Below are 99,279 nucleotides of genomic sequence, written 5' to 3' on the forward strand. Positions count from 1 at the left end.
GACGCGAAATCGCCCGGAAAAGTTCCCGCCACCGTTCACATTGGTCAGCGGCCGCCGTCGGTCGATAGCATCAGCAGGTGACTTCTCAGGCAACTTCAGCGTCCGGCAACACCTGGCCCCGGTTGATCTCGGCCCTTATCAAGGGCAACGACCTCACTGCCGAGAACACCTCCTGGGCCATGGACACGATCATGTCCGGTGAAGCGACGCCGGCGCAGATTGCCGGGTTCCTGGTGGCCCTCAGCGCCAAAGGCGAGACGGTGGATGAGCTCTCAGGCCTGGTTGACGCAATGCTTGCCCACGCGAACCCTGTGACGATCACCGGCGAAAAGCTGGATATCGTCGGGACCGGTGGTGACCAACTTAACACCATCAATATCTCCACCATGGCCGCTTTGGTGGCTGCCGGGGCCGGCGCGAAGGTGGTTAAGCACGGCAACCGCGCGGCGTCGTCGTCGTCCGGGTCCGCTGACGTGCTCGAGGCGCTCGGTGTCCGCCTTGACCTGCCTATCGATCGAGTAGCGCGGAACGCAGAAGAGGCAGGGATTACGTTCTGCTTTGCGCAAGTGTTCCATCCGTCATTCCGGCACACCGCGGTGCCACGGCGGGAACTGGCGGTGCCGACGGCGTTCAATTTCCTCGGACCGCTTACTAATCCGGCCAACGTGCAGGCGTCGGCTGTGGGTGTAGCGAACGCGCGCATGGCGCCGCTCGTCGCCGGCGTCCTGGCCCGCCGGGGGAGCAGGGGGCTGGTTTTCCGAGGCAATGACGGCCTCGACGAGCTGACCACAACCGGCCCCTCCACCGTCTGGGAAATCCGCAACGGAGCCGTCAACGAACTGCACTTCTCGCCGCAGGACCTTGGCATCAGCCTGGCTACCGTTGAACAGCTTCGCGGCGGTAATGCGGCCGCAAACGCGGGCGTTGTCCGCGACGTCCTCGCCGGCAGCAAAGGTCCGGCGCGGGACGCAGTCCTGGTGAATGCCGCGGCCGGCCTGGTTGCGTTCGACTCTGAAGCAGAGGGCCCGTTCCTCACGCGGATGCAGGAGGCATTTGCGCGGGCGGCGCAATCAATCGACTCCGGTGCTGCGGCCTCCGTCCTGGACCGCTGGGTGTCGCTCTCCCGCGCCTAAGGGCGGGTCGCCGGCTACTGTTCGAAACCCAGCGAGAAGGCGGCGTCCAGGTCGTGCTGCGAGTACGCCCGGAACGCGATGTGGGTAGTGGTGTGGACCACCGCGGGAACTTTTGAAAGCCGGTCCGCGATGACGTCCGCCAGGTCTTCGTGCCGCCGGACCCTGGCTACCGCAATCAGGTCCCATTCGCCGGTGACCGAATATACTTCGCTGATGCCTTCGATGGCCGAAATCTCCTCCGCCGTCTCCGGAATACGGGCGGCGTCTGTCTTGATCAGAACAAATGCGGTAACCACGCTGGAACCCCTTCAATCGGTGCTGCCGCAGTGAGGCAGGGCAGGCTTTCTCTGCAGCCAGCCTATTACACGGGGGCAGTTTCCCCTGTTGCCACCCGGCAACCCAAAACGACGCCCGCTACTTGCCCTGCCTGCGCCGAAGCTGCGCCGCAGCTGCCAGCAATAGGCGGTAGCCCAGCAGGAATACGGCCAGGGCCAGCGTGGCAACGATGATGAAGGGAAGGACCACTGTCTGGCCAGTTAAGGCCCGCAGGAGCATGCCGCCCACCAGGCTGGCCACCCAGACGGGAACTCCTGCCCGGCGGACTGACAAGGGGCTCCGCCACGCGCGGGCAATAATCCAGCCCGCAGCAGCCCCGGCGAGGAATGGCCAGGCAGTCAGCAACACACCGAGGATGGGCTCCTCGCGGTGGTGTGCATCGCGGCCTATCGCGGCGAAAACAAGGATCAGCACCGTATCAACCGCTGCCGCCCCCATTGCTGCTCGTACGGGTGATGTCGGTGCAGGCTTGGTTTCCAAGGAACTCATGGTTTTGAGCTTAGCGCCCGCTCCGTGCTTGAGGAGGCGGCGTGCAGCGCAGCTACCGGGACTCCACGGTGTTGCCGTAGCCGGCATCGCAATTGCCGTCATGGATCACGCCGTGGCCGGAAGCGACGGGGTAGTGGTCCTCAGGGTTGAAAATGGCCGTAGTGACTCCCGTCGCCTTGCGGGCGCACTTCCGCACGAAGGACTGGGACTCGCCTTTGCCGCCAATCCACATGTCGATCCAGAGCGTTGCGTCGCCGTATTTTCCGGCTCCCGTATGGCAAGGGCCTTCCTCCGGGGTTGGCCCGTCCCCGCAGGTGTCTTCCACGATGAAGTAGCGGCGCACGTCCGGGAGGTAGATCCGGGTGCCCGGGGGGATGTCAAGGACGTCCTGGCCGGTTTTGCGTGAATGCCCGACGGCGATGGTCACCGGATCAGCGTAAGTCCCCGTGCCGCCGGCTGCCTTGTGCAGGACAGGATGGCTGATCACCGTGGAGCTAGGGGGCGTGTTGTCGAACCACGTGTAGGCCGTGACGAAGACATCTGTTCTAACGGACTCCCCGCCGCCATGCGTTGGGGAACCGGTGCATGCGTTAACTGCGAGCGCAACGCAGCAGGAAACTGCCGCAGCCAAGGCACGCCTGCCCATCCGCAACCTCCCGCTTCCGCCGAATGTCCCGCTGCGAGGATTAAACGTCTCTTGCGGCACGGTGATCAACTGCTGCCTGTAAAGCCGTTACTGAGCACCCGGGCAAAGTCGCCGGGTTCCTGGTTTGTGCCACTGCAGTAAACGGACGGTCTCTGCTGTTCTTCCTTTCCGGATGCACTGCAAGCCGTGTCCCTGTTAACTGACCAAAGGGACAGGCGGCCCACTTGGTGTTCGTTGGCGAAGCTGTTCAGGCCCGCGGCGTCCTGCAGGGAGAACAAGTTGCCCTCCACATCGTTGTCTCCAATCATGGGAGTGAGTCCAATACTCTTCCACACATTTCCGGCCTCCGCCGGTTTGCCCGCCTCGGAGTACAGCTGCTCCAGCGTCTTGTAGGTGGCTTCTGCTGCATGCCGTGATGCGCTGAGCATGTTCTCGCCGTTCGGGAGGGGGCCGAAGTTCATCGTCATGATGTTGACCCCCGTCAGCTCAACGCCGGCGTCGAGCATCGTCTGCACGCTGGTCTTACCGGCGCTGCTGAGCCCGTCCCTTGCTACGGGGAGCGTTAACCAGACCCGGAGGGGACGTCCGTCCGGCCGCTCTGCCTGGAGCCGGGCGATAGCCCTGGCGCGCACGTCGGCGGCGCCGGGCCCGCTGGCCTGTCCTTCGATGTCCAAATCCACTACGTCCAGTGCGTAGCGGTTGATGACGGCTCGATAGGCGTCCGCAACAGCATCGGCGTCCTGGCAGGCTGCGGCGAGCTCCTGCCCGCGTTGTCCACCGAAGGAAACTGCGATGTCGTTGCCTGCGGCGCGGAACTGGCGGATCTTCGAGTCGAGCTGCAGCTTGCTGTCTGCATCATCAAGGCTCAACGTTCCTCCCCAGGAGGGCGTGCACCGCCGGCCCGGATCTTCAGTAATAAAGGCGAGTACCATCGTGGCGCGTCCGGCAGCCGTATTCTGCAGTTTCGGGCCCGGGGGAAGGGTGACATCAACGTACCCTCCAAACCATCCCGGGGCTGCTTGGCCTGGGGTGGTTCCATTTCCGGGGCCCGTGCCCTCCATCTGCGTGCTGCTGCAGCCGGCCAGGGCAAGGGCCGCCCCGAGCAGGACCGGAATCAACGAAGAGAAGCGCAGCAAGTCCTTCATCCTTGGCAGCTCACGCGGAGGTCCGGGACAGTGCCCGGGCTTCCGTAGCGGAGGATGGCAGCGTAGCGCTGTTGGTCCGCTGCGGTCTATACCATCCCACGGCGGATCCACGCAGTGCCCGGAGTGCTGCACCAAAGACGACGTACGCACGCAGGGGTTCATAGATAAGCCGGTAGATGGGCACGACCAGCAGATGGAGCGGGCTCTCATGCACCATGATCACCGCAACGAGAGAGACCACCATGTGTGTAGTAGTGACAAAGGCAGAGAACAGGGCGATGGCCTGCCATTCACCACGGGCAAGGCTAAGGACTGCCACCGCCACAGCCAACGGCATAAAAATCAGCGGGACCAGGACCGAGACCAGTGCATAGGGCATGGTCAACATGCCCAGCGGGCCGTACTTTGGGTTGAACAGCATCGAGCGGTGCTTGTAGAGAGTCTGGATATTGCCGTAGGTCCACCTCAGCCGCTGCTTGAACAACCCCCTGAGCGTGAGCGGGGCCTCAGTCCATGCCACGGCATTGTTCTCCTGGACGATGCTGTAGCCCAGCCGCTGGAGGGACAGCGTCAAATCGGCATCTTCCGCGAGCGTTGCGTCAGAGTATCCGCCTGCTTTGACCAGCGCCTCCCGGCGCCACCCCGCGCAGGCACCCGGGACAATCGAGATGGCTCCCATCAGGCCCTCGGCCATTCGGGTGACGCAGATGCCGGACAGGTATTCAAGGCTTTGCCAGCCTGCTACGAGATTCCGCCGGTTACCCACCTTCACGTGCCCGGCGACGGCGCCTACTTCCTTCTTCCCCGACGGAGCCACGAAGTGGCGGGCCAGCATCCTGATCGTCTGGGGTTCGAACAATGTGTCACCGTCCAACGTCACGATGACTTCTCCCCGTGACTGGGAGATTCCATAATTGCTGGCCGCAGGCTTGCCCCTGTTGGGCTGGGTGTGGACGCGGAGCTGCGGCCAGCCTTCGGCGTAGCTGTTGAGGACCTCCAGGGTGGCGTCGGTCGACCCGTCGTTGACCGCTACCACTTCAAAGTGCGGATAATCGCTGGCTTTGAGGGCATCGAGTGTCTTAGTGACCACCAGTTCCTCGTTGAAGACCGGTAGGACCACACTGACAAAAGGCCAGTCCTTGATGTCGGTTGGGTCCCATTTCCTTTTTTTCTGCCTGGAATTGTTGATAAGGGCAAGTACAACGAAGAGGAATGTCAGGATGGTCAGTGACCCGACACCGAACCAGAAGAGCCAGTTCATGACCAGGCTGGGCGTCACAAGGTAAGCGGTGAGGGCTCCAAAGGTCAGGTTGTCCTGGAGGCCGGCGCTGATGCTGTGCTGGGGGACGAATCCGGCCGGCAGCATGGGCTCCAATGTGGTGAAGCGGTAGCCCTGTGCCTTCGCTTTGGGGATAAAGTCCTTCAGCATCTCGATGGTCGCCGTCCTGTCACCACCACCGTCGTGCACCAGCATGACGTGTCCGAGCCCATCCAGGTCCGGGGTGGGGACAGCAGTCCCGGGCTTGTACTCCCAGTCCCGGGTGTCGAGGTCCATGTTCACGTGAAGGTATCCCAGCTGCTGTGACTGCAGCAGGGCAAGGGTGTTGTTTTCCGGATTACCCGTGGGGATTCTGAACAGCCTTGAAGCGTAGCCGTCAGCAGCGCGCAGAACCCGGTCTTCGCCAATGATCTCCTGCCGGTTGTACGCATCATCATGGGCCCAAAAGTCGATGTGGCTCATGGTGTGGTTGCCCACCATGTGCCCTTCCCGGACCATCCGGCGAAGGATATCGGGATTCTCGACAACGTTTTCACCCACGACAAAAAACGTTGCGGGGACGCCTTCGCGAGACAGGAGGTCCAGGATTTGCGGGGTGAAGAGGGGATCTGGTCCATCATCGAAGGTCAGCATCAGGGTGTGGTCCGGAGGCAGGCCATAGGCCTCGACCGCGTAGGGTTTGTTTCCTATGGCCTGGGCTTCATCCGCTGTCGCTTCCCGCAAGACTTGGTTGCTGAAGGGATCCTTCAACAAGTCGATGCCGTCCTGTCGGTCCACGAGCACAATGCGGTGGAAGATCTCGTTGCCCTGTTCATACCCGACCCTCGGGATATTCTTCAGGTCCTGTTGTGCAAGCAGTTGGCGGGGATAGTCAGGGGACTGGTTCAAGGGGGCCTGTTGAAGGGGCGCCGTAGCTGCGGGCAGCACCGCACCGATCATCAGGACAATGGTTAGCCCAGCTGCCAAAAGAAGATTTAAAATCCGGTGCCAGCGGGTTCCGCTGGCGTCAAAAAACACCGGTGGCTGGACCGTGGGTAAGTGGGGGGAGAGGTTTGTCATTGGAGTCCCTGCCTGGAAACCTGCAAAGCGTCGAAATCGCCCTCGAAAGGGGCTGGTCGACTGTTCCTCGAGCTGCAGCAAGGATCCGGACGGTCCTGAACGTGCGCAGGACCTAACCCCGTAGTGACCAGCGACGACAGCGTTGTGGGCTTCGTCCTGGCATGAGGATAGGTTTGGGGTTACGGGCCAAACACGCGTAAGGGATACCCGAATGCGCTATTGGGTGTTACGTAGGTGTTACCTACCTAAGGCATTCGCGGAACCGCCCCGTACAGCCCCCGTAACGCCCTCGATCGCCCCGGAGGGGGAACCTAAGAGGCTGTTGTTGTTTCGGGCTCGCACTTGCGGACAAGCCAGCTTGCCTCCCAGCGGAGGTGGTAGCCGGCGCCGCCGTCCCATTCAACGAGGACGTCCGTGACGGTATAGGCCACGGCGTTGGCCTGCAAAGACCGGACTCTGACCGGTGCAGGCCGCAGCAGGACGACGGGCCTCCCGGGCGCCTGCCGGAGGGCTTCCTCGCGCATCTCCGAACGGCAGCCAGGGCAGGTCGCGGGAGCATGTGTGCAGGCTTGGGGGCGAAGGAGTTCGCGCATGGGGCGTCCTAGGGGGTGTCAGGAGAACCGGGCGCAGCCCGCCGTCTGCATGAACCGGGAGGGGGTCAGCAGGCACCGCCTCCAACGCGCCCGCAGCAGACCTGGCCGGCCTGCCGCCATGTCCAAAAGATTAGGACGGCCGACAGCAGGCGCATATGGGTGAGGCTACCCGACTTCCCTTGGCGGCCCCCCGTTTAGGAGTGTGGGGGATAGGGATAGGGATGGAGATGGGGATGCAGTAGGGTCGCAGAAGATTCGCATTCAGTTCGGCCGTACTGGAGGCACAGTGAACAAAGCCTTGTGGATTTGCAGCCTGGTGGGAGCCGCCTTGGGGATCAGCCTGGGCCTGGCGATCTTTCACACGCCATTCTGGGGCTGCCTGCTGGGGCTTGGAGCCGGAGCTGTAGTTGGGGCCTCGCTGCAGCAGCGTCACTGATCAATCCCAGGGCTGTCACCGAGCCACATAACATCCAAAGCCTTTACTTGACATAATGTACATTATCGGCGCAACGGTGAGGGTGCCTGGAAGGGGTAAGACACCAGCGATCCGCGCCCTGCAGCGAGCGCGATTAGACCATCCAAAAATCTGCCCCAGCGCTGCCTCAGCCTGGCGAAAGCCCTGATCAAACCGCCGGACCATTGTCTTTATCCAAGCGCACGTCAAGAATGACTTGATGACGGTCTACGTGCGTTCACTTGAAACTGCAGTTCCGACGACAAAGCTGATCCAGTCCGAAGCCCGTGATGTCTTTGCCGCGCAGCCGGGCCTGTCGCGTCTCGGTTCACGCCTGGTCAACACGTGCTTTGACGGCGCAGCGATCGAGACCAGGTTCACCGCCGTCGACGAACTCACCAACTCATCGCGCTCGGAAGACCCGCAGTTCTATGACCCGGACAGCGGGCTCCTGCTGAACCCCAGCACCAAGGTCCGCAACGATATCTTCGCCCGGGAAGCCACCAAGCTGTTCGTGGAGGCGGCCCGCGCTGCCCTGCGGGCCGCCCCGGAACTGGATTTACTTGACATAACTCATCTCGTGACGGTTTCCTGCACAGGTTTCTTCAATCCCGGTCCGGACTACAAGGTTGTCCGCGAACTCGGCCTCAACCCTTCGGTACAGCGCTACCACCTGGGCTTCATGGGCTGCTACGCGGCGTTTCCCGCACTCCGCGCAGCCAAGCTGTTCTGTGAATCGGACCCGAACGCCGTCGTCCTGGTGGTCTGCGCCGAACTCTGCTCCCTGCACGTGCGCACGTCCAATGATCCGGACACGATCATGGGTTCGGCCCTCTTCGCCGATGGTGCTGCTGCCGCCGTCGTGACGGCCCGCCCTGGGATGGAGGAAACTGCCCTGCTGAAGCTGGACCACTTCGAAACGGTCCTGACCCCGGTCGGTGAGGACTCCATGGCATGGAACATCGGCGACCATGGGTTCGAAATGGTCCTGGGCAACTACGTGCCGCACATCATTGACGACCACATCGTTGGTGCGCTGGAGCCTCTTCTGGCGAAAGACGCTGAAGTGGCGGCACTCCCCTACACCGCAATCCCCCACTGGGCCATCCATCCAGGTGGCCGCAGCATCCTGGACAAGGTCCAGTCCCGGCTTGGCCTCAGCGACGCTCAACTGGTTCCCTCCCGGGAGACGTTGCGGAACTACGGCAACATGAGCAGCGCCACCGTGCTCTTCGTCCTCAAGTACATCCTGGAACAACCGCTGCGGAACGAGGATTCCAACGGCGGCGAGCGCATTTGTTCCATGGCCTTTGGTCCCGGCCTGACCGTGGAGACGGGACTGTTCACCAAGCTCCGGCAGTCTGCAGCCGGAGAACAGGACGCCACCCCGCAGGACATTGCCGCAGAGGATGGGCGGAGGGCGCACCAGGACCGGACGCCCGAAGAAGCGCCGGTGGCCTGAAAGGGATACCAGGGAATGGGGATCCTGCTGCGCACGCGTGCCGCCGGGGTGAGCGAGCAGATGGACCGCGCGGACTGCGACGCGCGGCTCCTGGACAACACCTACCGGCAGTTCTGGGTCATCAACCGCGTCCTGTCCGGCTGGCGGAGGCTGTATGGCCGGGAGCTGCGCACCATCGTCAAGCCGGACCAACGCCCGGTGACGGTGCTGGACATCGGGTCCGGCGGCGGCGACCTCGCCGTGATGCTGGCCCGCTGGGCAAACCGGGACGGCAAGCCAATGCACGTCACCGGCATCGATCCAGACCCCCGCGCTGCCGCCTTCGCCGCCCGGCGGATCCCCACCCAGGGCGTCGAATTCCGCCAGGCGCACAGCGGCGACCTGGTCCGGGAAGGTGCCAGGTTCGACGTCGTCATCTCCAACCACGTCCTGCACCATCTCGAGCCCCGAGAACTCCGGCAACTGCTGGCAGACTCGGAAGTCCTCGCCGCAAAAAAGGCACTGCATAACGACCTCATCCGCAGCCCCGCTGCCTTTGCCCTCTTCGGCGTGGCCGCGCTGCCATTCCCGAAGTCCTACATCCGGGCGGACGGCCTCACCTCCATCCGCCGCAGCTATACGCCCGGGGAGCTGGCCGCCTCCGCTCCCCCGGGCTGGTCCGTGGAGCCCTCGTCGGCCTTCCACCAGGTCCTGGCCTACCGGAAGAACTGACATGGATGCCGATGTCCTGATCGCCGGCGGCGGTCCCGTGGGCCTGTACCTGGCTGCGGCATTGCTGCAGGAAGGCGTATCGGTCAGGGTCTTGGAGCAGCGGCAGTCGCGGAACCGGCATACCCGGGCCATCGGCATCCACCCTCCGGCACTCGCGGCCCTGGCGGGGGTGCAGGTGGCGTCCGGCATGGTGCAGGAGGGCGTACGCATCCGCGCCGGCACGGCCGTCAGCCGCGGGAAAACGGTGGGAACCATGACGTTCGAGGACGTATCCAAGGACTTCCCGTTCGTGCTGGCCCTTCCGCAGTACAGGACGGAGCAGCTCCTGGAAGAGCGCGTCCTCGCCCTTGACGCCGGGGCGATCGTCAGGGGCTCAAGGGTCACCGGAGTTGCGGACGACGGCGGGATGGTCACCGTAGCCGTGGAGGCTTGCGCAGGTGCCGCCCACCCCCGCCGCAGTGCCACCGCGGCGTTGCTGGTCGCAGCCGACGGCGCCCGGTCCCAGCTGCGGGCCTCGCTGGGTGTCCCGGTGATCCGCAAGACCTATCCCGACCACTACCTCATGGGTGATTTCGACGACGGCACGGAGTACGGGGACAAGGCCGTCCTGTTCCTCGAACCGGACGGAATCGTTGAGTCCTTTCCCCTGCCTGGCGGTGTCCGGCGCTGGGTGGTGCGGCTGGGCTCGCCGGCGGCACCGGCAGCAGGGCCCGACCATCTGGCGGAACTGGTGGGCCGGCGAACCGGTGTCCGGCCTGATCCGGCCACGAACTCCATGCTGAGCGCCTTCAGCGTCCGCTCCGGCATTGCGCAAAGGACTGTCGCCGGACGGTCGGTGCTGCTGGGTGATGCGGCGCATGAGATCAGTCCCATTGGTGGGCAGGGCATGAACCTGGGCTGGCTGGGCGCGCAGGAACTGGTGCCGGTGGTCTGCGCGGCGCTGTCCGGGATACCCACCGGCACCCAGTTCAGGAAGTTCGAGCAGAACCGCCGGCGTGCCGCCGTCCTGGCCCGCAGGCAGGCGGAAGTCAACATGATGCTGGGCAGGCCGCTGCCGCCACTGCTGCTGCGGATCCGCGCCGCCGGCATTGCCGCGGCCGCCGCAATTCCGGCGGTGAACCAGTGGGCCGCCCGGCGCTTCACCATGCACTAGCAGCGGGGCCACAGATCCTTTGCCGGGTTAGCGGAAGTAGCAGTCGTAGCTGTCCTGGCTTACGATCACACCGTCGCTGACCTCAAAGACGGACGACGTCCTGGCCCGGATGGTCTCACCGTTGTCCCAATACCGCAGATCCATCAGCACCGTGGCAGACCAATCGGCTTCCACCACCACCCGGCAGCCTTCACACGTGGTCCGCCGGACAATGAACTGCTGGTCCTTCACCACGTCGCGGCTTTGGTCAGCGCCGGCAAGCACTGCCGCCAGCGTCCGCCTGGAGCCTTCCGGGGCCAACAGGTGCGGGGCCTCCGTGAGCACGAACCGTTCCGAGAGGAACGGCCTGATGGCCGCCGCCCCGCCGCCCTGTTCAAGGACCCGGATGAATTCAAGGACGCGTTCCAGTGGCGTCGCTGCCGGGAAGGGATCTTCAGCCATGCAGTAGACCCTAGCCCAACGTCCCTGCACCGCCTCCGCCAGTAGGCTGTTCCCATGACCCAGACTGTTCCCCCGACGACCGCCGGCGCCGGCCAAATCCGTGACATTGTTGAGCAGATCCTGTCCGCAGGCTCGCTCCCGCCCATCGTCCAGGCCGGACACCCGGCGCTGCGCCAGCGTGCCGCGGAGTACGATGGCCAGCTTTCCGACGACCAGCTGGGCCGCCTGATCGGGGTCATGCGGCAGATCATGCACGAGGCGCCGGGCGTGGGCCTGGCCGCGCCGCAGCTGGGCATCCCCCTAAGGCTGGCCGTCCTGGAGGACCAGTACGACATCGACCCCGCTGCCGCTGCCCTGCGGAACCGGAGCCCCCTGGACTTCCTGGCCATCCTCAACCCCCGCTACACGCCGCTTGGGCCCGGACACGCGTCGTTCTACGAAGGCTGCCTGTCCCTCAACGGGTTGCAGGCGGTGGTGGCGCGTCCGGAGGCCGTATTGCTGGAGTATGCAACACCGGACGGCGCGGTGGAGCGGCGGGAGTTTTCCGGGTGGCAGGCGCGCATCGTGCAGCACGAGACGGACCACCTTGACGGCATCCTGTACATGGACCGCGCCCAGCTTCGGTCGTTGAGCAGCAACGCCGAGTACGCAGCGCACTGGGCGGAGGCGGGCATCAACAAGGCACAGGACGGCCTGGGGTTCGACGAAGGGCCCGCCGGCATCTCCCTCGGCTGACGGTTTCCGCTCCCCCTCCACAGGCACAGGGCGGGCAGGGCTGAAAGCCCCGCCCGCCTAAACTGGTTCCCATGCCTTCCGCGCACCTTCCCCTCCTGTGCCCCGTCTGCTCGCATCCGCTGGAGTACCTGGAGGCGAAGGCAACACGCCAACCCCGCCTGGTATGCCCGGATGGGCACAGCTTCGATGCCGCCCGCCAGGGCTACTTCAACCTGCTCGTTGGCAAAGGCACGCCCTTCGAGCCGGACAGTGCCGCGATGGTGGCCGCACGGTTCACCTTCCTGGGGAACGGGCACTACCGGCCGCTGGCGCAGGCCCTGGCGTCCGCCGTCGTACCAAGCCTGCGGGAGGAAGGGGCAGTGGTGCTGGACTCCGGAACAGGGACCGGCCACTACCTGCGGGAGATCCTCGATGCTGCAGCTGCAGCAGGGCGGCAGGCGTCCGCCATTGGCCTGGACATCTCGAAATTCGCCCTTCGGCGGGCAGCCCGCCTCAACCCGGAGGCAGCGAACCTGGTCTGGGACATCTGGCGCCCGCTGCCTGTGGCGGACAACTCGGTGGACGCGGTCACCGTGGTCTTCGCTCCACGAAACCCCCCAGAGTTCGCCCGTGTCCTGCGCCCCTCGGGGATGCTGGCTGTCGTGACACCGCGGCCCGGACATCTGGCGGGCATCGCGGCCATCACCGGGATGCTCGGGATCGAGGAGGGCAAGGATGAGCGGCTGGCTGAGGCGATGGCCAGCCACTTCGAGCCCGAAAAGACCCTTGACGTGGACATACCGCTGGAACTGGGCCGCGGGGCCGCCGTGGACCTGGCCTTCATGGGACCGGCAGGCCACCACCTGGACCGGGACCAGATTGCTGCCCGGCTCGGGAACTCCGTGGAACCGGTGAAAGCCGATGCAAAATTCCGGCTTTCCGTGTTCCGGTCCAGGACCCACGCCGCCCCGTAACGACTTGGCCACTATCCCCTTGCACTCCCTGTGAACGGGCCCACAGGACAGGTCCGCGGACTAGGATGAAAAGACAGTTGCAGGCGGGTCCGCGGATGCGGCTCCCCCGTAACGAAGGGGGAAGCAGGAGTGTTCGAATGGCTTGGGGAAAACTGGTGGGCGCTGTGGCTCACGGCTTTCCTGGCGTTTGCAGTGATCGAGATGATCACCCTTGACCTGTTTTTCATCATGCTTGGCGGTGGATCGCTCGCCGCACTGGTTGCCGATTTCGCCGGCGCGGACCCCTGGCTCCAAGTAGTCATCTTCTGCATCGTGTCCCTGCTCATGGTCGCCTTTGTCAGGCCCGTGGCACTGTCGCACCTGAAGAAGGGACCTTCCGAGCAGCGGACCAACGTGGACCGGCTGATCGGTGAGCCGGCTGTGGTGATGGAAGCCGTGACGTCCGACGGCGGCCTGGTGAAAATCGGCGGCGACATATGGAGTGCGCGCTCCGCCGCGGGAGTGCTTCCCGCAGGCCAGAAGGTGGTCGTAGCGGCCATCGACGGCGCGACAGCAGTGGTTTCGGTACCGCCGGCGGCGGGCACCGGTCCAGATACAGCCTGACAATTGGGGAACAAGGAGTTGTATGGAAAACGCAGGCGGAACCGCACTGGCCATTGTGCTGGTGGTTCTGATCGTCTTTGTCATCATCGTTTTGGTCCGGTCCGTCCGGATCATTCCGCAAGCCCGCGCCGGCGTCGTTGAACGGCTCGGCAAATACCAGCGGACACTGAATCCTGGCCTGACCATCCTGATTCCTTTTGTGGACCGGCTCCTGCCGCTCCTGGATCTGCGCGAGCAGGTGGTGTCCTTTCCGCCGCAGCCCGTTATTACCGAAGACAACCTGGTGGTCTCCATCGATACGGTGGTCTACTTCCAGGTAACGGACCCGCGCGCGGCCACCTACGAGATCGCCAACTACATCCAGGCAGTGGAACAGCTCACCACCACCACCCTGCGCAACGTGGTGGGCGGCCTCAACCTGGAGGAAGCCCTCACGTCCCGTGACCAGATCAACGGACAGCTCCGCGGCGTCCTGGACGAGGCCACCGGCCGCTGGGGCATCAGGGTTTCACGGGTGGAACTGAAGGCCATCGATCCGCCCCACTCCATCCAGGACTCCATGGAGAAGCAGATGCGTGCCGAACGCGACCGCCGTGCCGCCATCCTGACAGCTGAGGGAACCAAACAGTCGGCCATCCTCACCGCGGAGGGCCAACGGCAGGCGTCCATCCTGGCCGCAGAGGGCGAAGCCAAGGCCGCCATCCTTCGTGCGGACGGCGAATCGCAGGCCATCCAGAAGGTCTTCGACGCCATCCACAAGGGAAACCCGGACCAGAAACTGCTGGCCTACCAATACCTTCAGACGCTGCCCAAGCTCGCCGAAGGCTCGGCGAACAAGCTCTGGATCATCCCCAGCGAAGTCGGGGAAGCCCTGAAGGGAATTGGCAACGCACTCGGCGGCACCGGTGCGGAAGGGTCCGCTGCCGGGCCGCTGTTCCAGGACCTGCCCGCTGGTGAGCAGTCCCAGCCGTAAGCATCACGGGAAAACGGGGAGGGTCTGGCGGCGCACGCCCCAAACCCTCCCCGTTTTGTCCTGTAAGGGATAACCGACGTATAATTGGGTATTTGTCCGGCAGGAGAATATCAGCTGGAACAACCAAGCTTCGTAATGCGTTGAATCCTATGATGCAGCACAGTGCACAAAGTAGTCCGGCGGTGCCACGGTGCCACCGGCTAGCGCGGAGATTTCATCCGCGAACCGACCAGAGGGAGAAATCATGAGCGATCGCAGCCTGCGGGGCATGCGCCTTGGTGCGCAGAGCATGGAGACCGAGTCCGGAGTTGAGCCGGCTCCGCGCCAGCGGGTCGAATACCGTTGCGCAGATGGCGAGCAGGTCTTCGTCACGTTCTCCTCCGAGGCGGAAATTCCTCCGGTGTGGGTCTCCAAGACCGGTAAGGAAGCGCTCCTGGTTGACGGTGAAAAGCCGGACACCAGCAATGACAAGGCAGTCCGCACCCACTGGGACATGCTGCTGGAACGCCGCTCCCTGCCTGAACTCGAACAGATCCTCGAGGACCGCCTGACCATCCTGCGCGAACGCCGCGGAGAGCGCCGCTCGGCCTAAGGCCAGCCACGCAAAAGGGGGTGTCCCCGCACCATCGTGCGGGGACACCCCCTTTTTCGTGCCTCCGGGAGGCCGGGATCCGCGGGCTGGGGAAAACCTACGCCTGCTTGTTCTTCAGCTTGCCGGCCAGCGTATTCCAGCGGGCGGCCAATCCCCATTTGGTGACATTGATCATGGCTTCGACCACGATGTTGCCACTCATCTTCGAGGCACCCAGTTCGCGCTCCACAAAGGTGATGGGGCGTTCCTCGATGCGCAAGCCCAGTTTGGCGACCCGCCAGGCCAGGTCCACCTGGAAGCCGTAGCCCACCGAGTCCACCTGGTCCAGGTTGAGTTTCTCCAGGGTGGTCCTGCGGAACGCACGGTAGCCGCCGGTGACGTCCTTGATGGGCAGTGCGAGCATCAGGCGTGCATAGGTGCTGCCCACGCGTGAGATGGCCTGGCGGTACAGCGGCCAGTTAACCACGCTTCCGCCCGGAACCCAGCGCGAGCCCATGGCCAGGTCGGCGCCTTGTTCCACGGCTTCCAGCAGCTGGGGAAGCTGCTCGGGCTGGTGGGAGCCGTCAGCGTCCATTTCCACCAAGACGTCGTAGCCGGCCTCCAGGCCCCACCTGAACCCTGCGATGTAGGCGGCGCCCAGCCCTTCCTTGCCCTTGCGGTGCAGGACATGGACCTGGGAGTCTTCGGCAGCGAAGCCGTCGGCAAGTTGGCCGGTGCCGTCGGGGCTGTTGTCATCGACCACCAGCACGTCCGACGCCGGAACGGCCTTCCGCAGGCGCTGGAGCGTCTTGGGCAGCGATTCCAGTTCGTTGTAGGTGGGAATGATCGTAAGGACGCGCACAGAGGGCCTTTCCGGGTGGAAGTGGTCGGTGCACCGAACGCCGGACGTGCCGGCGGCGGGCGCAACTCCCCATTATAGGGGCGGCAGCTTGCGGGATCAGGAACGCAGGGCCGGGCTGCCAAACAGTTCGGCGCCGTCTTTCACGGTTTGAAGGCAGACCGGCTCCGAGCCTGTGTCCAGGGCCGGCAGCAGCGGTGTCCTGGCCCGGGGGTCCGTGCTCCAGGACTGCACCCGTCCGTCAGCCACCTGGACCATCAGTTCTTCCACTTCCCACACGGCAAAGCTGGCCGGAGCGCCGGGAACGAGTTGCCCGGCCATGGGGTTGGCGTGCCGGGCGGCACGCCAACCGGCCCGGGTGTGGCCAAGGAACGCTGCCCGCGCCGAAATACGCTGGTCCGGGTTGTGGTGTTCCACGCAGGCGCGCACGCTGGACCAGGGACGGAGGGGCGTGACGGGGCTGTCGCTGCCGAAGCAGACAGGAACGCCGGCGGAGTAGAACGCGGCGAACGGATTCATTGACCGGCTTCGGTCGCCCAGCCGCCGCTCATACACGCCTCCGGGGCCGCCCCAGGCCGCGTCGAAGGATGGCTGCGCGCTGACGGTCACGGAGTAATGGGCCAGCTTTGCCACGGCTGCCGCATCAGCCATCTCCACATGTTCGAACCGGTGGCCGGCGGCGCGCACCCGCTGCTCCCCCACTTCCTTGGCCGCCAGGTCCAGCGCTTCCAGCGCAGCGTCGAGTCCGGCGTCACCAATCACGTGGAACCCGCCCTGGATTCCGGCCAGGGAGCAGGCGGCCAGGTGGGCTGCGGCCTCTTCGACGCCCAGGTAGAGGGTGCCGCGCTCCTGGCCGGCATCGCTGTATCCAGTGCGGAGGGCGGCGGTACGGGACCCCAAGGACCCGTCGATGTTCAGGTCGCCTGCAAGGCCGCGGACTCCCGCCCCCAGCTCTGTCACCAGCGCGCGGGCCTGCTCCTCGGACGAGACCAGCCCGCCCCAGTACGGCATTACTTCGGGATAGCGGGGCTGCCCGGCCTCGCCGGCGTTCCATCCTGCAGCGAGCCGCAGGTCATGGGCGCCGCCGATATGGGGCGCACCCATTTCCGCGAGGGCAACGTACCCGTTGGCAGCTGCTTCCGCCAGGGCGCGGGCCTGGAGCCGCTTCAGCGCATCCTGCGGCAGCTGCCGCGTTGCCAGCCGGGCAGCCTCGTGTGCCGCCCGCGTCACCCGGGCGCCGCCGTCGTACCCGGCCTTGCCCTGAAGCTCCGCAGACTGTGCCAGGGACGTGGACACCAGCGCCGAGTGCACGTCCACCCGCGAAAGGTACACGGGCCTGCCCCCGGCCGCCCGGTCAAGTTCTTCCGCGCTGGGCAGGGTGGGGTCCGCCCACATGCTCTCGTCCCACCCATGGCCGAGCACCGGCCCGTCCCCGCCGGCCCCCGCGACTGCATCCAGCACTGCCCGGGCTGAGGTGAGTGCGCCCAGCTGGAGCGACTCCAGGGCGATTCCGGTTTCGGTCAGGTGCATGTGTGAGTCCACGAAGCCCGGTGCAACCAGGGCGCCGCGGAGGTCGATAATGTCCATGGTGCCGTCGGCAATGGACGACGCCGCCTGCTCCGATCCCACCCAGGCAACTGTGTCCCCATCCACCAGCATGGCCGTGGCGAACGGGTCCGCCGCCGTGTACACGGATCCATTGCGGTACAGCACCGGGGCGGGACGGGCTTTGTTGCTGGGGGTTGCATCAGGGCGGGGCATAAAGGCAGGACTCCTGGGAGGTGGGCAGGCCGGTTGCAGCCGGCAAAGGTTGAGGGTTTAGAGGACGGAAGAGTAGGCCACGACGCCGCGGCGGATGAGGTTGATCGCCTCGGCGCAGAGCCGTGCCAGGCGCGGGTCAAGGCCGGGGATCTTTGCGAGCTGGTCCAACAGGTCCACCACCTGCTTGACCCAGCGGACAAAATCGCCGGCGGCAAGGTCGGTGCCGCTCAGGACATCCTGCAGGTGGCGTCCGCGGGCCCACTTGTACAGCGGCCAGACGAGGCCCAGTTCAGGTTCGCCGGTCAGCGGAAGCTTGTTCTCCTCTTCCACGTCTTCGAGGACGGACCATTCCTTGACCACGATGTCCACCGAGGTTTCCAGGGAGACACTGGGCATGCGCGGCCGCAGGCCCCGGTCTTCGCGTTTAGCCTGGTAGACCAGGACGCTGGCCAGGGCAGCAACTTCCGCCGCGTCCAGGTCATTGAACGCGCCCAGCCGCAGGGACTGGGAGATCAGCAGGTCCTTTTCACCGTAGATCCGGCGCAGCCGCTGGCCGTCGGGGCTGATGTTCAGCCGGCCCTCTCCGGCGTCTTCCAGGTAGCCGTAGGCGGACAGGACGTCGCAGACCCGGTCAAAGGTCTTGGCGATGGTGTTGGTGCGGCCCTGGATCTGGCGGACCAGGCCGTCCGTTTCGCGCCGCAGCTTCCACCAGCGCTCCGACCACCGGGCATGGTCTTCGCGTTCGCTGCACCCGTGGCAGGGATGGGCTTTCAGGGCCCGGCGCAGATCGGCGATCCGCCGCTCCTGGTTGGGGAGGGCGGCGCCACGGCCGAAGTCATGGTTGCGGTTCTGGCCGGGAGCAGGCGGACGGTTCTCGCGCAGTGCGTTGCGGACGGAGGATGCCAGGTCCCGGCGGGATTTTGGCACCTTTGCATTGAAGGACTTGGGGATCCGGACCCGTGTAACCGGCGCGATGGGGCCCTCCAGGTCGTCCGTTCCGATCCGGCGCAGCTGGTTGTCCAGTGTGAGCACGGCCGGCCGGGGTTCGCGGCTTCCGTGGTCGGAACTGAGGACGACGGCGGGCCCCGGGGCACGTCCGCCGGGAACGTTGACCACGTCCCCGGGCAGGAGGCGGGCCAGGGAGTCGCCGCTGAGCGATTTCTGGACGCGTGACTTGGTCCGGGAGGTGGCGCTCTCGGCATCGGAGAGTTCCCTGCGCAGCCGGGCATACTCCGTGAAGTCACCCAGGTGGCAGGTCATGGATTTGGCATAACCGGCAAGCGACTCCTCGCGGCTCCGCACCTGCCTGGCCAGTCCCACCACGGAGCGGTCGGCCTGGAACTGGGCAAACGAGGACTCCAGGATTTCGCGCGCCCTGGCACGCCCAAATTGTGCCAGGAGGTTGATGCTCATGTTGTAGGTGGGCCGGAAACTCGAGTTCAGCGGATAGGTTCGCCGGGACGCCAGGCCGGCCACCGCCGTCGGGTCCGTCCCTGGCTGCCACAGCACTACGGCGTGGCCCTCGACGTCGATGCCGCGCCGGCCGGCCCGGCCGGTGAGCTGGGTGTATTCACCGGCGGTGATGTCCACGTGGGCTTCGCCGTTGAACTTGTCCAGCTTTTCCAGTACCACTGAGCGCGCGGGCATGTTGACGCCCAGGGCGAGGGTCTCGGTGGCGAAGACAGCCTTGACCAGGCCGTCGGCGAAGAGTTTTTCAACCACCTCCTTGAAGGTGGGCAGCATGCCGGCATGGTGGGCTGCAAAGCCCCGGAGCAGGCCGTCCCGCCACGTCCAAAAACCCAGCACGTCCAGGTCGTCCGGCGGAATGTCCTGCCCGGCCTCGTCCACCCGCTGGGCGATAATCTGCTGCTCCTTCTCTGTGGTGAGCCACAGGCCCGAACCAACGCACTGCGCTACGGCCGCCTCACAGCCGGCGCGGGAGAAGATGAAGGTGATGGCGGGCAGCAGGTACATCCGGTCCAGGCTGGCGATCACCTGGGGACGGCTGGCGGGGCGGACCCCCGTTGGCTCGCTCCTCGCCGGGCGGTCGTATCCGCCTCGGCCACGCTGGCCGCGGCGGCCGGCGCCGGCGCGGATGCGGAAGCTTTGCTGGCTTTCGCTGCGGGCAACTGTCAGGAGGTCGGGATTGACGTCGAAGCCGCGGCCCTTGGCGGTTTCGGCGGGCTTGGATGCCTGCTGCCCCTCTTCCTCGACGGGCGGAGCGATCTCGTCGAAGGTGGTTTCTCCCGCGAAGAGGTCCATGATCTGCCGGCCCACCATGACGTGCTGCCATAGGGGCACCGGCCGGTGTTCGGAGACGATGATGTCCGTGTCCCCCCGGACGGTATCCAGCCAGGCGCCGAATTCCTCGGCGTTGGAGACGGTTGCACTGAGCGATGCGACCTGGACCTCGCTGGGCAGGTGGATGATGACCTCTTCCCAGACTGCTCCCCGGAACCGGTCGGCAAGGTAGTGGACCTCGTCCATGACCACATATCCGAGATCGTCCAGGGTGGCGGAATCCGCGTACAGCATGTTCCGGAGGACTTCGGTGGTCATGACCACTACCCGCGCTTCACCGTTGATGCTGGTGTCACCGGTGAGGAGGCCCACGTTGTCCGCACCGTATTTGTCGCTGAGCTCAGAGAACTTCTGGTTGCTGAGGGCCTTGATGGGTGTGGTGTAAAAAGCCTTCAGGCCCCGCTGCAGGGCGAGGTAGATGGCGAACTCCCCCACGATGGTCTTACCGGCTCCGGTCGGGGCCGCCACCAGGACTCCCCTGCCTTCCTGGAGCGAAAGGCAGGCCTGCCGTTGAAAGTCGTCAAGCTCGAAGTCCAGGGTCCGGATGAACGACCCAAGGTACGTGGCCGCCTCTGCCCGGCGCTCGGCGCTGGCACGGTATCTCTCGGCTGGCGAAAGTTCATCAGGATCGACGGGGCCGGCGGAGAAGGGTCCGGTGGTGGAGGACATACCCCAAGCCTAGCGGCAGGCTAGAGCTTCTTAAGTTCACTGCTGGGGGTGGCGATGTCAGCAGTGGACTCGGTCTCCTCGACGTGTTTGGCCTCACGGCGTTCGCGGCGCTTGTCGTTCATGATGCAAATGCCGATCGCTGCGAAGAAGAGCGCCAGCAAAGGGCCGGCCAGCATGAACATGGAGATGGCATCCGCACCCGGTGCTGCGATGGCTGCCAGGACGAACACCAGGAACACGGTGATGCGCCAGGCCTTCAGGATGGTGCGGCCGGAAACAATTCCCGCCATGTTCACGCCGACCAGCACCACAGGGACCAGGAAGGCCAGTCCCAGCATCAGTACCATGCGGGTGACGAACTCGATATAGGTCCTGGCGTCAATGACGCTTGAGGAGCCTTCAGGGGTGAACTGGGTCAACGCGTGGACCACCTGCGGGACCACAAGCCAGCCCACCCAGATTCCGGCAAGGAACAGCGGAATGGCAGCCGCCATATAGCCAAGCGTGTAGCGCCGTTCCTTGGACGTCAGCCCCGGGGTGATGAAGGCCCAGAGCTGGTAGATCCAGACAGGACTGGAGATGACCGCCCCGATGAGGAGCGACATCTGCAGCTTGAAGTCAAAAGGTGACGCGATGGTGCCGAAGTTGATGGCCGCAAGGCCCCCGGTCTCATTCGAGATCCGGTTGACCGGTTCGGCCAGGGCCTTCAGCAGCGGATCGTAAAGTATCCAGCCCCCAATACCGCCGATGACGACGCCGATGGCCGACTTGATCAGCCGGTTCTTCAGCTCCTTGAGGTGCTCCCAAAGGGACATCCGTCCCTCGGGATTGGCTTTACGGGCCCGCGACAGTGCCACGGGAGGTCAGGCGCGGGTCGACGGCGGAACGTCAGTGCCGTCTGTCGGCTCACCGGGCTTCGCCTTGGGGTGGTTCACGATGGTGCCTTCCACCGGGCCGGATGCGTCGGCGGTGGAGTCGGCTTTGCCGTCGTTCTTCATTTCCTTGACCTCGGACTTGATGATCCGCATGGACTGTCCAAGACTGCGGGCCATGGCCGGAAGCTTGGGGGCGGCGAAGAGAAGCAAAGCAACGACGATGATGATTACGATCGGCCAGGGGCCATCAAAGAGTCTTCCCACGGGAAATCCTTTCCTCTAAATACATCCTACTTCTATGTGAAGTCGAGATCTCCGAGCGCCTGCGGCTGGCCCCGGTCCTTTTTGCGCTGCACTCGCCGGCGGCGGCGGTCTTCGCGCCGGGCCGATTTGGATGCCTCGTAATCATGTCGCATCGCGGCGGGTGAGGCAAAAACGGCAGAACCCGGCAACGGCTGTCGCGTGCCTGTGGATTCCTGCACGTCGACCGGGTTCAGGTGCCCCAGCTTTTCACCGGCGGCGCTGAGGTCCTTCATAGTCGCCATGAATTGGCGGAAGAGACGGATGCCCAGCAGGACATAGAACAGCAGGGACACGGCGACGAGCGCCACCCATATGAGAATCCAGGACCACCAAGGCATGCTGAGAAGTCTATCCGGCGTACCTGTCCAGCGACGCCGCCAGCCAGTCCCGCGCGGCGTCAGCCAGTGAGGCCGGAGCCAGGATGCGGGCCGAACCGCCGTGCTGGGCCACGAACATGGGAAGCCACGCTGTGTTGCCGAAGCGGATCTCTGCCACCAGCCCGCCGTCGGGCAACTCTGCGGTGCGCTCTGCGTAGTAGTCATCCGCCAGTCCCCTCCCCTGCCGGGTGAGCTGGACGGTGACTGTTGTGTCGTCGTCGTTCGCTGTGAAAAGTTTGGCGGGAACGCCTCCGTCCGGTGGCCCGTGCATGCTGGCGGGACGGCCGCTGGGCCGCACGTCCTGCACGCGGTCCAGCCGGAAGTTCCGCAGCCCGTCCACCAAGTGGCACCAGGCTTCGAAATACCAGATGTTGTCCAGGGAGTAGAGCCGCAGGGGGTCCACATCGCGCTCGGTGACCGCGTCGCGCTGCGGCGAAAGGTAGGTCAGGTGGAGCTGGGAACCGGACTCGATGGCGTGGCGCACCGTGGCATGGGTCGAGGCGTCCGCCGGAGCCACCTGTGGCCCGGCGATGGAGGCGGCGCGGAGTCCTTCCTCCCCGGCCGCGGCCAGCAGCTTCAACGTGACCGTTTCCAGGGCGCCGCCGCCGGGCAGGTCCGGCAGGCCGTTGAGCGTTTCAAGGCCGGTCAGGAGGGCACAAGCCTCCGCCACGGTGAACCGGACCGGCTTCTTCAGGTCGAGGTCCTGGGTGATGAAGACGTGGTCGTCCTCCCACTGGATGTCGAGCAGGTCGTCCGGATACCCCTCGGGCAAGCCGGAGCAGATGAGGATCCGGAGGTCGGCCTCCAGCTCTTCCCGGGTGACGCCGAAGTGATTTGCAACGTCCTGGATGTGCAGGCCCTGGTTGTGGACAAGGAACGGGACCAACTGCAGCATGCGCTTGAGCTGGTCTTCTGAGGTCCCCTTCCGGGCGGTCCGGGCGCGGGCATCCGGGAACGCATAGGCGGGGACGGGCGAAACGCTGAAGTCGGCCGCGGCCTGCAGCCGGCGCCGCACCGCCCCTGCAAGTCCGGCGGGCTCCACTGCCAGGGCATCGGGTCCGTAGGAGGCAAGCTCTTCGGCAAGGATTTCCGGGTCGCGGTACTCCAGGACCATCCGGTCGTAGCCATCCGCAGGCGCGCCGGGAGCCTGGTGGTGCCGGGAGCCGTCAAGGGCCCGTCGGCGCAGCGACAGCAGGCGCTCGTGCCGGACGTCCACGACGGCGGTGCGCAGCGGTAGTTCAGGCAGCCGGGCCAGTTCGTCACGGATGCTGAAGCCGGAGGGCGGAACGTACTGCTCCCTGGTGAGGGTGGTCACCGCGCTGGTGATTCGGGACAGCCGGAAATGCCGGGGCGCGTTCCGGGCCCGGTCGTAGCCCATGAGGTACCACTGGCCGAAGCGGCTGCCGAGGCCCCAGGGCTCGACAAGCCGTTCCTCCTCCTTGCCGGTGCTCCCGGCAAGGTACGTGAAGCTGACGGCATGCCGGGCATGCATGGCGGCAACGATGTCGTCGAAGGCCTGCCCGGCCGGTTTGATCCGTGGCTGGACGCCTGCCGGCAGTTCCACCTCGGCCAGCCTTCCTGATGCCTGGAGTTTACGCAGTGCGCTTTGGGCAGCCGTCCCCAAAGCTGCGCGCTCCCAAAGCTGGGAAGCCAGCAGGAGGACGGTCCATTCCTCCGGTCCCAGCTGGACGTCCGGGAGGCGGCTGGACTCCTTGCCGATCCGGTACCTGGTAGTGGCGGGGTCGTCCTCGCTCCAGCCCAGGTCCGTCAGGGTTTCCACCTCGAACCCCATGGACCTCAGGTCGTTCTTGTCCCGCTCGAACATCCGCCCGAAGGCGACGTCATTGCCGGAGGTGTCGTGGTAGACCTTCTCGCGCAACTCGTTGCGTCGCAACCCGTAACGGGTGTTGAGCAGCGCAATCAGCAGGTTGAGGAGTCGTTCAGTACGGGATACGGACACCTTGGTTACGTTACTAAACTCCTCCGGGGAAAGCAGAAAGCGCGGCAGCACGGGAGGGATATCCTCCGTGCTGCCGCGCTCCCTGGACTTCGTCAGCGGACGGCGACGAGGTCCACGACAAAGATCAGTGCCTCGTTGGGGGCAATGGCACCGCCGGCGCCGCGCGAGCCGTAGGCCAGCTCCGACGGGATCTCCAGGCGGCGGCGGCCGCCGACCTTCATGCCCAGGAGGCCCTGGTCCCAACCCTGGATGACCTGGCCGACGCCGACGCGGAAGTCCAGCGGTGCGCCGCGGCCCCAGGAGGCGTCGAATTCTTCGCCTGTGGACCAGGCAACGCCGACGTAGTGGGTGGAGACGGTGTCCCCTGCCTTGGCTTCCTCGCCGTCACCCTCGATGAGGTCGGTGATGACGAGTTCCGTGGGGACGTCGCCTTCCGGGAAGTCGATCTCGGGCTTCTGGCGGTCGAATTCCCGCTGTCCAAACGACATGCTTGCTCCTATGAGTGAGTGGTGATGGGTGCCGCGAAGGACGCGGCGTCCCTGTAAGTCTTGCTACTTGACCCCGAGGATGTCCACTACGAAGACCAGGTCGCCCTTTGCCTGGCCCTGGCCGGCGTCTCCGTAGGCCAGGTCCTTGGGGATGACCAGCAGGACGCGGGAGCCCACGGTCTTACCCGCGAGGCCCTGGGTCCAGCCCTTGATAACGCCCGAGAGCGGGAAGGTGGCAGGCTGGCCGCGGTCGAAGCTGGAATCGAACTTGGTGCCGTCGGAGAGGTTGACGCCAACGTAGTTCACGGTCAGGGTGTCGGATTCCTTGACGGTGGCGCCGGTGCCCTTGATCAGGTCCTGCGACACGAGTGCCGTGGGGGCGGGCGCACCTGCAACGTTGATTTCCGGTACACCGTCCTTTTCGGTCACCGTCGGCAGGCCGGCCGGCGGCGTCACGGTTTCACCCTGCGGCTTGTCCAGCACGGGGGTGGGGTCCGAAGCCGAAAGTACTTTAATGATCAGCAGCTGGGTGGGTTCAGCTGCAGCGCTGGGGCTGGGGCTGGCGCCGTCTGATGGGCTGGGGCTTGCCGACGGTGCACTCTGCTGGCCGGGCACGGCCAGGGCCAGGCTGGATCCCACTTTGGCACCTATGAAAGCGTTGTAGATGACAGCGCTGCCTGTTTTGAGCTCATCGTTCAGCTCCAGGCTTTCAGGCTCGTTGGGGAACGTATCCTCCAGCTGGGATCCATCCGTGCCATTCAGGGCCAGGATGGAGATCTTGGCTACCTGGTTTGCCTTGACGGTGTCGCCGCTGCCTTCGGAAACCACCTTGATGGTCGGCTGGGTGACGGCCAGGGGCTTGTCGAAGTCCACACCCGGGGCCTTTTTGTCCCCGTTGTCGGTCAGCTTGAGGGAGTCGAGCTTTGCAGTCTCCCCGGCGGACTGGCTGCTGGGCTCGGGCTGGGACGCTGTACCTCCGCAGGCAGTCAGGAGCAACAGGCCGGGAAGGAGGATTGCTAGTAGTCGGCGCACGTAGTAAAACTTTCGTCGGGGCAGGGTGGATACGGCTATTCCGCCTGGCGGCGGACAATGCCGTGGAAGGCCCCCTTAAAAGGGACCTTATCCAGAATAGACCCTGAAACTGGACGTCAGCCCATAGAGTCCAACAGCGCATCCACGCGTTCGTCCACGCTGCGGAAGGGATCCTTGCACAGAATCGTCTGGTGGGCACGGTCGTTGAGTTTCAGGTGCACCCAGTCCACGGTGTAGTCGCGCCCCAGTTCCTGCGCCCGCCGGACAAAGTCGCCGCGCAGCTTGGCGCGGGTGGTCTGTGGCGGCGCGTCCACGGCACCCTTGATGACCGTGTCATCAACAATGCGGCGCACCGCGCCCCGGGACTGCAGGAGATAGAACAGCCCGCGGCTGCGCGAAATATCATGGTAGGTCAGATCGAGCTGGGCGATGCGCGGTGCCTCCAGGCCCAGGCCGTGGCGTTCGCGGTAGTTGTCCATCAGTTTCTTCTTGATGGCCCAGTCGATTTCGGTGTCGATCCCCCTGGAATCGCCGGCCTCGATCGCATGCAGCGTTCGCTCCCACAGGTCCAGGATCACGGGAACGTGCGGGTTGTGGGCGCCATGCTCGTTGACGAAGGCTGTCACCTTGGACAGGTACTCCTGCTGGATTTCAAGGGCGGTGAGCTGCCGTCCGTTGGCCAGGCGGACCAGCGCGCGCCCGCTGAGGTCATGCGAAATTTCGCGGATGCTGCGGATGGGGTTTTCCATCCGCATGTCCCTCATGATCACGCCGGCCTCAATCATCCGGAGGACCAGGTCCACGGTGCCGACCTTCATCAGCGCCGTCGCCTCGGACATGTTCGAGTCCCCCACGATGACGTGCAGCCGCCGGTAGAACTCGGCGTCGGCATGCGGCTCGTCCCGGGTGTTGATGATGGGCCGGGAACGGGTGGTGGCGGAGGAGACGCCTTCCCAGATGTGGTCGGCCCGCTGGGAGAAGGCATAGGTGGCCCCGTGGGGCGTCTTCAGGACCTTCCCTGCGCCGGCGATGAGCTGGCGGGTGACCAGGAACGGAATCAGGATTTCAGCCAGGCGGGAAAATTCCCCCCGGCGTGGAATCAGGTAATTCTCATGGCTGCCGTACGAGTTCCCTGCGGAATCGGTGTTGTTCTTGAACAGGTACACGGTGCCGTTGAAGCCCTCAGCGGCAAGGCGCGCCTGGGCCTCATCCACCAGGTCGTCAAGGATGAGTTCGCCGGCACGGTCGTGGGCGATCAGCTGTGCAAGGTCATCGCACTCGGCCGTCGCGTACTCGGGGTGGGATCCGACGTCGAGGTACAGCCGGGAACCGTTGGTGAGGAACACATTGGAGGAACGCCCCCAGCTGACCACCTTCCGGAACAGGTACCGCGCCACCTCCTCCGGGGCAAGAGGCCTCGAGTCGGGGCTCGAGTAGGAGATCCCAAACTCGGTTTCGATGCCGAAGATTCTCTTGTCCATGTGGTCCTCCTAGGCCAGCAGTGCTGTGATGTCCGCGTCGTTCAGCCTGCGGAAGGCACGCCGGGTGCCGCGGGAGCTTTCGGACAGCCGGTCCAGGACGGCCACTTCCAATGCACTTGGCGGCAACGGCGCCGCGGGCTGCTCACCTTCCTGGACGGGCGTAAGTCCCTTGATGGCCAGCCGGACGGCGTCGGCGAAGCCCAGCGAGGCCTGCCATCCTGCATCGATGGCCGATGACACTTTCTCAGCCTGTCCACCCATGACGACAAAGCTGTGCTCGTCGGCAATCGAGCCGTCGAACGTCAGCCGGTAGAGGTGGTCCTCGGCCTGCGAGGACCCTACTTCGGCAACGGCGAGTTCCACCTCGAAGGGCTTTTGCTCGGCGGTGAAGACAGCGCCCAGGCTTTGGGCGTACACACTGGCCAGGCCGCGGGCGGTGACGTCCTCGCGGTCGTACGAGTATCCGCGGACGTCGGCGTAGCGGACGCCGGCCTGGCGGAGGCTTTCGAATTCGTTGTACTTGCCGACGGCGGCGAACGCGATTTTGTCGTAGATCTCGCCGATCTTGTGCAGGGACGGCGAAGGGTTCTCGGCTACGAGGGCGATCCCGTCGGCGCAGCTGATGACAACCACTGAGCGGCCGCGGGCGATGCCTTTCCGCGCGAAATCCGCGCGGTCCTTCATCAGTTGTTCTGGTGAGACATAGAACTGCTGGGTCATCTCAGGCCTCCCGTCCGGCGATGGTGCGCGCTTCGATCACGCTGCGCGACGCAGCCGCGAGTTCCGGCTCGGGCACCCGCCGGGCACCTGTCCTGTCCACCGTATAGACCACCGGCCACAACTGCCGGACCGTGTCCGGGCCGCCCGTTGCGGAATCGTCGTCGGCAGCGTCATACAGCGATTCGACCGCAACGGAAAGGGCCTGCTCGGCCGTGAGATTGGGCCGCCAAAGCTTCTTCAGCGCACCGCGCGCGAAGACGGAGCCGGAGCCGACGGTGTGGTGTTCGTGTTCCTCGTACCTGCCGCCGGTGACGTCATAGGAAAACAGCCGGCCGACGCCTGCGCTGGTGTCGAAACCGGCGAACAGGGGCACCACTGCAAGGCCCTGCAGGGCCAAGGGAAGGTTGCCCCTGATCATGGCACCCAGCCGGTTTGCCTTGCCTTCAAGGCTGAGCTGGGTTCCTTCTATCTTTTCGTAGTGCTCAAGTTCAACCTGGAAAAGCCGGGTCAGGTCAATTGCTATGCCGGCTGTTCCTGCAATGCCGAGGACGGAGAAGTGGTCAGCCGGGAAGACCTTCTCGATGTGCCTGCTCGCAATGACGTTCCCCATGGTTGCCCGCCGGTCGCCCGCCATCAGGACGCCGCCGCCGTAGCTCATGGCAACGATGGTGGTGGCATGGGGAACCTGGACCGGGGCAGCCACCGACGCGCCACCCTGGAGGGACCGGCTGAAGGGCAGTAGCTCTGGCCGGTCCCGCTGCAGGTGCTCGGTAAAGGACGAGGTGGCGTTGGCGGCTACCTGGTTGGCGGTTGATTCCTGCACTCATCACTCCTTGAACGTGGTACTTCAACGTCGGTACAGATCCCGGCCGTCCGCGGCTTCCGCCACCCAGCCGTCCGGGTTATTGGCCGCCCTTTTGGACGAATGCCCGGACGAACTCCTCGGCGTTGGATTCCAGGACACCGTCGATCTCGTCGAGAAGGTCGTCCACGCCTTCGGTCGATGCCGATGCCTGCGCCTCGGGCGGTGCCGGGGGTGCCTCGGGGATGTCTTCGTCGACCTGGCTGTCACGTGACTGCGGCTGCTGCTGCTCCTGGCCTGCCATTGGTTTCCCTCCTTTTTCCGTCGGTGGATCCGGCGGATCCTCCGATAAGCCCATCCTGCCACGGGATGGGCGTTCCGGCGCGGTTTACGCCGCAGGCGGAGTGCTGTTGTGTCCGAGCAGTTCGCCGAGGAACGGACCCGCTTCCCGGTAGCGCTCGAACAACGCTCCGGTCAGGGCTTTGGTTCCCCTCAGCGGCTCCCTGGTGGGCACCCGCTGCAGCCTCCCGTAGCCGGGCACGTCGAAGATGACCGAATCCCAGCTTGCGCCCACGACATCCTTGCCGAAGCTGCTGATGCACTTCCCGCGGAAGAACGCCCGGGTATCGGCCGGCGGCTCTGCTACAGCAGCAGCGATGGCGGAGTCCTCGACCACGCGCTGCATCCGGTTCCTGGACAGGAGCCGGTAGTAGAGGCCTTTCTCGGGCCTGATGTCCGCCCACTGGAGGTCCACCAGGCCCAGGCGGGCATCATTCCAGCCCAGGCCGTCGCGCTGGCGGTAGCCGTCCAACAGGGAAAGCTTGGCCAGCCACTCAACTGACGTGGCGGCAGCGGCCCTGTCGCTGTCGAGCTGGGTGAGAACGGACGCCCACCGTTCCAGGACGTCGTAGGTATGCCCGTCGCCGTCCAACGCGTCCCCCACGCCAGTGTCCTGGGCGAGCTTGGCCGCGGCCTCGTGGTACATCCACTGAAGGTCCAGGGCCGTGACGCGCCTGCCGTCCAGCAGACGCAGCTTGGCGGTCAGCGAGGTGTCGTGGCTCACCGTCTTCAGTGCGGCGACGGGTTCGTAGACCTCGATTTTCGGTGCCAGTCCGGCCTCGATGAGGCTGAGGACCAGGGCGGTGGTGCCGAATTTCAGGTAGTTGGACACCTGGCTGAGGTTTGCGTCCCCGATGATCACGTGCAGGCGCCGGTACTTGTCGGCTGTGGCGTGGGGCTCGTCCCTGGTGTTGATGATGGGCCTGCGGATGGTGGTTTCCAGGCCCACCTCGGCTTCGAAGAAGTCCGCGCGCTGGCTGACCTGGAAGCCCGGGGTGGAACTGTCCTGCCCTATTCCCAGCCGGCCCGCTCCGCACACCACCTGGCGGCTGACGAAAAACGGTGTCAGCCCGCGCACGATGTCCCCGAACGGCACGGACCTGGGCATGAGGTAATTCTCGTGCGAACCGTACGACACGGACTTGTTGTCCGTGTTGTTCTTGTAGAGGTTGACCGGCGGCAGGGCGGGGTCCGCGGCCAGGCGGCGCACGGCCGCCAGACCCACCAGGTCCCCGGCAGCATCCCAGACCACCGCGTCCCGCGGATTGGTGACCTCCGGGCTTGAGTATTCGGGGTGGGCATGGTCGACATACAGCCGCGCGCCATTGCCGAGGACCATGTTCATCAGGAGGGTCCCCGACTCGTCCTGCCCGTCAAGCTCCAGTTCCTCGCGGCCATAGGCCAGGGCCACCGCCTCAGCGTCGAGCACCGGCGGCTGGTCGGTCAGCTGGCTGGGGTGAGCAGCCCCCCGGTCCATGGTCCAGCCCCGGGCGTCGTGCAGCGGCTCCTCATCCGTGTAATCCCAGCGGGTCTCGGCTCCGCCGGCAGCCCGCTGCCGCGTGACCTGGGCATAGGCCTGCACCACGCGGGCACTCATCATCGTGGCGTTGGCGGAAGGGGCGGACGGAGCGTGGATGCCGTATTCGGTTTCGGCCCCCATGACCCGCATGGCCCCGCCGGCGGGGAGTGCCTCCCCGCTGGCGGGTCCCTGTGCACCGGTCACAGATACTGTCCTGTGGTGGGCATGGTTTCGATGGACTTGCCGGGCTCCTGGCCGGCTTTGCCCTGGACGATGGTGCGGATATAGGTGATCCGTTCACCCTTCTTGCCGGAGATGCGTGCCCAGTCGTCCGGGTTGGTGGTGTTGGGCATGTCTTCGTGCTCACGGAACTCGTCCACCACGGCGCGCAGCAGGTGCTCAATCCGGAGCCCCTTCTGGTGCGAGGTCAGCAGGTCCTTGATGGCGTACTTCTTGGCCCGGTCCACCACGTTCTGCACTACGGCGCCGGAGTTGAAGTCCTTGAAGTACAACATCTCGGTGTCACCGTTGGCATAGGTGACCTCCAGGAACTCATTGGATTTGTCCGTGGAGTACATGGCTTCGACGGTCCGCTGGACCATCGCGTCAACGGTGGCCTGGACGTCACCGTTGTGTTCGGCCAGGTCCGATTCGTGGAACGGCAGGTCCGGTGTGATGTATTTGTTGAAAATGTCGGCCGCGGCTTCCGCGTCCGGCCGCTGGATCTTGACCTTGACGTCCAGCCGGCCGGGCCGGAGGATGGCGGGGTCGATCATGTCCTCGCGGTTGGAAGCGCCGATGACGATCACATTGTCCAGCCGTTCCACGCCGTCAATCTCGCTGAGGAGCTGGGGCACGATGGTGGTTTCGACGTCGGACGAAATACCGGTGCCGCGGGTGCGGAACAGCGAGTCCATTTCGTCGAAGAACACTACGACGGGGCTGCCGTCGGATGCCTTTTCGCGGGCGCGGGAGAAGATCAGGCGGATGTGCCGCTCCGTTTCACCCACGTACTTGTCAAGGAGTTCCGGTCCCTTGATGTTCAGGAAATAGCTCTTCAGGTCCACGTTTCCGGACCGCTCCGCGGCGCGGGCAGCGAGGGAGTTGGCAACGGCCTTGGCAATCAGCGTCTTGCCGCAGCCTGGAGGGCCGTACAAAAGGATGCCCTTCGGGGCCTTGAGGCCATGCTCGCGGTAGAGGTCAGGGTGCAGGAAGGGCAGTTCGACAGCGTCCCGGATCTGCTCGATCTGCGGGCCAAGGCCACCGATGTCCTCATACGTGATGTCCGGAACTTCCTCGAGGACCAGGTTCTCCACCTCGGAACGCGGCACTTTCTCCAGCGCATATCCGGTCCGCGAATCGACGGACAGGGCATCGCCAACCCGGAGCTTCTCGGACAGGAGGGCACCTGAAAGCCGCACCACGCGCTCTTCGTCGGCACGGCCCACCACCAGGGCACGGTCGCGTCCCAGCATCTCTTTCAGGGTGGCAAGCTCACCGGCGCGCTCGTACCCCAGGCCTGCCACGATCAGGAGTGCCTCGTTCAGCAGCACTTCCTGGCCCACAGCCAGCTGGTTGATGTTCACCAGCGGGCTGATACCCACACGCATTTTCCGGCCCGCGTTAAAGATATCCACCGACTCCTCGGTGGCGGCCTGGCCGCTGTTGCTTGGAGCCGGCTGCCGCTTCGGGTTGATCTGGAGGATGGTGCCGAAGCTGTAGGGCGGCTGCCCTTCCTGGTCCAGGGCATTTTTCAGCCGGAGGATCTCTGCCTTCGCGGTCTCGAGCATGCTGACCAGCTTGGAGTTGTTCTGCGTTGCCGCTGCCAACTGGCGGTCGATGTGCCTGAGCTTGTCCCGAAGTATGTTGACCTGGCGGTCAGCAACCGAGAGGTCGTTGGCGGCAGACTGCTCTGCCGGTGTACGTCCGGAGTCCTGGTTTGGTGTCTCCATGATGTATCAGCCCCTTCCTGCGCTTCTCTTAAGACATTAGTCCCAAGATGAAGGGTAGGGGTGGAGACTCCCGAAATGTGGACTAGTTCGTGATCTCGGGGTTGTCCACGACGTTGGTCCCCGCGATCGCGTCACGGGCGGCGCGCCGGAGTTTCTTGTCCGACACAGCCCGCTCCCCTACTGCTCCGGGCGTCCAGGCGTTTACGTCCTCTTCGTTGAACTCGGTCTTGGACGGGCGGCGCTTGACCGAAATGCCGGTGACGCCGTCTGCGAGCCGCCGGGTGACCAGCAGGAATCCCGTGTGGGCCACCATCCGGTGGTCCGGGCGCACGGCGAGGCCTTCGAGGTGCCAGCCGCGGACCATCGACTCCCACGCATCAGGTTCGGTGAAGCGGCCATCCGCCCGGATGGCTTCCGCGGTGCGGGAGAGCTGGGTGACCGTGGCGACATAGTTGATCCAGACACCGCCGGGGGCAAGCACGGTGGCGACGGCGTCGAGGCATTCCCAGGGTGCCAGCATGTCGAGGACCACGCGGTCAACGGAGCCGGGCTCCTCGGCCTTGACCACTTCCTCCTGGAAGTCGCCAAGGGAGATCTGCCAGGCCGGGTGCGGGCCCCCAAAGATGGTCTCCACGTTGCCGCGGGCGATGTCCGCGAACTCCTCGCGCCGTTCGAAGGAGTGCAGGTAGCCGTTGTCGCCTACAGCACGGAGGAGGGAGATGGACAGGGCACCTGAACCGACCCCGGCCTCAACGACGCGTGCGCCGGGGAAGATGTCCGCCATGGTGACGATCTGGCCGGCGTCCTTGGGATAGACGACGGCGGCGCCCCGCGGCATGGAGAGCACGAAGTCGGACAGCAGGGGGCGGAGGGTCTGGTACTGCTGGCCCACGTTGTTCACCACCACCGAGCCGTCAACCTTGCCGATGATTTCGTCGTGGTTCAGGAAACCGCGGTGGGTGTGGAAGGCGCCGCCGCGTTCCAGCGTGATGGTGTTCATGCGGCCGCGTTCGTCGGTCAGCTGGACGCGTTCGCCCTCCCGGAAAGGGCCTCGGCGACGGGCGGCGCCCACCGGCTGCGAGCCGCTGGCGGCAGCACCGGCTTGCGCTGCTCCCTTGGCGTCGTTGACGGCAGTTTCGCTGCTCATGATTCTTCCTCGCTCCTGTAAACCTGTTGTGCCGCGGCCTGCTGGTCCCTGGGGAGGCTGTGGCTTCGCGGCAATGCACGACCGGCAGGTAACTCTACCGGTTCTGGCCCTGCGGGTGCCTATCGTTGCGCTGGCGCTTCCCGGTGATGGCTGCGAGGACAGCCTCCTGCGTCAGCAGTCCGGTGACTGTTCCGTTGTGGTCCACAACAGCGTAGTGGCGTCCTTCAAGCTGGGAGAGGAACTGGATCAGCTCCTGCCCCTTGGACCACTCGGGAACATAGGCGCCGGCGGCCAGGGGGAACGAAATGGCGGTGACGGGCGTCGTGTCCGCCGCAGCGCCCGGCACCGCTGCAAGGGCGCCAGGGTCCACCACGCCCTGTGGCCGGCCGTCCGGTCCGTAGACCACCACCGATTTTGTTCCTGCCGCGCCCAGGCGGAGGGCGTCCCGGACCGTGCCTGTGGCAGGGACACCGGCAGCCGGCGTCGCCAACGATGCGGCGCTGACCAGCGGGAGCCGTCCCCGCAGCGTCCCCTGCTGGATGGACGCGGATGCGCCCATCCAGAGGAACCCGCCCACCAGGATGGTGATCATCAGGAGGCTGAAGTCCGGCTGGTCTCCGGCGAGGAACGGACGCAGGAGGAACCAGTAGGCAATGGCGAGGACGATGATCCGGCCGCCCCAGCCGGCAGCTACGGTGCCTTTCGCCTGGCTGCCGGTGGCCTTCCAGACGATCGATTCGACCAGGCGGCCGCCATCAAGCGGCAGGCCCGGCAGCACATTGAAGACACCGATGAGGAAGTTGGCCCACATGAAGATGTTCGTCAGGATTTCGGCAACGCTGCCCAGGCTGCTGGTTCCGAGCAGCAGCCAGGCTCCGCCGGCCAGGACGAAGTTGGCGGCCGGGCCAGCCAGCGCAACGAGCACAGACCGGCCGGGGGAAGCGGTGAAGCTTTCAAACTGGGTGTGCCCGCCCCAAAGGTTGAGGACGATTTTTTGGGTGGGCCAGCCGTAGATCTTCGCCGTCAGCGCGTGGGCGAGCTCGTGGACAAGGACCGAAATGAGGAGCAGGACGGCGTAGGCAAAGGCCACGACGTAGGCGCTTACGCCCAGCATGGGGTTGTTTCTGGCCAATACCGGCCCGTAGACGATCACCGTGAAGGCCGCGATCACGAACCACGAGTAGGCAAGGACCACGGGCACGCCGGCGATGCGGCCCAGGGGGATGCCCTCCCGCCGCGCAGGGACGTCCGATGCAGGGCCTTGTCCGGCGCCGGGCTCAGCCACGGGAACCACCCGGGGAGGTGGCGACGGAGTTGGTGGACCCGGTCCGCAGGAGCAGGGCTTCCAGCTCCACCAGGCTCCGCCCCGAGAGGGTGTCCCAGAGCTCGTAGCTGTGGTGCTCAGGCAGCGGAACAATATGAGGCACGGCAACCGTGGCGACGCCGGAGGCCACAGCCGCAGCCACACCGGGTACGGAGTCCTCAAGGGCTACGCAGTGGTGGATGCCGAGTTCGGGATCCCTTTCCTGCAGGAGCTCGACGGCGGTCAGGTACGCTTCCGGGTGCGGCTTTCCCTGGCTGACGGTGTCCCCGGTAACCAGTACTTCGAAGTACGGCCGGGGAAGGCTGGCCACCACTTCGCGGGCCAACGGGCCCTCGGACATGGTGACCAGGGCACAGCGTACGCCGGCCAGATGCAGTTCTTCGAGGAGTTCGCGGGCACCGGGCCGCCACGGCACCTGCTGCTGGACGCTGCTGACGACCTGGGCAGTCAGGGTATCGATGATCTCCCGGATTTCCAGTTCAACGCCTGCCTGTTGCAGCAGGCCCGCAGAGAACGTCAGGGACTGGCCAACCAGCTGCATTGCCTGGTCGTGGCTCCAGGTTCCCCCGTGTGCCTCCACCAGCGCATGCTCCGCAGCGATCCAATATGGCTCCGTGTCCACGATGGTCCCGTCCATGTCCCAGAGGACGGCTTTGAGCGGGGAACTGGCGGCAGGAATCGGCATAACGCCAGTCTACGGGGCATGGCTGGACGGAGGCTGTGGGCTACGCCCTTGGCGAATATGTCGTGGACCGGGCGCACTTTGGACCGGTTTCGGGGGATTTGCGGCGCTTCATTCCATGCGCGGGCCAGCACCTTGGACGTAGGGTGAAGAAATGAATAGCTTCGAGGGAGACACCGCCGAACAGGGTGCCGGACCCGAGCGGGAACGGTTCCTGCAGCCAGTGGCTGACGGACAGCGGATAACTGTGATGCTTGCCGCCTTTGAAGGGTGGAACGACGCCGGAGAAGCAGCCAGCGATTCGCTGCGCTACCTGAACAAATTGTGGGGTGGCAAGAAAGTCGCTTCCATCGATGCGGACGAGTACTACGACTTCCAGTTCACGCGCCCCACGGTGCGCAGGAATGCTGCCGGTGAGCGCAAGATCAAGTGGCCTTCCACCCGGATCTACAAGGCCAGTGCGCCCAACTCCAACGTCGACGTCATCTTCGTTCAGGGGACGGAGCCGTCCTATAAATGGCGGGCCTACACCGCGGAGCTGCTGGTCCACGCGGAAGCGCTGAACGTCGACTACGTGGTGCTGGTGGGCGCACTGCTGGCGGATGTTCCGCACAGCCGCCCCATCCCGGTGAGCACGTCCTCGGATGACGCTCCACTGCGGGAGCGCATGAACCTGGAGGCATCACAGTACGAAGGCCCCGTCGGCATCGTCGGCGTCCTGTCGGAGGTGGCCCTTCTGGCGGGAATCCCTGCCGTGTCGCTGTGGGCCGCAGTGCCGCACTATGTGGCCCAGGCACCCTCCCCCAAGGCCCAGCTTGCCCTCCTGCACCGCATCGAGGAGTTGCTGCAGGTGCCGCTGGACACCCACGAGCTGGCAGAGGAAGCCGACGCCTGGGAACGCGGCGTGGACGAACTTGCCACCGAGGACCCGGAGATTGCTGCGTACGTGCGGCAGCTGGAGGAAGCCAAGGACACGGCCGACCTCCCGGAGGCCAGTGGTGAGTCCATCGCCCGTGAATTTGAGCGGTACCTGAAGCGTCGGGGCCAGGACCGGCCCTGACGCCTTAGAGCTGGATGCCCAGGAGCGCGTCCACCGCGTCCTTCACCAAGGCGCCGTCCGCGGGGCTGGCGGCAGCACCGCCGTCGTTCGCGCTCCGTGCCCAGCGTGAGACTGCCGCAACCGCTGCGGGCGCATTCAGGTCTGCTGCCAGGGCTTCCCGCATCTCGGCGAGCAGCGCCGGGCCCGAGCCCTCCGGAGCGTGGTCGAGTGCTTTCCGCCATGCCGCCAGGTCTGCCTTGGCAGCCGTGAAGCCTTGGTCCGTCCACGACCAATCGGAGCGGTAGTGGTGGGCCAGGATCGCCAGCCGGATTGCTGCCGGGTCTTCGCCGGCTGCGCGGAGCCTGGAAACCAGCACCAGGTTGCCCTTGGATTTGCTCATCTTTTCGCCGTCAAGGCCCACCATGCCCGCGTGGGCATAGTGCTTGGCCAGCGGCACGCCAGCCAGCGAGTAGGCGTGGCCGGCGCCCATTTCGTGGTGCGGGAAGATCAGGTCCGATCCGCCGCCCTGCACGGTGAAGGGCGACGGCAGGTACTTCTGTGCGATTACGGTGCACTCAATGTGCCAGCCGGGCCTTCCAGCGCCCAGGCTGCCGCCGGGCCAGCTCGGCTCACCTTCCCGTCCCACCCGCCAGAGCAGCGGGTCAAGCGCCTGCCGCTTTCCTGCACGGCCCGGATCGCCGCCGCGCTCGGCGAAGAGCTCCAGCATGGCACTTTCGCCAAGGTGGGATATGCAGCCCAAGGACCAGGCATCAGGTGCCGTGGACTGCTTGCCCGCCGCTTCGACGTCGTAATAGACGTCTCCGTCAGGTTCGCCGTTGGCGCCGGCCACCCGGTACGCCAGCCCCATGCTGACCAGCCTTTCCACCTCGGGCACGATCAGGCCGATGGATTCCACGGCGCCGACGTAGTGGTCCGGGGCCAGGACGTTCAGCGCCTCCATGTCCGTCTGGAAGAGTTCCACCTGCTCCGCGGCCAGGGCGCGCCAGTCCACGCCGGTAGCGGTGGCTCGTTCGAGCAGGGGGTCATCCACGTCGGTGACGTTCTGCACATAGGAGACCTCGCTGCCGGCGTCGCGCCAGGCACGGTTCAGCAGGTCAAAGGCCACATAGCTGGCGGCGTGCCCCATGTGGGTTGCGTCGTAGGGGGTGATGCCGCAGACGTACATGGAAGGCCGGGCCTCGGGTTCCAGCGCCACGTCGCGGGCCGCCGCAGTATCGAACAGCCGGATGGCGGGCATGTTTCCGGGCAGGGCAGGCACAGGGCGGGAAGTCCAGGATTTCACATGCCAAGCCTAGTCCTAGGCGCTGATGACGCCGAAACCGAGAAGGAGGTACAGGGCCAGGCCCAGGAAGATCCGGTACCAGACGAAGACCCGGTAGCTGCGCGTCGAGACGAACTTCAGGAACCACCCTATGATGACGTAGCCCACCACCAGGGCAATCACCGTGGCAAGCGCGGTCTCGGGAAGGCCGAACGGTCCTGAGATACCTTCCTTGGTGACTACCTTGTAAAGCTGGTAGAGCCCGCTGCCAAACACGGCAGGGATGGCCAGCAGGAACGAGTACCGTGCCGCAGCTTCGCGCGTGTAGCCCATGAACAGGCCGGCGGTGATGGTGCCGCCGGAGCGGGAGACGCCGGGAATAAGGGCTAGGGCCTGCGCCAGGCCGTAAAGGATGCCGTGTTTGTAGGTGAGGTGGGCAAGGTCCCGCTTTTGGGCGCCAATAGCGTCCGCCACGGCGAGGATGAGGCCGAACACGATGAGCATGGTGGCCACGATCCACATGCTGCGGAGCACGGACTCGATCTGGTCCTGGAAGAGCAGCCCCAGCACGATGATGGGGAGGCTCCCGAGAATCACCAGCCAGCCCATCCGGGCGTCCGGGTCCTGCCGGGGAACCCTGCCGGCGAGGGAACCCGCCCACGCTTTGACGATCCGGACGATGTCACGCCAGAAAAAGATCAGCACGGCGGTCTCCGTGCCGAGCTGGGTGATGGCGGTAAAAGCGGCTCCCGGGTCCTCTGCGTTGGGGAGGAATTCCCCCACGATCCGCAGGTGCGCGCTCGATGAAATCGGTAGAAATTCGGTCAGTCCCTGCACTAGGCCCAGCAGGGCCGCTTCAAACCAGTTCACGCTAAGACCCTACGGCATGGCAGGGCCGCTCCTGCCCGTAAGCTTGCTGCTATGCAGCAGCGTTACGTCGGCAACAGTGGATTGCGAGTTTCAGCCCTCTCCCTTGGCACCCGGTCCTGGGGTGGCGACACTGACGAACAGGACGCGTCGGAGTTGCTGCGTACTTTCCTGGATGCCGGCGGCCGGCACGTGGATACGTCGGCTTCATATGCGGGCGGCGGTTCAGAAGCGATCCTTGGCTCGCTCCTGGGCGACGTGGTGTCCCGCACGGAGATTTCGATCTCCACGAAAGCGGGGATGACGACGCCGGATGGCCGGTATGCGGTGGACACGTCACGCAACGCGATGCTCACCGGCCTGGACGCCAGCCTGGCCAGGCTGGGCACCGACTATATAGACCTGTGGTTTGCCGAAGCATGGGACCGCAACGTTCCGCTGGACGAAACCCTGGCGGCGCTCGAGTTCGCCGTTCGCACCGGCCGGGCCCGTTACGCGGGAATCTCGAACTTCAGGGGCTGGCAGGCTGCGAAGGCCGCCGCCATCAGCAGCGTCCCGCTGGTGGCTGTCCAGGCCGAATACTCGTTTCTTAGGCGGTCGGCAGAGGCTGAACTGATACCGGCTGTCGAGGATGCAGGGATGGGCCTGATGGCATGGGCTCCGCTGGGCCGCGGGGTGCTCACCGGAAAGTACCGCGGCAGCATCCCCGCCGGCTCACGTGGGGCCTCGGTCAGCGAAGCGGCCTATGTGGAGCCGTATTTGGAGGAGAAGCCGTCGCGCATCGTGGATGCGGTATGCATGGCGGCCAATGGGCTGGGCCGGACACCCCAGGACGTATCGCTGTCATGGTTGCTGGCACAGCAGGGAGTCGCCACGGCAATTGTGGGCCCCCGGACACCGGTGCAGTTGAAGGAAATCCTCGACGCCCAGCTGGCACCCCTCCCGCCGCAGATTGCCCGCGCGCTGGAAGATGTTTCCGCCGGCTCTTAGGTTCTGTTTCCGGCGGTTTTTTATTCCGGGCCTCCGCGTCGCCGGAGCGGTTGGGTTGCTGTTATTCCTCGACGATTTCCAGGTCCTCGTCCTCGTCCACGTCGGCTTCTTCGTCTTCCTCGTCCTCGTCATCGAAAACCTGCAGGGGCGTTACTTCGTTGTAGGCCTCGTAAAGGGCGTCCTCGTAAACTTCGAAGGCATCGGCAACTGCGAAAAACGCTGCTTCAACTGAGGGGTCACCGTCCCCGCGGCGGTTCGATGCTGCTATAAGGTGTTCTTCCAAAGCGGTGGTCAGGGACGAAAGCGCGACACGCGGATCGATGCTCATGACTTCACGTTAGCCGGAAAAGGACGAAAATGGAGAGCAAATGAAGGAACAATTTCTCACCAGCTCGGTCCAGCGGGAGCGGGATTATTTGCGGCAGTACGAGTACCTTGTACTGACCGTGAGCCCTGTTGACTCCTTGCCGGAGGCGCGGCGCCGCCTCGTGGAACACTCTGAATACGGCAAGTGGGAGCTGGAACGCAGCAAGCTCTACATGGGCGGCGGCAGGCGCTTCTGGCTGCGGCGCCGGGTGATGCAGGTCCAGAGGACCGTTTAGGAGTGTGGGGTCCAGAGGACCGTCTAGTCCTCCAGCGGCCCCAGCCACGCGTTGGCTACGGTGTTGTGGGCTGATTCGTCGTCGGAAGGGTGGAACATCCCGGCCAGCACGTCCCGGTAGAGCCGTTCCAGTTCTGAGCCCCGGAAATAGCTCGATCCCCCGCTGACGCGGATGGCCAGGTCGACAACCCGGCGCGCAGTTTCGGTGGCATTCACTTTCAGTCCCACCAGTTTGGGGAACCACTGGGTTCCGTGGTCGGCCAGGGCGTCGACGTCGGCGGTCACCGACCTGAGCTGGGGGTACAGGTTGTCCATGGCCATCGCCGCATCGGCCACCTTCCAGCGGATGTCCGGGTCCTGCGCGTAGCTGCGTTCGCCGTTCTTGAATGAGGTGCGCCGCTTCACGGTCTCCACGCCGACGGCCAGGGCGCGTTCGCCGATACCCGTGTAAACGGCGGCCAGGAGGCTTTCGAAGCAGGCGAAGATTGCGAAGATCAGGGGGTCGGCGTTGGGGCCGACCGGCAGCTTGCGGAAGATGCGTCCGGCAGGAGCCTTCACGCCTTCCAGGACCGTGGTGGCAGACTGGCTGGCGCGCATGCCCAGGGTGTCCCAGTCGTCCAGGATCCGGTAGCCGGGAGTATCCCGCGCAATAAACCCGTGGACGAGTTCCCCGGCACCGGCCCGGGCGTCCGGGTCCTTGCCGAAGATGCCCAGGCGGGTCCAGGCCGGCGAGAGGCTGGTGAAGATCTTGGTACCGCTGAACGTATAGCCCCCGTCCTGTTCCGGCACGGCAGTGGTCCGTGAGTCGAAGAGGACGGAGTCGTTCCCGGCTTCCGAGTTGCCGAACGCGAAGACTTCTCCCTGCGCGGCTTCCTCGAGGACGAACGCCAGCGAATGGTCGCCCCGGGCCGCCAGGACGTGGGCGACGCCGGTCCAGACCAGGTGCATGTTGATAGCCAGTGCGGTGGCCGGTGCAGCTGTTGCCAGCCTGCGCTGGCACTGCGCCGCAGCTTCGAGCCCAAGCCCCGCGCCGCCGTCGGACGTTGGTACGAAAAGCTTCAGGTACCCCGCTGCCGCCAACTCCTTCAGGTCCTCGTGGAAGAAGGCGTTGTCACGGTCATACGCGGCTGCGCGGCCACGGATGCGCTCCAGGAGTTCGTCGGGCAGCAGTTCCTCTGGGCTCACGGCCAGCTCCCGTCAGTAGTTGGTGAGCAGCGTGTTCAGAACGCGGGCGCCGAATTTGAGGGAGTCCGCAGGCACGCGCTCGTCCACGCCGTGGAACATGCCGGTGAAGTCCAGCTCATCAGGAAGCATCAGGGGCGCGAACCCGTAGCCGGTGATGCCCAGCCGGCTGAGCGACTTGTTGTCCGTGCCGCCCGAGAGCGTGTAGGGCAGCACCTTGGCACCGGGGTCCTCCTTGTGGAGGGCATCGATCATGGAGTCCACCAGGTTGCCGGCGAACGGGACCTCGAGTGAGACATCGTTGTGGACGTAGCTGACGTCCACGCCGTTGCCGGCGAGTTCGCGCACAGTCTCAAGGACCTGCTGCTCCTGGCCCGGGAGGGTGCGGCAGTCAATCAGGGCTTCGGCGGACTCGGGGATGACGTTGTGCTTGTAGCCGCCCTTGAGGAGGGTGGGGTTCGTGGTGTTCTGCAAGGTGGCGCCGACGAACCTGGCCACGGTACCAAGCTGGTTGAGCAGGAGGTCCGGATTGTCGGCGTCGAACTCCACGCCGGTGAGTTCCGTTACCCCGTCAAGGAACTGCCGGGTGGTGGGGGTGAGCTCGATGGGCCACTTGTATTCGCCGATCCTCGTCACGGCAGCAGCGAGCCGGGTCACTGCATTATCGGTGTTGATCTGCGAACCGTGGCCGGCCCTTCCATGCGCTACCAGGCGGAGCCAGGAGATGCCCTTCTCCGCCGTCTGCAGCAGGTAAGTCCGCTGCCCGCCAATGGTGGCAGAAAAGCCCCCCACCTCGGAAATGGCCTCGGTGGCGCCCTCGAAGAGTTCGGGCCGGTTGTCCACGGCGTAGCGCGCGCCGTAAACGCCGCCGGCCTCCTCGTCCGCAAAGAACGCAAAGATGATGTCCCGCTTGGGCTTCCTTCCCTCCCTGGCGAAGCTCCGAAGGACCGAAAGGATCATGGCGTCCATGTCCTTCATGTCGACGGCGCCGCGTCCCCAGATGAGCCCGTCCTTCAGTTCTGCGCCAAACGGGTCCACGGACCACTGGTCCCGCAGCGCGGGGACCACGTCCAGGTGCCCGTGGACCACCAGGGCGCTGGCGGAGGGGTCTTCCCCTGCCATCCTGGTGACAACGTTGGCGCGGCCCGGTGCGGACTCGAAGATCTCGGCGTCCAGCCCCACTTCCTCGATGAGGCCCGCGGCATACTCTGCCGCCGCCCGCTCCCCCGGCCCCGACCCGTCCCCATAGTTGGAGGTGTCGATCCGGATGAGTTCCTGGCAGATCCGGACAACTTCATCCTCGGGCAGGACGTCAGGCATTGGTGGCTCCTTGATAGGGAATGACTGGGTGGCACGAGCTGAATCGCTGCCCTCAGCCTACCTACTCGGCCCGATTCGTTGTTCTACGAAAAGTCGTGTTAGAGTTTTTCTCGCTGCTTCGGAGAGACGCGAAACGCTGAAAGGCGGGACGGCTTCTGCGAATACCACCTGCGCGGGTGGCGGAATGGCAGACGCGCTAGCTTGAGGTGCTAGTCCTCGAAAGGGGGTGGGGGTTCAAGTCCCCCTCCGCGCACAAGAGGAAGCCCCGGAACGTCAACGATGTTCCGGGGCTTTTTTGTGTCGCCGACCACGCCAAGATGCACTGTCAGCGGTGAGAGTCAATGGTTCCGACCTCGCACAAAGCGCGCTGGCGCCGGGTGACCCCGCTCAATCTGGAGAGGGGGACTGCCTGTTTCAGGTCGGCGCTGACACGGGTGTCCCATGCAGGTACGATGCGATTCAGCACTGAGGGTGGCCTTCTTGGAATCAGTGCGCACTGATGGCTTTGGGGGAACACAGTGAAGCGGATCGTCCTGATCGTCCTTGCAGCGGTATTTGTTGTAGGTCTTGGTGCATTCCTTGTTGTTCGCTCCGCCGAGGACATGGTGACTGCTGACATGCTTTCCCGCGCCGGCCGGCTCTCTATTCCCGCCGACTGGAAGATGACCGACGAAACCGTCCGGCCCGAGCGGTTCATGTGTATCAGCACGAACCCATGTCCCAGTCTCACCCGCCGCTGGGACACCGGAAAAGAACTGACGGACGACCACGTGGCCGCAGTATTCTCGGGGCTTGGCTTCGAGATGAAGGCGGATGGACCGTGCAACCGATCATCCAACATCATCGGCGACTCCCCCATCTGCATCTCACGAGGGGCTGACGGCGAGTTCGAGTATCTGTTCACCGTCTTCAGTCCTGCCCCGGGAGCGCCTGAGCGCGTGGTCCTTGCGGTTGAGCCAGTCCACTGAACCTTGGGGAAATCTTTGGATACTGGCCGGAGATCGGTGCAAGCACTGACGGTGCTTACGATGGCGGCGGATCAACGTTGCAGGCGACCGACGAATGGCAGCGGCACCATCACAATTTGCAGCTCCAGCGGCACGGACGGTGAGTACGACTACCTCGTCACTGTCACGAGCCCCGACCCGCGGGAGCCCCAGCTCGTCACCCTGATCGTCCGTCCCAGAAGCTGAACCTTGGGAAGACTCGCGGTGAGGGCATCGTAGGCGCGGATTGGGTGACCTACGGGCTGATGGCCAGCGGCTTTGTCCTGGCTGCGCACGAGGCCCGGCTGAAACCTTCAGCATGGGGAACGCGGTTGTTCGTCCCGGTATCGTCACACCAATCCACGCCGAAAGGGTAGGCCTCAACGCTGGCCTCCCCCGGCGCTGTCTGCAGCGGCACGTCAAACTGGTACGAAAACCCGCCGGCATCGTTCATCGGTGCAGTCGTGCTGATGGCGACGTGGCCGGCGGCGTCGGTGACGATGATCTGAATCCGGGCGTTCTGTCCGTAGCGGGGGTTGCAGCCAGCGTCGGCCGCGTGCACTGTGATGGCGTCACCCGGCTTCGCGACGGTCGGGTTCACGGCGTAATTTGGCGGGAAACAGGGCGGCTCACCTTGCCGCGAGCCGTTGCAGGCGGACGAAAGACACGACACAAGCACAAGGGCCGTGGCCATCACTGCCACGCTTTTCCGCGACTTATCGGCTCGGTGAGCCCGGAACCCCATGACCTAAGTATGCGCAGGGTCGCGGGAAATACATCGTGCCCGGACTGCGTCGTCGCCCTATCGTCAGGCCAGGCGTGCCTTCACGATCTCGCTGACCGTTTTGCCGTCGAAGCGGCCGCCGATCTTAGGGGTGACGGATTTCATGACAGCGCCCATGGAACGCATGGTCAGCGCGGTGCCCTCGGCTCCCATTTCCGCGATGACCCCGTCGACGATTGCTTCAGCTTCTGCCCGCGTCAGGGCCTTCGGCAGATAGGCCTCAATGACCTCAGCTTCGGCAATCTCGGCCTGTGCCCGGTCGTCGTGCCCGGCGGCGGAATAGGTGGCGGCGGTGTCACGGCGCTTGGCGGCCTCTTTCTGCAGCAACGCCGTGACCTGGAGGTCATCGAGCTCAACCGGGGTCTTTCCTGATTTCTCCCGCGTTTCGATTTCACCGAGGACGTTGCGTACCGTGGTGAGGGCAACCTTGTTGCCGGCCTTCATGTGGGGGACGACGTCGCCCTTCAACTTTTCCTTCAATGACATGTTCTGCCTCAATTCTTCATGGGTTGGAAGCGGCTTGAGACCAAGCCTATTGCGCAGCCGCGACGACCGCTGCCGCCTCTTGGCCTTCAGCCCCCTTCCTTTGGAAAAAGACAGCTGTGCCCGGCCGTAGGCTAGTTTGGAATCCGCAGCGGCCTGGTCCCCCGGGCCCCGAAAGGAGCACCGAGTGGACAGCACGGTTGGCAAGTGGTTCCTGAGTCGGGCTGAACGGGGAAACCCCGCCACCGACATCCACGCGGGCGGTCCAGGTTCTCCGTCATGGTCGGAAGGCAACCTGGTGAAGCCCCTGATTCATGGGGAGGCCTACTTTTCCAGACTGCATGCCGAACTCTCGGCCCTGAAGGCCGGAGACCGGGTGTGGTTCACCGACTGGCGCGGCGACGGTGATGAGCAGTTGGAGGCCGGCGGTACGACGATTGGCGGATTGCTGGCGGAACTTGCCCGATCTGGCGTGGAAGTGCGGGGCCTTGTCTGGAGGTCCCACGGTGAACGGATCTCGGCCCCCATCAGCGGACGCTCCAATGAGCTCCTCAGCCGCCAGATCAACGACGCGGGCGGCGAGGCGCTGCTGGACCAGCGGGTCCGTATCTTCGGTTCCCACCACCAGAAACTGGTGGTCATCCGTCGTCGCGACGACCCGTCCCTGGACGTCGCCTTCGTGGGAGGAATCGACCTCTCGCACAGCCGCCGGGATAACGCCGGCCACGCAGGAGACCCGCAAGCAGTGAAGATGGATTCGCGCTACGGGCAGCGGCCGCCGTGGCACGATGCTGCCCTCGAACTCCGCGGACCGGTGGTGGCAGATGTGCTGGCCGTGTTCGCGGAACGATGGAACGACCGCCACCCGCTGGACCGGCGGACTCCCTACCGGATGTTGTTGCAGCGCCTGGCCCGCATGCCCCGGCACCCCAAACCCTTGCCGGAGGCCGCTCCGCCCCCGCCACCGGCCGGCCCGCACGCCGTCCAGCTGTTGCGCACCTATGGCGTGAAGCATCCGCCATTCCCGTTCGCCCCCAACGGAGAACGAAGCATAGCCAGGGCGTACGCAAAGGCCTTCGCCCACGCCCGCTCGCTCATCTACATCGAGGACCAGTACCTGTGGTCAACAGAAGTCGCCGCCGGCATTGCAGACGCACTAAAAGGCAACCCCAGGCTGAACGTGGTCATCGTGGTGCCCAGGTACCCGGACTCTGACGGCTTCCTTGGTGGACCGCCCAGGCGCTTGGGCCAGCTACGTGCCATCAGCATGCTCCGGCGGGCCGCACCCGACCGGGTGGGGGTGTTCGATCTGGAGAACAGCGAGGGGACGCCGATCTACGTCCACGCCAAGATCTGCATCATCGACGACACCTGGTTCACCTGTGGATCAGACAACTTCAACCGCCGGTCCTGGACAACCGACAGCGAGCTCACCTGTGCAGTGATCGATACATCGCCCGGTGATAACCCGGGCCGGCCCCGCCCCCTTGCGAGGAAGCTCCGGCTCCAGCTCTGGGCCGAGCATCTGGGCCTGGACCAGGAAGACCCCCGGCTCCATGCCGACGGCGGCGAACTGGAGCTGTGGAACAGCGCGGCGGATGCCCTGGACGAATGGCACAGAACCGGCAGTTCCACACCCCGCCCGGCTGGGCAGGTGCGTCACCATATACCCCAACCCCTGCCACCGTTCCACCGCCTGTGGGCCGATCCCATCTACCGGTTCATTGTGGACCCGGATGGCCGGCCGCGCCCCCTTCGTGGGACATCCCGGTTCTAGGCGGTCGCGCAAATCCGGACTTGAAAACTTAATCATAAGCATGCTTATGATGGAAGCAGCCGATGCGAACGGCTGCTGAACCAGAGGAGGAAACACCATGGGACTGGGCGACAAGATTGACAACGCTGCCGAGAAGGCGGGCGGCAAGGCCAAGGAAGCTGCCGGCGCAGCCAGCGGCGATGAGAGCCTGCGGGCCGAAGGCCAGGCGGACCAGGCAAAAGGCGACCTGAAGCAGGCCGGCGAAAAGGTCAAGGACGCCTTCAAGCACTGACAGTCAGTCACGGAAGAAGCGCACCCAGCGAACGGGGTGCGCTTTTTTCGTGCCCTCTGCCGGAGTGCGGAGCAGCGACTTCCAGCCGGTGGACCTGGCCGCCGCCATGTGGAACGCCGTTCGGAAACCCGTCCGGAGCGTGGTGGTCTGAGACCAGGGGGGGAAAACCGCCCCTCGGTGCGTTCGGTAGGTTGGAAAGGTAAGGGCATCAGCAACCGGACATGGAGAAGACATGAAAGCAATCGTGTACGAAGCAACAGGGCCCTCATCCGTGCTGAAGCTCCAGGACCGGCCATTGGCGGAGCCGGGGCCGGGCGAGGTCCGCGTCCGGATGGTGGTGTCCGGGGTCAACCCCACCGACTGGAAGTCACGTTCCGGAGGCGGAAGCAAGCAGCTGGACGCACCCAAGGTTCCAGACCAGGACGGAGCCGGAGTCATCGACCACCTCGGCTCCGGGGTCACCGGTTTCACCGTGGGCGACCGCGTCTGGCTGTGGGACGTCGCCTGGGGCGGCACCGAAGGTACGGCGCAGGAATACGTGGTGGTGCCCAGCCACAAAGCCGTGGCCCTTCCCGACGCCGAGTCCTTCGACACCGGCGCCTCGTTGGGGATCCCGGCCCTCACGGCGCACCGGGCCCTGACCTCGAACGAGGACGGGCCGGCCCGGCTCTCCCCCGGTGCCCTGGCGGGTCGCAGCGTCCTGGTCACCGGAGGTGCCGGAGCCGTAGGCCATGCCGCTATCCAGCTCGCACGATGGGCCGGGGCTGCCGTCATCACAACTGTCAGTGGGGACCGCAAAGCTGAACTCTCCCGCCGTGCCGGCGCCGGCACGGTCATCAACTACCGGACGGACGACGTTGTGAGTGCCGTCCACCAGGTCGCCGCAGACGGCGTCGACATCATTGTGGACGTCAACGCGCCGGCGAACATCGAAACGGACCTGGACATCCTCAAGCCCGGGGGAACCATATCCATTTACGCGGCGAACCCCGGAGAGCCGCTCACTGTTCCCATCCGCGACAGCATGAGCAAGAACGTCCGCTACCAGTTCATCCTGACCTACACGGTCACGAACGCGCAGAAGCAGCATGCCGTGGCCGCCGTCGCTGAAGCACTGGCCGCGGGCGCGGTCCGCGTAGGCGAAGAACATGGACTGCCACTGACACGATTCGCCCTGGAACAGGCCGCCGCAGCCCATGATGCTGTGGAACAGGAGACAGTCGGAAAGGTGCTCATCGACGTCGCGCCGGCACCCTAACCCCGTTACCGTGAAAGGCGGTCCCTGGCTGCATGTTCCACCAGGACCGGTATGAACGCGCGGACCCTGCCCGCATCCAGGAGGCTGTGTTCCTGCTGTACCACGGCTTCGATGTGCTCCCTGGACAGGGCGGGAAACTTCGCCGCAAGCCGGTCCACCACGTCGCCCAGCGCCCGCAACTCTTCGCTTACTCCCATCGGAGAAGCATCGGGGACGAGGGTGACACCGTCAAGACTTGACTAACGGGGAACCAGGGCGTGCAGCGCCGCCTGCCATGGGCGCACGAGGGCGAGCGCCCGCCTCGCGCAACTGGCTTGGGCGTGTGCCCCACACCGAGGCACCCGCGAAAGTCCCGCCGTCGTCAGTGCGGGTGCAGCGTCCGGCCCCGCGGGTGGTTCCGTCCCTGGGCATGGGAACCCGCAGCCACCGGACGGTACTCAATCCGCCGCTTTTCCGTTCGGATGTCGCGCCGTTCCTGCCGCCGCGCCTTCCTTTCCGGCCGGTCGATGGCGGACAGGATGGTCAGCGTCACGGTAACCCACAGGAACGCCGTCCCCAACACCAAAGCGATCTCCAGCTCAGTGCTCATGGACCCAATTTTAGTCCCGGGGAGCAGGATCCGACCCCTGTGGGAACCCACAGCAATCAGTCGCTGGCCCAATGTGTTCAGAGCAGCCCCAGTCCCCTGACAGCTGCCATGACATCGGCAACCCCGACGGCGAGCAGGGCAGGATCCGGCTGGGTCGCGAAGGTGTCCCCGCGCCGCAGTTCGGCCCGCGTCAGGACAACGTGGGGTCCGGGCGGGGGACCCCAGATCTCGGGTGGGGCCGGGCCAAAAAGCACCACGGAGGGAGTGCCGTACGCGGATGCCAGGTGGGCAGCCCCGGTATCTGCCGAGACCACCAGCCGCGCAGCGGCAATCGTGGCAGCAAACTCCCCCAGCCCCAGCACGCCGGCCAGCACCGTGGTGCCAGGGAGCCCTGCAAGGCGGCACACTTCCTCCGCCCGGTCCCTTTCGGACTTACCCCCGGTGAACACCACCTGGTGACCGGCATCCGTCAGTGCCCCTGCCACCGCCGCAAACCGTTCCGCGGGCCACAGCCTGCTGCCGTAGGCGGCACCCACATGCAGGACTGTTGCGCCGGGGACGGGGCTGGGGACGTGGGGCGTGTTCAACTGCACGTCAAGCGGATCTGCTTCTATTCCATGCCATTCAAGGAGCCTCACCCAGCGCTCGCGCTCATGCAGTTCCGGACGCCACGGCGGCCCGTCCCGGTGCGCGCTTCGGTGCCCCAGGGTCTGGCGGGCCTTCAGCGCCTCGATCCGTCCCTGGCTCTCCGGTCCGCTTCCGTGCAGGTTGACGGCCACGTCCACCACACCCGGGTCCAACGCCAGCGGCTCGTCAAGGCCGTGCGTGGGCAGCAGCTCATAACCGCCCACCAGCCCCAGGGCCTCCGACAGCCATCCCTGGGCGGCGTAACGCAGCCGGTGCCCGGGGAACGCACGCTGGATCCCTTTCAAGGCCGGTACGGCCACCAGCAGGTCCCCCAGCTTCAAGGCGCGCAGTACCAGGAGCTCAGGTTTATCGTCCGCCGGTATCGCGGTACCTGCCTCTACTCCGGTTACCGTGCCGGTCATGCGTCCTGCTTCGCGAACGTGGTGGCTGTCAGGCTGCGGACGTCCTCGTAGACTTCGTTGACGCCGATATCAGCCACCACCGAGTCGTCATGGACGCAGCGCGGAGCTGTCCAGCCAACCTGGGTGACGTCGATGCCGCAGGTGGGGCAGGCCGTGACCCACGAGGCGTGGACGCGGTGAAGGCTCCGCCCGAGCGCCCCGGCGTTGATCACGTTGCCTGCCCAGAAGATGCCGACCGTCGGCACACCGAGCGCCTGCGCCAGATGCCTCGGTCCGCTGTCATTCGCCACCACAACGCCAGCCGCCGCCAGCAGCGACACGAGGCCTGCCATATCAAGGGCACCGGCCGCGGACTGAACTGCTGTCGAGGCTGCGCGGGCGGCAATCCCCTCGGCCAGATCCTGTTCACTGGCATCCCCGATAATCACCACCCGCGAGCCATCAGCCGCGCAGGCAGCAGCAAGTTCCGCGAACTTGGCTGCGGGCCAACGACGGCGGGGGTCGGTGGCGCCGGGATGGATCACCACGAGCGGCTGGGCGCCATCGCCGCTGCCGGCTTCGGAGGTTGCTTCCGCACGGGCGGGTGCAAGCCGTGCCTCAAGGTCTATGGGGAAAGCGCCCGCGAACCCGGCCACCTCCAAAGCCCGGAGGGGTTCGTGCTGGTAGTAGAGGTAAGGAACAGTACGCTCAAGGCTTGCGGCGTCGGCCGTCCGGGTCCCTACTGTGTGGCGCGCGCCCAGGCGCAGCAGGAAGGGGTTCGAGTATCGTCCGCCGCCGTGGAGCTGGACGGCCACATCGAAGTGGCGCCCGCGCATGTCAGCAAAGAAACCCTCCAGTTCGCCGGCATCTTCTTCCCCAGGCCGTACGCCTTCCGCGAACGGCAGGACAACCACCTCATCCACCGGGCCTTCCACCGCTCCGAGCAGCGCCTTGTGGATCGGCGTGCCCAACAGGGTGATGGTCGCTGCGGGATAGGCCGCCTTTAACGCAGCCATTGCCGGTACCGCGAAGACGAGGTCCCCCAGTCCGCCCCCGCGCAGGACGACGACCCTGGACACAGCATCAAACTTCTCCAGCACGGGGCCGACGCCCATACCCACCTGTTCGGCGCCGCCAAACTCTGCCGTGAGTTGCTCCATAAACTGCCCCTTCCGTCGCGTGGTGGGCACGGCACCGGCCGTCCCTCCACTGCCCACGCGGCCGCACTGCGGTTCAAAACCTGCGGCCGCTCCTCTGAACCATTACCCAACCGGCGCCGGATCTACGCTCCCTGTTGGGGAATACCGGCTTGATGCTGTACGTTTCATACCCGACAGCCAATCAAAGAAAAGAGAAGCACCCAAAGTGGCAACCGATTACGATGAACTGCGTTCCGACGTCAAGGAATCGCAGGACAACTCACTCGAGCAGCTCCAGTCAGCGAATGCTCCCGACGCCCGCAGTGTTGTGCAGGAGTTGGACGAGGCTGACGGGCTGGACGGCGCCGGGGTCCCTGGCGGCGAATTCGTCGCTGAGGAGCTCGTAGTCCAGGTCATCCCGCAGGCCGAGGACGAATTCACCTGCTACTCCTGCTTCCTGGTCCGCCACCGGTCCCAGATCGCCCGGCAAAAAGACGGCCACAGCTACTGCACCGAGTGCGAAGGCTAGTCAAGAAGCTTTCCGAGGGGCAGGTACGCACGGTCCCGCCCGAAAGGCACGCCGCACCAGGCGTGCCTTTCGGCTTTAAGCCATTGACCCGCTTCATTCTTGGATTTTGTTTTATGCCTTCATCCAGCTCACCTGCGTAGCGTTGGGTGCAGGACTTACGACGGCGACACTTACGACGGCGACACGGCAGCCAGGAGGCACATTGGACAGCCCTGCCAGCTTATGGGAAACCTTCACCTCGGCGTTCACCCAAACAGACGTACCCACCATCAGCTGGGTTGAGATGATGCTGTCCCTGGCGGCCGCCGTCGGGCTGTCCATCCCCCGGCGCAGCTGGCGCTACTTCGGCCTCCTCGCCACGGCGACGCACGAACTCGGCCACGCGTTCGCTGCCCTGACCTCCGGGCAGCGGCTGTCCGGCATCCGCCTGCGCCTTGACCATTCAGGAACCACCACAACCTACGGCAGGAGCAGGCTTGCCGCGGCGTGGTCCTGCTTCTGGGGATATCCGGTTCCCGCCTTGGCAGGTGCCGCGTTTGTCTGGTGCGGGCTGAACGGGTGGGCATCGGCAGCCATGGCCGTCAGTGTGCTGGTGCTGGCCGCTTCGCTCCTCTTCCTCCGCAACCTGGCCGCATTCGTGATCACCGGTGCCGCAATCGGCGGTGCAGCCGCACTTATCTTCCTTGCACCGTCTTCCATCGTGGGCCACGTCGCCGTCATCTTCGGCCTTGCACTCCTCGTCGCCGCTGTCCGGGACCTCCTCAAACTCACCCACGTGCACCTCCGCCGTCGGGACCGACTCAGCAGCTCCGACGCATACCTCCTGTTCCGGGCCACCTCGGTTCCATCCGGAATCTGGATTGCCTTGTTCACGCTCCTGGTGGCCGCGGCATGGCTGGTTGCCTGGCAGCCCGTCTCGATAATCCTGCAGCAGGGCTCTTAGAGCGTCGCGGTGGCGCATAGGCTTGTGGCATGACCCAGGAAACGGACAGCACCCCCGCAGCGACCGGCCCCACCAAAGAACACAGCACCCGCGGTGCCTACGTGACAGGCGGCTCCGAATTCACCCGGGACACCAACTACATAGAGGACCGCATCACCAGGGATGCCGCTCCCGGCAGCAACGGCGAGCCGGGGTGGCCGGTGGAAGCAGGGCGCTACCGCCTGATTGCCGCGAGGGCCTGCCCGTGGGCAAACCGGACGGTCATTGTCCGCCGGCTGCTGGGTCTTGAAGACGCAATTTCGCTCGGCCAGCCCGGCCCGACCCACGACGCGCGTTCCTGGACCTTCGACCTGGATCCGGGCGGAGTGGACCCGGTCCTGGGCATAGAGCGCCTGCAGGATGCCTACTTCAAACGTTTCCCGGGGTACCCGAGGGGAATCACCGTGCCCGCCATCATCGACGTTCGCAGCGGCGAAGTGGTGACCAACAACTTCCCGCAGATCACCCTTGACTTCTCGACGGAGTGGACAGAGTTCCACCGGCCGGATGCCCCCCAGCTCTACCCCGCGCACCTCCGCGCCGAAATCGACCAAGTGAACAAGCGGGTTTTCACCGAGGTCAACAACGGCGTCTACCGCTGCGGCTTCGCCGGGTCGCAGGAGGCCTATGATTCAGCCTACGAACGGTTGTGGACCGCGCTGGACTGGCTTGAGGACCGCCTCTCGCAGCAGCGCTACCTGGTGGGCGACACCATTACCGAAGCAGACGTACGGCTCTTCACCACCCTTGCCCGGTTCGATCCCGTCTACCACGGACACTTCAAGTGCAACCGGCAAAAGCTCAGCGAAATGCCCAACCTGTGGGGATACGCACGGGACCTGTTCCAGACTCCGGGCTTCGGAGACACCATCGACTTCGTGCAGATCAAGCAGCACTACTACATCGTGCATGAGGACATCAACCCCACCGGCATCGTTCCTGCCGGCCCGGACCTGGCCGGATGGTTGACGGACCACGGCCGGGAGTCGCTGGGCGGGCGCCCATTCGGAGAGGGCACGCCGCCGGGGCCGGTCCGGCCGGGCGAGGAAGTTACGCCGGGACACGGAGCAGCTCTCTAACCTGAATCCCCCGAGGAAACCGCTTTCCTTCTACACTGGAGGGCATGCAGACTCCTCTGGGTTCCGTGGCGCCGGGGTACGAAAACGTCCTGGCACTGTTTGAGTCCTTCCTCGCGGAGGACTCCCTTTACAGCGCACAGCTGGCCGTCTACCACTCCGGGCAACCGGTGATCCGCCTGACGGGTGGCCCGGACGTGGCTCCGGATACGCTGACCGGCGCCTATTCCTGCTCCAAAGGCGTTGCCGCCATGGTCATCGCCCTGCTGGTCCAGGACGGCGTTCTTGACCTGGACAAGACTGTGGCGCACTACTGGCCTGAGTTTGCCGTGCACGGAAAGGACAGACTCCTGGTCAGGGAGGCACTGTCGCACCAGGCGGGGCTGATGGGGGTTGAGGGCGGCTTTGCCCTGGACGAGTTCACCACCCCCCAGGCCGCTGCCAGACTTGCCGCTTCCCCACCCTCCTGGGAGCCCGGCCGCCAGTTCGGATATCACGCGCTCACCATTGGAATCCTCATGGAGGAACTGTGCCGACGGACCACGGGTGGGGCCTTGCAGGACACCTACGACCAGAGGATCCGGAAGCCGCAGGATGTGGACTTCTTCCTGGGGCTGCCGGAGGACCTGGAAGGCAGGTACCGGGATGTCCTCTACGAGACAGACCCAGATCAGGCGTGGATCGACCCCCTCAGCCTCGATGGCATGAACAGCAACGCCCCCGTCAGCACCATCATGGAACTGCCCAACATCCGCTCCGTGCGTGCCGCGGGCATGTCCGCCGCCGCCGGTGTGGGGTCCGCCGATGGGCTGGCCCGGCTGTACGCGGCAGCTACCACCGGCGTCGAAGGCAGTGACCCCTTCCTCACAGCAGGGACCCTCACGGCAATGACCCGGGAGCAGGTGTGGGGCCTGGACCGGTCCTCCGGCCTGGACAACGCCTTCGCCGTCGTCTTCATGAAGCCCCACCCATCGCGGAACTTCGGCAGCCACCGCGCCTTTGGCCATGAGGGGGCCAACGCGGCCCTCGGTTTTGCCGACCCGTCCTATGGCCTGGGCTTCGGCTACATCCCCCGGCGGGCGGAAGAGGGGCGCACTCCGGGACGGGCCCACCGCCTGGCCGCTGCCGTGCGGCATGCAGCAGCTGGTTTGTCCTGACGCACCCCCGGCCCTACTGTTGTCCGGATGGGCAATACTCAGGCACGGCCGGATGCACGGTGGGCTCGGGGGACCCAACTTCTTAGACAATCAGTGGCGGGACTTTCTGCTGCCTTCGCGGCGCAGCGGTTGCAACTGGCAGGGAAAGCGGCCATAGCCGCGGGGCTGGCCTTCGCCATCGCACCCCTCATGCCCGGCGCCGCCTCCCACTACGCGTACTACGCGCCGCTGGGCGCCCTGGTGGCCATGTATCACAATGTCGCCGGGTCCATGAAGCAGGGGGCGCAGGCCCTGGCAGGGCTGGCGATGGGAATCGGCCTCGCCTTCGTCCTGGTAAGCATCAGCGAGCCCTCACCCCTGACAGTCGCCCTGTTTATGGGGGTGGGCGTCCTGCTGGGCGGCTTGCCGGGCATCGGTTCAGGCAGTGATTGGATTCCGACGGCGGCCCTGCTGGTTCTGCTGGTCGGCGGCAGTAACGCCGAAGATTTCTCCTACGGCTACCTTGTGCAGATGGCAGCAGGAGTGGCGGTGGGCATCGCAGTGAATTTCCTGATCTTTCCACCCCTGCACCTCAACGCTGCGGCGTCCAGCCTGGCCGACCTCAGGGTTGCGCTGGGCAAGCAGTTGCTGGATATGGGCGCCGCCTTGAAGGAAAAGTGGCCCCCTGAGCACGAAGACTGGTCGCGCAGGTCGGACGAACTCGCCGCGGCCGCACGATCAGTACGCCATTTGGTTAAAGAGGCCGATGCGAGCCGCCGGGCCAACCCCCGCCGGAAGTTGCACCCGCGTGACATGGACCAGGACTTTCGCGACCTGCAGGACCTGGAGCGCGTCACGTTCCATATCCAGGACATGACGGATGTGCTGTCCGATGTGATCTGGGAAGACGACGTGCCGTATGCCATTCCGTTGCAGGACAGCGAGCCCCTGGCAGACGCCATTACCGCTACCGGAGAACTGGTGTCCGCGGGCACCGACGGCGACGATCAGGACCGGAAGGACCGTTATGACGCCGCCAAGGCGGCGGTAGAAGCCTGCCTGGCTGCCACCGCCGCCAGGCCGGCAGATCAGGGAACAGTTCCTGCGTCGGAATCGGTCCTCCTCAGCCTTCACCGGATCCTGCGGGCAGTCCGTCCGTCGGACTAGGCTGACCCCCTGGATGGAATTTACTGGCCCGGAGCTACAGGGCCGAGACGGTTCCACTGAAATGGCGCCGCCCGGAGCGCGGGGACCAGGCAACAAAACTGGAGTGCTTCCAGGCCCCCGAACCGCTCTGCTCAGTCCCGATCTCCAAGGCAACCCGGGAGGGCAGGAAGACAGGGGCCTCGAACTCCACATCCCACCTGAAGGAGTCACCCCGGGCCGGGCCCACATCAGCGAGCGCGCGGGACGCCAGGTACATTCCGTGGGCTATCGATCGGCGCATGCCCAGGGCCTTCGCCGAAAGCACGCTGAGGTGGATGGGGTTGAAGTCCCCCGAGACTGCTGCGTAAGCGCGGCCGGTATCCACCCCCAGGTGCCACAGGGCTGTTGGATCAGGTGCAGTAAAGTCAGCCCTCGGCGGAAAAACTGAGGGCTTGTCGATCCCCGGCAGGAACACTCCCTTGGCCAAGTATGTGGACACCCCGCACCAGTGCACATCGCCGGAGCCTGCACGCCGCACTTCCGCCACGACGTCCACTTGTGTCCCCGCACGGTGGCCGCGAAGGTTCTCCACCCGCGCGGTGATGTCCAGGACATCGGTGAACACCAGTGGTGACCTTTGCCCCACACTGTTGCGCAGATGGATCATCCCCAGCAGGGGCAGCGGAAAGTCGTCCCGGTTCATGACGCTCATGGCCAAAGGGAACGCGATGGCGTGGATGAAGCCGGCAGGGAGGACGTCGCTGGCCGTCTCGCCGATCAGGTGCTGGTAGGCAGTAAGATTTTCCACCCCCACCGTGACGCCCCGGACTTCATGGCTTTCCGCCGGGAGGACTGCGGAGTCATGGGTTCCCAGGAGCCTGCGCCGAGCCGCCTGCGCGGCTGCATTGACATACAGCTTGGACAACGATGGCATCTCCGCCAGGACCACCGGCTGCTGGGCCGTCATGCCCCCACCAGGTTCTGCCCGCATACCCGCAGCACCTCCCCGTTGATCCCGCCGGCGGCATCGCTGGCCAGGAACGCGATGGTCTCCGCAACATCGGACGGCAGGCCGCCCTGCTGCAGGGAGTTCAGCCGGCGCGCCACCTCGCGGACGGCAAAGGGGATGCGCGCCGTCATCTCCGTTTCAATGAATCCGGGGGCCACGGCATTGATCGTGCCGCCGCGGGAGGCGAGCAGGGGGGCGGTGGCACGCACCATTCCCATGACTCCCCCCTTGGACGCGGCGTAATTGGTTTGTCCCTTGTTCCCGGCAATGCCGCTGGTGGAGGCAACTGCAACAATACGCGGTGACGGCCGGAAGTGCTCGGAGGCCAGGAGTGCCTCGTTGATGCGGAGCTGGGCGGCGATGTTGATGTTAATCACCGAATTCCATTTTCCCTGGTCCATGTTGGCCAGCAGCTTGTCCCGCGTGACACCCGCGTTGTGCACCACGATATCCAGCCGGCCGTGCCGCTGGACCGCGTGGTCGATAATTCGCTGGCCCGCGTCGGGGGCGGTGATGTCGAGCTGCAGTGCGGTGGCCCGCACCCCGTTGGCCACTGCCGCCAGTTGGTCGCCCGCCGCAGGAATGTCCACCAGGATCAAGGTGGCGCCATCGCGGTGCAGCGTCCTGGCGATCTGGGCACCGATGCCGCGGGCCGCGCCGGTGACGACGGCCACCTTGCCTGCCAGGGGCTGCTCCGGGTCGGCGGGAAGACTGCCATCCTCCGATGAGACCGTGAGGAACTGTCCGTCCACGAACGCTGACCGGCCGGACAGGAAGAACCTCAGGGCGCCCAGTGCACTGGGACTGGTGGCGGTGGTGCCGTTGGCAAGGACGACGCCGTTGCCGGTGGCGCCGGCCCGCAGTTCCTTGGCCAGGGACCGCAGGAAGCCATCCACCCCCTGCCGTGCTGCTGCGGCCTCGGGCGAGGACGCTTCCGACGCCGGGCGGGACAGGGTGATGACCCGGCCGCCGGCCCGCAGGTCCCGGAGGGAACCCGCCGCTGCCAGCACCGGCTTTTCCAGGTCTGCCGGATGTCCGAGCTCATCAAGGACCAGGATGATGGCCCCCAGCTTTTCGGCCGGGACGGCATGCCGCCGGACGTCGAGGTCCCAGGACAGCAGTTCTGCAGCGAGCTTGTCCGCCCCCGGAGTATCACCGAGGACGACGACGGGTCCGGTCACCAGTGGCTGCCCGGGCTGGTAGCGGCGAAGGACCGCCGGTTGCGGAAGGCCGAGCTTCTTTGCCAGGTTGCGGCCCACGCCGCTGTTGACCAGTTGTGAGTATGTATCCGCCACGGCCGTCCCCTACAGGGATTCCAGGATCGCGACGACGCCCTGGCCGCCGGCCGCGCACACTGACACCAGGCCCCGGGCCGGACGCCCGGTGGAAGCAGACTTGGCGTGGAGCATCTTGGCGAGCGTGCCCACGATGCGGCCACCGGTGGCGGCAAAGGGGTGGCCTGCTGCGAGCGAGGAGCCGTTGACGTTGAGGCGGGAACGGTCAATGCTGCCGAACGCGCCGTGCAGGCCGAGCCGGGTGCGGCCGAACTCGTCGTCTTCCCAAGCTGCCAGCGTGCTGAGGACGGTGGCAGCGAAGGCTTCATGGATTTCGAAGTAATCAAAGTCCGCCAGTGTCAGGTTTTGCCGGGCCAGGAGCCGGGGCACCGCAAACACCGGAGCCATCAACAGCCCGTCCTTGCCGTGGACAAAATCAACTGCGGCAGCTTCGGCGTCCACCACGGCTGCCAGCTTGGGCAGGTCGCGGGCATCAGCCCATTCGTCGGACGCCAGCAGCACCGTGGAGGCACCGTCCGTCAAAGGGGTGGAATTACCCGCCGTCATGGTGGCATCGGCGCCGAGGTTGCGGCCGAAGACCGGCTTCAGCGACGCGAGCTTCTCCAGCGACGTGTCAGCCCGCAGGTTGCCGTCACGCGTTAGTCCCCGGTAAGGGGTCATCAGGTCGTCGAAGAACCCGGAGTCGTAGGCGGCGGCCAGGTTGTGGTGGCTGTTCAGTGCCAGCTCGTCCTGTGCGTCCCGGGAGATCTTCCACTGGGCAGTGGTCAGGGCCTGGTGCTCGCCCATGGACAGGCCGGTACGCGGCTCCGCTGTGCCCGGGGCCAAAGGAGCCAGGTCCTTTGGCCGGAGCCGGCTGAGGATCTGGAGCCGCTGGGGAAGGGTCCTGGCCCGGTGAAGGTCCAGGACGACCTCGCGGAGTCCTTCGCTGACCACCACCGGTGCATCGGACGCCGAATCCACGCCCCCGGCGATGGCGGAGTCGATCTGTCCCAGCTTGATCTTGTTCGCCAGTCCCACCACAGTCTCCAGACCCGTGGCACACGCCTGCTGGAGGTCGTACACGGGCGTTTCCGCCGAGAGCGCCGATCCCAGCACTGCCTCCCTGGTGAGGTTGAAGTCACGCGAGTGCTTGAGGACCGCGCCCGCCGCGACCTGGCCGATCCGTTCGTCCTGGAGGCCGAACCGTGCGATCAGGCCATCGAGGGCCGCCGTCAACATGTCCTGGTTTGAGGACTTCGCGTAGGCTCCCCCGGCCCGGGCGAATGGGATCCTGTTGCCGCCGACGATCACCGCCCTGCGGGTTTCCGGGACTGCAGGGACGCCGGATGCGCCTGCGCGGGTGGACTGTCCTTCTGTGGACATGGAGGGCTCCTCTGGTCACAAGTGGTTACCGATACCCAGCGTACCTGATACGCTGGGTATCGTGAACCACCAGGACACGCACTCCCCCTTGACCATCGAACTGCCGTCGCCGGCCAGCCCGGACGGGCGTTCGTCGCGCTGGCAGAGCCACCGGGAGGAGCGGCGCAGGGAACTCATCAAACTGGCCCGCCGCGCGGTGCACGTGCTGGGCAGCGACGCCTCCATGGAGGACATTGCAACTGCCGCTGGAACATCGAAGTCCGTCTTCTACCGGTACTTCGGGGACAAAGCGGGGCTGCAGCAGGCGGTGGGCGAAGTGGTCCTCAGCCAGATGCAGCAGCGCATCCAGGAAGCCGCACAGAGTGCCCTCACGCCCCGCGAAGGTTTGCTGGCCATGGTCTCGGCCTACCTTCAGATGGCCGATACCAGCCCCAACGTCTACACCTTCGTCACCAGCTACGCTCCGGGGGACGCTGCCGGCCCGGCGCACCCCGCTGCGGCCGGCGGCCCGCTGGGCCCCTTCTTCGACGCCATCGCGGAGATGATCGCCACCCCCATGCGGTCCCATCTGGGCGACGTCAGGGAAACCGTCATCGGCTACTGGCCAAAGGCGGCGATCGGCCTCGTACGGAACGCCGGCGAACAGTGGCTCAGCACCCCGGACTCCCCCACCAAACCAGACCAGGAGGCCATGGCCCGCCAGATCACGGCTTGGCTGTGCGTGGGCATAGTCCCCGAACTCACCCCCGCTTCACCGACCACCAAGTTATCCGCCAAAGAAGGACTGTGACATGACTGACGTAGTGGACCGCCCCGCGCGCAAGGGGCTCCGCCCCGCCGGAACCCCGGCAGCCAAGCCCCTGGACGAAAGCCCCACGCCCGCCGTCGACGTCGCGGCACTGGGCAGGCAGCTCCTGGGCAAGTGGGCCGGAGTAAGGCTCCAGGCACGGGATCTTGCCGCCAGGCCCGAACTGCACAAAATCGAAGGCCTGACGCACACGGAACACCGTGCCCGCGTGTTCGGCCAACTCAAATACCTCGTGGACAATGAAGCCGTGCACCGCGCCTTCCCTTCGGAACTGGGCGGCTCTGACGACCACGGCGGCAACATTGCCGGTTTCGAGGAACTGGTGGTGGCCGACCCGTCCCTGCAGATAAAGGCGGGGGTCCAATGGGGGCTTTTCGGGTCCGCCGTGATGCACCTGGGGACCGCGGAACACCACACCAAGTGGCTGCCGGGAATCATGAGCCTGGAAATCCCCGGCTGCTTCGCCATGACGGAGACGGGCCACGGCTCGGATGTGGCCAGCATCGCCACCACCGCAACCTATGAACCGGCCACCGAAGAGTTCATCATCCACACCCCGTTCCGCGCCGCCTGGAAGGACTACATCGGCAACGCGGCCAATGACGGCCTCGGCGCCGTCGTGTTCGCCCAGCTGGTCACCCGGGGCGTGAACCACGGCGTCCACGCCTTCTACGTGGACCTGCGGGATCCGGAAACAAAGGAGTTCCTGCCCGGAATCGGCGGTGAGGACGACGGCGTCAAAGGCGGCCTGAACGGCATCGACAACGGCCGGCTGCACTTTGACAGCGTCCGCATCCCACGGACCAACCTCCTGAACCGGTACGGAAACGTTGACGCGGACGGCACCTACACCTCGCCGATTGCCAGCCCCGGCCGGCGCTTCTTCACCATGCTGGGAACGCTGGTCCAGGGCCGCGTGTCACTGGACGGCGCCGCCGTGGCCGCCTCCAAGGTGGCCCTGAAAGCCGCCATCCAGTACGCCACCGAACGCCGCCAGTTCAACGCTTCCTCCCACACGGACGAGGAAGTCCTGCTGGACTACCAGCGGCACCAGCGGCGCCTGTTCACCCGGCTGGCCGCTACTTACGCGGCAGGCTTCGCCCACGAGCAGCTGCTGCAGAAGTTCGACGACGTCTTCTCCGGCGCCCACGACACCGACGCAGACCGCCAGGACCTGGAGACCCTGGCGGCAGCCCTGAAGCCGCTTAGCACCTGGCACGCCCTGGACACCCTGCAGGAATGCCGGGAAGCCTGCGGCGGCGCCGGTTTCCTGATCGAAAACCGGTTCGCCTCGTTGCGCGCCGACCTGGACGTCTACGCCACGTTTGAAGGCGACAACACCGTGCTGCTGCAGTTGGTAGCCAAGCGCCTGCTGGCCGACTACGCAAAGGAATTCCGTAACGTGGACTTCGGCGTGCTGGCCCGGTACGTGGTCAACCAGGCCGCCGGCGCTGCCGTCCACCGCACGGGCCTGCGCCAGGTGGCCCAGTTCATGGCTGACACCGGTTCGGTCCAGAAGGCCGCGATCGCCCTCCGTGACGAGGAAGGCCAGCGCGCCCTGCTCACGGACCGGGTCCAGACCATGGTGGCTGAAGCCGGCACCGCTTTGAAGGGCAGCAAACGGCTCCCCCAGGACAAGGGTGCCGCCCTGTTCAACCGGCACCAGAATGAACTCATCGACGCCGCCCAGGCCCACGCGGAGCTGCTGCAGTGGGAAGCGTTCACGGACGCCCTGCAGCATGTCGAGGATCCCGGAACCAGGAAGGTCCTCACCTGGCTCCGTGACCTCTTCGGCCTGTCCTTGATCGAGAAGAACCTCTCCTGGTACCTCATGAACGGCCGCCTCTCCATGCAGCGGGCACGCACCGTTGGCGGGTACATCAACAGGCTGCTGGAGAAGATCCGCCCGCATGCCCTGGATCTCGTGGACGCCTTCGGGTACGGCGAGGAACACGTCCGGGCGGCCGTCGCCACCGGCGCCGAGCGGGCCCGCCAGGACGAAGCCCGTGCCCACTTCCGCAGCCAGCGGGCCAGCGGGCAGGCCCCGGTGGACGAGAAGGTGCTGATTGCCAGGACGGCGGCCCGGAAGGCATAGCCAGGCAAGCACTGCAAAGCGGGAAACCAACGACGGCGCCGCTCCCCTTGCGAGGGGCGCGGCGCCGTCGTCTGTTCTTGCCTGAGCGGGGCTAGCTCTGCGCCGGCAGCACCGAGCGGTAGACCTCAAGGGTGGTCTCAGTGATCGATTCCCAGGAGAAGTGCTTTTCTGCGCGCTCCCGTCCGGCCTGTCCCATGGCGCGGGCGCGGTCGGGATCTGACACCACCTCGGTGAGTGCGGCGGCGAACTCGCTGACGAACTTCTCCGGGTCCAGCGGTGTGCCGGTACCGTCGGTGACCTGTTCCAGGTCCACCAGCAGCCCGGTCCGGCCATGCTCGACCACCTCCGGGATACCGCCGGTGGCGCTGGCCACCACTGCGGCGCCGCACGCCATGGCTTCGAGGTTGACGATGCCCAGCGGCTCATAGATCGAGGGGCACGCGAAGGCGGTGGCGTGGCTGAGCACCTGGATCAGCTCGTGGCGCGGCAGCATTCGTTCAATGAGCACCACGCCCGTGCGCTGCTTCTGCAGCTCCTCGATCAGCGCTGCGGTTTCCGCAGCCAGTTCCGGAGTGTCGGCCGCGCCCAGGCACAGCACCAACTGGACATCGGCCGGAAGTTTCGCTGCCGCCCGGAGGAGGTAGGGAACGCCCTTCTGGCGTGTGTTTCTCCCCACAAAGACGACGCTTGGCTTGGCGGGATCGATGCCCAGGGCACGGACGGCGTCGTCGTTTTCGTCACGCTGCCACAGCTCCACGTCGATGCCGTTGTGGACCACCCGTACTTTTTCCGGGTCAACGTTGGGGTAGCTGCGCAGGATGTCCTGCCGCATGCCCTCGGAAACGGCGATGATCGCCGCCGCCGCTTCATAAGCCGTCTTCTCCACCCAGGAGGAAAGGGCGTAGCCGCCGCCCAGTTGCTCAGCCTTCCACGGCCGCAGCGGCTCGAGGCTGTGGGCGCTGAGAACGTGCGGGATTCCGTGCAGCAGCGAGGCCAGATGCCCGGCCATGTTGGCGTACCAGGTATGCGAATGGACCAGGTCGGCCCCCTGCACATCCGGCACAATGCGCAGGTCCACACCCAGGGTCTGAACCGCCGCGTTGGCCCCGCCCAGGTCTTCGGGTACCTGGTACGACGTCACGGTGGCGCCGTGGTAGTCGGCGTCGCGGGGAGCGCCGAAAGCACGAACCTGCAGGTCAACGTGCTTACTAAGCACCCTGCTCAATTCGGCCACGTGTACCCCGGCGCCACCATAGATCTCCGGCGGGAACTCTTTAGTCACAATGTCTATTCGCACAAGACCCAAGGTAGTCGTTCACGGATAACTGTTCTAGTGTGAAGGAGTCCGGGCCTACCGGACTGTCTTGGGGAGTTACGAAGGCGTACAGGAGCGACCATTATGCCGTTGACCAAAAAAGTCCTGGCCATTGTCCTCGCAGGTGGCGAGGGAAACAGACTGATGCCACTGACGGCAGACCGGGCCAAGCCTGCCGTGCCTTTTGCCGGCAGTTACCGCCTTATCGATTTCGCCATTTCCAACCTGGTGAATTCACGCTATCTGCAAATCGTGGTCCTCACGCAATACAAGTCCCACAGCCTCGACCGGCATATATCCGAAGCGTGGCGGATGTCCACCCAGCTGGGAAACTATGTCGCCTCCGTTCCCGCACAGCAGCGTGTAGGCAAGAGCTGGTTCCTGGGCAGCGCAAATGCCATTTACCAGTCCCTGAACCTGATCCACGACGCCAACCCCGACATCGTCGTCGTTGTTGGCGCAGACCACGTGTACCGTATGGACTTCGCCCAGATGGTGGAGCAACACGTACTCAGCGGGGCCAAAGCCACCGTGGCTGCGGTGCGGCAGCCGCTGCACATGGCCGACCAGTTCGGCGTCATCGAGGTGGACCAGAACGATCCGCAGAAGATCGCGGCCTTCGTGGAGAAGCCCTCGAGCACCCCCGGGCTTGCAGCCGACCCGTCACAGTTCCTTGCCTCCATGGGCAACTACGTCTTCAACGCCGACGCCCTGGTCGCGGCGCTGCACGTGGACGCTGAGCGCCTGGACACCAAACACGACATGGGCGGGGACATCATTCCCTACTTCGTCAACCGCGGGGAGGCGGGGGTCTACGACTTCACGCTTAACGACATTCCCGGCTCCACGGAGCGCGACCGCACCTACTGGCGCGACGTAGGCACCATCGATTCCTTCTATGACGCCCACATGGACCTCATCTCCCCGCTGCCGGTGTTCAACCTCTACAACTCCGAGTGGCCCATCTACACGCGGCAGAGCATCTCGCCGCCGGCCAAGTTCGTCCGGGGCAAGAACAACACCGTGGGCACGGCCCTGGACTCCATCGTTGCCAACGGAGTAGTGATCTCCGGCGGCGTGGTGGAGGGCTCGGTGCTGTCCAACGACGTCTACGTGGCCACCAGCAGCCGGGTCATCGACTCGGTCCTGATGGACAAGGTGCAGGTGGGCGAAGGTGCCGTGATCAAACGCGCCATCCTGGACAAGAACGTCAAGGTCCCCGCCGGTGCCGCCATCGGGCTGGACCCCGACCTTGACCGTGCACGCGGCTTCAAGGTCACCGAATCCGGCATCACTGTCCTCTCCAAAGGCCAGGAAGTCCCGGAGCCCACGGACGAAGAACGCCAGCTCGCCGCACGGCACCTGGGAGAGCTGCCCAGTGCCGTGAAGGCGGCAGCGGAGCAGTATCCCGATATGCGTGAGGCGGCGGACAAGGTGGCAGGCACGCACGCTGCCGCAGCGGCGGAGGCCGCACCCGGCGCGCGGGTCTCCTGACCCGGGCACCGCACTCTCCAAGGCATCCGCAGGCCGCGGCACCACCGGTGGTGCCGCGGCCTGCGGCGTACGCTGTAAAATTTTCCTAATGAGCTCCCCCGATCTGACCCCTGAGGACATCCAGGCCTGCCTCAAGGTCCTGAACACCATCCATGCGTACGACGAGGAGCACCCGGACTACATCTCGGTGCGCCGCGCCACGGGGAAGATGTTCAAGGCCGTCAAGCGCCACCGCAGGGTCACCAAACGTGATTCCATCGCCGATGCCGACCGTGCCGTGATCGCCCAGACCGCCACCGCCGCCCCGGACCGCATCGATGACGAAACCCGTGGCAACAAGCTGGCACCATCGGCCGCCGGCAAGGTCGCGGGGCACCTCCTCCGGTCCCGGCCCTGCTACATCTGCAAGCAGCACTACACCCAGGTGGATGCCTTCTACCACCAGCTGTGCCCGGAATGCGCGGCCTTCAGCCACAGCAAACGCGATGCCCGGACTGACCTGACCGGACGGCGCGCCCTGCTCACCGGAGGACGGGCCAAGATCGGGATGTACATCGCGCTAAGGCTGCTGCGCGACGGAGCCCACACCACCATCACCACCAGGTTCCCCAAAGACGCCGCACGCCGGTTCGCAGCCATGGAAGACAGCGGCGAATGGCTGCACCGGCTCCGTATCGTGGGCATCGACCTGCGCGATCCCGCCCAGGTCATGGCCCTGACCGATTCGCTCAACGAGGCCGGCCCCCTGGACATCATCATCAACAACGCGGCCCAGACCGTGCGCCGTTCAGGCAACGCCTACAAGCCGCTGGTGGATGCCGAGGACGAGCCGCTCCCGGCATCGCTGGAGCCGGCCAACGGCGGCCCGGAACTGCTGACGTTCGGCCATGCCCACGACAAGCACCCGCTCGCCCTCGCAGGCAGCGTCACCGAACACCCGGTCCTGGCCGGCGATGCGATCACCTCGCTGGCCCTCTCCACCGGCTCTGCCTCGCTGGAGCGCATCGCCACAGGGACCGCCATCGACGCCGGCGGCCTGGTCCCGGACCTCGCAACCATCAACAGCTGGACGCAGGTGGTGGACGAAGTGGATCCCCTGGAGATGCTCGAAGTGCAGCTCTGCAACGTCACCGCGCCGTTCCTGCTGGTCAGCCGGCTCCGGGGCGCCATGAAGAGGTCCACCGCGCGGCGCAAATACATCGTGAACGTCTCCGCCATGGAAGGACAGTTCTCCCGCGCCTACAAGGGCCCTGGACACCCGCACACCAACATGGCCAAGGCCGCGCTCAACATGATGACGCGCACCAGCGCGCAGGAGATGCTGGATACGGACGGCATCCTGATGACGGCCGTGGACACCGGCTGGATCACGGACGAGCGTCCGCATTTCACCAAGGTCCGGCTCATGGAGGAAGGCTTCCACGCGCCCCTGGACCTGGTGGACGGCGCGGCCCGGGTCTACGACCCGATTGTCATGGGTGAAAAGGGCGAGGACCAGTACGGCGTCTTCCTGAAGGATTACAAGCCCAGCCCCTGGTGAGCGGGTATGCTCACGGCATGAGCAACGAGTCATCCACCCAAGTGCAGAATCTCGAACACCACGAATGCTGGGCACTGCTGCGGACGGTGTCCGTGGGCAGGCTGGCGGTCCTCGTTGATGGCCGGCCGGACATTTTCCCGGTCAACTTCACTGTGGACGGCGGCACGCTGGTCTTCCGCACCAGCCAGGGCACCAAATTGTCGGCAGCCTCAGGCGATGCCCCCGTGGCAGTGGAAGCGGACGGTGTGGACCCCGATACCGGCCTGGCGTGGAGCGTGGTCATCAAGGGCACGGCCGCCCTGGTCAAAAGCACGGAGGAAGTGCTGGAGACTTCCCGCCTGTATCTCTTCCCTTGGCAGGCCGGGCGGAAGGACGCTTTCGTCCGCATCACCCCGGACAGTGTCACGGGCCGCCGCTTCAAGGTCACCGATCCAATGACATGGTGGACACAGATCAGCGGCTCCGCCAAGGCTTCGCAGGAATAGGCCGACGGCGGGTTCCCCGGCCATGAAGGCCGGGGAACCCTGCGCGTCAGGCGAGCTGGGTGATCTCCACGCTGACCTTCAGGGCGGAGCCGCCGCCGCCTGACAGGATGCCCTTCAGCGGGGGCACGTCCCGGTAATCGCGGCCCCTGGCCACGGTGACGTGGAAGTCACCGGCCGGTTTGTGGTTGGTGGGGTCCCAGCTGCGCCAGTCCCCGTCCCACCATTCCAGCCATGCGTGCGACTGCCCGGCCACCGTCTCGCCGATCCCGGCGCTGGAGCGCGGGTGCAGGTAGCCGGAGACGTAGCGCGCCGGAATGCCGCAGCTGCGCAGCGCACCGATGGCCAGGTGCGCCAGGTCCTGGCACACACCCTGGCGCTGGCCCCAGGCTTCCTCGGCGTTGGTGGTGACGGCAGTGGAGCCGGACATGTAGGTCATCTCCCCGCGCATCCAGGCGAAGACAGCCATGGCGGCCTCATGCGGATTCTTTCCGGCCACGACGCCGGGGATGATGCCCAGGACCTCGTCGCCCGGGCCGCTGAGCCGGGACTGCGGCAGCCAGTCGCTGAACGCGTCGAGGGTCTCCGCCGACGCCAGCTCATCCCAGCCCACGATGTCCGCTTCCGCGGGGATCTTTTCCGCCCTGTGCACCTCCACCGTGATGTTGGAGACCACCTCGAGGTTTTCGTGCGGCATCTGCATGTCGAAGGCCGTAACCCTGGTCCCCCAGTAGTCACGGTAGGTGCTGACCGCCGCCTGCGACGGGGAAACTTTCACCACGGACTCCAGCACCACCTGCTGCGAGTCCGTCAGCGGCGTCATCCGGGCCTCGTTGTAGGACAGCGTCACCCGCTTGTTGTACTTGTACGCCGTCCTGTGGACGATGCTCAACCGGGTCATGACACTTCTCCCACCCAGGCGAGTTCGTCCGCCTGATTGAAGTACTTACGGGAAATGGCGTCCGAAGCCTGCGACACCGCCTTCTGCACACGTTCCATGTGCTCGGGCAGTTCGGACATGAGGTCGTCCGTGCGGTGGAACTCAAGGAAGGTCCGGGCCTGGCCCACGATCCGCCGGGCGTCGTTGATGAAGCCGACGCGCTGTGCGGATGGGTCCAGCTTGGCCAGGCACTCGTCGGCGTCCCGCAGCGCGTAGACAATGGACCGCGGGAACAGCCGGTCCAGGAGCAGGAACTCAGCAGCGTGCTGGTCTCCAAACGCAGCGCGGCGGGTGCGGAGGAAGGACTCGTAGGCGCCGGCACAGCGCAGCATGTTCACCCAGGACATGCCTGCGGAGAGGACGTCACGCGTGGAGAGCATCCGCGCCGTCATGTCCGCTCGCTCCAGCGAACGGCCCAGGACCAGGAAGAGCCAGCTTTCGTCATGGCTCACCGTAGTGTCGGCAAGGCCGCTGACCATGGCCGTGCGCTCCAAGGTCCAGTTGCAGAACCGGTACGTGCCCACCACGTCCTTGCGGTGCTGGCTCAGCCCATAGTAGGTGGTGTTCAGGCTCTCCCACAGCCCCGAGGACACGGTCTCGCGTGCGCGGCGGGCGTTCTCCCGGGCAGCACCCAACGAACCGGCAATGGACGTGGCACTGGTCTTGTCATACGCCAGCGCATGGAGCAGTTCCGGCAGGCCGAAATCCTCGCTTTGCGGCTTGGCGCCCATGACAGCCAGGAGCTCCTGGGCCACGCTCTTCCGCTCCTCCATGGGGAGGTGGTTCAGGCGTTCCAGGTGGACGTCCAGGATGCGGGCGGTACCGTCAGCCCGCTCCACGTAGCGGCCGATCCAAAAAAGGGACTCGGCAATACGGCTAAGCATTCGCGGCTACCTCCTGCGCGCCCGGAATGGTCAAAAAGAAACGCCCGACGGCGGCCACGTGTCCGAGTGCCCGGCTCACTGCTGCTGCTCCGACTGGCGGTCGCGCCAGTTGCTTTCCACGGGCCACACCGAGACGCGTTCACGGACCGTGACGGACTGGCGTGGAACGGTTTCCACGGGCATCTGGGGTGAGTCGGCAAGGACCCAGGTGTCCTTGGATCCGCCGCCCTGGCTGGAGTTCACGATCAGCGACCCTTCCTTCAGCGCAACGCGGGTCAGGCCGCCCGGGAGGACCCAGACGTCGTCGCCGTCGTTGACCGCAAAGGGCCGCAGGTCCACGTGGCGGGGACCGAACTTGTCACCGCCCAGGGTGGGAACGGTGGAGAGCTGCAGCACCGGCTGGGCGATCCAGCCGCGGGGATCGGAAATGATCCGCTGGCGGAGGGCGTCGAGCTCGTCCTTGGAGGCATCGGGACCGATGACCAGGCCCTTGCCGCCGGAGCCGTCCACCGGCTTGACCACCAGCTCCGCCAGGTTGTCCAGGGTGTACTCCCGGGCTTCTTTTTCCTCGAGGCGGAAGGTGTCCACGTTGGCGATGATGGGCTCCTCGCTGAGGTAGTAGCGGATCAGGTCAGGCACGTAACTGTAAACCAGTTTGTCGTCGGCCACGCCATTGCCCACGGCGTTGGCGATCGTCACGCCGCCGGCGCGGGCAGCATTGACCAGCCCGGGGCAGCCGAGCATGGAGTCCGAGCGGAACTGCAGCGGGTCCAGGAAGTCGTCGTCGATCCGCTTGTAGATCACGTCCACGCGCTGTTCGCCCGCCGTGGTGCGCATGTAGACGCGGTTGCCGCGGCAGATCAAGTCGCGGCCCTCCACCAGTTCCACGCCCATGAGGCCGGCCAGGAGGGTGTGCTCGAAGTAGGCGCTGTTGAAGACGCCGGGGGTGAGGACCACGACGGTGGGATCGTCCACGCCGGCCGGTGCGGTTTTGCGAAGGGCCGAGAGCAACCGGCGCGGGTACTCCTCCACGGGCCGGATGAGCTGCTGGCCGAATGCCTCGGGCAGGCCCTTGGCCATGGCGCGCCGGTTTTCCAGGACGTAGCTCACGCCGGAGGGGACGCGGACGTTGTCCTCCAGGACGCGGAAAGTGCCTGCGGCGTCGCGGACCACGTCGATTCCGGAGATGTGGACCCGGACCCCGCCCGCAGGTTCAAAGCCGTGGACTTGCCGGTGGAAGTGGGCGCTGGTGGTCACGAGCTGGCGGGGAATCACGCCGTCGGAGACCACCGTCATTTTGTCGTAGACGTCGTTCAGGAACGCTTCCAGGGCGCGGACGCGCTGCGCCACACCGCGTTCCAGGACATCCCACTCAGCCGCGGGGATAACACGGGGCACGATGTCGAGGGGGAAGGGCCGTTCCTCGCCCGCGTAGTCGAACGTTACCCCGCGGTCCAGGAAGGTGCGGGCCATGGAGTCGGCGCGTGCGCTGACGTCCGCCAGGGAGAGCTTCCGGAGCGCCTCCGCCACCTGCCCGTACGAGTCCCTGGCCTGTTGCCCGGGGGCAAACATCTCGTCGTAGGCTCCGGTGCGGCCGGCGGCCTCGGAGTAATCCTGGAATAGGTCTGACATGTCCAATAGCCAACCATCTTTTTGTTTCGAGTTCATTACTGCCATCCATTCTGGCGTGTTGTCGCCGGCAGCCCGGTTCGTACTTTACTGGCCTCGTCGGGCAGAGTAGGTGAGTGCCAAGCAGCAGAAGCCTCCCAGTGCCGGGCCATGGCAGTTTCCGGCGCCGTGTGGCGCGGTTGGTTCCGGGCCTGTTGACGGCAGCGGCCGCTGTGGCCGTGGCCTTCATGGTGCACGGCCTGGTACCGGCGCTGCCGGCGATGACCATGGCAGTGGTCCTGGGCGTGCTTGCGGCCAACCTGCCCGGCGCCGGCAGCTGGACCGGGGGCCGGGCCCGGCCCGGACTGGACTTCGCGGGCAAGCACCTGATGCGCGGCGGGATCGTGCTCCTGGGCCTGAAAGTCAGCGTCATGGATGTCCTCGACCTGGGGTGGCCGGCCCTGGTCTTGATCGTGGGCGTCGTGGCGGCCAGCTTCGGCGGCACCTATGCAATCTCGCGGCTGTTCCGCCTCCCGCCGGTGACCTCGCTCCTGGTAGCCACCGGCTTCTCCATCTGCGGCGCATCGGCCATCGGCGCCATGGCCGCCGTCCGCCGCATCCGGCACGCGGAAACCGTCCTGCCGGTAGCCCTCGTGACGCTCTGCGGAACGCTCGCCATCGGCGTACTGCCCCTCCTCGCCCACCCCCTGGGCCTGACGGCCACGGTGTTCGGCGCCTGGACCGGGGCGTCCGTGCACGACGTCGGCCAGGTGGTGGCCACGGCGCAGACTGCCGGGTCCGCTGCCCTGGCGATCGCCGTCGTCGTCAAACTCACCCGGGTGCTGCTGCTGGCGCCTGTTGTTGCCGCGGCCGGCGCGCACCACCGGAACGGTGCGCGCGCCCTGGGCGCCGCCAACGGCACCACATCGAAAATGCCGCCGGTGGTGCCGTTGTTCGTGGTGGGCTTCGTGGCCATGGTGGCCCTGCGCTCCACCGGCTGGCTGGCCCCGGCCTGGCTCGACGCCGGTGCCACACTGCAGGACATCCTCCTGGGCGCGGCCCTGTTCGGGCTGGGCTCGGCCGTGAGGATCCGGACGCTGCTCCATACCGGCGGGCAGGCGCTCCTGGCGGCCCTGGCATCCTGGCTCCTGATTGCCGTCCTGGGCCTGGCAGCTGCCTTCCTGATCGCGGGCTGAGCGGACGCGCCGGCAGCGTGATTAGATAGCCGGGTGTCACATGAGAATCTGCAGCGCAGCGAAGCCGCCGAACGGTCAGCCCTGATCAGCACCACCAGTTACGACGTCTCGCTCGATGTGCGGCAGGCAGCAGATCCAGCCGTTCCCGGCTACACCAGCCGCAGTGTCATCACCTTCACGGCCGTTCCCGGCACCGGCACCTTCCTGGACTTCATCGGCAGCAGCGTCCACAGCGTGATCCTCAACGGCAAGAGCCTGCCCGTGGGGGACGTGGTGGACGGCGCACGGATCATGCTGGACAACCTGCGAGCGGAGAACCAGGTGACGGTGACCGGCACCGCGCTGTACAGCCGCTCCGGCGAGGGCATGCACCGGTTCGTGGACCCCGCCGATGGCCAGTGCTACCTCTACACCCAGTACGAGCCGGCTGACGCGCGCCGGGTCTTCGCCAACTTCGAACAGCCCGACCTCAAGGCAACCTACACGTTCCACGTGATGGCTCCGGCGGAGTGGAACGTGGCCTCGAACGGCGCAGAGGTGAACCGCACCCTGTTGACCAGCGATCCTGCCACCGCGCGCTGGGACTTCGCCCCCACCCTGCCGATGTCCACCTACATCACCGGCATCCTGGCCGGGCCCTACTTCAGGGCCGAGGACCGCTGGCAGGCAACGCTCGACGACGGCGCCCGCCTGGACGTCCCGCTTGCCCTCTACTGCCGCGCCTCCATGGCGGACTCCTTTGACACTGGCCATCTCTTCGGCCTGACCAAGAAAGGCCTGGACTTCTTCAACCGCCTCTTCGACTACCCGTACCCGTGGGGCAAGTACGACCAGGCGTTCGTGCCCGAGTACAACCTGGGTGCCATGGAGAATCCGGGACTGGTCACGTTCACCGAGAGCTACGTGTTCACCTCCCGCGCCACCGACGCCCAGTACCAGGCGCGGGCCAACACCCTGATGCACGAGATGGCGCACATGTGGTTCGGCGACCTGGTGACCATGCAGTGGTGGGACGATCTCTGGCTCAAGGAATCCTTCGCCGACTACATGGGAACCCTTGGCGTTGACCGGGCGACGGACTGGGACACCGCCTGGGTCAACTTCGCCAACAAACGCAAAGCATGGGCCTACGTGCAGGACCAGCTGCCCACTACGCATCCCATCGTGGCTGACATCCCCGATCTTGAAGCGGCGAAGCAGAACTTCGACGGCATCACCTACGCCAAGGGCGCCTCGGTCCTCAAACAGCTGGTGGCGTACGTGGGTTTTGACTCCTTCATCGCGGGTTCGCGGGAGTACTTCCGCAAACACGCGTACGGGAACACGTCGTTGGCAGACCTGCTGGCTGCCCTTGACGCCGCATCCGGACGGGAACTGTCCGGCTGGGCCAGGCGGTGGCTGCAGACGTCCGGTATTTCCACGCTGTCGCTCGACATTTCTTCCACGGACGGTTCGTCCAAGGACCCCGGCTTGCAGGGTGGGGCAACAGGCGACGACGGCCTGCTGGGACAGGTGACGATCGTCCAGGAGGCGGTGGACCCGGTCACGGGACGGGAGGAGCTGCGCCCGCACCGCCTCCGCGTGGGTTCCTACGACTTTGACGCCGACGGTGCCCTGGTGCGGACCGGAACCATCGAAACCGACGTGGCCGGTGCCTGGACGGAACTCCCCCAGCTTGCAGGCAAGCCGCGGCCCGCGCTCCTGCTGGTCAATGATGACGACCTCACCTACGCCAAGGTGCGGCTGGATCCGGCCTCACTGGCGACGGTCCGTTCCTCGCTGGACCGGATCACCGATCCCATGGCCCGGGCCCTGTGCTGGACGGCGTTGTGGAACTCAGCCCGGGACGGCGAAAGCCCCGCCTCTTTGTACGTTGACGCCGTTACCGCCTTCGCCCCGGCTGAGACGGGGATCGGCGTCCTGCTGAACATCCTCGAGAACGCTGCCACCGCCGTCGAACGCTATACGCCCGCCGGCGCCCGTGGCAGGGTGCGCGCGTCCTTCCTTACAGCTGCCGCTGGCCAGCTGGACCACGCCGCCCCGGGGTCGGACCAGCAGCTCGCCTGGGCCCGCACCGTCGGCACGCTCAGCAGGCATGACGGCGCCCTCCTCCCCCGCCTCCGTGGCCTGCTCGAAGGCAGCTCACCGGTGGAGGGGCTGGCGGTGGACGCGGACCTGCGCTGGCACCTCTGGCATGCCCTGGCAGCCAATGGCCAGGCCTCCGCAGCCGAGCTCGACGCCGAGCTGGCGCGCGACACCACTGCCTCCGGCCGGGCGGGGCACGCAACAGCCATGGCGTCCCGTCCCGACCGCGACGTCAAGGTTGCTGCCTGGGATGCGGCCGTCCACGGGACCGGGCTGTCCAACCAGCTCCTGACTGCTACCATCAGCGGCTTCATCACCGCGTCCCCGGACATGCTCGAGCCCTACGTGGAGCCCTATTTCGACTGCCTGCGCGCTGTTTGGGACGCGCGGAGTATCGAGATCGCCAGCCGGATTGTCCGCGGCCTCTACCCCGCCGCCCAGGACCTCGCGGACGGCGTGGAGCCCAAAGACCACCCCGTGGTCCGTCGGACGGATGCCTGGCTGGACGCCAACCGGGACGCGCCGCACGCGCTGCGCCGGATCATCATCGAGCAGCGCAGCCACCTGCTGCGGGCACTCACCGCACAGGCCGCCGTCGTTCCCCACCGGCCCCCTAACATCGCTGCGCTCGGCTAGGGTACCCTGCCGGCGTGGGCCCACTCATCGGTTGCTGGGTAATTGTCGTTTTGGGGCGCCAAAACGACAATTACGGAGCAATGGATGGCACTAGGGGACGCGGTGGAGCCACTCCTCGGTGCCGAACTTGGCCGCCACCCGGTCCTCGGCAGCCGCCAGCTCGTGAACGGCCAGTTCTGAGGGCGTGGCCCCGTAACGCTCGCTGAACACTTCGATCATTGCCTCGATGATGGCCGTGCGGGCAAGGCCTGTCTGGCGGCGCAGCGGATCCACCCGCTTCTTGGCGCTGCGGGTGCCCTTGTCCGACAGCTTCTCCTTGCCGATCCGGAGGACCTCGACCATCTTGTCGGCGTCGATGTCGTAGCTCATGGTGACGTGGTGCAGCATGCCGCCATTGGCAAGGCGCTTCTGTGCTGCGCCGCCGATCTTTCCCTGGTCTGTGGCGATGTCGTTCAACGGGATGTAGAAGGCGTTGATGCCGAGTTTTTCCAGCGCGGCCATCACCCAGGCGTCAAGGAACGGGTAGGAGTCGGCGAAGCTCAGCCCGTCCACCAGGGTCTGGGGCAGGTAGAGCGAGTAGGTGATGCAGTTGCCGGCCTCCATGAACATCGCGCCGCCACCGCTGATCCGGCGGACCACATTGATGCCGTGCCTGGCGACGCCCTCGGGATCCACCTCGTTCTGAACGGACTGGAAGCTGCCGATGACCACCGACGGTTCCTGCCAGTCCCAGAACCGGAGGGTGGGCGTGCGCTCCCCCGCACCCACGGCCTCGGTGAGCACCTCATCAAGGGCAACGTTGATTTCCGTGGGTAGCACGGTGGGCGCGATGACGTTCCATTCGTGGTCTGCCCAGGAGGTGGCTTTGGCCAGGGCCCGCCGGACGGTCACGGCCACGGCGTCCGCAGAGAAGCCGAACAGCACGGCTCCGGCAGGCAGGGCTGCTGTGACGGCGGCCGCGAGGTCTGCGGCAGGCGTAGTGTCCGGACGCCCGGTCAGCGCGCGGTTGATGTCCGTCAGGGCCTCGTCCGGCTCCAGGAAGAAGTCGCCGCTGACGGAGACGTCTGCCAATGCGCCGTCCACCACCGCCAGGTCCACCACCACCAGCTTGCCGCCGGGAACCTTGTACTCCCCATGCAGGCGCTGGTTGCTGGCGGCGTTATTGGCAGGAAATACAGACTGGGTCATGCGTCCCATCCTGCCCCAGAAAGCAGGTGTGCGGTTAACGCGGAAGGCCCGCACCGTTTCCGGTGCGGGCCTTCTGCAAACAAGCTTGGCGAAGGAATTACTTCTTGCCGCCGAAGCCCTTGAAGCGAGCGTTGAAGCGCTCGACGCGGCCTGCAGAGTCCATGATGCGCTGCTTGCCCGTGTAGAACGGGTGGGACTCGGAAGAGATTTCGACGTCGATGACCGGGTAGGTGTTGCCGTCTTCCCACTCGATGGTCTTCGAGGAAGACACGGTGGAGCGGGTCAGGAACTTGGTGCCGGAGGCCAGGTCGTTGAAGACAACAGCTTCGTACTTCGGGTGGGTATCAGACTTCATAATGGGACCTTTGTTCGCGCAACTGGATTTTGCCAGCTGCCAGGTATGAATGGGATGGCTGGGATCTGTCGGATCAGCCGAAGCTGAAAAAGCAGGACAACCAGCTATCAATCATAGCCGATGCCGGTGGGGCTGACGAACCGGCTCCCCTGGCGGCACAGGGTGACGCCGCAGGTCAGTCCCGGGCGCGCAACTCCCAAAAGGCGACGGCAGAGGCAGCGGCCACGTTCAGTGAATCCACGCCGTTGCGCATGGGGATTTTGACAGCGAGGTCGACGGCGGCGAGAGTCTCCCGGCTCATGCCTGCGCCTTCGGTGCCGAGCACCAGGGCAAGTTTGTCCACGTTACGCGAGGCGACGGCGTCGACATCCTCTGCATCGGGTGTCAGTTCCAGGGCCGCGACGGTGAAGCCGTGGTCCTTGAGGACCTGGAGGTCCGAAGGCCAGTCCTGCAGGCGTGCCCAGGGAACCTGGAATACGGTGCCCATGCTGACCCGCACGCTGCGGCGGTACAGCGGGTCGCCGCAGCGTGGCGAGACCAGCACGGCGTCGATGTCCAGCGCCGCCGCGGAACGGAAAATGGCGCCCACGTTCGTGTGGTCCACGATGTCCTCCAGCACGGCCACGCGCCTCGCTCCGGCGAGGAGGTCCGGCAGCGGGACCGGAGCCGGCCGCTGCATGGCCGCCATGGCGCCGCGGTGCAGGTGGAACCCGGTGATCTCCTCCAGCAGGGCAGCCGAGCCGACGAACACCGGAACGTCCGGGTACGCCTTGAAGACGTCGTCGAGGTCCGCCATCCACTTCTCAGCCAGGAAGAATGACCGGGGCTGGTGGCCGGCCGCAAGGGCCCGGCGAAGCACCCGCGAGGACTCGGCGATGTACATCCCCTCTGCGGGTTCACGGAGCTTGCGCAGGTGCACGTCGGTCAGGGTGGTGTAGTCGCTGACGCGCGGGTCATCGGCGGATTCGAGGTGGTGGAAGGTCACCGGGTGATTATTTCAGCAGGTTGGCGATCATGACGCCGAGGGCCACGATGCCGAGGCTGAAGATCACGGCGCGCAGGACGCGGGGCGAGAGCTTCCGCCCTACCTTTGAGCCCAGGAGGCCGCCGATGGTGGAGCTGATGGCGATCAGCAGGACCACCAGCCAGTTGATCCGGTCGAAGGCGAACAGCAGGTAGGAGATCGCGGCCACCATGTTCACGCCGAGGACCAGGATGTTCTTCATGGCGTTGGCGTTCTGGATGGTGCCGGTGAGGAACACGCCCAGGATGCCCACCAGCAGGATTCCCTGCGCCGCGACAAAGTAGCCACCATAGACGCCGGCCAGGTAGACCAAGACCACCAGGAGGAACCCGTGGCGCTTGTCCCGGACTGCGTGTTCGGGGTTGGCCTCGCGGTTGCGGACCCAGTCCTGGAGCCGGGGCTGGAACACCACCATCAGCAGGGCAAGGACCAGGAGGACAGGGGCGACGTAGTGGAAGACTTTCTCCGGCAGGTGCAGCAGGAGCCAGGCGCCGGTGACGCCGCCCAGGACCGAGGCGGGAAGGAGACGGAGCACCTGCCGTCCCCGGCCGGCCAGCTCCCGGCGGTAGCCGAAGGCCCCGGCGCCCGTGCCGAAGACCAGGCCCATGGCATTGCTCATGGAGGCGGTTACGGGTGCAACACCGAGGGCGATGAGCACCGGGAAGGTGACAAGGGTGCCGGAGCCCACCACCGCGTTGATGGTGCCGGCCCACAGGCCGGCGATGAACACAATGATGCTGCTGAAGAGTTCCAAGGTAGTTAGCGCAGGCCTGTTCTAGCGGCGTGCTGTTGCAGTGTAGCGTCCCGCGTTCTCGGAGACATCCAAAGGCAGCCCGAAGGTGGTGCTCAGGTGCTCTTCCGTCAGGACCTCGGTGATGGGTCCGGCGGCCACCACGCCGCCATCGCGCAGCAGCATGGCGTGCGTGAAGCCGGGCGGGACTTCTTCAAGGTGATGCGTGACCAGGACCATGGCCGGAGCCGACTCATCCTGGGCCAGCTCGCCCAGCTTGTGGACCAGTTCCTCCCGGCCGCCCAGGTCCAGCCCGGCGCCCGGCTCATCCAGGAGCAGCAGCTCGGGGTCCGTCATGAGCGCCCGGGCGATCTGGACCCGCTTGCGCTCGCCCTCGGACAGGGTGGCGAACGTCCGGTTCAGCAGCGGTCCCATGCCCCAGTCGTTCAGGAGCCGGAAGGCGCGCCGTTCGTCGTCGCGCTCGTAGCCTTCGCGCCAGCGGCCGGTCACGCCGTACGCGGCGGTGACCACCACGTTGAGGACGTTCTCATGCTCCGGGATCTGGGTGGCCAGCGCAGCCGAGGAAAGCCCGATGCGGGGGCGGAGTTCGAAGACGTCGGTGCGGCCCAACGTTTCGTCGAGGATTCCGGCAGTGCCGCTGCTGGGGTGCAGGCGGGCGGCGGCGATCTGGAGAAGGGTGGTCTTCCCGGCCCCGTTGGGTCCCAGGATGACCCAGCGTTCGCCCTCGTTGACCTGCCAGTCGACCTTGTCCAGCAGGGTCTTCTTACCTCGGACAACGCTGACGGAGTCCAGTTCCAGAACATCACTCATAGGAGTAGACACTAGGACAAAACAGAAGACGACTGATAACCGGTGTGAAGGCACCCTAAAGGTTCGCCTCCGGCGCCCCGCAACGAATTCAGCCGCCCGGTCCCCGCTGGCTAAGATTGCAGGCATGACTTCGAACGTGACTGCGGTCAGCTATGGCCTGAATATGACCCCCGCCGGGCTGGAGCAGCTGCGTTCCGTCCTTGCCCTCGACGGCGCCGACGTGCTGTCCGAGTCCTCCGCCGGTGACAGCCGGTACCAGGTGCAGGTCCATGACCTGGCCCTTCCTGATTCGACCGCGGCCGGCCTGTCATCCCTCCGCCGCGCCGTGGCGGACGCCGCCATCAATGGTTTTGACACGGCCCTGGTGCCTGCCGGGCTCCGCTCTGCGGCCCGAAAGCTGCTGATCATGGACGTGGACTCCACCCTGATCCAGCAGGAGGTCATCGAACTCCTGGCGGCGTATGCAGGCAAGCGCGAGGAGGTGGCGGCTGTGACGGAAGCTGCCATGCGCGGCGAACTCGACTTCGCCCAAAGCCTCCACGCACGGGTGGCGGTGCTCGCGGGGCTGCCCGCCGACGTCGTCCATTCCGTGCGCAAGGAAGTGAAGCTCAGCGAAGGTGCCGATCAGCTCGTGGCCGCTTTCCAAGCTGCCGGCCACACGGTGGCTGTCGTATCCGGCGGCTTCAACCAGATCCTTGAGCCGATCGCCGCAGACCTGGGCCTGGACTACTGGCAGGCCAACGAACTGGAAATCGTCGACGGCGCGCTGACCGGCAAGGTGCTGGGCGCGGTGGTTGACCGGGCGGCCAAGGAAAAGTATCTGCGCGAGTGGGCCGCCGCCGAAGACATCGCGCTGGAGCACACCATTGCCGTGGGCGACGGCGCCAACGACCTTGACATGCTCGGCGCCGCCGGCATCGGGGTGGCCTTCAACGCCAAGCCGGCCGTCCGCGCCGTGGCCGACGCAGCCCTGAACATGCCCTACCTGGACGCCGTCCGCCACATCGCCGGGGTCTGATCCCTCTCCACCCCAACGCGAGATGGCAGGTCGCGGCAGTGTCCAACGTGAACATTGCCGCGACCTGCCATCTCGCGTAAAGGGCGTTTTAGCTGGAAGCCTGCCCTGCGCCCTTGCCGAAGTAATCCGCTCCGCCGGCGTACTCGGTGTGGCCCGACTCGACGTCGGCCGTTGCCATCCCTGCAACAACCTGCGCGAATTCCTCCACCGAGTACAGCTTGCCGGCTTCGGCGCGGCGGGCCTCGATGGCGCCCGGGGTGGAGCGGTCCAGGAGCGTGGCGGTGACGGTCCCTTCGATCATGTCGCCGGAGACCACCACCAGGGAGATGCCTTTCTCCGCGAGGTTGGGGATCAGGTCCCGGAGTGCGTCCTCGCCGGCACGCTTGCTGCGGGCCACCGGCTCGTAGGCCGGCATGGTGGGGACGGTGTTGATGAAGTGGGCCTGGTGGCTCGTCACGAAGACCACCCGGGAGCCTTCCTTCATCAGGGGCACTGCCGCGTTGAGCATGTTCACCTGGGCGTCGCGGTTCAGCTTGAGGGCGTAGTCCTCCCCCATCCCGGTTTCCATGCCGCCGGAGGCGTTCAGGACCAGGATGTCCAGGGAGCCGAAGTTCTCCATGGCGGCGCTGGCCAGGGCCTGCACACCTTCCTGGGTGGTCAGGTCCGCGCCGATGGCGACGGCCCGGCCGCCCTCGGCTTCAATGCCCTGCACCACTTTGTTGGCGCGGGGCGCCTTCTGGCGGTAGTTGACCACGACGGCGGCGCCCTCCGACGCGAGGATCTTGGCTACGTCGGCGCCAATGCCCCGCGATGATCCGGTGACGATCGCCGTTTTGTTGTCCAGCAGTCCCATACGAGCTTCCTTTGTTCGAAACATCTAAATCGTTGTGGCCTGCAGTCCATCATGCCAGCGGCCAATGCCAAGATCCGTTGTCTGACTTCGACAAATAACGACCCCGGGGGTAGTTTCCTGCAGCGGCGGGAGGCCGAGGGGGTCAGTGGCCCATGCCCAGGCCGCCGTCCACCGGGATAACCGCACCGGAGATGTAGGCGGCCTCGTCGCTTGCGATCCAGCGGACCACGTTGGCCACCTCGGCAGCTTCGGCGAAACGCCCTGCCGGGATGCTGGCCAGGTAATCCTTCTGGGTGGCCTCGGGGAGCTCGGCCGTCATGTCCGTGTTGATGAACCCGGGCGCCACCACGTTGGCGGTGATGCCGCGGGACCCGAGTTCGCGGGTGAGGGAGCGGGCGATGCCCACCAGTCCGGCCTTGGAGGCGGAGTAGTTGATCTGCCCCGGCGCGCCGTACAGGCCCGAGACCGAGGAGATGAGGACCACGCGGCCCTTGCGCAGCCGGATCATGCCCTTGGACGCCCGCTTGATCACGCGGAAGGCGCCGGTGAGGTTGGTGTCGATCACTGAGGTGAAGTCATCTTCGCTCATGCGCAGCAGCAGGGTGTCCTTGGTGATGCCGGCGTTGGCCACCAGGACTTCCACCGGACCGTGGGCAGCTTCCACTTCCTTGAAGGCAGCGTCCACGGAAGCCTCATCGGTGACGTCTGCCTTGACGCCGAGGATGCCCTCCGGCAGCTGCGTTTCGCTGCGGTAGGTCACAGCCACCTTGTCGCCGTTGGCGAGGAACGCCTGGGCGATGGCCAGGCCGATACCGCGGTTGCCGCCGGTCACCAGGACGCTGCGGGGTGCGGAAGCTGTTTCAGTCATAAAGGGGCTCCGGAATTCTGCGGCAGGCTGCGCCGCGGTAGTGGGGTGTGGTTTAGGCTGCCTCCGATCTTAGCGGCAGGCTCCCAGCGGGTTTGGGCAGCACTGCCGATGGTGCGAGAATTAAGGGAAGCCTTTGGAGCGTGATCATTCACTGTGACCCTTGAAAACCATGCGGGACACTCCGCGCCCGAAGAACCGGGCCGGTTCTCCGGCGACAGCGAAGTCCACAGCATTACGGATGCCGCCGCCGCGCATTCGGAGGATATGCGCCAGCGGATGATCAAGTACGCCTTGGCCATGGGCATCCGCATGGTCTGCCTGATCCTGATATTCGTGGTGGACGGCTGGTTCAAGATCATTGCGGTGGCGGGAGCAGTGTTCCTGCCCTGGATTGCGGTGGTGATCGCCAACGGCAGCGACAAAGCCGAGACGCCCAGTGACCTGTTGTTGGATTCCGCGCCGCTGGCCGAGCTGGAAAGCCCTGCCGCTCAAGTGGAGGACGATGAACCGGGAAGCGCCGTACTGCAGGGCGAACTGGTGAAGGACGAGGACCCGGAGCACGGGGAGGAGCGGCAGGCATCATGAGTATTTTCGATTTCGCAGCAGGATCGGACGTGGCATCGGAGGCCGGCGCCGTCTGCTCACGGAAGGCGTGCAGGGCCCAGGCGTCCTGGCAGCTTCTCTGGAACAACCCGAAAATCCATGCCCCCGAGCGCCGCAAGACCTGGCTGGCCTGCGGGGACCACCGGGACTGGCTGGAGGACTACCTGCAGACGCGTGGCCTGTGGAAGGAAACGCTCCCGCTGGAAGCTGCCGGCGACGCCGCACTGGAGCAGGACATCTGAATGTACCGTTTCCTCTTTTCCAGCAAGTGGCTGGGCTATCTCCTGCTGGCCGCCATCTTTGCCACCGCCTGCGTTTTCCTGGGCCGCTGGCAGATGGACCGGCGTGCCGAGACCCTGGCCGAGATCAACCGCGTGGTCAGCAACTACTCGGCGACTCCTACTCCCTTTGCCCAGGCACGGGACCAGTTCGCCCAGTTGGACCCCGCCAAGGAGTGGACCCAGGTTGAGCTGAAGGGCTCCTACGACGCCGCCGGGCAGCGGGTTGTCCGCAACCGGCCGCTCAACGGGCAGCCCGGGTACGAAGTGGTGGTCCCCTTCCGCCTCACCAGCGGCGAAACCGTTGTCATCGACCGCGGCTGGCTGCCCATCGGCAACAAGAACCCGGGCAGTCCGGACTCCGTGCCGGCCCCTCCCTCCGGCGACGTGACCGCCGTCGTACGTTTGAAGCATGGTGAGCCGGAACTGCAGCGCGGGGCGCCTGAAGGGCAGCTCGCATCCATCGACCTTCCCACCTACTCCGCGCAGCTGGGCTATCCCCTGATGACTGGCGCGTATGGCCAGCTGGCCTCGGAAACACCGACGCCGGCGGAAATGCCGGTGGCCTTCCCCAAGCCGTCCACGGATGAGGGGACCCACCTGTCCTACTCGCTCCAGTGGTTCGCCTTCGGTGTCCTGATGTTCGTCGGCTTCGGCTATGCCGCCCGGCAGCAGGCGCGCAACGCAGAGATTGATGCCGAGGACCAGGACGAGACGGTCCTGGACGGGGCGGTCCACTCGGCTGTCCCTGCGGCCCGCCGCCAGCCGGCACCGCCGCGCAAACGCAGGAAGGCGACGGCAGAGGAAGAAGAAGACGCCCTGCTGGACGCGCAGGGGTACTAAAGCATGGCAACGTACAACGGCGGCCCGGTCGCCCTGGTGCGCACGGCCCTGGTTGAGGCCGGTGTCGGCGATACTGTGCGGACCTTTCCGGCCGGGGTCCCCACGGCGGCGGCAGCAGCGCAGGCGCTGGAATGCGATCTGGCCGCCGTCACCAACAGCCTTATCTTCGACGTCGGCGGCGAACCCCTGCTGATCCTCGCCAGCGGAGCGGCCAGGGTGGACACTGCGCTGGTGGCGGCCCAGCTCGGCACCGGGAAAATCCGCCGCGCCTCCCCCGCTTTCGTCCTGGACCATACCGGGCAGGAAGTGGGCGGGGTCGCCCCTGTGGGCCACCCGCAGAGAATCCGGACCCTGCTGGACCAAACCCTGCAGGCCCACGGGCTGCTGTGGGCTGGAGCGGGTGACCACAACTCGATGTTCAGCATCACCTACCAGGAGCTGCTCCGCATAACCGGGGCCCTGGAACTGGCGGTGCGCTAGGCCAGGGTGATCAGGTCCAGGTAGTCCTCGTTCCAGAGGTCTTCCACGCCGTCGGGAAGCATGACCACCCGTTCGGGGTTCAGCGCTTCGACAGCACCTTCATCGTGGCTGACCAGGACGACGGCGCCGGTGTAGTTGCGGAGGGCGCCGAGGATCTCCGCGCGGCTGGCAGGGTCCAGGTTGTTGGTGGGCTCGTCGAGGAGGAGAACGTTGGCGCTTGAGGCCACGATGGTGGCGAGGGCCAGCCGGGTCTTCTCACCGCCGGAGAGCACGCCGGCGGGTTTGTCGACGTCGTCGCCGGAGAAGAGGAAAGAGCCCAGGATGCCGCGGACCTCGGCGTCCTTCATGTCCGGCGCGGAGGAGCGCATGTTCTCCAGCACGGTGCGGTTGTGGTCCAGGGTTTCGTGTTCCTGGGCGTAGTAGCCCACTTTGAGGCCGTGGCCGGGGATGACCTCGCCGGTGTCGGGGGTATCCACGCCGGCGAGCATGCGTAGCAGGGTGGTCTTGCCGGCACCGTTGAGGCCCAGGATGACCACCTTGGAGCCACGGTCGATGGCCAGGTCCACGTCGGTGAAAATCTCCAGCGACCCGTAAGACTTGCTGAGCCCGTCCGCGGTGAGGGGGGTCTTGCCGCAGGGTGAGGGGTCCGGGAACCGCAGGGCTGCCACGCGGTCCTGCTCGCGGACAGCTTCCAGCCCGCTGAGCAGCCGCTCGGCGCGCTTGGCCATGTTCTGGGCGGCAACAGCCTTGGTTGCCTTGGCCCGCATCTTGTTGGCCTGGTCCATGAGGACCTGTGCCTTCTTTTCGGCGTTGGCCCGTTCACGCTTCCGGGCACGCTCGTCCGTTTCCCGCTGCAGGAGGTAGCGCTTCCAGTCCATGTTGTAGAAGTCGATCTGCGCGCGGTTGGCGTCCAGCAGGAACACCTTGTTGACCGTGGCTTCCAGCAGGTCGGTGTCGTGGCTGATCACAATCAGGCCGCCCTGGTGGTTCTTCAGGAAGTCACGCAGCCAGGCGATGGAATCGGCGTCGAGGTGGTTGGTGGGTTCGTCCAGGAGCATGGTCTCGGCATCCGAGTACAGGATGCGGGCAAGCTCCACGCGGCGCCGCTGACCGCCGGAGAGCGTCTTGAGCGGCTGGTTCAGCAGCCGGTCAGGGAGGGCAAGGTTCGAACAGATCGACGCCGCTTCGGCCTCGGCCGCATAACCGCCCGCGGCGAGGAACTCGGATTCCAGCCGGTCGTACCGGTTCATGGCTTTGCGCTGGACGTCGGCGTCCTCGCTCGCCATTTCGTCGTGCGCCTTGCGCAGTTTGCCGACGACGATGTCCAGGCCGCGGGCGGAAAGGATGCGGTCCCGCGCCAACTGTTCCATGTCGGGGGTCCGCGGGTCCTGGGGCAGGTACCCGATTTCGCCGCTGCGGCTCACCTTGCCGGCGGCGGGCAGGCCTTCGCCCGCGAGGACACGGGTCAGCGTGGTCTTGCCCGCGCCGTTCCGGCCCACCAGGCCGATCTTGTCCCCTTTGTCGATGCGGAAGCTCACCTGGTCCATGAGGAGCCGGGCACCGGCGCGCAGTTCAAGATCCTGGACAGTAATCACAGCAGGTAAGGCCTTTCACAACAGGGAACGCCACGGTCCGTGCACTGTGTGCGAGGGGACGCTGGGGCAGAGTGGCCGGAGAACGGCACAATCCAGTCTACCGTCCGCCGGACCAAGCCAGTTTCAGCAGCAGAAACTTCCGGCATTCCGGTGTTGGCGCCGTGGGCTTAACTGCCGGGTGCGCCGGGGAGGTTCAAGCAGAATGGGGTGATGGAATTCGATCGGCTGCTCCAGATCCGGCGCATCTACGCCCAGCCTGCCGCCCTGGAGCTGCCCCGTGGCCGGCAGATCGTCGCACGCTGGCCGGGGGCCGACGTCGTCCTGGTGGACAGCCATTGGAACATCCCGGACCTGCACGGTGACGAAACCAACGTGCCGCGCTGGTCTCGGATCAAGACGGAGGCGCTGGTGCTTGGCGTCAAGAAGTCCCTGACCGTCAAACCCAATGGCCGCTCGGCGGACTTCATTGCACCTTCCACTGCGAACGGCTGCGCCATGGCGTGCGCCTACTGCTACGTTCCGAGGCACAAGGGCTACAGCAATCCAATTACGGTGTTCGCCAATATCGACCAGATAGCTGCGACGCTCGAGCGGCACGCTAGACGCCAGGGGCTCAAGCTGGAGCCCAACCAGTGCGACCCGGAACTGTGGGTCTACGACATCGGCGAGAACAGCGACTGTTCGGTGGATGCGCTGATCAGCCCCAACGTGGAGGAGCTTGTGGCGCTCTACCGGGAACTGCCGAACGCCAAGCTGTCCTTCGCCACCAAGTTCGTCAACCGGGAGATGCTGGCGTGGGACCACGGCGGCCACACCAGGGTCCGATTTTCCCTCATGCCCGCGGACCTGGCGAAGTCCATTGACGTCCGGACGTCGCCCGTGGCGGAGCGGATGGCAGCCATCAATGAATTCGTGGATGCCGGCTACGAAGTGCATGTGAACTTCTCCCCCGTCATCATCACCGACACCTGGCTCGACGACTGGGAGGCACTGCTGCGCCAGCTCGATGCCACGCTGACACCGGCCGCCAAGGAGCAGCTCGCGGCGGAAGTCATTTTCCTCACCCACAACGAGCAGCTGCACGAGGTCAACCTGGGCTGGCATCCGCAGGCTGAGAAGGTCCTCTGGCGACCCGACCTCCAGGAGTCGAAGACCTCGTCCAACGGTTTCAACAACGTCCGCTACAGATCACGGGCCAAGGCCGGGTATGTGCGGCAGTTGACCGCGCTCATTGAGGAGATCGCGCCCTACTGCCGCATCCGCTACGCGTTCTGAAATGCGCAGCGGTCCCGGCATCTGTCAGTCTTTGTGCTGGTCGGGCCCGTGGCCGCCATTTCCGGCCTGAGCGGTGGCCTCGTTGTGCCCGCCTTTCGCCTTGCCGAACGGCAGTACCTTCAGCAGGGGGCCAACGACGGCCATGACAACGAGGCCCCAGGCGAGCCCGACGACCGTGGAGCACAGCGTGTCGACGAGCCAGGACAAAAGACCGCCGACAACCGCGACCCCGGCCACCGGGTGCTCAATCGCGTGGACAAGGTCATAGGGTGCATGCCAGCCGAGGTCATGGGCGCCCTGCAGCATGATGTGGCCACCAACCCAGAGCATGGCGATCGTTCCGACGAAGGTGATGGTGGCAAGCACGGCGGGCATTCCCGTGACCAGCAACCTCCCGAAGCGCTTGGAGCGGGGAGAGTCCTTGGCGGCAAGGTGCACGCCGATGTCATCCATCTTGACGATGAGTGCGACGGCGCCGTACACGAGTACGGTGATGGCGAATGCCACCAGGACCAGGATGAACGCCCGGACCCAGATGGACTCTGTGGCCACCTCGTTCATGGAGATGACCATGATCTCGCAGGACAGAATGAAGTCGGTGGTGATCGCGCCTTTGACTACCTTGGCCTCCGCATCATGCCCGCGTTCCACCGCGGGGGCTTCTTCCTCCTCGTGGTGGCCGCCGCGGAGCTTGTGCCAAACCTTCTCGGCGCCCTCGTAGCAGAGGTAGGTGCCGCCGAGCATGAGGATGAACGGAATGATCCAGGGGATGAAGGCGCTGATGAGCAGCAGAGCGGGCAGGATGATCAGGAGCTTGTTCCGGATGGAGCCCCAGAAGATCTTCTTGATCATCGGCAGTTCTCGTGACGGGTCGGCGCCGGACACGTACTGCGGGGTGACGGCGGCATCATCGACGACTACCCCGGCGGCCTTGGCCCCTGCCTTGGCGGCGCCGGCTGCGACGTCATCCACGGATGCCGCCGCGATGCGGGCCAGGGCTGCAACGTCATCCAGCAGGGCTACGAGTCCGCCGCTCATAGGTGGCCCCCGCGCTTGCGGACGGTCGGTCGGGCAAGAATGGCTGGGTGCGAGACTGGCATGTTCGGAGTATATGGCAGGACGGGTATCAGCTCTTGTTCAGTTCCTGGGCGAGCATCACGATGATCCCGCTGGGGCCTCGGACATAGGTGAGTTTGTAAACGTCTTCGTAGGTTGCGACGCCCCGTAGCGGGTGGCAGCCGTGTTTCGCTGCAATCTCAAGGGCGTCGTCGATATCGTCAACGGAGAAGGCGACACGGTGCATGCCGATCTCGTTAGGCAGGGTGGGCTCTGTCTCGATCGCGTCGGGGTGGATGTATTCGAAGAGTTCGAGGCGGCCGCGGCCGTCCGGCGTTTGCAGCATGGCGATTTTGGCGTGATTGCCGTCAAGTCCGACGGCGGTGTCCGCCCACTCCCCGCTGACCGTCTGGCGGCCCAGGACGGTCAGCCCGAGGTCGGTAAAGAACGCGATGGCCGCTTCCAGGTCGCTGACGGCGATACCAACATTCTCGAGTTTGATGGGCATGTGGGACAGATTACCAAGCCGGGGTTCCCGGAGCGCAGGACAGCAGAGGCCCGGAACGCACATGCCCACGTAGACTCGGCGACAAGGACAAGGGTTCGGGCACTGATGCCTGTGTCGCGGGCGAGAGTGGCGAGTGGAATCTGGTCCTCGACGTGAAGTCGTAGGATCTTCCAGCGTTCTTCGCCGCTCACCAGCAGGCCTATGTGGGGTACTTTGGCGGGTGGCGAGAGCCTGCTGATGCCGGTACAACGTCGCCCGACTCCAGCCCACCAGGCGTGCCGCGTCTTCGGCCGTGCGCCCCTTCGCTCTGGCGTCCTGCGCGACGGCCAGCTTGTCTGCGATAACAATCGGATCCGAAGCCGGCCTGCCAAAGCGCGTCCGTTCTGTCTCGCCGCGACAATGCCGGCATTGACGCGCTCAACGATCAGCTCACGTTCATACTCCGCAAGGGCGCGAGCATATTCAACATCAACCGGCCGGTTGATGTTGCCGGATCAATTCCGTCAGAGATGGACCGCACGTGGATCCCTCGTTCCCGCAGCAGGTTAACGGTCTTGAGGACGTCGATCAGCGACCGGCCCAGCCGGTCGACTCGCCACACCACGACGGTGTCGCCCTGCTCCGCGTATTCGAGGAGCTTCTTCATCCCGGGCCGGCCGGGGTTCAGAAGCGTGATGTGTTCGCCGATGTCACTTCCGGCAGCAGGGCCGCGGTTGACCGGTGTGACCGTGACGCAAGACGTCATACAGCGGCCCGGCACGCACACTCCCATCTTCGCAGTTTACGAAGGTTGGTGGGTCGAACGAACGCAGCATATGGAATCCTCCAACCGGCGTCGTATCGGTGACCTGGGTCCCGACGGTCTGAAATCGGCAAAGCGATGTGGTCGGGAATCCTGCGCTGAAATCCGGCATGCGTCAGGTTTTACTAGGCGTTGGGGTGTCGGGAACCTGCATATAGGGCTAGCCTCGTAAGTGAGGCTGCATTTTCATTCGTGTTTTCAACAGATACCCATATATAGGGGATTGGGTATCTGTTCTCCTTTTCAGGGTGGGGCCAGATTGGCAGCGGGAAACCAGCAAACGCCATCAGGGTTTCAGGGGCGGATGAACGGAAACGAATATGGCGGCTGATGCTAGCCCCGGGTGGGCGTCCTCCTCTCGGAGCGTGTACATCGTGAGTGGCGAAGAGCTCGTCAGGCAGGGGCTGCGGGGATTGCTGGAGGCTGACGGGTTCAGCGTTTCCGGGGAGTCCGCGTCTGTTCGCCAGGCGACCCGGCGGATCCCTGCGCTACGTCCGGACTTGGCCATCATTGATGATGATCTTCCCGATGGTTCCGGTGACGGGCTGTGTCGGACAATCGCAGCTGCTGATGCCACCATTCGATGTGTGCTGATGACAGGTGAAACCGACGAAGCGGTGCTGATTGGGGCTATCTTGGCCGGTGCCTGGGGGTGCTTGTCCCAACAGGATGACAACCAGGAGCTGCTCAGGCTGATCCGGCGCGCAATGCGTGGGTACACCGCTTATAGCCGTCGTTTCCAGACCGGCATCCTGGCTCCCATCCAGGCCGACGGGAAGAACGGGCCCAACGGACGGTTCGGGATGCTCTCAAAGCAGGAAATGAAGGTAGCGGTCAGGGTTGCCCGAGGGTTGACCAACAGCCAGATCGGACAGGAAATGTTTCTGGCCGAAAAGACCGTGAAGAACATGGTCTCATCCGTGCTGATGAAATTTGAGATGGCACACAGGACCGAGGTCGCGATCTTCGTCGCCGGAGAACTTGAAGACACAGGAGACCTCGCACAGGAGTACCGGCGCAGTCGTGACCCGGAGTTGATCGCGGAGGTCACCGCTGCACTGGTTATCTGCACCAGCGAGGCCGGCAGCGCGCCGCCGGCCGACAGCATGCTGCTACTGGACGCCATGCGGCTTTCTGATGCACTTGCCGCTGCCCGTACCCGGCCGCACGCCGGGGAACACCAGTCAGGGAAATCCTCGTAAACTGACCGCCTAAAAAACCGCGCCTCAGAACCGGGTAAGCCCCGCAGCGCGGACAGCGAATCGAAAAACTGGAATTGGCCGCGGGGGTGATGTGCGCCCACGCCTGTTCCCTTTGCCCCAATGAAATCCAGGCCACTTCACGCCTAGGGCGTGTCTCCTAAACCCGGGACCCTTTAGCCGGAATGCTGGATGGGTGTCTCGTACTTCTGTTTTGGCTGACGGGCAATGGTCCCGCATTCAGCCGTTGTTGCCGTCCTCAGTTGGCCGCCGGGGTCGTCCTTTCCGCGACGACCGCCGCGTGGTCGAGGGCATCATTTACCGGTATCGGTGCGGGATCGCCTGGCGGGATGTGCCCTGCGGAGTTTGGTCCCTGGCAGACCATCTGGAAGCGGCACCGCCGCTACAGTGGAGACGGCACGTGGGACCCATCCTGGCGGCGCTGCTGACGACCGCCGATGCCCGCGGTGAAGTGGATTGGTCGGTTTCGGTCGACTCTACGGTGAACCGTGCCCACCAGCACGGCACCAACCTTCCCCGCACCACAGGGGGCCTGCTCGAATTACATGAATCTGTTTCTTGAGCCCGACGACCACGCCATTGGGCGCTCCCGCGGCGGGCTAAGCACCAAGATCCACGCCCTGGTGGACGGTAAAGGCAGGCCGCTGGTCCTGCTCGTTGCTCCCGGCCAGGGTGGGGACGCGCCGATGTTCACCCACCTGATGGGGCAGCTGAAGATCAACCGCGCCGGTCCCCCCGGGCAGACCGCGAACCCGCCCGGACCGTGTCCGCGGTGACAAGGCATACTCCTCCAGAGCAATCCGAACTCACCTGCGCGACCGCGGCATCGTCGCAAGTCATCCCGCAACCATCCGATCAGATCGGTCATCGAAAACGACGAGGCTCCACCGGCGGCCGACCTCCGGCCTTTGACAGGGAAGATTACAAGGGCCGCAACGTCGTCGAACGGAACTTCAACACCTTCAAGCAATGGCGAGCCCTGGCCACACGCTGCGACAAACTCGCACTCACCTACCGCGGCGGAGCAGTCCTTCGGGCCATCAGCATCTGTCTGACAGCTTTAGGAGACACGCCCTGAGGACCATCTGTCCGTGCCCATCGATTCTGGACCGCCTCCGCTGCAGCTTGCTGCATCGGAGGCGGTAACAGCATGAGGAATGAGCACGCATCCAGGGTTGTCCAGAAATCACACGCGTTCAGGTTTCCCCTTGCGGGTGTGTGCCAAATAGAGCTGCGAAAAAGCAGCCATTTATCGCTGAAGTCACACCCGGGTTTGTCTGTTGCCTCCCCTATGTACGCTGAAGGACCGGCTTACGGGCGCCGGTGCAAAATAACGTGATCACAGAATGACGCCACAAAGAGATCAGTCCGCAGTTGAGCAACGCTGCCGTCCAACGGGACGCGTTGTAGGCAGGCGTTCGGTGTGGGCCGCTTCTTACTCCCGTCTGAGGAGTACGTCGAGGATCTCACCGACCGCGACCTCGTCCAGACCTTCCCGTCGGATCGGCTGGTTCGGATGCAGCTCATAGAAGTTGCGGCTCCCGACCCGACGGCGGGTCAAGTAACCGCCCTCGACCAGATCCGAAACGATACGGTGCGCCGCCCGCTCTTGGACCCCCACGCTTTCGGCGATCTCACGTATGCGAATCCCGGGGTGGCGCGCGACGCAGTAGAGCGCGTGCAGGTGATTAGTCAGGAAACTCCATTCAGCCATGCCTCCAATTATACTGTCATTAAAGACATGTATTCATTGACCTGTCCGGCATAACGGCCTACCGTTGCAGGTATCGGCGCAGAATCTCCTACCGCCGACAGACTCGCGGACCTGGCCGAACTGGAGAGACCCCGCCCGCCGCTGTAACGCCAACGCCCCGATTGGGCAAGCGTTTACAGCTCAAGGAAGGGCTTCTCATGGGACAACAAACTTCATACCCGCTCGCTCTCGACGGCGGGCAATCCCCAAAGCTGAGCCGTTGGCTGTGGCTCGTCAAATGGCTGCTGATCATCCCGCATATCATTGTTCTGTTCTTCCTGTGGATCGCTTTCCTGGTGCTCTCGGTGGTGGCGTTCTTCGCAATCCTGTTCACCGGAAGGTATCCGCGTGCAATTTTTGACTTCAACGTCGGCGTGCTGCGCTGGACGTGGCGGGTCAGCTTCTACTCCTACAGCGCCCTGGGCACCGACGTCTATCCGCCGTTCACGCTGGCCGACGATCCGGGCTATCCGGCACGGCTGTCCGTTGAATACCCGCAGTCGCTTTCCCGCGGACTCGTGCTGGTGAAATGGTGGCTGCTCGCGCTCCCGCATTACCTGATCATTGGTGTGTTCACTGGAGCCGCCTTCGCCGGCTATAACCAGGTGCGTGATGGCAACGCCTGGGCCTACGGCAGCGGACTGATCGGCCTGCTGGTCTGCATCGCCGGTCTCGTCCTGCTGTTTGCCGGCCGCTACCCCCGCGGGGTGTTCGACCTCCTCATGGGCATGAACCGCTGGGTGTTCCGCGTGACCGCCTACGCAGCGCTGATGACCGACCAATACCCGCCGCTGCGCCTCGACCTGGGCAGCAGTGAACCACCACCATCCGCTATCGCCTCTGACGACGCCCCAATGATGCCCGCACCGGTCATCCCATGACGCCGGTACCCAACGCCCGGAGTACGTCGCGCGCCACTGATCCGAACTCATCACCGCAAGTACACACGGAGCACCCCATGACTACCACCGAACGCTTCCTCCAGCCAACATCCGGGCCACCGGCGTCGCCTGTGCGGCTGGCGCGGATGGCGGGTCTGCTTTACCTTGTGGTCGCGATCCTCGGTGCGTTCGTACAGGTTGTGCGAGTGAATCTGTACGCGCCAGGGGACATCAGCTTGGGGCACTGCTCGTCGCGACGCAGACCTCCTACCTCACCGCTTTGGGAGCGGACGGCTCCCACGCGCTGGTCCTGCTCCTGATGGACCTACAACACTACGGCTACCTGATCGCCCAATTCACTTGGCTGTGGCTATTCGCTCTTGGCCTGCTCGGTTACCGATCCGGCCTGTTCCCCAAATGGCTTTCATTCGTGCTCATGCTCGCCACCGTTTGCTACATCGTCGACGCCCTGACACGTTCCTCCCCCCTCATTAGCGGACACATCAGCTGCCATCTTCATCCTGCCGGAGATCATTTGCGAGGTCTCGCTGTTGGCCTATCTACTCATCCGCGGCGTGAAGACGCCCCGCACCACAGCTGCCGGGCTCTCATCCGAACCTGAACCAGCTCACTAACAGCACCGTCCAGGAGTAGCCATGGAACACATAGAGGCAAGGATTGACCTTCCGGCAGAACCGTCGGTGGTCTGGAAACAACTGATAGACACAGCATCGATGGCAAGCTGGAACCCCTTCATTACCTCCATGTCCGGGGTCCTCGCGGTCGGAGAACGTCTCCAGGTGCGCATCGCCCCGGCAGGGGGCAGAGCGTTGACGTTCAAGCCGCGGGTCACTATTGTCCAGCCCGATCAGCGCCTGGAGTGGCTCGGAACCATGGGCATCCCCGGACTCTTCGACGGCCGGCACTCATTCACACTGATTCCGCTCGAACAAGGCCGCACCCGCCTGGTGCAAGCGGAGACCTTTTCCGGAGCCCTCATCCCCTTCACCGGGAAACTCCTGCAGAGGACCGAGGCGGGCTTCCAAGCAATGAACACGGCCCTCCTGACCCGACTCAAGGTAGCTGCGGTAAAGGTCAGCGGCACAGAAGGAGTCGATCTCGCCTCTATCCATGCCCCAGAGCGAGCAGTCACGATCGATGGTCCACCGGTTGGGTTTCTCCAGAACGACCGGAACGAGTCCGTCGACGGCAGCACGCCACAGGATCCAATCCTGGACAACACCGCGAACATCAGGCTGAACACGTCTGCGCCGCGCCCTCCAGACCGCTCCAGCGGGGCGCCTCGCCCTCACCAATACCCTGATCGCGACAAAGACCGGCGCACGCCGGATCCCCGGAATAACCAATCGATCTCCGGGTCAACCAACCAAAGGGAAGTAAATGCCATGTCGCGAAGGATGGTCGCAATCATCGTAGGGGCCTTGTTTGTCGTTCAAATGATCACTGCGGTGATCGGAAATTCTTTGATACAAAGCTTCGGGGACGGCGGTACCGCAACGGCACCGCCAACGATCGGCGTGCTGCTCATGCTGTGTTCAGGCCTTGCCGTGGTCGGCATCGGGCTGCTGATGTATCCGGTCCTGAAAACGGTCAACAGGGAACTGGCCCTTTGGTACCCGATCCTGAGGATCGTCGAGTTCATCGTCTCGACCGTGGGCGGTATCTACCTCTTGACCCAGCTGCACGTAGTCCCCAACCAGATGCTCTGGGTCTACATTCCAACGGGCCTCGGCGGTCTGGTCCTGTGCTACCTGCTCTACGTCTCCCGGCTGGTTCCGCGACGCATCGCTGTCACTGGCCTCTTCGGATACCTTCTGCTCTCTCTGGGCGTCCTCCTTGACCTCCTCGGCGTTGTTGACATGAATGCCGGACCGGGACAGTTGATACTGCTCCCCGGCGGACTCTTCGAGGTCGTGCTCTTGCCGGTCTGGTTGATCGCCAAGGGCTTCAACTCCCCCTCACCTCGAGGGCAACTCAAGCCATACGCCGTAACGCCCTAACAGCCCCTTGCACTGTCCGCCCCTCCGGAAACGAGCAGACAAACCGCCGCCGGTTTCTACCCACCGTTCCACCTCGATCTGGGAGAGAACGAACCGCCACCGCGGATAGCCCACCCGGCCCGGCCGGGATCTACAGCCAAGAAATCCGATGCGGTTCCATCCCTGCCGCCCGGCACAACGCACCTAATGATCCATCCACCTTCCAAGGAGCACGCCATGGCCGCCAACACCCACATCACTCCGCCGATCAAAGCACCCATCCCGCGGCGCCGCATGCACCCGACGAGGCGGATCTCCCTGGCCGCCGGCATCCTGTACGTGCTCACGTTCGTCTCCATCCCCACCCTCGCCCTCTACAAAGCGGTGAAGGATGACGCAGGTGCTTTCGTCCTGGGAGCCGGCAGCACCGCCGGGGTGCAGTGGGGCGCCCTGTCCGAGGTCATTGTCGGTCTGGCCGGCATCGGCACCGCCGTGGTGCTCTATCCGGTGGCCAAGCGGGTCAGCCAAACCGCGGCCCTGGGGTTCGTGGCCGCTCGACTCGTGGAAACCTGCCTCATTTTCGTCAGCGTCGTCAGCCTGCTCACGATCCTCACCCTGCGGAACGACGTTGCCGGGACCGCCGGGACGGACTCCGCCTCGCTCGTCACAGTCAGTCATAGCCTCATGGCAACCTACAACTGGACATTCCTGCTCTCCCAAAGCCTGATGCCCGTGGCCTGCGACCTGCTCCTGGGCTACGTACTCTACCGCTCCGCCCTGGTGCCCCGGATCCTGCCGATCATCGCATTCATCGGCGCCCCGCTGCTCCTGGCCTCTGACATCGCAATCTACTTCGACGCCTACGGCGCGGTGTCCCCGATCGCCGTTCTTGCCGCACTGCCCGTCGCCGTGTTCGAATTGTCCCTAGGTATCTGGCTGATCGTCAAAGGTTTCAAGCCAACGCCGCTGACCACCGACCACGCCGACACCAGCCAGTCCACAGCAACATGAGGGGAATAACCCCGTTTTTGTTGACGCCCTCAGGCTAAGGCTGGTTGACTGCACCGCCCGCTAAAGGATCCCTTACGGGACGCACCGAACACCGGCGTTAATCTGATGAATAGACGGTTCAGTTTGCCGTACCAGTTTTCGGGCGCAAAAGGAGATGCCGAGGTGGTCGAACGCCAGATGCTAAATGTTCCCGATCTGGTTGGGCAGCCTGTACATATCGCACAGGAGACTGCGGCGAACCTTGGGTTCGGTCTCGCAGCCGGGGACCCTGATGGTCCAGGCCTTCGCTCGCGCACGTGGCCAGGGCTATTCTGGGTGATCTCCCAAGATCCTCCGGCAGGGTCGGTCCTTGCGCGGGGAAGCCAAATTCAGATCACCTTCGTTCAGGACGGTCAAGCCCGAAGCGACGTGCCGGAGCAGACGGGCGGGCCGACCCCCTCATTGCAAACTCATGCGGAGGGCGACACGGAGTCGTGAGTTGTCCGGTGAGGGATCCTCAGAGGAACATTACGAAGCCTTTTGATGTGGTTGGTTCGGCAAGGCGATTCGCCAAGACCGGCCTGCCAGGGCGGTGTGGCGGCGAGGATCCGTATGCCAACGCCGCGGGAAGTCCTCAGGCGGGTCGCGGCCAGCTCAACTCAAGGCGACAACGAATGCGAGGCCAGCCAGCACAAGCGACACCGGGACCATAACTCGCCGTTCGTACTTGCTCTTTGACGCCAGGTTCGGCAGCACGCTGAGCAACAGATAGGCCGCAATCACCCACATCGCAACCACAGCAACAAGGGGGGCCGGGAAGATCGAAATCAACGCGCCACGCTCCAGAGCAACTAGTGCAAAAGCCGCGTAGACCACGATTGAGACTGCACTTCCGACACGCTGCCTCGCCGAAAGCACCGGGTTTTGGCCTCCCCACGCGAACCGGCCGAAGGGAAGCCCGATGATGAGCAGCAACTGGAACACGGCAAGGACGCCGAGCACTGTACAGAAGGCTAGGGGGATCTCCGGCGTCATGATGTGAAGCGTACCGGGTCGCACAAGCCGATCCCGTTACGGGCAGGGCAGCTGATCCCTCGATTGCTAATTGGACGACGTACGCCGATACCGTTTCGGTATGTTGAATGCGCCAGTGGCGTACATGTCCCGGGACTTACGCGAGTATGGCGAAGACGAAACTGCTGATTGGATCTTGACGTGTTCGGAGGATGAACTCGTGAGGGTGTGCTCTGCGGCCGAGTGGCTCCTGTACAGCGGTCCGAGCCGGCCCTCGGGAGGAAGCATGATGATGGCGAAGGCTTGCGCCGCTGCTGCCGTGTATGTGCGGGAGGGGGCACCAAGGAATTTGGCTCGCACCAGGCGCAGACGAGTCGCGGACCCGGCGCCGATGCCCTCACCTGATCGTCGACCGGACAGCATGCTTCAAATGAAGCATGTACAGGAGTATGGGGTTGGCGACGACTTTCGCGCTTTCTGGGGTGCACAGAAGGAACTGTAGGAACGTAGCGCAGCACTACTCACTGCCGCCCGGTTGGGGATCCTTCACGGGACGGCTCCGAGGTCGTTGTTCACTTGCCCGTTTTGGGCGGCCCTGTACGTTGGCTCGGGCCAGCGTGGACAAGCTTCGCTCGGCGATGACGCCTTCTGAACCCCTGTTCTTGACGTCGGAGGTCCCTCCAGGGGCAGGAGACCCGATGACCCAATGCAGGAATGGTCCGCGACTTCTGGAATCGGCTTCTGGGCGGAGCCTTCCACTTTGCGAATACTCCGGCTACCTGAATGTTTGGCGCTTCCTGATGGATCCGTCAGAGTTGTGGAACACCCAGTCGCCTCTGCGCTTACCAGCGCACCAAATGCCCTCATCCATAAGAGCACCGTTGTCGTGCCAGCGTTGCCACCGTCCATCCTGCTTGCCGTCCACAAAATTGCCCTTTTGGAGCAGCTCCCCGTTTTCTCGCCACCACGTCCAGCTTCCGTCAAACTCGCCGTGAACAAAGGCGCCTTCGGCCTTGAGTTGGCCGTTGCGGTACCAATTGCGCCACTTGCCGTGCTTCTTTCCGTCAAGGATCATGCCTTCGCCCATCAGCGTTCCGTCCTTGTACGTGTCTCTCCGAATCTCTGCCATGGTTTGACTATGACAGGTTGGGTGGCAGAGTAGAACGGCCATTCCGGGCTACACACTTCGTAGTTCACCGGGCAGCGACGGTTATACGTGGCCCTGCCTTCAACGTTTGATTCATCAACCTGTTCATGTCCGCCACGAGTACCGAACCTTTCGCCCTCTCAACACAACCCCTCGCGGCCGCGAGGCTGGAGCTGCGGGCCACAGCCTCGATGTAGTAGAGGTTCGCGACGCACCGCAATTCCCGCTCGAGCGCAGCAGTACGGCCGACTGATCTTCCATGTCTTCGTCGCACTGGCAGAACATGAACTCAGCAGGATCCCTAGCCGGGCACCGCATCGCTCAGACCCGAGCTGTCTTATTTGGCCTATTTGAGGCTACAGGGGTCAAGCAAGTGGCCGGTGGTGACCGATGGAAGCCCTTGTGGCGCTACATCTAGGATGAGGAGTAAAACCGCAGGCCAACAGGGGGTACCGCTTTGCCTGATGATGTATCGGAGGACCTGGAGCCGAGCCGGCGCGAGCTGGTCTGGAGCCGATTCAAGGCGTGGGCGCTTCCGGTGGTTGTGGCCGTGGTGGCGGCCGGGTTTGGCGCGGCGAGCATCTCGGGAGGGTTGGCCGGGCGTGACCGCGCCAGCAAGGAGGCAGCGGCGAACCAAAGCGCTGCCGCGATCCCGGTCTGCGAGCTGGTTTCCCGGAAGGACCTCGTCCCGGCCACGGGGGCGCTGTTCGGGGTCAACCTGAACCTGGACGCCAAACCCCTCTCCGGGTACGCAGCTGACCTCGGGCACAAGCCGGCGGTCAGCGTCTCCTTCGCGGACTTCCCCTGCACGCCGCAGGAACAGAAACATCTCCTGCAAGCGGCCGCCCAGATCCGGGAGAGCGGTCAGATGATGCTGCTGACCCTTGAACCCAAGCAGGGCCTGGCCGCGATCTCCGGGCAGGTCGTCGCCGGGCTGGTCAGCGACCTGGTCTCCATCAACAACCAGGGCGTCCCCGTGATCGTCCGCTTCGCGCACGAAATGAACGGCTCCTGGTACCCCTGGTCCCAACAGCCGACCGAGTACAAGGCCGCGTTCAGCCGGGTCGCGGATGCCGTGCACTCGGGGGCGCCGGGTTCGGCGATGATGTGGGCACCCAACTACGCCGGCGGCAGCCGTTCTGCTACTCGGTCTGTTCCATCGTTGTAGCTGTCACGGCCGACCGCTTTGGCGAAGGCTTTGAGCCTTCTGGCCTCGGTGCGATGGTGACGACGAAGCAAATTTGTGGCTATGCCGAAAAGCCAGGGCCTAGCGTCTTCCCACTGGTGATCAAAAGATTCGCGGCTTTGTCGGTGACGGTCGAAAACTGAGCCATTGTGACGGTTGAAAACTGAGCCACCTGTTCCAAACGATTGGGTGGGTGATCACAGTGGAGGATTGGGCGCTTATTCGGCGGTTGCATCTTGC

At 65.2% G+C, this 99,279-nt stretch carries 97 protein-coding genes, 1 tRNA gene and 2 pseudogenes; 43 read left to right on the top strand and 57 right to left on the bottom strand.

The genetic code is table 11. The annotated features are described in order from the left end of the window. The first annotated feature begins 77 nt into the window (after nt 1–77). Nucleotides 78–1,133, top strand: coding sequence for an anthranilate phosphoribosyltransferase (trpD, locus tag ACTHQS_RS08730; protein ID WP_440167847.1), 1,056 nt, complete (start codon nt 78–80; stop codon nt 1,131–1,133). Nucleotides 1,134–1,147: 14 nt separating this feature from the next. Here the strand turns inward: trpD and ACTHQS_RS08735 are convergent, their stop codons facing one another. The 6 genes from ACTHQS_RS08735 to ACTHQS_RS08760 form a co-directional block, all read right to left on the bottom strand. Next, the gene (locus ACTHQS_RS08735) at nt 1,148–1,429 is read right to left on the bottom strand and encodes an Lrp/AsnC family transcriptional regulator (RefSeq protein WP_141160402.1); all 282 of its coding nucleotides are present in this window, start codon (nt 1,427–1,429) and stop codon (nt 1,148–1,150) included. A 118-nt stretch (nt 1,430–1,547) separates the two neighbouring features. Beyond that, nucleotides 1,548–1,958 (bottom strand): DUF3054 domain-containing protein, encoded by a 411-nt coding sequence (locus ACTHQS_RS08740; RefSeq protein WP_440167850.1) that lies wholly within the window; start codon nt 1,956–1,958, stop codon nt 1,548–1,550. A 52-nt stretch (nt 1,959–2,010) separates the two neighbouring features. Continuing rightward, entirely contained in the window at nt 2,011–2,445 is a 435-nt protein-coding gene (locus ACTHQS_RS08745; RefSeq protein WP_440167852.1) for a hypothetical protein, read from the bottom strand. A gap of 224 nt (nt 2,446–2,669) precedes the next feature. Beyond that, nucleotides 2,670–3,473, bottom strand: a complete 804-nt coding sequence (locus ACTHQS_RS08750; RefSeq protein WP_440167853.1) for a chitinase — start codon at nt 3,471–3,473, stop codon at nt 2,670–2,672. 286 nt (nt 3,474–3,759) lie between these two features. Then, entirely contained in the window at nt 3,760–5,994 is a 2,235-nt protein-coding gene (locus ACTHQS_RS08755; protein ID WP_440167855.1) for a bifunctional polysaccharide deacetylase/glycosyltransferase family 2 protein, read from the bottom strand. 404 nt (nt 5,995–6,398) lie between these two features. Then, nucleotides 6,399–6,611, bottom strand: a complete 213-nt coding sequence (locus ACTHQS_RS08760; protein WP_440167857.1) for a hypothetical protein — start codon at nt 6,609–6,611, stop codon at nt 6,399–6,401. Nucleotides 6,612–7,354: 743 nt separating this feature from the next. Between ACTHQS_RS08760 and ACTHQS_RS08765 the strand changes: the two genes are divergently transcribed. Genes ACTHQS_RS08765 through ACTHQS_RS08775 form a run of 3 tightly spaced genes read left to right on the top strand, consistent with a single transcriptional unit; the run spans nt 7,355 to nt 10,460 of the window. Then, nucleotides 7,355–8,596 carry a type III polyketide synthase gene (locus ACTHQS_RS08765; protein ID WP_440167859.1) on the top strand — a complete coding sequence of 414 codons (1,242 nt, stop codon included), beginning with the start codon at nt 7,355–7,357 and terminating at the stop codon, nt 8,594–8,596. A 15-nt stretch (nt 8,597–8,611) separates the two neighbouring features. Continuing rightward, nucleotides 8,612–9,307 carry a class I SAM-dependent methyltransferase gene (locus tag ACTHQS_RS08770; RefSeq protein ID WP_440167861.1) on the top strand — a complete coding sequence of 232 codons (696 nt, stop codon included), beginning with the start codon at nt 8,612–8,614 and terminating at the stop codon, nt 9,305–9,307. A 1-nt stretch (nt 9,308) separates the two neighbouring features. After that, entirely contained in the window at nt 9,309–10,460 is a 1,152-nt protein-coding gene (locus ACTHQS_RS08775) for an FAD-dependent oxidoreductase (protein WP_440167863.1), read from the top strand. Between the two features lie 27 nt (nt 10,461–10,487). Here the strand turns inward: ACTHQS_RS08775 and ACTHQS_RS08780 are convergent, their stop codons facing one another. Beyond that, on the bottom strand, nt 10,488–10,901 hold the full coding sequence (locus ACTHQS_RS08780) for a nuclear transport factor 2 family protein (protein ID WP_440167865.1): 414 nt from the start codon (nt 10,899–10,901) through the stop codon (nt 10,488–10,490). A gap of 54 nt (nt 10,902–10,955) precedes the next feature. Here ACTHQS_RS08780 and ACTHQS_RS08785 point away from each other — a divergent pair, with 54 nt between their 5' ends. The 5 genes from ACTHQS_RS08785 to ACTHQS_RS08805 all read left to right on the top strand — a co-directional run bounded on the left by ACTHQS_RS08785 (nt 10,956) and on the right by ACTHQS_RS08805 (nt 14,757). Beyond that, complete coding sequence (locus tag ACTHQS_RS08785; protein ID WP_440167867.1) at nt 10,956–11,636, top strand: peptide deformylase; 681 nt, start codon at nt 10,956–10,958, stop codon at nt 11,634–11,636. Nucleotides 11,637–11,707: 71 nt separating this feature from the next. After that, the gene (locus tag ACTHQS_RS08790; protein WP_440167869.1) at nt 11,708–12,589 is read left to right on the top strand and encodes a putative RNA methyltransferase; all 882 of its coding nucleotides are present in this window, start codon (nt 11,708–11,710) and stop codon (nt 12,587–12,589) included. A 129-nt stretch (nt 12,590–12,718) separates the two neighbouring features. Then, nucleotides 12,719–13,192 carry an NfeD family protein gene (locus ACTHQS_RS08795; RefSeq protein WP_440167871.1) on the top strand — a complete coding sequence of 158 codons (474 nt, stop codon included), beginning with the start codon at nt 12,719–12,721 and terminating at the stop codon, nt 13,190–13,192. A gap of 22 nt (nt 13,193–13,214) precedes the next feature. Continuing rightward, entirely contained in the window at nt 13,215–14,165 is a 951-nt protein-coding gene (locus ACTHQS_RS08800) for an SPFH domain-containing protein (RefSeq protein ID WP_440167873.1), read from the top strand. Nucleotides 14,166–14,409: 244 nt separating this feature from the next. Next, nucleotides 14,410–14,757: an RNA polymerase-binding protein RbpA gene (locus ACTHQS_RS08805; RefSeq protein ID WP_026266052.1), complete on the top strand. Its 348-nt coding sequence runs from the start codon at nt 14,410–14,412 to the stop codon at nt 14,755–14,757. Between the two features lie 97 nt (nt 14,758–14,854). Here ACTHQS_RS08805 and ACTHQS_RS08810 read toward each other — a convergent pair whose 3' ends face one another. The 18 genes from ACTHQS_RS08810 to ACTHQS_RS08895 all read right to left on the bottom strand — a co-directional run bounded on the left by ACTHQS_RS08810 (nt 14,855) and on the right by ACTHQS_RS08895 (nt 35,330). Further along, on the bottom strand, nt 14,855–15,598 hold the full coding sequence (locus ACTHQS_RS08810) for a polyprenol monophosphomannose synthase (protein ID WP_440167875.1): 744 nt from the start codon (nt 15,596–15,598) through the stop codon (nt 14,855–14,857). Nucleotides 15,599–15,694: 96 nt separating this feature from the next. After that, entirely contained in the window at nt 15,695–17,356 is a 1,662-nt protein-coding gene (locus ACTHQS_RS08815) for an amidohydrolase (protein WP_440167877.1), read from the bottom strand. Nucleotides 17,357–17,413: 57 nt separating this feature from the next. Continuing rightward, nucleotides 17,414–20,326, bottom strand: coding sequence for a DEAD/DEAH box helicase (locus ACTHQS_RS08820; protein WP_440167879.1), 2,913 nt, complete (start codon nt 20,324–20,326; stop codon nt 17,414–17,416). Between the two features lie 20 nt (nt 20,327–20,346). Next, the gene (gene tatC / locus ACTHQS_RS08825) at nt 20,347–21,141 is read right to left on the bottom strand and encodes a twin-arginine translocase subunit TatC (RefSeq protein ID WP_440167881.1); all 795 of its coding nucleotides are present in this window, start codon (nt 21,139–21,141) and stop codon (nt 20,347–20,349) included. A 48-nt stretch (nt 21,142–21,189) separates the two neighbouring features. Then, nucleotides 21,190–21,465: a Sec-independent protein translocase subunit TatA gene (gene tatA, locus ACTHQS_RS08830; protein WP_440167883.1), complete on the bottom strand. Its 276-nt coding sequence runs from the start codon at nt 21,463–21,465 to the stop codon at nt 21,190–21,192. Between the two features lie 32 nt (nt 21,466–21,497). Beyond that, complete coding sequence (locus ACTHQS_RS08835; RefSeq protein WP_440167885.1) at nt 21,498–21,842, bottom strand: hypothetical protein; 345 nt, start codon at nt 21,840–21,842, stop codon at nt 21,498–21,500. A gap of 10 nt (nt 21,843–21,852) precedes the next feature. After that, nucleotides 21,853–23,841, bottom strand: a complete 1,989-nt coding sequence (locus ACTHQS_RS08840; protein WP_440167887.1) for a helix-turn-helix transcriptional regulator — start codon at nt 23,839–23,841, stop codon at nt 21,853–21,855. A 92-nt stretch (nt 23,842–23,933) separates the two neighbouring features. Further along, entirely contained in the window at nt 23,934–24,329 is a 396-nt protein-coding gene (locus ACTHQS_RS08845; protein ID WP_440167889.1) for an FKBP-type peptidyl-prolyl cis-trans isomerase, read from the bottom strand. Nucleotides 24,330–24,392: 63 nt separating this feature from the next. Next, nucleotides 24,393–25,361 (bottom strand): FKBP-type peptidyl-prolyl cis-trans isomerase, encoded by a 969-nt coding sequence (locus ACTHQS_RS08850; protein ID WP_440167891.1) that lies wholly within the window; start codon nt 25,359–25,361, stop codon nt 24,393–24,395. A 116-nt stretch (nt 25,362–25,477) separates the two neighbouring features. Further along, nucleotides 25,478–26,842 carry a Pup--protein ligase gene (gene pafA, locus ACTHQS_RS08855; protein WP_440167893.1) on the bottom strand — a complete coding sequence of 455 codons (1,365 nt, stop codon included), beginning with the start codon at nt 26,840–26,842 and terminating at the stop codon, nt 25,478–25,480. 9 nt (nt 26,843–26,851) lie between these two features. Further along, on the bottom strand, nt 26,852–27,562 hold the full coding sequence (gene prcA / locus ACTHQS_RS08860) for a proteasome subunit alpha (RefSeq protein WP_224026100.1): 711 nt from the start codon (nt 27,560–27,562) through the stop codon (nt 26,852–26,854). Between the two features lies 1 nt (nt 27,563). Then, entirely contained in the window at nt 27,564–28,385 is an 822-nt protein-coding gene (gene prcB, locus ACTHQS_RS08865; RefSeq protein ID WP_224026099.1) for a proteasome subunit beta, read from the bottom strand. Nucleotides 28,386–28,464: 79 nt separating this feature from the next. Beyond that, the gene (locus tag ACTHQS_RS08870) at nt 28,465–28,668 is read right to left on the bottom strand and encodes a ubiquitin-like protein Pup (RefSeq protein ID WP_015937113.1); all 204 of its coding nucleotides are present in this window, start codon (nt 28,666–28,668) and stop codon (nt 28,465–28,467) included. Nucleotides 28,669–28,752: 84 nt separating this feature from the next. After that, nucleotides 28,753–30,372: a depupylase/deamidase Dop gene (gene dop / locus ACTHQS_RS08875; protein ID WP_440168017.1), complete on the bottom strand. Its 1,620-nt coding sequence runs from the start codon at nt 30,370–30,372 to the stop codon at nt 28,753–28,755. Between the two features lie 50 nt (nt 30,373–30,422). Further along, a complete protein-coding gene (gene arc, locus ACTHQS_RS08880; RefSeq protein WP_440167896.1) occupies nt 30,423–32,174 on the bottom strand; it encodes a proteasome ATPase in 1,752 nt (583 codons plus the stop codon). A gap of 82 nt (nt 32,175–32,256) precedes the next feature. Beyond that, nucleotides 32,257–33,321 carry a tRNA (adenine-N1)-methyltransferase gene (locus tag ACTHQS_RS08885; RefSeq protein WP_440167897.1) on the bottom strand — a complete coding sequence of 355 codons (1,065 nt, stop codon included), beginning with the start codon at nt 33,319–33,321 and terminating at the stop codon, nt 32,257–32,259. Between the two features lie 94 nt (nt 33,322–33,415). Continuing rightward, complete coding sequence (locus ACTHQS_RS08890) at nt 33,416–34,606, bottom strand: site-2 protease family protein (protein ID WP_440167899.1); 1,191 nt, start codon at nt 34,604–34,606, stop codon at nt 33,416–33,418. Further along, nucleotides 34,599–35,330, bottom strand: a complete 732-nt coding sequence (locus ACTHQS_RS08895; RefSeq protein ID WP_440167901.1) for an HAD family hydrolase — start codon at nt 35,328–35,330, stop codon at nt 34,599–34,601. The genes ACTHQS_RS08890 and ACTHQS_RS08895 overlap by 8 nt, the downstream gene beginning before the upstream one ends. A 151-nt stretch (nt 35,331–35,481) precedes the next feature. Between ACTHQS_RS08895 and ACTHQS_RS08900 the strand changes: the two genes are divergently transcribed. Next, nucleotides 35,482–36,387 (top strand): PAC2 family protein, encoded by a 906-nt coding sequence (locus ACTHQS_RS08900; protein ID WP_440167903.1) that lies wholly within the window; start codon nt 35,482–35,484, stop codon nt 36,385–36,387. A 4-nt stretch (nt 36,388–36,391) separates the two neighbouring features. On the opposite strand, the gene mshC is transcribed toward ACTHQS_RS08900, so the two are convergent. Together mshC and ACTHQS_RS08910 are read right to left on the bottom strand one after the other, a co-directional pair. Then, nucleotides 36,392–37,669: a cysteine--1-D-myo-inosityl 2-amino-2-deoxy-alpha-D-glucopyranoside ligase gene (mshC, locus tag ACTHQS_RS08905; RefSeq protein ID WP_440167905.1), complete on the bottom strand. Its 1,278-nt coding sequence runs from the start codon at nt 37,667–37,669 to the stop codon at nt 36,392–36,394. 15 nt (nt 37,670–37,684) lie between these two features. Next, nucleotides 37,685–38,518, bottom strand: a complete 834-nt coding sequence (locus ACTHQS_RS08910; protein WP_440167907.1) for an undecaprenyl-diphosphate phosphatase — start codon at nt 38,516–38,518, stop codon at nt 37,685–37,687. A gap of 51 nt (nt 38,519–38,569) precedes the next feature. On the opposite strand from ACTHQS_RS08910, the gene ACTHQS_RS08915 reads away from it, so the two are divergent. Next, nucleotides 38,570–39,505, top strand: coding sequence for an aldo/keto reductase (locus ACTHQS_RS08915; RefSeq protein ID WP_440167909.1), 936 nt, complete (start codon nt 38,570–38,572; stop codon nt 39,503–39,505). A 61-nt stretch (nt 39,506–39,566) separates the two neighbouring features. On the opposite strand, the gene ACTHQS_RS08920 is transcribed toward ACTHQS_RS08915, so the two are convergent. Then, entirely contained in the window at nt 39,567–39,833 is a 267-nt protein-coding gene (locus ACTHQS_RS08920; RefSeq protein WP_018771129.1) for a hypothetical protein, read from the bottom strand. A gap of 40 nt (nt 39,834–39,873) precedes the next feature. Here ACTHQS_RS08920 and ACTHQS_RS08925 point away from each other — a divergent pair, with 40 nt between their 5' ends. Continuing rightward, nucleotides 39,874–40,107 (top strand): DUF5703 family protein, encoded by a 234-nt coding sequence (locus ACTHQS_RS08925; protein ID WP_440167911.1) that lies wholly within the window; start codon nt 39,874–39,876, stop codon nt 40,105–40,107. Nucleotides 40,108–40,130: 23 nt separating this feature from the next. Here ACTHQS_RS08925 and ACTHQS_RS08930 read toward each other — a convergent pair whose 3' ends face one another. Next, complete coding sequence (locus ACTHQS_RS08930) at nt 40,131–41,291, bottom strand: acyl-CoA dehydrogenase family protein (protein WP_440167913.1); 1,161 nt, start codon at nt 41,289–41,291, stop codon at nt 40,131–40,133. A 12-nt stretch (nt 41,292–41,303) separates the two neighbouring features. Next, nucleotides 41,304–42,608, bottom strand: a complete 1,305-nt coding sequence (locus tag ACTHQS_RS08935) for a M20/M25/M40 family metallo-hydrolase (RefSeq protein WP_440167915.1) — start codon at nt 42,606–42,608, stop codon at nt 41,304–41,306. Between the two features lie 170 nt (nt 42,609–42,778). Here ACTHQS_RS08935 and ACTHQS_RS08940 point away from each other — a divergent pair. Together ACTHQS_RS08940 and ACTHQS_RS08945 are read left to right on the top strand one after the other, a co-directional pair. Then, a tRNA-Leu gene (locus ACTHQS_RS08940) sits at nt 42,779–42,861 on the top strand. A gap of 265 nt (nt 42,862–43,126) precedes the next feature. Next, on the top strand, nt 43,127–43,576 hold the full coding sequence (locus ACTHQS_RS08945; protein WP_440167917.1) for a hypothetical protein: 450 nt from the start codon (nt 43,127–43,129) through the stop codon (nt 43,574–43,576). Nucleotides 43,577–43,850: 274 nt separating this feature from the next. On the opposite strand, the gene ACTHQS_RS08950 is transcribed toward ACTHQS_RS08945, so the two are convergent. Next, nucleotides 43,851–44,195, bottom strand: coding sequence for a hypothetical protein (locus ACTHQS_RS08950; protein ID WP_440167919.1), 345 nt, complete (start codon nt 44,193–44,195; stop codon nt 43,851–43,853). Nucleotides 44,196–44,402: 207 nt separating this feature from the next. Continuing rightward, nucleotides 44,403–44,864 carry a GatB/YqeY domain-containing protein gene (locus ACTHQS_RS08955; protein WP_440167921.1) on the bottom strand — a complete coding sequence of 154 codons (462 nt, stop codon included), beginning with the start codon at nt 44,862–44,864 and terminating at the stop codon, nt 44,403–44,405. Nucleotides 44,865–45,048: 184 nt separating this feature from the next. Between ACTHQS_RS08955 and ACTHQS_RS08960 the strand changes: the two genes are divergently transcribed. The 3 genes from ACTHQS_RS08960 to ACTHQS_RS08970 all read left to right on the top strand — a co-directional run bounded on the left by ACTHQS_RS08960 (nt 45,049) and on the right by ACTHQS_RS08970 (nt 48,167). Then, nucleotides 45,049–46,638, top strand: coding sequence for a phospholipase D family protein (locus tag ACTHQS_RS08960; protein WP_440167922.1), 1,590 nt, complete (start codon nt 45,049–45,051; stop codon nt 46,636–46,638). A 97-nt stretch (nt 46,639–46,735) separates the two neighbouring features. Further along, entirely contained in the window at nt 46,736–46,909 is a 174-nt protein-coding gene (locus ACTHQS_RS08965; RefSeq protein ID WP_159633138.1) for a CsbD family protein, read from the top strand. Between the two features lie 232 nt (nt 46,910–47,141). Next, nucleotides 47,142–48,167 (top strand): NADPH:quinone reductase, encoded by a 1,026-nt coding sequence (locus ACTHQS_RS08970; protein WP_440167925.1) that lies wholly within the window; start codon nt 47,142–47,144, stop codon nt 48,165–48,167. Between the two features lie 5 nt (nt 48,168–48,172). Here the strand turns inward: ACTHQS_RS08970 and ACTHQS_RS08975 are convergent, their stop codons facing one another. From ACTHQS_RS08975 to ACTHQS_RS08990, 4 genes are all read right to left on the bottom strand, one after another. Beyond that, entirely contained in the window at nt 48,173–48,364 is a 192-nt protein-coding gene (locus ACTHQS_RS08975; protein ID WP_440167927.1) for a three-helix bundle dimerization domain-containing protein, read from the bottom strand. Nucleotides 48,365–48,528: 164 nt separating this feature from the next. After that, nucleotides 48,529–48,756 (bottom strand): hypothetical protein, encoded by a 228-nt coding sequence (locus tag ACTHQS_RS08980; protein ID WP_440167929.1) that lies wholly within the window; start codon nt 48,754–48,756, stop codon nt 48,529–48,531. Nucleotides 48,757–48,833: 77 nt separating this feature from the next. Further along, complete coding sequence (locus tag ACTHQS_RS08985) at nt 48,834–49,805, bottom strand: glycosyltransferase family 9 protein (RefSeq protein ID WP_440167931.1); 972 nt, start codon at nt 49,803–49,805, stop codon at nt 48,834–48,836. Continuing rightward, nucleotides 49,802–50,944, bottom strand: a complete 1,143-nt coding sequence (locus ACTHQS_RS08990) for a glycosyltransferase family 9 protein (protein WP_440167932.1) — start codon at nt 50,942–50,944, stop codon at nt 49,802–49,804. The genes ACTHQS_RS08985 and ACTHQS_RS08990 overlap by 4 nt, the downstream gene beginning before the upstream one ends. A 205-nt stretch (nt 50,945–51,149) precedes the next feature. On the opposite strand from ACTHQS_RS08990, the gene ACTHQS_RS08995 reads away from it, so the two are divergent. The 5 genes from ACTHQS_RS08995 to ACTHQS_RS09015 all read left to right on the top strand — a co-directional run bounded on the left by ACTHQS_RS08995 (nt 51,150) and on the right by ACTHQS_RS09015 (nt 55,813). Further along, on the top strand, nt 51,150–51,452 hold the full coding sequence (locus tag ACTHQS_RS08995; protein WP_018761323.1) for a DUF4193 domain-containing protein: 303 nt from the start codon (nt 51,150–51,152) through the stop codon (nt 51,450–51,452). 202 nt (nt 51,453–51,654) lie between these two features. Beyond that, nucleotides 51,655–52,395, top strand: a complete 741-nt coding sequence (locus ACTHQS_RS09000; RefSeq protein WP_440167934.1) for a M50 family metallopeptidase — start codon at nt 51,655–51,657, stop codon at nt 52,393–52,395. Nucleotides 52,396–52,424: 29 nt separating this feature from the next. Further along, nucleotides 52,425–53,513 carry a glutathione S-transferase family protein gene (locus ACTHQS_RS09005; protein WP_440167936.1) on the top strand — a complete coding sequence of 363 codons (1,089 nt, stop codon included), beginning with the start codon at nt 52,425–52,427 and terminating at the stop codon, nt 53,511–53,513. A gap of 44 nt (nt 53,514–53,557) precedes the next feature. Beyond that, the gene (locus tag ACTHQS_RS09010) at nt 53,558–54,667 is read left to right on the top strand and encodes a serine hydrolase domain-containing protein (RefSeq protein ID WP_440167937.1); all 1,110 of its coding nucleotides are present in this window, start codon (nt 53,558–53,560) and stop codon (nt 54,665–54,667) included. Nucleotides 54,668–54,760: 93 nt separating this feature from the next. Continuing rightward, nucleotides 54,761–55,813 (top strand): FUSC family protein, encoded by a 1,053-nt coding sequence (locus ACTHQS_RS09015; protein WP_440167939.1) that lies wholly within the window; start codon nt 54,761–54,763, stop codon nt 55,811–55,813. Between the two features lie 34 nt (nt 55,814–55,847). Here the strand turns inward: ACTHQS_RS09015 and ACTHQS_RS09020 are convergent, their stop codons facing one another. The 3 genes from ACTHQS_RS09020 to ACTHQS_RS09030 are packed head-to-tail and all read right to left on the bottom strand — an operon-like array spanning nt 55,848 to nt 59,458. Further along, nucleotides 55,848–56,759: a MaoC family dehydratase gene (locus tag ACTHQS_RS09020; protein ID WP_440167940.1), complete on the bottom strand. Its 912-nt coding sequence runs from the start codon at nt 56,757–56,759 to the stop codon at nt 55,848–55,850. Continuing rightward, a complete protein-coding gene (locus ACTHQS_RS09025) occupies nt 56,756–58,096 on the bottom strand; it encodes a 3-oxoacyl-ACP reductase (protein ID WP_440167941.1) in 1,341 nt (446 codons plus the stop codon). Before ACTHQS_RS09025 ends, ACTHQS_RS09020 begins: the two co-directional genes overlap by 4 nt. A gap of 9 nt (nt 58,097–58,105) precedes the next feature. Further along, on the bottom strand, nt 58,106–59,458 hold the full coding sequence (locus ACTHQS_RS09030; protein WP_440167943.1) for an acetyl-CoA C-acetyltransferase: 1,353 nt from the start codon (nt 59,456–59,458) through the stop codon (nt 58,106–58,108). Nucleotides 59,459–59,519: 61 nt separating this feature from the next. On the opposite strand from ACTHQS_RS09030, the gene ACTHQS_RS09035 reads away from it, so the two are divergent. Continuing rightward, nucleotides 59,520–60,248, top strand: coding sequence for a TetR/AcrR family transcriptional regulator (locus ACTHQS_RS09035; protein ID WP_440167944.1), 729 nt, complete (start codon nt 59,520–59,522; stop codon nt 60,246–60,248). A 1-nt stretch (nt 60,249) separates the two neighbouring features. Next, on the top strand, nt 60,250–62,361 hold the full coding sequence (locus tag ACTHQS_RS09040) for an acyl-CoA dehydrogenase family protein (RefSeq protein WP_440167945.1): 2,112 nt from the start codon (nt 60,250–60,252) through the stop codon (nt 62,359–62,361). A gap of 91 nt (nt 62,362–62,452) precedes the next feature. Here the strand turns inward: ACTHQS_RS09040 and glgA are convergent, their stop codons facing one another. Beyond that, complete coding sequence (gene glgA / locus ACTHQS_RS09045; protein ID WP_440167947.1) at nt 62,453–63,658, bottom strand: glycogen synthase; 1,206 nt, start codon at nt 63,656–63,658, stop codon at nt 62,453–62,455. Nucleotides 63,659–63,760: 102 nt separating this feature from the next. Here glgA and glgC point away from each other — a divergent pair, with 102 nt between their 5' ends. From glgC to ACTHQS_RS09060, 3 genes are all read left to right on the top strand, one after another. Next, nucleotides 63,761–65,170, top strand: coding sequence for a glucose-1-phosphate adenylyltransferase (gene glgC / locus ACTHQS_RS09050; protein WP_440167949.1), 1,410 nt, complete (start codon nt 63,761–63,763; stop codon nt 65,168–65,170). Nucleotides 65,171–65,258: 88 nt separating this feature from the next. After that, nucleotides 65,259–66,710 (top strand): SDR family NAD(P)-dependent oxidoreductase, encoded by a 1,452-nt coding sequence (locus ACTHQS_RS09055; protein ID WP_440167950.1) that lies wholly within the window; start codon nt 65,259–65,261, stop codon nt 66,708–66,710. Between the two features lie 17 nt (nt 66,711–66,727). Continuing rightward, complete coding sequence (locus ACTHQS_RS09060) at nt 66,728–67,195, top strand: pyridoxamine 5'-phosphate oxidase family protein (protein ID WP_440167951.1); 468 nt, start codon at nt 66,728–66,730, stop codon at nt 67,193–67,195. A gap of 46 nt (nt 67,196–67,241) precedes the next feature. On the opposite strand, the gene ACTHQS_RS09065 is transcribed toward ACTHQS_RS09060, so the two are convergent. The 3 genes from ACTHQS_RS09065 to ACTHQS_RS09075 all read right to left on the bottom strand — a co-directional run bounded on the left by ACTHQS_RS09065 (nt 67,242) and on the right by ACTHQS_RS09075 (nt 70,648). Then, nucleotides 67,242–68,093, bottom strand: a complete 852-nt coding sequence (locus ACTHQS_RS09065; protein ID WP_440167952.1) for a transglutaminase family protein — start codon at nt 68,091–68,093, stop codon at nt 67,242–67,244. After that, a complete protein-coding gene (locus tag ACTHQS_RS09070) occupies nt 68,090–69,016 on the bottom strand; it encodes an alpha-E domain-containing protein (RefSeq protein ID WP_141160461.1) in 927 nt (308 codons plus the stop codon). Before ACTHQS_RS09070 ends, ACTHQS_RS09065 begins: the two co-directional genes overlap by 4 nt. Before the next feature lie 75 nt (nt 69,017–69,091). Beyond that, complete coding sequence (locus ACTHQS_RS09075; RefSeq protein WP_255172209.1) at nt 69,092–70,648, bottom strand: circularly permuted type 2 ATP-grasp protein; 1,557 nt, start codon at nt 70,646–70,648, stop codon at nt 69,092–69,094. 113 nt (nt 70,649–70,761) lie between these two features. On the opposite strand from ACTHQS_RS09075, the gene ACTHQS_RS09080 reads away from it, so the two are divergent. Then, on the top strand, nt 70,762–71,820 hold the full coding sequence (locus ACTHQS_RS09080; protein WP_440167955.1) for a YeiH family protein: 1,059 nt from the start codon (nt 70,762–70,764) through the stop codon (nt 71,818–71,820). A 33-nt stretch (nt 71,821–71,853) separates the two neighbouring features. Further along, complete coding sequence (pepN, locus tag ACTHQS_RS09085) at nt 71,854–74,541, top strand: aminopeptidase N (RefSeq protein ID WP_440167957.1); 2,688 nt, start codon at nt 71,854–71,856, stop codon at nt 74,539–74,541. A gap of 90 nt (nt 74,542–74,631) precedes the next feature. Here the strand turns inward: pepN and ACTHQS_RS09090 are convergent, their stop codons facing one another. From ACTHQS_RS09090 to ACTHQS_RS09110, 5 genes are all read right to left on the bottom strand, one after another. Continuing rightward, nucleotides 74,632–75,738, bottom strand: coding sequence for a lipoate--protein ligase family protein (locus ACTHQS_RS09090; RefSeq protein ID WP_440167959.1), 1,107 nt, complete (start codon nt 75,736–75,738; stop codon nt 74,632–74,634). Between the two features lie 88 nt (nt 75,739–75,826). Further along, entirely contained in the window at nt 75,827–76,084 is a 258-nt protein-coding gene (locus tag ACTHQS_RS09095; protein ID WP_018761303.1) for a type B 50S ribosomal protein L31, read from the bottom strand. 175 nt (nt 76,085–76,259) lie between these two features. Further along, nucleotides 76,260–77,069, bottom strand: coding sequence for a TrmH family RNA methyltransferase (locus ACTHQS_RS09100; RefSeq protein WP_440167960.1), 810 nt, complete (start codon nt 77,067–77,069; stop codon nt 76,260–76,262). 7 nt (nt 77,070–77,076) lie between these two features. Then, entirely contained in the window at nt 77,077–77,862 is a 786-nt protein-coding gene (locus ACTHQS_RS09105; RefSeq protein WP_440167962.1) for a sulfite exporter TauE/SafE family protein, read from the bottom strand. A gap of 21 nt (nt 77,863–77,883) precedes the next feature. Beyond that, a complete protein-coding gene (locus ACTHQS_RS09110; protein ID WP_440167964.1) occupies nt 77,884–78,669 on the bottom strand; it encodes an ABC transporter ATP-binding protein in 786 nt (261 codons plus the stop codon). 124 nt (nt 78,670–78,793) lie between these two features. On the opposite strand from ACTHQS_RS09110, the gene serB reads away from it, so the two are divergent. Beyond that, complete coding sequence (gene serB, locus ACTHQS_RS09115; protein WP_440167966.1) at nt 78,794–79,687, top strand: phosphoserine phosphatase SerB; 894 nt, start codon at nt 78,794–78,796, stop codon at nt 79,685–79,687. A gap of 88 nt (nt 79,688–79,775) precedes the next feature. Here the strand turns inward: serB and ACTHQS_RS09120 are convergent, their stop codons facing one another. Together ACTHQS_RS09120 and ACTHQS_RS09125 are read right to left on the bottom strand one after the other, a co-directional pair. Then, complete coding sequence (locus tag ACTHQS_RS09120; protein WP_440167967.1) at nt 79,776–80,540, bottom strand: SDR family oxidoreductase; 765 nt, start codon at nt 80,538–80,540, stop codon at nt 79,776–79,778. A gap of 142 nt (nt 80,541–80,682) precedes the next feature. Continuing rightward, nucleotides 80,683–81,408: a beta-ketoacyl-ACP reductase gene (locus ACTHQS_RS09125; protein ID WP_141160471.1), complete on the bottom strand. Its 726-nt coding sequence runs from the start codon at nt 81,406–81,408 to the stop codon at nt 80,683–80,685. A gap of 153 nt (nt 81,409–81,561) precedes the next feature. On the opposite strand from ACTHQS_RS09125, the gene ACTHQS_RS09130 reads away from it, so the two are divergent. From ACTHQS_RS09130 to ACTHQS_RS09145, 4 genes are read left to right on the top strand one after another with little or no spacing between them, the layout of a single operon-like run. Then, nucleotides 81,562–81,993, top strand: a complete 432-nt coding sequence (locus ACTHQS_RS09130) for a DUF3099 domain-containing protein (protein WP_440167970.1) — start codon at nt 81,562–81,564, stop codon at nt 81,991–81,993. Then, complete coding sequence (locus ACTHQS_RS09135) at nt 81,990–82,253, top strand: hypothetical protein (RefSeq protein WP_440167971.1); 264 nt, start codon at nt 81,990–81,992, stop codon at nt 82,251–82,253. Before ACTHQS_RS09130 ends, ACTHQS_RS09135 begins: the two co-directional genes overlap by 4 nt. After that, nucleotides 82,254–83,132, top strand: a complete 879-nt coding sequence (locus tag ACTHQS_RS09140; RefSeq protein WP_440167973.1) for an SURF1 family cytochrome oxidase biogenesis protein — start codon at nt 82,254–82,256, stop codon at nt 83,130–83,132. Nucleotides 83,133–83,135: 3 nt separating this feature from the next. Next, nucleotides 83,136–83,612 (top strand): YbaK/EbsC family protein, encoded by a 477-nt coding sequence (locus tag ACTHQS_RS09145; protein ID WP_440167975.1) that lies wholly within the window; start codon nt 83,136–83,138, stop codon nt 83,610–83,612. Here ACTHQS_RS09145 and ACTHQS_RS09150 read toward each other — a convergent pair. Beyond that, nucleotides 83,609–85,207, bottom strand: a complete 1,599-nt coding sequence (locus tag ACTHQS_RS09150) for an ABC-F family ATP-binding cassette domain-containing protein (RefSeq protein WP_440167977.1) — start codon at nt 85,205–85,207, stop codon at nt 83,609–83,611. The genes ACTHQS_RS09145 and ACTHQS_RS09150 overlap by 4 nt on opposite strands. Nucleotides 85,208–85,417: 210 nt before the next feature. Between ACTHQS_RS09150 and ACTHQS_RS09155 the strand changes: the two genes are divergently transcribed. After that, on the top strand, nt 85,418–86,482 hold the full coding sequence (locus tag ACTHQS_RS09155) for a spore photoproduct lyase family protein (protein ID WP_440167978.1): 1,065 nt from the start codon (nt 85,418–85,420) through the stop codon (nt 86,480–86,482). A 24-nt stretch (nt 86,483–86,506) separates the two neighbouring features. Here ACTHQS_RS09155 and ACTHQS_RS09160 read toward each other — a convergent pair whose 3' ends face one another. The 3 genes and pseudogenes from ACTHQS_RS09160 to ACTHQS_RS09170 all read right to left on the bottom strand — a co-directional run. Beyond that, nucleotides 86,507–87,520, bottom strand: a complete 1,014-nt coding sequence (locus ACTHQS_RS09160; RefSeq protein WP_440167980.1) for a DUF808 domain-containing protein — start codon at nt 87,518–87,520, stop codon at nt 86,507–86,509. A gap of 88 nt (nt 87,521–87,608) precedes the next feature. Then, a complete protein-coding gene (locus ACTHQS_RS09165; RefSeq protein ID WP_440168019.1) occupies nt 87,609–88,046 on the bottom strand; it encodes a VOC family protein in 438 nt (145 codons plus the stop codon). Between the two features lie 219 nt (nt 88,047–88,265). Beyond that, nucleotides 88,266–88,701 (bottom strand): annotated as a pseudogene (locus ACTHQS_RS09170) (recombinase family protein); the annotation flags it as partial. A gap of 521 nt (nt 88,702–89,222) precedes the next feature. Here ACTHQS_RS09170 and ACTHQS_RS09175 point away from each other — a divergent pair. Next, a complete protein-coding gene (locus ACTHQS_RS09175) occupies nt 89,223–90,050 on the top strand; it encodes a response regulator (RefSeq protein ID WP_440167982.1) in 828 nt (275 codons plus the stop codon). Between the two features lie 193 nt (nt 90,051–90,243). After that, nucleotides 90,244–91,146 (top strand): annotated as a pseudogene (locus tag ACTHQS_RS09180) (IS5 family transposase). Nucleotides 91,147–91,503: 357 nt separating this feature from the next. Here the strand turns inward: ACTHQS_RS09180 and ACTHQS_RS09185 are convergent. Beyond that, nucleotides 91,504–91,782, bottom strand: a complete 279-nt coding sequence (locus ACTHQS_RS09185; RefSeq protein WP_307424833.1) for a helix-turn-helix transcriptional regulator — start codon at nt 91,780–91,782, stop codon at nt 91,504–91,506. 197 nt (nt 91,783–91,979) lie between these two features. Between ACTHQS_RS09185 and ACTHQS_RS09190 the strand changes: the two genes are divergently transcribed. From ACTHQS_RS09190 to ACTHQS_RS09210, 5 genes are all read left to right on the top strand, one after another. After that, on the top strand, nt 91,980–92,702 hold the full coding sequence (locus ACTHQS_RS09190; RefSeq protein WP_440167984.1) for a DUF4389 domain-containing protein: 723 nt from the start codon (nt 91,980–91,982) through the stop codon (nt 92,700–92,702). A 244-nt stretch (nt 92,703–92,946) separates the two neighbouring features. Beyond that, the gene (locus ACTHQS_RS09195; RefSeq protein WP_440168020.1) at nt 92,947–93,324 is read left to right on the top strand and encodes a DUF4386 domain-containing protein; all 378 of its coding nucleotides are present in this window, start codon (nt 92,947–92,949) and stop codon (nt 93,322–93,324) included. A gap of 34 nt (nt 93,325–93,358) precedes the next feature. After that, the gene (locus ACTHQS_RS09200; protein ID WP_440167985.1) at nt 93,359–94,723 is read left to right on the top strand and encodes a DUF4386 family protein; all 1,365 of its coding nucleotides are present in this window, start codon (nt 93,359–93,361) and stop codon (nt 94,721–94,723) included. A gap of 216 nt (nt 94,724–94,939) precedes the next feature. Further along, nucleotides 94,940–95,713, top strand: a complete 774-nt coding sequence (locus ACTHQS_RS09205) for a DUF4386 domain-containing protein (protein ID WP_440167986.1) — start codon at nt 94,940–94,942, stop codon at nt 95,711–95,713. Between the two features lie 177 nt (nt 95,714–95,890). Beyond that, nucleotides 95,891–96,190, top strand: coding sequence for a PASTA domain-containing protein (locus ACTHQS_RS09210; RefSeq protein ID WP_440168022.1), 300 nt, complete (start codon nt 95,891–95,893; stop codon nt 96,188–96,190). Nucleotides 96,191–96,346: 156 nt separating this feature from the next. Here the strand turns inward: ACTHQS_RS09210 and ACTHQS_RS09215 are convergent, their stop codons facing one another. Next, nucleotides 96,347–96,727 carry a hypothetical protein gene (locus tag ACTHQS_RS09215; RefSeq protein WP_440167988.1) on the bottom strand — a complete coding sequence of 127 codons (381 nt, stop codon included), beginning with the start codon at nt 96,725–96,727 and terminating at the stop codon, nt 96,347–96,349. Between the two features lie 754 nt (nt 96,728–97,481). Beyond that, complete coding sequence (locus ACTHQS_RS09220) at nt 97,482–97,835, bottom strand: toxin-antitoxin system YwqK family antitoxin (protein WP_440167989.1); 354 nt, start codon at nt 97,833–97,835, stop codon at nt 97,482–97,484. 475 nt (nt 97,836–98,310) lie between these two features. Between ACTHQS_RS09220 and ACTHQS_RS09225 the strand changes: the two genes are divergently transcribed. Beyond that, nucleotides 98,311–99,021: a glycosyl hydrolase gene (locus ACTHQS_RS09225; protein ID WP_440167991.1), complete on the top strand. Its 711-nt coding sequence runs from the start codon at nt 98,311–98,313 to the stop codon at nt 99,019–99,021. The last annotated feature ends 258 nt before the right edge of the window (nt 99,022–99,279 follow it).

The organism is Arthrobacter sp. SAFR-044, from assembly GCF_051965175.1.
Classification (GTDB): domain Bacteria; phylum Actinomycetota; class Actinomycetes; order Actinomycetales; family Micrococcaceae; genus Arthrobacter.

Excerpts from the sequence above, each read along its gene's own strand:
- ACTHQS_RS09215 (WP_440167988.1), bottom strand. The coding sequence starts at position 96,727 with ATGACGCCGGAGATCCCCCTAGCCTTCTGTACAGTGCTCGGCGTCCTT.
- ACTHQS_RS08740 (WP_440167850.1), bottom strand. The coding sequence starts at position 1,958 with ATGAGTTCCTTGGAAACCAAGCCTGCACCGACATCACCCGTACGAGCA.
- ACTHQS_RS09005 (WP_440167936.1), top strand. The coding sequence starts at position 52,425 with ATGACCCAGGAAACGGACAGCACCCCCGCAGCGACCGGCCCCACCAAA.
- ACTHQS_RS09110 (WP_440167964.1), bottom strand. The coding sequence starts at position 78,669 with ATGAGTGATGTTCTGGAACTGGACTCCGTCAGCGTTGTCCGAGGTAAG.
- ACTHQS_RS08770 (WP_440167861.1), top strand. The coding sequence starts at position 8,612 with ATGGGGATCCTGCTGCGCACGCGTGCCGCCGGGGTGAGCGAGCAGATG.
- ACTHQS_RS08800 (WP_440167873.1), top strand. The coding sequence starts at position 13,215 with ATGGAAAACGCAGGCGGAACCGCACTGGCCATTGTGCTGGTGGTTCTG.
- ACTHQS_RS09010 (WP_440167937.1), top strand. The coding sequence starts at position 53,558 with ATGCAGACTCCTCTGGGTTCCGTGGCGCCGGGGTACGAAAACGTCCTG.
- ACTHQS_RS09140 (WP_440167973.1), top strand. The coding sequence starts at position 82,254 with ATGTACCGTTTCCTCTTTTCCAGCAAGTGGCTGGGCTATCTCCTGCTG.
- ACTHQS_RS09220 (WP_440167989.1), bottom strand. The coding sequence starts at position 97,835 with ATGGCAGAGATTCGGAGAGACACGTACAAGGACGGAACGCTGATGGGC.
- arc (WP_440167896.1), bottom strand. The coding sequence starts at position 32,174 with ATGGAGACACCAAACCAGGACTCCGGACGTACACCGGCAGAGCAGTCT.
- ACTHQS_RS09040 (WP_440167945.1), top strand. The coding sequence starts at position 60,250 with ATGACTGACGTAGTGGACCGCCCCGCGCGCAAGGGGCTCCGCCCCGCC.
- ACTHQS_RS08970 (WP_440167925.1), top strand. The coding sequence starts at position 47,142 with ATGAAAGCAATCGTGTACGAAGCAACAGGGCCCTCATCCGTGCTGAAG.
- ACTHQS_RS08885 (WP_440167897.1), bottom strand. The coding sequence starts at position 33,321 with ATGAGCAGCGAAACTGCCGTCAACGACGCCAAGGGAGCAGCGCAAGCC.
- ACTHQS_RS09075 (WP_255172209.1), bottom strand. The coding sequence starts at position 70,648 with ATGTCAGACCTATTCCAGGATTACTCCGAGGCCGCCGGCCGCACCGGA.
- ACTHQS_RS09160 (WP_440167980.1), bottom strand. The coding sequence starts at position 87,520 with ATGAGCGGCGGACTCGTAGCCCTGCTGGATGACGTTGCAGCCCTGGCC.
- ACTHQS_RS08965 (WP_159633138.1), top strand. The coding sequence starts at position 46,736 with ATGGGACTGGGCGACAAGATTGACAACGCTGCCGAGAAGGCGGGCGGC.
- prcA (WP_224026100.1), bottom strand. The coding sequence starts at position 27,562 with ATGACCCAGCAGTTCTATGTCTCACCAGAACAACTGATGAAGGACCGC.
- ACTHQS_RS09095 (WP_018761303.1), bottom strand. The coding sequence starts at position 76,084 with ATGAAGTCTGATACCCACCCGAAGTACGAAGCTGTTGTCTTCAACGAC.
- ACTHQS_RS08820 (WP_440167879.1), bottom strand. The coding sequence starts at position 20,326 with ATGTCCTCCACCACCGGACCCTTCTCCGCCGGCCCCGTCGATCCTGAT.
- ACTHQS_RS08990 (WP_440167932.1), bottom strand. The coding sequence starts at position 50,944 with ATGGAGCAACTCACGGCAGAGTTTGGCGGCGCCGAACAGGTGGGTATG.
- ACTHQS_RS09205 (WP_440167986.1), top strand. The coding sequence starts at position 94,940 with ATGGCCGCCAACACCCACATCACTCCGCCGATCAAAGCACCCATCCCG.
- ACTHQS_RS09210 (WP_440168022.1), top strand. The coding sequence starts at position 95,891 with ATGCTAAATGTTCCCGATCTGGTTGGGCAGCCTGTACATATCGCACAG.
- ACTHQS_RS09135 (WP_440167971.1), top strand. The coding sequence starts at position 81,990 with ATGAGTATTTTCGATTTCGCAGCAGGATCGGACGTGGCATCGGAGGCC.
- pafA (WP_440167893.1), bottom strand. The coding sequence starts at position 26,842 with ATGGACAAGAGAATCTTCGGCATCGAAACCGAGTTTGGGATCTCCTAC.
- ACTHQS_RS09065 (WP_440167952.1), bottom strand. The coding sequence starts at position 68,093 with ATGACCCGGTTGAGCATCGTCCACAGGACGGCGTACAAGTACAACAAG.
- serB (WP_440167966.1), top strand. The coding sequence starts at position 78,794 with ATGACTTCGAACGTGACTGCGGTCAGCTATGGCCTGAATATGACCCCC.
- ACTHQS_RS08975 (WP_440167927.1), bottom strand. The coding sequence starts at position 48,364 with ATGGGAGTAAGCGAAGAGTTGCGGGCGCTGGGCGACGTGGTGGACCGG.
- ACTHQS_RS08780 (WP_440167865.1), bottom strand. The coding sequence starts at position 10,901 with ATGGCTGAAGATCCCTTCCCGGCAGCGACGCCACTGGAACGCGTCCTT.
- ACTHQS_RS09200 (WP_440167985.1), top strand. The coding sequence starts at position 93,359 with ATGGAACACATAGAGGCAAGGATTGACCTTCCGGCAGAACCGTCGGTG.
- ACTHQS_RS08925 (WP_440167911.1), top strand. The coding sequence starts at position 39,874 with ATGAAGGAACAATTTCTCACCAGCTCGGTCCAGCGGGAGCGGGATTAT.
- ACTHQS_RS09125 (WP_141160471.1), bottom strand. The coding sequence starts at position 81,408 with ATGACTGAAACAGCTTCCGCACCCCGCAGCGTCCTGGTGACCGGCGGC.
- ACTHQS_RS08870 (WP_015937113.1), bottom strand. The coding sequence starts at position 28,668 with ATGGCAGGCCAGGAGCAGCAGCAGCCGCAGTCACGTGACAGCCAGGTC.
- ACTHQS_RS09185 (WP_307424833.1), bottom strand. The coding sequence starts at position 91,782 with ATGGCTGAATGGAGTTTCCTGACTAATCACCTGCACGCGCTCTACTGC.
- ACTHQS_RS08845 (WP_440167889.1), bottom strand. The coding sequence starts at position 24,329 with ATGTCGTTTGGACAGCGGGAATTCGACCGCCAGAAGCCCGAGATCGAC.
- ACTHQS_RS08895 (WP_440167901.1), bottom strand. The coding sequence starts at position 35,330 with ATGCCGATTCCTGCCGCCAGTTCCCCGCTCAAAGCCGTCCTCTGGGAC.
- ACTHQS_RS08765 (WP_440167859.1), top strand. The coding sequence starts at position 7,355 with ATGACGGTCTACGTGCGTTCACTTGAAACTGCAGTTCCGACGACAAAG.
- ACTHQS_RS09055 (WP_440167950.1), top strand. The coding sequence starts at position 65,259 with ATGAGCTCCCCCGATCTGACCCCTGAGGACATCCAGGCCTGCCTCAAG.
- ACTHQS_RS08775 (WP_440167863.1), top strand. The coding sequence starts at position 9,309 with ATGGATGCCGATGTCCTGATCGCCGGCGGCGGTCCCGTGGGCCTGTAC.
- ACTHQS_RS09155 (WP_440167978.1), top strand. The coding sequence starts at position 85,418 with ATGGAATTCGATCGGCTGCTCCAGATCCGGCGCATCTACGCCCAGCCT.
- ACTHQS_RS08785 (WP_440167867.1), top strand. The coding sequence starts at position 10,956 with ATGACCCAGACTGTTCCCCCGACGACCGCCGGCGCCGGCCAAATCCGT.
- ACTHQS_RS09060 (WP_440167951.1), top strand. The coding sequence starts at position 66,728 with ATGAGCAACGAGTCATCCACCCAAGTGCAGAATCTCGAACACCACGAA.
- ACTHQS_RS08935 (WP_440167915.1), bottom strand. The coding sequence starts at position 42,608 with ATGCCTGACGTCCTGCCCGAGGATGAAGTTGTCCGGATCTGCCAGGAA.
- ACTHQS_RS08920 (WP_018771129.1), bottom strand. The coding sequence starts at position 39,833 with ATGAGCATCGATCCGCGTGTCGCGCTTTCGTCCCTGACCACCGCTTTG.
- ACTHQS_RS09030 (WP_440167943.1), bottom strand. The coding sequence starts at position 59,458 with ATGTCCACAGAAGGACAGTCCACCCGCGCAGGCGCATCCGGCGTCCCT.
- ACTHQS_RS08835 (WP_440167885.1), bottom strand. The coding sequence starts at position 21,842 with ATGCCTTGGTGGTCCTGGATTCTCATATGGGTGGCGCTCGTCGCCGTG.
- ACTHQS_RS09120 (WP_440167967.1), bottom strand. The coding sequence starts at position 80,540 with ATGGGACTGCTGGACAACAAAACGGCGATCGTCACCGGATCATCGCGG.
- ACTHQS_RS08760 (WP_440167857.1), bottom strand. The coding sequence starts at position 6,611 with ATGCGCGAGGAAGCCCTCCGGCAGGCGCCCGGGAGGCCCGTCGTCCTG.
- ACTHQS_RS08815 (WP_440167877.1), bottom strand. The coding sequence starts at position 17,356 with ATGCCCCGCCCTGATGCAACCCCCAGCAACAAAGCCCGTCCCGCCCCG.
- ACTHQS_RS09145 (WP_440167975.1), top strand. The coding sequence starts at position 83,136 with ATGGCAACGTACAACGGCGGCCCGGTCGCCCTGGTGCGCACGGCCCTG.
- glgC (WP_440167949.1), top strand. The coding sequence starts at position 63,761 with ATGCCGTTGACCAAAAAAGTCCTGGCCATTGTCCTCGCAGGTGGCGAG.
- ACTHQS_RS09090 (WP_440167959.1), bottom strand. The coding sequence starts at position 75,738 with ATGGGACGCATGACCCAGTCTGTATTTCCTGCCAATAACGCCGCCAGC.
- ACTHQS_RS08915 (WP_440167909.1), top strand. The coding sequence starts at position 38,570 with ATGCAGCAGCGTTACGTCGGCAACAGTGGATTGCGAGTTTCAGCCCTC.
- ACTHQS_RS09070 (WP_141160461.1), bottom strand. The coding sequence starts at position 69,016 with ATGCTTAGCCGTATTGCCGAGTCCCTTTTTTGGATCGGCCGCTACGTG.
- ACTHQS_RS08790 (WP_440167869.1), top strand. The coding sequence starts at position 11,708 with ATGCCTTCCGCGCACCTTCCCCTCCTGTGCCCCGTCTGCTCGCATCCG.
- ACTHQS_RS08805 (WP_026266052.1), top strand. The coding sequence starts at position 14,410 with ATGAGCGATCGCAGCCTGCGGGGCATGCGCCTTGGTGCGCAGAGCATG.
- ACTHQS_RS08980 (WP_440167929.1), bottom strand. The coding sequence starts at position 48,756 with ATGAGCACTGAGCTGGAGATCGCTTTGGTGTTGGGGACGGCGTTCCTG.
- ACTHQS_RS08985 (WP_440167931.1), bottom strand. The coding sequence starts at position 49,805 with ATGACCGGCACGGTAACCGGAGTAGAGGCAGGTACCGCGATACCGGCG.
- tatC (WP_440167881.1), bottom strand. The coding sequence starts at position 21,141 with ATGTCCCTTTGGGAGCACCTCAAGGAGCTGAAGAACCGGCTGATCAAG.
- ACTHQS_RS09190 (WP_440167984.1), top strand. The coding sequence starts at position 91,980 with ATGGGACAACAAACTTCATACCCGCTCGCTCTCGACGGCGGGCAATCC.
- dop (WP_440168017.1), bottom strand. The coding sequence starts at position 30,372 with ATGCGGGTCATGGGGGCCGAAACCGAATACGGCATCCACGCTCCGTCC.
- ACTHQS_RS09165 (WP_440168019.1), bottom strand. The coding sequence starts at position 88,046 with ATGCCCATCAAACTCGAGAATGTTGGTATCGCCGTCAGCGACCTGGAA.
- ACTHQS_RS08955 (WP_440167921.1), bottom strand. The coding sequence starts at position 44,864 with ATGTCATTGAAGGAAAAGTTGAAGGGCGACGTCGTCCCCCACATGAAG.
- ACTHQS_RS08900 (WP_440167903.1), top strand. The coding sequence starts at position 35,482 with ATGAATAGCTTCGAGGGAGACACCGCCGAACAGGGTGCCGGACCCGAG.
- ACTHQS_RS09020 (WP_440167940.1), bottom strand. The coding sequence starts at position 56,759 with ATGACGGCCCAGCAGCCGGTGGTCCTGGCGGAGATGCCATCGTTGTCC.